A 115,343-nucleotide genomic window follows, 5' to 3' on the forward strand; every position below is an offset into this window, starting at 1 on the left:
TTCATCAGACACGCCCTAGTTAAAGCCAAAGTACATAATAGGTTTTTACCACATACAGGTGGGCGAAAAACCTGGGGCGGTAACATTGGCAGAGAGTAAAAATTGGAGGTATTACTATGTTGTCAGAGGATATTAAACAAAACTGCAAGAGAATATAGAGTCAAATTTAGAGACATTTTCTGAAAAAACGAAGAACATTTTAAATTTTCCCTATCATCCTGATACACAATTGCTTCTTTTTCAATTACAAATCTATGAAGAAGCATACTCTGTGATTCCAATTCCACTTGATGGACCTTTTGGTTCTTCATTGAATAAAGACAAAAATGGATCCGTGCCTTTTTCAGTTTTTGAAGAAATGAGTCTGGTTTGTAATCTTCTGGAAGGTATCGATGTTGAATGGGATGAAGAGGAAGATAATTATAATGAAGAGTTCCTTGAAGAACTAGAATCTTATACACAGGAATTATTTGCAAATTATGTTGGCAAATTATTTGATGAAAACAGAGGCCAACACTTTCCAATTCCATGTATTATTCAACGCACTGATGGACTTAGAGTTTACCATTTACAAAGTAAACAATGGATCGATGAAGAAGATATATCAACTTTAGTATAACCATTTATATAAAGTTAGGGGGATAAATCATCCTTAATCAGTATGGCTTTCTTTCTAATTTCTTAAAGCCATATAAACACAGAGAATCAGGTCATTCAGTAATCTCGTTTGATGATGGTGATGGTTCATCGATCCTGCATGACCTGATTTTTGTTTTCTAACTCTATCAAAAAGTCTAGCAGAATTATCATCTTCCTTAAAACATCGCTACCGCCATAAAGCATGTTCCAAAAAGAGAGAATAATACCAAAAATATATCTACTGAAAACTGTTTCAAAAAGATAAACTTCTGGCCAGTTCTTATCATGCCTTGGTCAATAGAAAAACAAGCAGTTAAACAAATTTTACCTTTTTTCTCTATTATCGACAAAAAAAGCAACAAAATAGGTGCCAAATAAGTCTATTTTTTATTAAATATATCCAAAATTTCATCCAATCTTCTTTTTACAAATTTATTTATTGCTTTTTGAATTGCAGTACTCTTACTTACTATTTGTTCCAATAAATTTTTATTCAAATTATCATCATTCTGTAGAATTCAAAAGAGAGTGGTGCACCTGAATTGCTATAAAATACTTTTCGATAGCGATCATGATACCCATATCCACCCGGTTCACCGATATAACACAATATTAACCACTCTACAAAATTAGGCTTGATATCTTCAGGAATAAACACTTAATGAACCCCAAAAGTCCAGACATTTAAGCCGCATTTGAAGATAAAAGTTGACGAAATTCTTTTGGAGACAGATATCCTAATGCAGAATGCGGTCGCTCTGCATTGTAGAATCGGATGTAGCGCTCGATATCTTTTTTGGCTTCCAAGAAAGAGGAGTATTCCTGAAGCCAAACCGTTTCCTCTTTCAGCGTCCGGAACCAACGCTCAATGTAAGCATCGGCATCAGGGTTGTTGTAACCTGTTCGCTCCTGCTTAATTCCGGCATCTTGAAGAGCTTTGACGTATCGTCGGCTGGTCATTTGGCAACCATTGTCACTACGAATCGTCAGGCCATGGCCTTTGACTCCTTGAGGGAAACGTTTTTCCAGTGCTTGATTAACAGCAGAAAGAAGCTCATCGGTTCGGCAGAACCGTGAGAAGGAATAACCCACGATTTCTTTGTCATAGGCATCAATCACAGCAAACAGATAACCCCAGCCATCACATCCACACCAAATCTTCGTCATATCCACTTGAAAATGCTGATTAGAGCCGGTGACCGGGATCCGGCCCGATTGCTTTTTTCTTTTCGCCGTTCCTCCTTTGGAACGGGTTAGTAAACCTAACTCTTTCATAATGCGGTAAACACGCTTGTGGTTGACACGAAGCTGATAGCGCTTGTACAGCCACACTCGGATTCGGCGGTACCCATTGGTCGGAAATTCTCCGCAAAGATCTTGGATCTTTTGACGAAGCTTTGCTTCGTCAAAGCGTTCGTGCTTCTTGGGCTCATATTCCTTGAGCAGAGCATATCCGTAGGTGCGATTGATGCGAAGGGCAACCGTGATTTGCGGGACCGAATACCCCTCGCTATGCAGGATCCGCACCAGATCCCGGGTCTTTACCTTCGGCCCCAGTTCGTCTTTTTTCGGAGAATCTCAATCTGGATTTCTTTTTCACCAATGAGTGCTTTGGCCTTTTCCAATTCCTTTTCTAACTCTTGTTCACGATGAGAGATTCCTGTTTTTAATGCACTCAGACCTCCTTGAATGAAGGCCTCCCGCCATTTGTAGTACTGAGTTTGTACAATTCCATATTCTCTGCAAACAGCGGAGATATTGGCACCTGGTGCCATCCCTGCCAAAACAATCTCCATTTTTTCCTCAGCAGTCCATTTTCTCCGTCCCATAAAAAAGACCCCTTTTTTGCTTCCTATTATACTCTCTCTTTTGTCTGGAAGCGTATGGGGTCATTATAAACACTAAACCTCCATATTCACACACGAGCTTTATTGTATCCATAAGAACATTTAATTTATCTTATTGGAACGAAAATAATCATTGCTAAGCAGAGCAAAGATATAATGCTGTGAAAGCACTTTTTTTGAGAGTAACATCAGAGCCAACAGAAGATCTGTATGTATCTCTCTAGACAAGCACCATTATCAATGGTTTTCTGCATCAATATCCGTACTCCTCATTTTTGAGTAAAATTACCAAGTTATTTTCCTTGTAACTTTCCAGTTGAAAACTCTATTTTATCCTTATTTCATGTGGATTGGCGTTTCAAAAACAACCCCCGGGATTTTCGAAGCCCCTGATTTCGGAGATATGTATGGATGCAAATCTTGGAAATCCTTAGGTAGGGAGGTCCATAAATTTATGAAATGGTATGAAAATGTAATGGATGATGCCAAAACAGCTTTTTTATTAACATTATCTGAAAAAATCATGGGTAAAATACAAAACTACGAATGGTTCCATGAGGTACGACAAACCATGGATATGTGCTGGAAATGGGTTGGAGAAAGGAAATATAGTAGTAATGAACTTTATGAAAAACTAGATCGTGAAGATGAAGATGGCTATGAAGATGGTTTATTTTTGTTGGAAGCAATGTACGATGAAGTAGTAAACGATCCTCAAGTTGAATTGACTTGGTTTAGTATTTTGGATGCCATATGTTATACCACTTGGCAAGCCTACAAGTATGAAAAAAGAAAAAGTCTTCCTCAAACCCTGGAATCAGAAAGTGATGAAACCATTGACAAGTTCATGGAAAAAATAAAACAAGTAGACGAATACCAAGAAGAATTGGTAGAACGTTTAAAAGAGTATCTCCTTGCAAATTATCCAGCAGGAAGTGACAAGAGGATCAAGAGAGAAAAATTGCTTAGTTTAATTTGCTAAACTAACAGGATATAGGTCGAATCCTAAAAATGAAAAAAGATTCATATTACCGTCTCTCCCTGACAAAAAAGACTTGGGAGAGAGCAAGATGATCAATCGTATCGATGTTAAAAAAGCTGTTTATGCTTATGAAGATAGTATAATCCAAAACATCAAAAAGGTACTTTCTTATCAATTTCCTCCAGAAACAGACACAGTTTTGTTTGAAGTGCACAGTGGTGAATACGGTATATACGGCATTAGTATTACTCCGATGTCTGATGGAGAAGAAATTAATTATAGCAGGATACAAACACTTTTAGATGAAGTGCAAATTAGAATCAAGCTTGATAAATTTATTGACCCAAATGATGATTATATAAACCGGATTGACAGACTGGATCATATCGTATTCGAGTTGATTATTCCATTCTTTTCCGAGTGCTTTGATATAGCGACTGATCGACCATCCCGAATTCAGTTTTATATAAGAACCCATGAAGCAGATGATGTACTCAATCTGCAAAATAAAACATGGGTGGAAATTGAGGATCTGTACGAATAGTCAATGTCTAGGCCTGAGGAAAAACCTCAGGCCTTTTTTCTCTGTTTATTTGACAATGTGGATATGCCACTAGTGCTGTTTCCCCCAATGCCTTGGAGACAAGGAAAGTACTACTTCGATCCTAGACTGCTTTGATATAAAAGTTAATAGAATAATGAATTTTTTATGAACATACTTCAAATGAAGTCTTTTGATCGAATAAAAAAGAGCACACCAACCAAACAGAAAGGAGCATTCTAAATGAAAAGTTTTGAGTTAAAATCGGGAACAAAAGTAACAATTGACGATAGTAAAATTGTCATCGAAAGAACCGGTGGAAAAAGTGCGGTCAGAGGATTATTGGCCGGAAGAACAATGGGGAAAATGACGATGAAAACATCTGCAATAACAGGATTAATCTATTTTGCCGATTATTTGGTAATTTGTGCGTCGGGGTTTCCAACGCCAAATGATTTCAAAATAACAAGTATTGCTGAAATCAAGCAATATCCTAATTGCATTACAGGAAAAGAAGAAGAACTTGAAGAAATATATCAATTTTTGGATGGACTTATTGGACAATCTTAAACAGGTGTCAGGAACCAGACTTGTGAGGAAGTTTCCTTTATTGACGATATTCAGGGAAAATCTGTTTCCTTAAAAAAAGAGAGCTATCCGGTGGTCAGGGAAGCTCTCTTTTTTCCTATCACTTCAAAGGTTGTTTAAATGTCTGGACAAATGGATTTATTAAGCTAATAATTATTTAACAGGAGAAAATAAATAACAGTATTTTTGACTTATAAGTTTGTCTTTAGGTTTGTGCTTATCAAATCCATCTTCCCTTCTAACTCCCTTTTTCTATATATGGAATATGTATTAAAAAAACAACAATAAGCTTGTTATATGAAACTGAAAACAATTAGGAAGGAAAGTGATTATGGCTGTTGTCCAAAAAATACTTGGTTTTACCATGAACGTTGCCGCCGATAAATACAGAAAAAAATTTGAAGAGGATACCCGGCGGGCGACTGAAGTGAATCAAGCCGTATTAATGGAAATACTGAAATTAAACAGCGAATCCGAATATGGGCGCAAATACCAGTTTTCTTCCATAACTTCAGCCGAAGATTATCAAAAGAAGGTTCCTTTAACCACTTATGAGGACTACCGCCCTTATATTGAAAGAATGGCGGATGGTGAAACCAATGTCCTGACCTCTTTACCCGTAATCTATTTTGGCCAGAGTTCCGGGACTACGGGAAAGAGCAAGCTAATACCGGTTACGGCAACAAGCCGGAAAGTGGTTAACAGTAATATGATGTTGCTAACCCAGGGCATGCTGCTAAAAGCTGTGCCAGGAGCCCGGAGCGGCGGCAGGGGGTTGTTTCTGATGAACAGCGTAAAGGCCGGGAGTACCAGGGGTGGGATTCCCATTGGTGCCGCCACCTCGGGGGGCATGAATTCCATGAAGTTTATTGTACCTTACATGTGGACATCGCCACCAGAAATATTGCAACTGAAAGACCAACGTACTGCCCTGTACCTGCACTTGCTTTTTGCCCTGCAAGAAATAGATCTGGCCTATATTAACGCACCTTTTCCATCAACCATATTGCAGTTATTCCGGTTGTTGGAGCAAGAGTGGCCGAATTTGGCAGAAGACCTGGGTGAGGGAAAAATAAACAAACACCTGGAACTGGAGCAGGATATCAGGCTTCGGTTGACCAGGCGGATGAGCCCTGATGCCAAGCGTGCCGAACAATTGGCAGCAGAAGCCCAGCAAGGCATGGAGAATATCGCACTCCGATTATGGCCCAAAATACAATATCTTTGTTGTGTTGCCGGAGGAAGTTTCCGTATCTATATGGATAAACTTCGCCGGTATACCGGCACGATCCCCTACTATTCGGCAGTGTACGGTTCTACTGAAGCCATGATTGGAATATGTACTCGCATGAATGATGTTACTTATGTGGTTACACCCCGCACGGCTTACCATGAATTTATCCCGGTTGCAGAGTCGGAAATGTCCAATCCTACTGTGTTAAACCTGGGTCAACTGGAGAAAGGTGAAAGTTATGAGGTGGTGGTAACCAATCAAGCCGGACTTTATCGCTATAAACTGGGTGATGTCGTCAAGGTGGTGGATTACTTTAACGGCAGTCCCGTCATTGAATTCCTGTACAGAAAAGGGCAGTTGCTTAACGTGGCGGCTGAAAAAACCTCAGAGGATGCCGTTTTGGCTGCATTAAGGCACGCTGCCCGGCAATGGGGGACGGATTTACTGGACTATACAACCTCGATTGACCTGGATGGGCCTGTGGGGAGGTATGTATTTTACGTTGAGGTGCAGGAACCTGAAAAAGCAACAGACATTACCGCTTGGCAAGAGATTCTGGAAAAAGCTCTGCAGCAAGCCAATCCCCGTTACGAGGCCGGCATTAAGGCCGGACGAATCGCAAACCTGTTGCTGAATATTGTAAAACCAGGCTGTTTTCAACATTTGAAACAGGAGTTAATTCTAAGAGGAGCTTCAGAAAATCAGGTCAAAATACCCAGATTATTAAATAACCAAGAATTGAAGAACATATTGGATCAACATATATGGAAAAGCGGGGATTAAAAATGGGTAAAATTTTTAAGCCAATTGTGGTTTTATTTGTTACTTTGTTATTGGTAATGGTGGGATTCGGGATTGTGATTCCTATTTTCCCGTTTTTAATTTTTGATTTGGGCGGCGGGGCAACGGCGCTAGGCTTTTTTATGGCAGCTTATTCAGTCATGCAGTTTATTTGTGCTCCTTTCTGGGGCAAGTTGTCTGACCGAATTGGCCGAAGACCGGTACTGTTAACCGGTTTGATTGGCTATGGAATTACCTTTACTTTATTCGGTTTTGCATCTGAGCTGTGGATGATGTTTGCGATCAGAGTATTGTCAGGCATTCTCTCTTCGGCTACCTTGCCTACTGCGATGGCCTATATTGCCGATACCACCAGCGGCGCAGAAAGATCCAAGGGGATGGGCATACTGGGTGCGGGCATGGGAATGGGAATGGTTATCGGGCCGGCTTTGGGGGGATGGTTGGGCAGCGAAAATTTTGCCTTGCCCTTTTTTGTAGCCGGTGGTCTGGCTGTGTTGACCGTGCCCTTTGCCATTTTCTTTTTGCCCGAATCCTTAAAGAAACATGATCAAACAGATAAAACAACAGTCAGAGAAAGACCCGGCATCACTTGGGATGTGGTAAAAAACCCACTGTTCATGTTGTTTGTAATATGCTTTGTTTTTAATTTTACTTCGTCCCTGTTTCAAGGAATCTTTGCTCCATTTGCGGCAGATAAAGCGGGCTTTGGTACCAAGGAGATCGGCATTTTATTTGCTGTTTTAGGTATTGTCAGCGCAGTTTTGCAGGGAGGTCTGATTGGCCGGCTGGTCAAGCGCTTTGGTGATGTAAAATTGGTAAAAGCAGGTTTGCTGATTGGTTCGGCAGGTATGCTGCTAATGCTGTTAGCGCCCAATGTATTATGGTTATACGTAACATCTGCGGTATTTAATATAGGTTGGACATTGCTGGGTCCCACTACTTCGAGCCTGGTAACCAATAATGCATCAGGTGGGCAGGGTGCTGCTTTAGGGATTATGCAATCGTTCAATAGCTTTGGGCGTATCTTTGGGCCGATGGTCGGCGGGGCATTATATGATGTGCAGATGAATATTCCATTTACCTTAAGTGCAGTGATTATGTTGCTGATGTTTTTTTTGTCAAGCAGTAAACTCTCTCGCTTGCGTGGGGGTAAAACCCTTGAAGGGGTATCTGATTATACTGAACCCCTGAGCCCCCAGACAAAAGCCAAGTCATAATCAGGAGGACGAAAAGGTTAATTATACCTAAAACCATCCGCCTCCCTGCAAGAAATAGCAGCCGCCGTAGTATTTCAGGAAAGAGAGATCAAACCCCGCCGCAACAGCCATCGGAGCCAGAGGTCCAATCCTGAGAGAAAAAGCAGGAATTCTTTGCTGGCTTGTTTTTGATTGGATTGAAGTAATGCCAGCGGCTTTACATGCGGGGTTCTAAAATGCTGTTGGAACTTTTTTTGTTCCCCTCTCCCCCAGGAAGATCGGGAATAAATCCATCTTCTGGACAAATGATATAAATGTTCTGATTCAAAAACATTTCCTTAGCCTGTCCACTCTTCACTCAACAAAAATAACCGGCTGCTCCTGATCTACAATCCGCTTCTTGCAGACGACATTGTTCCTGGATGCCTTCACCTTCCCCAACTTGAACCCTGACGGTACAATGATTTTTTGACCCTGGTTTGTGTCTATATCATCTTGACAATATGCGCCACTAACCGAAGATTATGTTCAATCAGCCGATTGCGTGCTTCCGGATCTCCCTTGGCCATCAATTTCAGTGTTTTTTCCTCTTCTTCCGGTGAAAGGGGTTGGGGGAAAGCGTTGTTCTTGATATAGGAAATGAATGTGATAACCTCTTTGACCAACAAAGCCATAGCGGTAAATATGCCTGGCAATCTTTACGCACCTCCATCCCGCTGGCATATGGGCCTGGTCATGATTACCCTATGTTCATCTGGGTTCATCGGTGAATGTTGTTTCGAACAAACCACTTTTTATTTATATGCGGATAAAACTTGGCTTATCGATGGAAGGATAAAAATGTTGGTCCGTTCAGGGGAGGCTAACCATCTTTCTCAACGTCTGATATCCAACAGCCTGATGGTTTCTTGCAGCGTATTGGCTTGAGAAGAATAACCTGTAATAATAAATTTATAGATAAATAAAATGGATATATTTTTTTATAAAATCTTTTCTACCTCGAGTGCACTAATTTTCTTTTCACTTTTTTCGCATTATAGTAGAATCGTGGTAAACCAGCAAAAACGTGGTTGTTTTCCCGCCCTCTGATTACTGACTCCGTCTCTGTGGGACTCAGATCCTGTAGGTGATCCCGCAATTTACCAGCGATAGATCTAGTAGTACGGTTGAGATCATCCCTGCCACTTACCAGACAAAGGGTTGGGACGACAAAAATTGAACCGTCCTGTTGGATGATCCCTGAGTTTCAGGCATGTGATGACAGGGGATGAGTCCGTTACATCGCCGGAAAACTTACGCCTTCCGACAGTCCCCGCTTTTGATGACATGCCATTGTCCCCTCTGGCTTTCGCCGTCAGGTAAGTTACTTGACCCGAAAGCAATATCTTTCGTTCGACCGTTCAGGAGAGATTTACCACCCGGGTATGTGTGGCGCACTTATTCCCAAATGCATCCAGTCACTCCTGAATGGTTCATGCAAACCAGAATTTTACAAGGGAGGAAAATACGTTGCCTGAAGATATTTTACTGGCATTTGGATTGACACTCATGGCAGGTCTTGCAACAGGAATCGGAAGTTGCCTGGCACTGATGACATCCACAACAAACACCAAATTTTTGTCATTAGCCCTTGGATTTTCCGCCGGTGTAATGATTTATGTATCCATGATTGAAATTTTTGTGAAGGCAAAAGATGCACTTATTACAGCAATGGGAGTTGAAATGGGGAACTGGGTAACCGTTGCCGGTTTTTTTGCCGGGATGATATTTATCGCATTAATTGACAAGTTCGTTCCAACAAACGGAAACCCGCATGAACTTAAGAAAGTGGAAGATATGAATCAAGCGGAAAAAGCGGTGGAAAAACCGGAATTATTAAAAATGGGAACATTTACAGCACTCGCGATTACCATTCATAACTTTCCGGAAGGGATTGCTACCTTTACATCCGCCCTGCAGGATCCAGCCCTTGGTATCGCGATTGCAATTGCGATTGCCATTCATAACATTCCGGAGGGAATTGCCGTATCCGTTCCTCTCTACTTTGCAACAGGAGACAAGAAAAAAGCGTTTATTCATTCCTTCTTATCCGGTTTGTCTGAACCGGTCGGCGCAATTCTTGCATACCTTATTTTAATGCCTTTTCTTAATGACATCATGTTCGGAATAATTTTTGCAGCGGTAGCAGGCATTATGGTTTTTATATCCCTTGATGAATTGTTGCCTGCCGCCAAAAAGTATGATGAAGCTCATTTGTCCATTTATGGATTGATCGGCGGCATGGCGGTGATGGCGCTCAGCCTGCTGTTAATCATATAGGGTTTACTGTCGCCTGTTTAAAAACGGCTTGACATAACCTGGAAAAACATAAGAACATAAGGTGAAGACCAACTTCTGTGAATAAGTCGCTCATAACAACAAAGTCTTTCGATTCCCCTGTCGTAAAAACGGTGTTTGCAGTCAGATCTCAATCCATCTTTTTAGACAGAACCGACAGGGATAAATATCCACTTGGCTCAAGTCCGGGAAAAAGAACAATGGAAAAAAGCGTTCCGATATGATCAATCCCGTATGTCTAGGGCTGCATAATTCGCAGGAAGCTACTGTTCAGGAGGGTTCGAAAAGTCGGGAAACAATATGATACAATCGCATACGCAGTTTCGGTCGGCTGGGGCTCGACTTGCTGCGCAGCCCCAACGTCCATCCGGCATTGCCCTGCCTGTTCCGGATTCCCGGAAGAAAAATCACTCTTTCAAGAGGTGAAAAGCAATGAAGATTGTCATTGCAGCTGATTCCTTTAAAGAAAGCATGAGCGCCGTGGAAGTTTGTCAGGGAATCGAAGATGGCTTTCGCAGAATCCTCTCCTCCGCCACCTTCATCAAGATTCCGATTGGCGATGGCGGAGAGGGAACGGCATTGTCACTTACCAATGCTACAGGCGGAAAGGTAATTCGCCTGCCGGTAACCGGTCCCCTTGGGGATACGGTTGACGGTTTTTATGGAATATCCGGCGATGGAAAAACGGCATTTATTGAAATGGCTGCCGCGTCAGGGATCCATCTGGTGCCGTCAGAGCGGAGAAATCCTCTGATTGCCACCACCAAAGGCACGGGAGAATTGATCATGGATGCGTTAAACCGTGGTGTTTCGCACATCATATTGGGACTTGGCGGTTCTGCCACCAATGACGGGGGAACCGGAATGGCGGCATCCCTGGGGGTCCGGTTTCTGGACGAGACTGGACATGAATTGCCCCCTCGGCCAGACATGCTTGGCAAACTTGCCTCCATCGATATCACCTCACTGGATCCACGGTTGAAAAATGTAAGGATTGAAGCTGCTTGCGATGTGGATAATCCGCTTACCGGAGAAAGAGGAGCTTCGTTTGTTTTTGGACCCCAAAAAGGAGCAACGGAAGAAATAGTAACAATCCTGGACAGAAATCTGGCCAATTATGCCAAAGTACTGGAAAAATGCCTGGGAAAACCGGTTAAAGATATTCCCGGCACAGGCGCTGCGGGCGGAATGGGAGCGGCTGTCATCGCATTTCTGGATGGAAAATTGAAAAAAGGGATTGACATTGTCCTTGATTTTGCCAATTTCGATCACCATCTACACGATGCCAGCCTGGTTATTACCGGCGAAGGAAAAATTGATTCCCAGACGGTTTACGGCAAGGCTCCGGCAGGCGTGGCAAAACGGGCCAAAAAATACGGCCTTCCTGTAATTGCTGTCGCCGGTTCCCTTGGAACAGATTATGAAGTCGTGTTTGACCATGGGATAGATGCTGTTTTCAGCATTGTTCAAGGAGTAACCACATTGCAGAATGCTTTGGAACAGGGACGGGAAAATCTGGTGAAAACTTGCGAAAACATTGCCAGACTGCTTCAGATCAAAACAGTCGTTTCCCAACGGCCGGACAAGCCCTGAAAGTCGTCTCCGAAAAATATACAATTCTTGTAACGGTTAAAAAAAGCCAGGAGCGAAAGTCGCCCTGGCTTCAAACCGGGATTTATTAAAACTGGGGGGAAATCACTCACACCGAATCAGCAAATGGCTCCCATTCGGTTGTCCGGACACGCCGCTTCAATTCCAGCAATTCCTTTTGTATCTGAAAACTGGCTGTTTCCAGCGGCATCATTTGACCGTCGAGCAGGTAAACCTGCGCCTCGTTTTCAATTGAAGCCGGAGTTGTCTCCTCCACATTGTTCATTACCTGATTTGTTCCTTTGACAGCAATCCGGTTCAATTCTTTCAACCGCTGATCGATCCCGGCTATCTGCCGTTTCAATTCATCCTGCTTTTCTGCCAATTGCTGAACAGCCGACAAAATCAGTTCCAGCTTTTCTGCACTTATATTTCCCTCTTGCATTGGTTATAACCCCCTAAAAATGTTCCAATGGAACTGTTCTCTTTTTAATACCGGAATAACCTGCTCCCATGTGCACTTTACACGTTTTCCTGCTTTAAACGTGCCTTGCGTAACAGCCTGTTTTGATGTATATGTTCAATTTCTCTTTCCTGTCAATTGCAACAAAAGACCCGAGGATATTTACAAATTCCCTCTCTATTTAATTGTTGGTATAATTTTTATTAGCGACGCTAGTTTAAATGTATCATATATTGGCAAAAAAACAGCGAATAACTGTTATGATTTATCGAAACTTTTACACTTGATCAACAAAAAGCCGTTGCCTCAAAGATGACAGCAACCCTGGATTTTTGCAGACAAAATCGGACGCTGCTGCAGGCAAAGTCGTGAACAAGGATGGCTTTGTACGGTCCGCCGAAAAGTGTGCTTTCCGGCTGCGAATGCCGAACTGAATCCCAAAAACCATGGAAATCGAAATATTCCTGTTTTTTTGGCACAGTTCATCCGGGCAGCCAAGGCACCTTGCCACTGGTGGCCCCCAAAAGATTGAGCATTCCAAATAATAATGCGATTTACTGTCCCGCTGAAACCAATGATGCCAGATTTCAGGCCTGTCATATTCCCCTTTCAGCCCGCCGGGATTATTTGATTACCGAATCCTGTCATCCCAGGCGATTGAGTCTGATGTTTTGTAACTATATAATAAATTTGTTCAAGCCAGATTTATTATAAAAGAATTTAAAAGGAGATGTCTTTGATAGTGAACTCCAGGCAAGAAACCAAACGAGAATATGATTTACGCTCTGCTATTGAATTGCTTAAATCAGTTCCCGGCCAACTTGTTGAAACCAATGAACCCGTGGACCCACACGCGGAAATATCAGGTGTGTATCGATATGCAGGTGCTGGCGGAACTGTCATGCGTCCAACACAAATCGGACCAGCCATGATTTTCAATAATGTAAAAGGTCACGAAGATGCCAGAGTTATCATTGGTCTTCTGGCAAGCCGTGAAAGAGTGGGTCTGCTGCTAAATGAAAAACCTGAACGTCTTGGCTTTTTATTGAATGAAGCGGTACAACATCCAATTCAGCCAGTTGTTGTACCTAATGATAAGGCGAAATGTCAGGAGGTAGTTCACTACGCCAATGAACCGGGTTTTGATATTCGAAAGTTAATTCCTGCACCAACAAATACGGAAGAAGATGCCGGCCCATATATTACAATGGGAATGTGCTATGCCTCTGATCCAGAAACGGGTGAATCAGATATAACGATCCACCGTCTGTGCTTGCAAAGTAAAGATGAGATTTCAATGTTCTTTACACCAGGTGCACGACATTTAGGTGTATTCCGTGAAAAAGCAGAAAAACTTGGAGAGCCACTGCCCATTTCAATCAGTGTCGGTGTAGATCCGGCTATCGAAATTGGTGCATGTTTTGAGCCTCCAACCACACCACTGGGGTATAACGAATTGGGTATTGCCGGAGCCCTTCGAAATGAGGCAGTAGAACTTGTTCAATGTTTAACGATTAATGAAAAAGCAATTGCCAATGCTGAATACGTGATCGAAGGTGAGTTGATTCCTGATTGTTATGTTCGCGAAGACCAAAATACAAATACCGGCAAGGCAATGCCGGAATTTCCAGGCTACACGGGTGAAGCCAATCCCGCTGTACCGTTAATTAAAGTAAAAGCTGTTACTCATCGTAAAAACCCGATCATGCAAACAGTCATTGGGCCAAGTGAAGAACATGTCAGTATGGTCGGTATTCCAACTGAAGCAAGTATTCTGCAAATGGTTGAAAGAGCCATGCCTGGGAAGCTGCTGAATGTATATGCCCATTCTTCAGGTGGCGGTAAACTTATGGCAGTATTACAATTTCAAAAGAGTCAACCAAGTGACGAAGGTCGTCAGAGGCAAGCCGCCCTGTTGGCATTATCAGCATTTCCTGAGCTTAAACATGTATTCCTGGTTGATGAAGATGTAGATCCATTTGATAGCAACGATGTATTATGGGCTCTAAATACACGTTATCAAGGAGATGTGGATACAATCATTATTCCGGGAGTACGTTGCCATCCATTGGACCCTTCGCAAATTCCAGCCTTTAGTCCTTCTATTCGGAATAAGGGAATTTCTTGTAAAGTCATTTTTGACTGTACTGTCCCTTTCCATCTCAAAGATAAATTTAAACGGGCAAAGTTTAAAGAAATGGACCCCAAACGCTTTGCTCCATCATTATTTGAATAACAAACAACATTCTACTGACATTGAACGCGATCATGATGAATAAACGGAAAAAATAATAAAACATCAAGGTTCAGAAAAAATTATGCCCGTCGTTTTCAGGATACGGATTTATTGTGATTGAGCGGTTTTTTCCGATATGAAAGTGAAGCATGGAATGCATTTGGACGACGCATTGCAGGAAGCGTTGTGTTAAGATGCAGGCGATGCGTTTTTTGCTGCCATGAATTTAATGGTGAAAATGTCGCCTTTGTCGATTTTTTGATCAGTTTATTGGAAAACCCCTTCTGTACCCAGTTTTCAGAAGGGGGTTATCTACGCTAAGTGCAACCCTGTGTTGGTCTGCTTCTCCAGTTTGTCTCCTTTCGTCGACGCTCCCTCCGCTCAAATCTTATGAGAGAGTAGTGGTTGTTCAAATGAATAATGAACAGCATGGAAAGACGGAAAACTTTTCGGTCTATCCTGCTTCGGGCAAAATACGAAAACAGTTGGATATCCAAATTACAGCCGATTTTTATGCCTCTTTAGCGGAATGGTCCAAATCGATTATTACGCAAAATATATACACCGGACATTCGCGGAATATTATAATTGGCTCTTGAAACTTTTTCCTATTGAACAAGTTTCAAAGGTACAGCAATCCTGCTGTTGACCTTTTCCCTCTTAAGCACTTTCAAAGCGGCATTAACCGCTTCCTTTCCGTTCAATTCAGGCTGTTTGTGCAATGGTTGCACTTAGTCTTCCTTCTTTTACTGCTTTGACGGCGTCATCATTTCCGCCAAAACGGACGGAACCGGAATACCGAGGAAATAACCACGGCCAAACAATTGAAAAGTATAATGATCCCCCAAACCGGTTATCGGATTTCCGTTTGTATAAACCAGGGTCAGTCCGCGATAAATGGTCATTGTGGCAAGTGTTGCAATAAAAGAGGCCACTTTTCCTTTTGTAATCAGGAGTCCATTTACTGCTCCCATCAAAGCCCCGAGGATCGCCGACATTAAAATGGCTATGATCGGATCCAGACCGGTCACAATCATACCCGCCATCAAAGCACTGGATAAGGCAAGGATAGAACCGACAGATAAATCAATTCCTCCTGTTAATATGACAAAAGTCATGCCAAAAGCTATTAATGCATTAATAGAAACCTGTCTCAGCAAATTCAATATATTTAATGGTGCTATAAAAGATGGATTTAATACCGCCACAACAATAAACAGCAGAACAAACGCCAAAAACAGGCCCCATATCCGGCTATATGTTCAACTCCTGATAAATAAAAGCAATCCCGTCATTTTCGGCTTCCTTGGGATTTTGATAGTGTTTCTCCTCGCCGTTTACAAGAATGCGCCGTGGTCCATTTTGTGCAGACCCGTTAAAATATTCATCAACGTCGATTTTCCTGCTCCATTTTCTCCGATCAATGCATGAACCTCACCTGGAAGAAGTGTAAACCCGACACCATCCAGTACTTTATTGGCGCCAAATGATTTATAAATATCGCGCATTTCAATTTGCATCATGCATCCTCCTTTGTCAGAAAAAGACACCTGCCTGCAAAATGCAATTCGAATAAGCTGTTGCTTCCCCTGTTCGGATCACCGCTTTTGCCTGACCAACCATCTTCTTGAATTCTTCATGCGAAACATAACTTACCATATCAGGAAATTCCTTTTTCAAAAAATTACGCTGTTTCGCATTTTCAACAATGATTTCTTTAGCAGCAAACACTTTCTCTACAACCATATCATCGTGAACTGCTTTCACTACTGTTTCAAATGATGGATTTCCCACCGTTATGGCCAGATCAATTTTGGTAACACCAGTCTGTACAGGTAATCCGATATCTGCAATGACAACCCTGTCTGTATGTCCCAGGTCTGGTAAAACTTTGGAAATGGCGCTATTTAACATTCCTGTCTTTTTCATCCCTGTTTACTCCTTTGTACTTCATCCATTGTAGGCATTCCACTTTGTGCACCAAATTTTGTTACTGATAGAGCTGCAGCAAGATTTGCGAATTCAAGTGTATTTTCTATGGATTTTCCTTCGGCAATCGCAACCGCAAAAGCTGCATTAAAGGTATCACCGGCTCCCGTTGTATCAACAACCGGCATGGTTACACCTGGAATAACCATTTCCTTTTCTCCATTGAAAAAACGCACACCCTTTTTTCCTTCAGTGATAATTAATTTGTTCGGATATTTTCGCAGAACTTCTGAACGATCTGCACTGTCAAACAAAATCTTGTATTCATGTTCATTTGGCGTAATAAAAGCAGACCTGGCAATCACATCCTTACTGATTGGACGTGCCGGTGCAGGATTCAGCAAAAGAGGAACGCCCAACCTTTCACAAAGATCAGCCGTATATTCCACCGTTTCATCCGGAACTTCACACTGGATCAATACGACATCTGCATCACGAATAGCCGTTTCTGCTTTTCTGACATATTCCGGAGTTGTAAAATCGTTTGCTCCTTTGACAACGACGATGCTGTTATCTCCTTCTGCCAATGTAATATGAGCCGTTCCCGATCTGGCATGTGTAACCGGTTCCACATATTGCGTTTTGACCTGATTTGCTTTCAAATTCTCCAGGATGACGTTGCCAAAACTGTCATTCCCAACGCGGCCGATCATAATGACCTCTGCTCCAAGCCATGCTGCTGCGACAGCCTGATTTGCCCCCTTGCCGCCGGGAACGGTTTCAAATGAATTTCCCAACACGGTTTCTCCAGCTTGCGGCCGCTTGTCCGCACTTACAACCAGGTCAATTGATAAACTCCCAATGACTGCTATTTTGGCCATTACGAATTCCCTGCCTTTTTTGTCGTCTCTCTCTCTTTGAAAGAAACAGGCAATATGATTTGCCTTTTCTCGATATGAGAATGATTTAACTGCTCCAATAACAGTTTCGCCGCATCCTTTCCCATTTCATAGGCTGGTTGATGAATGGTTGATAAAGCCGGATACAAAAACTGACTCATGGGAATATCATCAAACCCGATGATTTGAATTTCATCCGGAATCTTCCTGCCTTGAAGCAACGCTTCCCTCAAGACTGCAGATGCGGCAATATCATTCACAGCAATAACCCCGTCAGTTTCCGGATATAATTCAAACAGTTTTCTGGCAGTTTCCAAAGCCCCATTAAAAGAAAAGGAAGTATTCAAAACCTGAAACTGTACATTGGATTGCCCGAGTACCTCCAAGGCAGCAAAAAATCTTTCATAAGCTGTCCGCACATTTCTTGGGCCCCGCAATAACGTAATATTGCTGCTTCCCCGCTCCAGCAAGATTTGTGCAGCCATTTTCCCGCCGCTTTTTTGATCTGAACAAACGAAAGGAAAATCATGATGGATCCGGTTTTGGGAAACTTCTTCACTACTTGTGCTGATGATGCCAATCACATTATTTTGGGTGAAGGTTTCAATATAACTGACCTCTTTTTCAAAATCCTCATCACTGTTTCCAATAATCAGGCGGTATCCATTCTGTTGTAAGAAATCTTCTACTCCACGGGAAAAAAAGGGTTGGTAATATCAGGAATAATCAGGCCTATCAACTTTGACTTTTGGAAGTACAGAGAACGGGCTACTTCATTCGGCAAGTAATTCAGCTTCTTAATTGCAGCCTCTACCATTTTCCTCGTGTTCTCCTGAACATATCCATTCTGATTTAATACCCGGGATACTGTTGCAACCGACACCCCCGCTTCTTTAGCCACATCTTTTATCGTTGCCATTTGCCTCACCATCTTTATAATGTGTAACCGTTTACAGCATCTCACAAAAACATTCCAATCACAAGCTGATTCTTATATATTAAAAAAGTATTCTAAAATAGTTAACTTATCATTATCCCTCATTAGACAGCAAACCAAATCTTTGCCGGAACACTCACTCGTGGAACCTTACCCATATAACACAAAAAGTGATGTCAAATCAATTTCTTTTCATTAAGAATGGATAAATGAAAGAATAAATTGCAAAATAGCCAATAAAAAAGCCAGCTCTCTATCCCGGATCAGCTGGCTTGCTTTGTTTGCGATTCGATTTGCATTCTACGGAAAACATGAGTATAATGAAAATTATCCCTTTAACAGTAAAATATTACACACAACAACCCAATTATAATTGTACAATAATAAATTCTCACTTGTCAAGTATTTTTATTTATAGGAGTGACATGATGAATCATCCCAAAAACGAATGGCGGCTAGAACAACAACGGGTGGATCGCGTTATCCGTGAAATCGACAGGCGGCTCACCCTCCTCAACCGGGAAGCAAGTGGAGTCAAATCGGATATTGTGGATATACGCAGAAATTTTTGGGAAGATGTGCGGGTCAATTTTTCCAATGATGTTGAAATACACGAAACAGTTGCCAGCATCAACCAACAGGCGAGAGTTTTATCGGAAAGAGAACGCAGGCACCAGTCTGTACAAAAGCAGATCGATACCTTGAAAAAGCTCAAATACTCCCCTTACTTCGGGAGAATCGACTTTACGGAAAACGGGGAAGAAAAAGAGCAAATCTATCTGGGGATTGCCTCACTCATAGATGAGCAGAATGATGAGTTTCTCATCTATGACTGGCGCGCTCCGATTTCCAGCCTGTATTATGATTATCCCCCCGGTCCGGCCAGATACCGGACGCCGGCTGGAACAATTGAAGGAGTGATTCACCTCAAGCGCCAGTTTTTGATTCGCAACGGTTTGATTGAAAGCCTGTTTGATACCGGCATAACGATAGGCGATGAACTCCTGAAAGAGGTACTCGGAAAACAATCCGATTCCCAAATGAAAAGCATTGTCGCAACGATTCAAAAGGATCAGAACCGCATCATCCGCAATGAACACAGTCGTCTTGTTGTCGTACAGGGTGCAGCCGGAAGCGGAAAAACGTCAGCCGCTTTGCAACGAATCGCCTATTTGCTTTACCGTTACCGCAAAACCCTAAGAGCAGAAAATATTCTTCTGTTTTCGCCAAACCCGATGTTCAATCGTTATGTCTCCACAGTGCTTCCGGAACTGGGAGAAGAAAACATGCAGCAAACCACGTTTCAGGAATTGCTGGAACGCCGGTTGGGAAAAACGCTTGCCCTGGAAGATCCCTTTTCCCAAATCGAATATACGCTGACCGCCATCAATGAACCGGGTTATGAAGCGCGGATGGAAGGAATCCGGTATAAAGCTTCCCGCAAGTTCATGGAATTGCTGGACCGTTATTTTTCTTTCCTGGAACATGGGAAACTGAAATTCCGGGATATTCCCTTCCGTAATGGAACAATCATTCCGGCGGATGAGATTCAACAACATTTTGCTTCCCTTGATCCCTCCATCCCGCTCACAAACCGTATTTCATTGCTGACCCAACGGCTGGTCGCGGAATTGAAGCAATTGGCGAAGAAGGAGGAGAAAAAAACCTGGGTTGAAGATGAAATCCAGTGGCTGGACAAAAGCGATTATATTCGTGCCGACCAGCAACTGCTAAAAGAAAAACATTTTACCGATGAAACATTTGATGATACTGAACGGGAACAAAAACTGCTTGCCCGCATCGTCGTGCAAAAACAAATAAAGCGATCCATTCAATTCGTGAAACATCTTCGCTACCTTGACAGTTTGGCCCTGTACCGCCAGTTGTTTGCCGACCCGGACTTTGCAGGAAACGAACTTGGGATAGAGAATCTTCCCGAACAGTGGCCCGCCATCTGCCGGCAAACGGTGGCCAAACTGGATCAACGGAAGCTGTTTTATGAAGATGCCACCCCCTATTTGCTTTTGAAAACCCGACTGGAAGGAATCCGGACAAATACTTCCATCCGGCACGTATTTATCGATGAAGCACAGGACTACTCGCCCTTCCAGTTTTCCTTCATTAAACGGATCTATCCGCGTTGCAAAATGACAATTCTCGGCGATTTCAACCAGGCGGTCTTTGCCCATGTTCCTGTAAATAACAATTTGAATATGCTCTCTTCCCTGTATGGAAGCGAACAGACGGAAATGTTTGAACTTCGGCGCAGCTATCGCTCAACCTGTCCGATCATCCGGTTTACACGCCATCTTGTTGAAAATAAGGATGCAATTGAACCGTTTGAGCGGCCAGGCGAGAAACCAACAGTCACTGAAGTCAGCAAGCGGGCGGATCTTCATGAACAACTGATGGGACGCATTGATGTCTTAAAGAAAGCCGGATATAAAACGATTGCGGTCATTTGCAAGACAGCCCGGGAAAGCAGAATGGCCTGCGAAGCTTTAGAAAAGAAAGCACCTTTTCCAGTGCAACAGATTCGAAAAGAGACGGTTCAATACCAGCCGGGAGTGCTGGTGATTCCCGTCTACCTGGCCAAGGGAATCGAGTTTGATGCCGTCATTATTTACGATGCTTCGGAAAAACAATATTCCCGAAAAAACGAGCGCAAGCTTCTGTATACTGCATGTACCCGCGCCATGCATGCTTTGCACATTTACTGCCTGGGCAGGATGAGTCCTTTTATAGCAACCGCTCCGAAAGATACCTATATGAAAGATAACCGCTGAATTGAAACAGGGGAACAACAGGAGATAAAAAAGCCACTTTCTGATATTGATGTCAGAAAGTGGCTGCTTGAAAAGCTTGCCCTGGAGCCGGGTTCCAAAAATTGTCTTCCTGCTGCGGGGCTTTTAATCCAGCCCTTTTTTTTACTGCAGCATCTTCATCAACCGGTGAATGTGGTCGGGGCTTCCGCTGATCAGGAGACGGTCTCCAACTTCCAGCACCGTATCCCCATGGGGAAAGATGACTTCGTTATTGCGAAAAATACGTACAATCAAGGTATCCCCCCAAAAGGTCAAATCCCGCACGCGGGATAAATGATAACGATGGTTGATCAGCGGAATCTCCATCAGATTGCTTGTGTCGTGAGTGACCAGCTGGAACACGGCGGGGCATTCGATCAATGCCTTAACCAGCGTTTTGTTGGCGAAAAATGAAGACACTTGCTGGATTTCCAATTCTTTCAGGGATTTTTGCAAAGACTGGTCTTCCACCCGGGCAATGATTCGTTCAACTCCCTGTTTCCTCGCGGCCTTGGCCAATTCCACATTCTTTTTGTCGTGAGGAGTAAAAAGGACAACAATATCGCTGGCAAATCCGTTTTCCCTGGCCAGATATTCCTCATCCAACGCCGGCAATTGAATAATCGGATAAGGGCGATAATCCAATTCCAGATTGGACTTGTCTGCTCCATAAATCTGAACATCGTATCCGTCTTTCTCCAGATCATGAGCCAGTGTTAACGTAACTGCATTAATCCCTACCAGGGATACGGACGGCGGTCTGGTCTTCCCGGAAGCATCCGGCAGCATCTGTTGAAACAGAATTGGCGGAATGATTACCGTAAGTGCTGCCGCCAGGATCAAGGCCGTATTCATGGTGTTGCTGATAATCCCCAGATCCATTCCCACCGCAGCAGCTGCGATGACCAGGCTGATCGTCGAAGTCAGCAAAATCCCGGAACTGATCGATTCACGCCACGAGAACCACTTGCGGAACACAAACACGACCAGGCTCTTGGACAGGACAAAAGCCAGCAATAATAACGGAAACAGGATCAGGGCACGGGAATCTTCCATTAAGGAGACCAAATCCAGTTTGGCTCCCACCATGACAAAGAAAATGGGAATCAAAAAGCCAAACCCAAACGCATTCATTTGACTGACAAACTCTTTTTTCGGTCCCAACAGGGAAACAATCACACCTGCCAGAAAGGCTCCCAGGATGTTTTCAGCTCCGACCGTTTCAGACAATGCCACAAAAAACAGGATCAGGGCAAAGACGCCGCGTGTTCCAATCGAAATGGTTTCCCTGGAAATGGTTTCAGCCAGATTGGCTGGATTGAAAGCCTGAATCATGCGGTAAACGACAAAGAAAACAACAAAGAAAAGCAATAGCAGCAAAACGCTGAAAAACCCATTATCCGACCGGAGCGCCACATAAATCGCCAGTAAAATCATGGTCAGAAAATCGGCAAAGACGGCAGTTACCAGGATGGACTGCCCCAGCGGGTGTTTCGCAATCCCTTTATCCTTAACCACAGGCAAAGTAACACTCAGGGAGATGGTCGAAAGAATCAGGGTAAGGAAATAAGGCTCTTTCACCAGATTCAGCACATAAAGTCCCCAGCTGATCGCAAAAGACAGGAGAAGAATGCTGAAAAAGCTGAGCATGCCAATCAGAAGCGGATTCTGGTCAACCTTTTTCTTTTGCCCGGATTGGAAAATCATATTAAAATCAATTTCAAGGCCGCTCAGAAACATAAGGAAGATAATTCCCAACATGGACAACATGTCCAGCCATGTGTCCTGGCCGATTATGCCAAAACCGCTTTTTCCCAATATTAAACCAGCCACAATTTCCGCAACTGCAACCGGAACCGCCTTCCACCTCAGGCGGTGCAAAACAATTGGTACAATAAAAGCAACAATTACAACGATCATTACTGAGATCAATGAATGGTGTCCTTCCATACTCTATCCCCCAACATTACGCAACAATATACATATAGACTTCAAAGAAAATTGCTAAGTTGCATTTTCCAATTTATATGCCTTTCATGAATTGTTTTCATTGATTAAAGAAAATTCGGCAGCCAAAATAAATGGCCAAAAAGATAAAATAACACCTCCCACAATCCGGGCATGATGGCTATCTGATATTCTCCTGCGAGCAAGGGCGAAGTACCGGAAATCATTAACCTGTCCACCATGCTGAAAAAAATACTATCCCCATTGTAACCATTGAATCAGTGGCCGGCATCATTGCCGAATCAAAGGATTAATTTACCAATTCAGTGTTACCTCTCTCCTTTCCGAAAAAACAATTCGCCAGCATATTCTCCCTGACGTTTTCCCTGATCATCGATTTCTCATCCGGACTGTGCTCGTTTAACAGCCGGAGAAGGTTTTTTCAATAATCCCCGTCACTTCTTGTGAAGGAATTTGCAACTGATTGACTTATAATACATTTTCTCTTTGACTTGATTTGGAAAAAACACGAATATCCTCTAGTTATCTATAGAATCTCCAGAAAACAAAGTTAAAGATTGATAGATTTTCTTAACAATCATACTATAGTAAGAAAACCACCAAAGGAGTAGGACAGAACATGAAACCACACATATACATACCGGCACCGATCGATTCGAACCGGGGATCAATCATTGTTTCCTGCCCGGAAAGACTGGGAATTGTCGCAACGGTAACACAATTTCTTTATGAACATGGAGCCAATATTTTAAACTCTGACCAATTTTCATCCGATCCGCATGAAGGCTTCTTTTTTTTGCGCATTGAATTTTGCATGGAAAATTTTGCAAAGCGCATTGACCATCTGCGGCAGCAATTCATGCCGATTGCCATCAGATTCCAGATGACCTGGCGAATGACACACCTGATGGAAAGGAAAAAGTTGGCCATTTTCGTATCCAAAGAAGATCATGTTTTGCGGGAGCTTCTTTGGCGTTGGAACATAAAGGAACTCAAAGCAGACATTGTCATGGTAGTCTCCAATCATCCAGACATGGAACCGATCGTCACTCCGCTGGGAATTCCCTATTATCATGTACCGGTTACAAAAGAGACCCGTGAGAAAATGGCTGACATTCATCTTGAACTACTGGAAAAACATCGGGCCGACACCCTGATCCTTGCTCGATACATGCAAATTATCCCCGGCAAGATCATTGAACGCTTTCCCAATCAAATCATCAACATCCACCACTCCTTTTTGCCTGCTTTTATTGGAGGGAAACCCTATCATCAGGCGTTTGCACGGGGAGTAAAACTGATCGGTGCAACCGCCCATTATGTGACGGAAAACCTGGATGAAGGTCCTATTATCGAACAGGACGTCAGTCGTGTCAACCACCGATACCAGGTAGAAGATCTGAAGAGAGTGGGCCGTGATTTGGAACGGATTGTCCTCGCACGGGCTGTACAGTGGCATATCAATGACCAAATCATTGTTCATGATAATAAAACAATCGTGTTTCGCTGAGAATTAACCAAAATACAATTGGGCAGATTTCCGGCCTGCTCCAATTAAACTGTTCAGAGAGAAAAATGAACCCCGGGAATTGGCAGAGGAAAAGCAGGACCAGAGTTGACAGATGCGCTACGGAAAGTAAAATGGCCCGCTGTCAAATACAATTGCAGAGGAAACAGGAATTATGGAGAAATTGATTCCTTTCGGTAATGGTTGATAGCAATACATATGGAAATCATCATGAAATCAAGCCAGATCAGCAGACTCTATAAAAAGACCACTTCTGAGAGCAGCATTCAGAAGTGGTCTTTTCAGTTAACCCGTAAACAGATCAGTTGGTTTCCGGTTTTGGACATATGCCTTCCCGGTTTTGAGCACTTCCTTCCGAAAAGCTTCGACCAGGGAAAAAGCAATTCCGATCAATATGAAGGCAAAGGGGAACGCAACAATGATGGCAGCCATCTGCAATCCTTCCAATCCGCCGGAGTAAAGCAAAACGGCTGCAAACGAAGAGATAATGATGCCCCAAATCCATTTGACGGTATTGGGAGGATTTAAACTGTCATTTGTAGACTGCATTCCCAGAACAAATGTAGCAGAATCGGCAGATGTAATAAAGAAGCTGCTAATCAAAAATACTGCCAGGATAATCATAATGCTGCTCAAAGGCAAGTGGGACAGCATCGAAAACAGGGCAACTTCCGTTCCAAGATCACTCATCTGTTCAAATAGCGGGATATTCAAGGACATGTCCATTTGAATTCCTGTTCCGCCTAATACAGAACCAGAATGCACCAAAAACTGTCGGCACCAGCAATACACCTATCACGAATTCCCGCACAGTTCTCCCTTTGGAAACGCGGGCAATAAACGTTCCCACAAATGGCGCCCAGGCGATCCACCAGGCCCAGTAAAAAATTGTCCAGTCCTGAATCCAGTTGTTTGCCTGGCCTGTTAAAGGGCCCCAGATAAAAACTCATTTGCGGCAACTCCTGAATATATGAACCACGCGTGGTCGTAAACAAATTCATGATAAATTTGGTCGGGCCTGTAAACAGGACAAACAGCATCAGCAGAACAGCCAGCAAAATATTTAAATTGCTTAAAAATTTGATCCCTTTGTTCAAACCTGTCGTTGCAGACAGTATAAACAGGAAAGTGACTGCAATAATAATAATCAGTTGAGTCATAAAATTGTTTTCCACTGGTGTAACAAAGGAAAGCCCTCCGCTGATCTGGGGATCGCTCCCATTCCCAGGGAAGTGGCAACGCCGATGACTGTTGCATAGACGGCTATGATATGGCCCTTTCACCTTTTCCTTCAGCAGCGGATAGAATGTGTAACTGATTAAACCGGGAGTACCCTTGCGGAAATTGAAAAAAGCCAGAGCCAACGCCAGCAGGGAATAAATGGCCCACGGATGCAGCCCCCAATGGAAAAAGGAATAACGCATGGCAACATTGGCCACCTCAAGGGAACCAGCTTCTCCGAATATGGGGTTATGGATGGGACAAGGGTTCAGCCGTCCCCCAAAAAACCGGTCCGATTCCCATGCCTGCGCTAAATAACATCGCAAACCACGTAATGTTGCTAAATTCCGGACGGTCGGTATCTTTCCCCAGACGAATTTTCCCATACCAGCTGAAAATCAAATACAGGCACAAAGCAAAAAAACCGGTTGTGCTGAACAGATAAAACCAGCCGAACTTGTCCTGCAGGAAAATTTGAATGGATGTCATAACATTTTCTATGTGATTCGGTGCAACAACTCCCCAAAGGATAAAAAGAAAAGAAATAATAACAGAAATGACAAAAACAGTTGTAAATTTCTTCATGCTTCAATCCTTCCTGCTTATATTATGCGACTGTAAGTTCATATAGTTTCATATTTTTATTTTCTACCCGAATCCAAACTGCCTTAAACCTTTTTTCAAAAAAAGGATCGAGGCATATTGTCCTCAATCCTCTTTCCTTCAGTATTTTCCCAGATCAATCATTTCATTCAGTTCCTCATATTGGCCCCGAAGCAAATGTTTCAGGTCTAAATTCCAATGTTTCGACAAAAAACTCACAGCATCATTCAAATTTTTCAATACTTTTCGTTCACCCTGGTAAATGATCAGCCAACCTTCTTCCAAACCCACAAAAACCCTTTCGACCTCGATCTGTTCGTCCGTGTTTGTCGTCGAAAAATGAATTGGTTCCCCAACCTTCATGTTTCTCAAAATACTTTTAACTTCTCTTTCCTTCATTTTTGATCTCCCTTTAGTATAAACAGCACTTTTTTCAATCGCTGATGAACCGGCCAAGGAATTCCCAGCATTTTCATCCGATTTTTCAATTCATTACTATGATAACATGTGTAATAGCTATCAGATATAACAATACAATATAAAAGCGCCATCTGAATTTGGAAAATCAGTGGCGCTTTTTGCCATTAGCGAGAAAATGGATATTGATTGGGAGCAACGAAAGTATTTGGACCGTGATATTGGTTTGGAGAAGCATACTGGCTATGCGGAGTGGGTGTGGGAAAATGACTGCTGCCGGACGGCATGGGCAAAGCCTTTTCCATGGAATGCTGCTGCCCCCCCTGGACTTCTTCTTCAAGTCCTTCCATCCCGAACTCTTCCAATACACGACGTGCCAATTTCAGCTCATCATTGACCATTTCGTCCTGGTCTTTGGATTTGAGCAAAAGATTTTGATATTGCAAAAGAGCTTCTTCGATTAAATCCAGTTCAGCCTTTGACAAATTCACGGTGATTTTCATGATTTCTACTCCTTTAATTTAAACCTACAATACTACTAATATCATAATCGGACAGGAATAACAAAACAACCGGAAGAAGTTCTGAATGCGGCCATATTTAATCACATCATCAAATCGAACAATCATGCTTCTCCCATGGTTTTTCTGTATTGGTTTTTCTTCATTTTTCCTTTTTTGTCTTCTCCAGTACAGCCAATTCGTTCATCACTTTTTCAAAAATTTTAATCGCCCTCGGGTCGTCCGCATCGGAAACGCGATTGAGTACCACGGCAATGGAGTAACGCGGCTGGTTCACTGGACCAAACCCAATCATCCACTTATTATAACTGTCTCCTTTCTGCCCGATTTGGGCAGTTCCTGTTTTTCCCGCCAGTTTCCATTTGGCCTGCCTGGCTTGAGTTGCCGTACCGCTTTCCACCACCTTCTGCATGAATTTCTTCATCGACCTGATTGTATTTGATCGAAGCGGTTTTGCTCCTTCAATAACTTGTCTTGGAAAACGAAAGACCGTACGGCCCTGCACATCCTGTATCTCTTCTACCAACCGGGGTTCCGGTGTTTTCCCCTGATGGAAAAGCGATGTCACCATATTGGCAGCCTGGACCGGTGTCATACGGACATCCCGCTGTCCAATCCCTGTCTGCACGAGGACACCCCCGTCTTTTTTGTCCGTTTTTTTTGCAAAGATCAGACCGGTCTGTTCCTCTGGCAGTTGCACAAACGATGAGTCATGAAACACTTTTCCGTCCCAGATGACTTTCTGGTTCAACCCGAACCGCCTGGCATATGTTTCCAGTTTTTCCGGCCCCAGTGTTTTGGCCACTGTTCCCATGACAACATTACAGGACTTTGCATAGGCTTCTGCAAATGTAATCTTCCCATGGCCTCCCGGCTTGGCATCGCTCAGGTGGTAATGATCCAGTTTTCCATCACAGTGGAAAACCGTGTCTTCATTGACCAATCCCTGTTCCAGAGCCGCAACGGCAACCACCGTCTTGAAAATCGACCCGGGAGTTGCCTCCATGACTGCCCTGTTTTTCCAGGGATTCAGTTCCCTTTTGGCAGATGTTCCTTTTGGCATGCTTCCCATGGCCAAAATATCCCCTGACCTGATTTCCTGGACAACAACCGCCCCCTCTTCAACTTCTTCTTCCCGCAGAATCTTTTCCACCTTTTGCTGAATCTCTTTGTCCAATGTAGTAACAAGTATTCTGGGCGGATCTTCTTCCGCGCGAACCGTATTTTTTCTTGTCATTTGCACTCCATTCAGCGGCTTGCCGCCTCTGGTGGCGGTATAGATTAGCAACTGCTCTTCCTCACCATGCAAAAAAGGCTCAAATGCCTGTTCCAAACCGGAAATGCCGATTAACGATTCAGAATGCCACTCTTTGTTTTTGATTTTGTCGAAATACCATTTTTTAAGGAGCAACGGGCTGCGGGCCACCTGTCCTATCACCTGTTCAGCCAGCTGGTTCAACGTCATCCGCTGATCCGACTGAACCACCATCACCCCGGGAACGCGCAATGCTTCAATCGTCTTCCGTTCTAACGGGGAAAGCGTGATTTCTTCACCATTTAACCCTGACAAAATGACTGGAGATTTCAGATGAAGCAATTGCTGGCGAAATTCCCAATAAGGAACATTGATAATCTCGGAAATTTTCCTGAACTGGTCAGCACGGAGACGCCATTGCTTTTCGCTTTGCGGAAAAACAAGCAAATGCCAGTCACTTCCGCCAACAAAAGGCTTTCCATTCCGGTCCAGAATGGAACCGCGGCCGCTTTGAATAACGACCTCCTTTTTCTGACTCGTCTGCGCCATGGCGATCAAGTCAACTTGCTCATCCACAATCTGAAAGGAACGCGTGGAGGAAACCTGAATCATGTAAAGCCGTGCCAAAATACCGCCAAACAGCAAAACAATCACGATGTTGACTGCCACACTTCTCCATTTGTACTTCACTTCTCTACACCCCGTTCTTTCATCAGCATCGACAGGATGAAAGCGGGGTATACTTCGATTTTTGAAAGAGTTGTTCAATCTCGAAAAAGGAATACAGCAAGTTCGCTGAATCCCGGGCCAATTATCCATCCCTGGAACCTCTGGATAGAAATTACGGTCGTTCAAGGTCGACAACCGGCTGCATGGCTGTCCGGGATCAGACGGGTCCTTCTTATAAGACAATATGACCGGATTACAGCGTACGCAGATTGCAGAAAAGTTGAAAACTGACGCTCCGGCACATAACTTGTTTGTTTATCCTCGTGCAAGTATACAACTTCGGTAATCCAAAAGGGACTGCCTGTTTTAATGGCAGCCCCTTATTTATTCGGAACATTTTCCGGGAATGATATATTTTTCTGTTGTCCAAACCCTGCTGGAAATTAAAATTCTATATATTTTTCCTGCCTTGCCCCGCAGATTGGGCATCTATCCGGCACTTCCTCAAGAACGGTGTGTCCGCATACAGGACAAATATAGATTTTCCCCACTTCCAAATCTTTTCCCGCTTTGACAGCATCGAGCGCCTTCTGGAAAAGCTTGGCGTGGGTTTTTTCTGCTTCCAGGGCAAAATGGAAAGAACGCTTGGCACCTGTCTCGTTCTGGAGTTCCGCAGCGCTCAGATACACCGGATACATTTGATTGACTTCGTGGAGCTCACCGTTGATGGCACCTTGCAGATTTTCCGCAGTTTTACCGACGCCAAAGACACCGCCAGCCGTGACAGAAGCATCGGAGGTATCTCCGCCAATGACCCGGAAGTGGTTGTTTGCATGCACCTGTTCAGCATAGGCAATAGCACGGAACAATCTCGCTACGTTCGGGAAACCTTCTTTATCGGCGATGTCGCTCCAGATTAAATAACGCATGTGTGCCATACTTTCTCCACCAAATGCGGAATGAAGGAACTCTGAAGTCATTGCGTTTTCAACAGCCATTTCATCATATCCCCTTATTCAGAAATTATTTAAAAGACAAGATCCGATTAAAATCAGCTTTCCAGAGTCCGTAAAGCTTACAATAACGGTGCCGAAAGGAATCCCTGCAAAAATTCGCCTTTGGCTCTTCACCGGGACTCGAACTGAAATTCCACCTGTTTCTTGAAACCGGTGCGATCCATTCAATATAGTGCTCGGATTTAATGTTTGACCGACAAGCCGATTTGATTTCTCCACCTTCCCTGGTAACGACACTTTGGCTCCGTCTGTCGTATTGTCTCTCAGCCTGGCATCTTTCGTCCGTAACAGGTCAGCATTCCATTGCCAATATTCGATTGAGAAACGACATTAACACTTCTGGCAACAATAAAGATTAACAACAGACTTCTCAACATCACCTCTTTTATAATTATAAACAATATCTGTAAAAAAGACTTTTTCTTTAAATAAAGTACTTTTTTAGACAAAATTTTAAATAAAAAACATTACCAGCCAAAGACGTTTCAAAAACAATTAATCGCATACATTTTTGAATACACAGAAATATAAAGTCATTCAATACAGACATAACAGCCCCTTTCATCACTAAAACTCCCTTTCCTTTGACTTGATTAATCTAACTGTTGCGCACCTTTTTCCCGCTTTCAAACCTTGTAATGGAATTCTGCGTAAGCAATTAAATAAAAGGCTCTTACTTTGTGCTATGTCCACAAAATAAGAGCTTTTCATTTCAGTTATGGGATCAACTTAACAAATCTAGCTTTCTTTCTTTCGTCGTTGTTCATTGGCATTGCTCAATTTCACATTTTGATTGTGCTCCGAATAAGTTTCCGCAAAATAGTGAGTTCCGGTTCCGTCCCCTGTGGTTACATAATATTCATACTTGTGATGCTCCGGATTTAAAGCTGCCTTCAATGCCTGCTCCCCGGGATTTGCAATCGGCCCGGGCGGCAAGCCTTTGACAATATATGTATTATATGGATGCTCCTTGTACTTCAGCTGATGAAAGGGAACATTCTTCCATTCATCCTTTAGCTGGGTAATATATAAAAAAGTGGCGTCAATTCTTAATTTTTGATTATCTGTGCTTTTTAATCGGTTATATATCACTCCGGCAATGCGTGGATATTCTTCTTCCACTTTGCTTTCTCTTTCCACCAAAGACGCCACTGTAACAAGTTTATCCAGGGTCATGTCAAATTCCCCCAGTTTCCCGCTTTCAAGCTGTTCCCGGATCTGCATCTTTTCCACGTGTCTGGCAAACTGCCCCAGCATGATGTTAATGATCTCTTCTTCTGAAGCATCTTTGGGAAAATCATATGTACTTGGAAACAAATAACCCTCCAGCTTGTAAGGACGATTTGCGTTTTGGGAGATTTGCAACTCAAAGTTATATTTCGGTTGCTTACTGTTCAATAAAGACAGAAAAGTCTCTTTATCAAACTTTTCTTTAACCTGATCCAGACGATTGGCAATTTTGGTTGCATCCCATCCTTCCGGAATGGTCACCCTGACCACATTCTCTTTTCCTGTGGCAAACTTCTCCAGCATACTGTCAATATCTTCATTTGGTTCAATCAGATAGTTTCCAGCCTGCAGGTTGGTCCTGTCCTTCAGATAAACATAAAAACTGAAGAGATACGACCGGCGAATCAGCTTTTTTTCTTCCAGGATCTTCCCAACTTGTTCCAATGAAGTATTACTGGGAATCTCTATCGCTACCGGCTCGGTTCTTTTAGGCGAGTCCAGGGTAAAATTCATGAAAAGATAGCCTAAAATCCCCCATCCGATCAGCAGCGCGATGGTAAAGAAGATGCGCCAATACCAATTCATTAGACGTGGACTCCTTTTTCGCTTAAATCTCTTATCTATTTTAAGAAACCCTACTTTATGTTAGCACAGTTTGGCAAAAAGAAAACGGGGTTCCCCCCGTTTTTACTGAAAGTCATGAAAATATAACATTTCGTCAACCGCTTCCGCTATATTTTCCCATTCCAGCTCATCCTCGATCTCTTCGATCCGACCCTGATTGACATGAAACAAATGAACATCATCCGGATGATCGCCATCTTTTTGCAGAAGGGCATAGTGTCGTCCATTTACCTCCACCTCGTTGACAACACGATATGGCGTACCCGCATCTTCTCCGGCAACATTCATTACAGCCTGATCAGGAAACTGCTGACGCAGGATGTTCACTTCCCTTGCACCAGTAAAAAACTGATCATTGCTGTTCATCAGGTGTGTCCCCTTCTTCCATTTCACTGACCAAAGTGTTGAATACTTCTTCCACCATATCCCATTCTGCCTGGTTTTCTTCCTCGATCATTTCCAGAGTCAGGTTCCCGTCTTCTTCTTCCCTGTAGCGAAAAGCCAGCACTTCCTGATAATGTTCCTCATTGTCCCCCTCATCGGCCGGTGTTACAAAAATATAACTTTTTCCGGTTTCATCATGATCAAACAGATACAGGATTTCAAATTTCTCCTCTTTCCCGTCCTCAGTGGGAATCATCAAGTATTCCGGTTCATGCGTATGTGTCATTTTGATTGCCTCCTCATACCATCTAAGAATCCTTGCAATATCCATATCGCAGCCATTTGGTCGATAACTTTTTTTCGCTTGCGGCGGGAAAGATCTGCATCAATCAGGGTCCGTTCTGCTGCGACGGTTGACAAGCGTTCATCCCAAAGATGCACTGGGCAGTCATAACGCTTTTTTAACTGATCGGCCAGTTCCCTGCACAATTTGCCACGCGGTCCGATGGTTCCATTCATATTGCGCGGCAAGCCGACAACCATCTCCTTTATCTGATAGTGTTCCACAATCTCGTCCAATTCTTGTAACCAATTCCTGTTCTCGCGATCAATTACTGTTACTCCCTGAGCCGTCCATCCAAAGGAATCACTGACAGCCACACCTATCCTCCGGTCCCCGATGTCCAAACCGAGGATCCGGGATCGGCCATCAATATGCATTGAGGCAAAATCATCCGAATCCATTTCGTTGAACCCTTTCTATTTTTTCGATTCCAGATAATATTTGACCAGTTCTTCGATCAATTCATCACGTTCCAGTTTGCGAATCAGGGTTCGCGCGTTCTTGTGGCGAGGAATATAAGCTGGATCTCCTGAAATAAGATAACCCACAATCTGGTTAATCGGATTATAGCCTTTTTCTTTCAAGGCTTCATAAACATGGAACAAAATTTCCTTCGGGTCGTTATCATTTCCACCATGAAAATTGAATTTCATCGTTTCATCCATGGATGATACACCTCTCTTTTTGGAAGATCCGCTTTCTTAATTCTTCGTCCTTCACCTGATATTATCCTTTGTTTTTCAAGCTGATTTGCTGTCTGATCCACTCGCTGACTCCGGCCAAAGCGGCTGGCAATCGCTCCGGCTTTTTCCCGCCTGCCTGAGCCATTTCCGGACGGCCGCCACCACCACCACCGCATTTCCCAGCAACTTCTTTCACCAGTTTTCCGGCGTGAAGTCCTTCTTTTACATATTTGGGCGAGACGGATGCTACAATGGAAACTTTCCCATGGGAAGAGGCCCCCAGCACAATCACGCCTTCACCAATCAGCTGACGCAAATCGTCCATCATGGAACGCAGTTGATCCATTCCACCCGCTTCCACTTGGGCGGCCAGAACCGGGATGCCTGCTGTTTCCTGAACCTGATCTGCCAATTTCGAAGCCATTGACCGGTTTATCCTGGCCGTGAGGGATTCGTTTTCCCTTTCCAGCTCTTTCAACCGGTTTTGCAATTGCCGGGTTCGCTCAGGAACATCCTGCAATTTTGCTTTCAAATGTCTGGAAGTCTCGGCCAGCCACCCGAGCTGTTCTTCGATAAACCGATAGCAATGCCGGCCGGTTACCGCTTCAATGCGCCGGATTCCAGACCCGATCCCGCTTTCGCTCACAATTTTGAACAGACCAATTTCTCCGGTATTTTGGACATGGGTCCCACCGCAAAGTTCAAGGCTGTAGTTTCCAATTTGCACTACCCGAACCATATCGCCATATTTTTCGCCAAACAGGGCCATGGCGCCCATCGCTTTGGCTTCATCCAAGGGCTTGATCATGGTTTCCACCTTAGTATTCTCCCAAATCTGCTCATTTACACATCGTTCCACTTCTTTGATTTCTTCGGGAGTCATGGCTGAGATATGGGTGAAGTCAAACCGCAACCGGTTCGGAGCAACAAGGGAGCCTGCCTGGTTTACATGCTCTCCCAGCACGTTTTTCAAGGCTTGATGTACCAGATGGGTGGCGGTATGGTTTCTGATTGTGTCCTGACGCCAGGATCGGTCAATGGACGCTTTCACTTTTTCTCCCACGCGGACGGCTCCGCTTTCCACCTCTACAGAATGGATATGCTCGCCGCGCGGCCCTTTCTGGACATCAACCACTCTCAATTGGCATTTTACAGACCGTATGCTTCCCTGGTCGGCTACCTGACCGCCACTTTCGGCATAAAAAGGCGTTTCAGCCAGAATTACCAGGCCCGTCTGTCCATTCACCAATTCCTCCACTTGCCGGTCTTCATGAATCAGTGCGGCAACCGTTGTCTCACATTCCATTTGCCCGTAACCCACAAATTCGGATTTTACCTGTAATTCGGAAAGGGCTCCACCTTGTACCTGCATGCTGTCCACGTCCTGCCGTGCCATGCGCGCCCGCTCCCGCTGCCTTTCCATTTCCTCGTCAAAGCCTTTGTGATCAACAGAAAATCCCTGTTCACGGGCAATCTCTTCGGTCAAATCAACCGGGAATCCATACGTATCGTACAGTTTAAATGCTTCCTGCCCACTGATTTCCTGTTTTCCCCTGGCTTTCAATTCTGCGATGACCCTTTCAAGAATATGCAATCCTTCCGTCAATGTTTCCAGGAATTTTTCTTCTTCGTTTTTGATGACACGCTCAATAAACGCCTGTTTTTTCACCGGTTCGGGATAATAATCTTTCATAATCTCCGTCACAATCGAAGTCAGTTTGTACAGGAACGGGCGCTCGATTCCCAACTTGCGTCCATAGCGAACCGCACGGCGCAACAAACGGCGAATGACATAACCGCGCCCTTCATTCGACGGAAGCGCTCCGTCGCTTACGGCAAAAACGATGGTCCGCGCATGGTCAGCGATCACTTTCAAGGCAATGTCCGTTTGTTTATCTTTTCCATAAACGACACCTGCCTTGTCACAGGTTGCCTGAATAATGGGCTGGAACAGATCCGTATCATAGTTGGTCGAGACATCCTGCATCACCGATGCCATCCGCTCCAGACCCATCCCCGTATCAATGTTTTTCTTGGGCAACGGGGTATAGGTACCGTCCGGATTGTGGTTAAACTGCGAAAATACCAGATTCCAGATTTCCAGATACCGTTCATTCTCACCGCCTGGATAACATTCGGGATCATCCGGGTCACATAAGGATTCTCCGCGATCATAAAAAATTTCCGTATTGGGTCCGCTCGGCCCTTCCCCAATATCCCAAAAGTTTTCTTTCAGGCGAATGATCCGTTCATCCGGCAATCCGATTTTTTCTTTCCAGATCCGGTAAGCTTCATCATCTTCCGAGTGGATGGTGACAGAAAGTCTATCCGGATTTAACCCCATCCATTTGGAATCAGTCAAAAATTCCCATGCCCAGGTAATGGCTTCTTCCTTGAAGTAATCTCCTACCGAAAAATTGCCCAGCATCTCGAAAAACGTATGATGGCGCGCCGTATAGCCAACGTTTTCAATGTCATTGGTCCGAATCGATTTTTGCGAATTGACAATCCGGGGATTGTCCGGTTTTACCCTGCCGTCAAAGTATTTTTTCAATGTGGCAACTCCGCTGTTAATCCACAACAGGGTCGGATCATCAACAGGAATGAGCGACGCACTCGGTTCCATCTTGTGTCCTTTTCCAGCGAAGAAATCAAGAAATTTGCGGCGAATTTCACTTGCTTTCATTATATTTACCTCCTTGTCTGCACGAAAAAACCTTCCCGTCCGCAAAAGGGACGAGAAGGTTTTTCTCGCGGTACCACCCTAGTTACCGCGTTATATCATCCCGACAGCCCTTGGTCAGCTTAGGGCAATGAACACGGTCACTTCATTGAAGATAACGGCGATTCAGCCGCCGGCAGGAATTAGCTGCATTCCGGAACTGGCCGTGGATCCATCATTTCCGGGAAAGCCTTTCAGCCTGCAGAGCTTTCCTCTCTGGCGGCGATTAAACCCACTCGGTTCCATCATCATGTTCACTTATCACATTTTATGGCTGGTTTTTATTATACAATCTGATCCGTTTCGTTTCAAACCTTTCGTTCAATAAAATGTTGCAGAACATGTTCGGCAATCACTTTTCCCATCGCAAAGATGGGAACGGCCAGCAGCAAGCCCAAAACCCCCCCGATTTCACCGCCGACCAGCAAGGCAAAAATAATTAATAACGGGTGCATATGCAAACTCCGTCCCACAATTTGCGGAGAAATGACATTTCCCTCCAGAAACTGGACGGTGAGATTGACAATCAACACGCCAATCACCGTTTTCCCGGATACGGTAAAAGCTACAAAGAGGGCCGGGACCACTCCAAAAATGGGGCCCAGATAGGGGATCACATTAAAGACGGCCACCACAGCGGCCAGCAGCATCGCATATGGCAAGCCGACAATCAGATAGCCGATATAAGCAAACACCCCCACTACCACGCAAACAAGAAACTGGCCCCGGATATAGTTGCCAAGCGCTTCATCCACATCCCGCAATACCCGGATCACCGATTTGCGCTGGTTTTTGGGTAGCAGGGTCAACATCGTACGTTCAATCGATTGCATATCCTTTAACATGTAAAAAGAAAGAAAAGGGATGATCAGTGCCAAAAAAAACTGGTTAATGGTACTGCCAATTCCGCTCATCATGTTTTCAACATAATCGGTCATTTTTTGCTCCAGGCGCATCATGGACTGTTCAATGCCCGCTTTCACACTGAGCGGAAGGATTTCCCTGCTGTGGTCATTATATTCCCTGATCATGTCCTGGATCCGGTCATTCCACTGGGGCAGGTGTTCGGCCAACTCCTTGAATTGTTGTTCCAGCAGGGGAATGGTATTAATAGTCACAATAACCAGCGAGGTGATAAACAAACTGTAAATAGACAAAACCGCCAGGGTCCGCGGGAGAAAACGCTGGCTCAACATATTGACCACCGGGTTTAACAGGTAAGAAATAATCATGGCAATGAAAAAAGGTCCCAGTACTGCTTTCAAAAACAGAAATATACCGGCAATCCACGGACTGAGTTGCATGATGATATAAACGATGCCGAGCAGAACGAGGACAAATATGGATCTGTACAAATATCGCGGTGCTTTCCAGTGTTCCACTTGCGGCACCTCCCCCATACAGCTTTTATTTATAAGATACGGAAACATGTCTCATTTTATGAAAAACAGATCCCTGGCCTTTTACCGGTGGATCAAACTTGCCGGTAAAGGTGAACAAGCGTGAGAAGTAATATCAAAACCGTTGCAAAGAGAGGCGTTTGATGGAAGGGAAGAAGTGGGGGAACGGTTTGAGCGTTGTCAAGTTTTTGGGCCCGCCTGAGGTTCGGATGCCGGAGTGCCACCGCCGCTTCGCAAGGTCCTTTATTTTTTTATTCAAACTGAAAATCCCCCGGCTTGTTTACCGGGGGGATTTTCTGCGCGGGGTTTATTTGATTACCTGGAGGCGGCGCATAAACCTTTTTGTCATTCCTTCCATCATGATCCGGCTCAGCCACCTGTTTTTTCGGGCCATACGAACCATCGACTGAATAAATCTCTGAAACCTGTTTCTTTGACGCATTTGCATGATCTGTCTCAAGCCAAACAGCAGCACTCCACCTGCTATCAGGGTATAAGCTGCTTGTCGTATCATGGAGCTCCCTCCTTTGGTGGGTTAATCCAGATAAGAAAGGCGAGAGCTTTCCTCCAAAAACAGGTCATTCAACGAAGTCAGGCTTCCGTCTTCCTCCACTTGATAGACTGAGGCAATCCGGTCCTCTTCGGTGGTTATCTCAATAAAACAGTGCCAGCAATAATGATGGTTGGCCCCAATTTTTCCCAGGTCGTGCGAATTGCAGTTGGGACAACGAAACATGTCTATTCCCTTCCTTTTAAATCTTTGCGTCTTTCACTTCGATCTGGTCAGGCGAGGCGATTAACACATCTTCTCCCCATACCAGCGGCTTGGTGGCTTTCAGCCACTTTCGTCCTTCCCGGATGTCATTGATGATTCCGCCGGAAAGTTCATACCCTATCAGGGTTCCCACTTCTTCGAGGAAATAGACATTTTCCACAAAACCCATTTCATATCCGCTGTTTGTTAAAATGGTACGTCCCTTCAGTTTTTTCTGTCCGGTATACAGTCCCATCCAGTTCTCATTTTGCGGATTTGGGGAAGGCTGCTCATTGTCCACAACTACTGCATCTCTCCCAATCGAAACGACATCACTGATTGGGATGAATCTCTGTCTTTTAAACAGACTGCCTTCTTCCAGGACGATGCCTCTTAACTTCTGCCGTTCGTCAAACAGGAGATCACTGACGGTGCCCAACTTCCTGCCTGTTTGCAAATGAATGATGGAAAGCCCGATCACTTCCTGGGATTTGCGCAAGGAAATCAGCCTCCTCCCCGCTATCCCTTAGTATGGGTCAAACACGGACTGAAATTGTTGGGTACTTGTTACCAATCCTCTTCAATCAAAGCCTGGAGGCGGCTGTTCCGTTCTTCCCCGCGCTGTTTTTTCAACCCTTCGACCAGGGCTTCCCGTTCTCCGCACAGGATCAGATAGGATTTGCTGCGCGTGATGCCCGTGTAGAGCAAATTCCGTTCAAGCATGCGGCGAAAGGCATACAAAATGGGAAATATGACGATCGCAAATTCTGAACCCTGGGCTTTATGAACCGAACAGGCGTAAGCCAGTGAAATTTGCCCCAGTTGTGTCTTTTTGTAAGGTACTTCCAGCCTGTCATACTGTACCCACAGGACAGGCTGGTCCCCGGTAGCTGTCTCGTCAATGGAAATGATGATTCCCATGTCTCCATTGTAAACCGGATGTTCGGGGTGATTGACCAGTTGCAAAACCTTGTCCCCGTGCCGGAATACAGTTTCCCCCCAGGAAACCTCTTTTTTCTGTTCATGCGGAGGATTCAGAACGGCCTGAATCTCTTCGTTGATTTTATTGACTCCGACCGGTCCTTTGTAAATGGGAGCCAGCACCTGGACATCAAACAGGGTGTAACCTTTTTTAATGGCGTTCACCACCGTCTGCACGATCACTGATAATGCCTGTTCTTTCCTGCACTGGAAAAAGCGCCGGTCCGGTTTCGGTTTCAGCAGGTCATCAGGGACAACGCCACGTTTCATCGCATGAGCCAGCTCAATGATCGAGGAACCTTCTGCCTGGCGAAAGATTTCGGTCAGTTCCACGCGGGGAATATCCTTTACCTGAAGCAGATGGTATAACACCTGTCCCGGCCCCACGGAAGGAAGCTGATCCTGGTCTCCTACCAAAATAACCTGCATTCCCTCGGGAATCGCGCGAAAAAGCGAATTGGCCAGCCAGATATCCAGCATTGAAACCTCATCGACGATCAACAAACTTCCCTCAATGGGATAATCGGCATTATGTTCGAAAAATTCCCCTTTCCAGCCCAGCAGGCGGTGAATGGTCATTGCCGGAAGCCCGGTGGTTTCCGACATCCGCTTGGCCGCCCGGCCGGTAGGGGCAACGAGGCGGATGGGAAACGGCTGCTCTTTTCCTTTGTAATCATCCGGATCAATTGAAACTTCGTGAAGTCGCGAAAACAACTGGCAAATTCCTTTAATCACCGTTGTTTTCCCTGTCCCCGGGCCGCCTGTCAAAATCATAAACGGAGTCGACATGGCTGTCAGCAGGGCGTCCCTTTGCTTGTCTGCATAATTGACAGACAATTCTTCTTCTATTTCCCCGATTTTTCCATAGATATCCGCCGCTGAATAATCCGGCTCAAAGGATTGTTCGAGAAACTGCTTGACACGCATGGCCAACCCATACTCGGCATAATAAAGGGATGGAAGGTAATAACGGTCTTCCTCGCAGATGATCCGGTCATCATCCAGCAGCCCCTGAATATAAACCCGGCGTTTTGATTCAGGAAACCATTCTTCCGCTTCTTCTCCCAAAAGGCTGTTCACTACGGTATTCAACTGGTCCCATGTCACATAAACATGCCCCTTCGTCATGGATGCTTCTTTCAAAGCATACAGGACAGCAGCCTGAAAACGCTCAGGTGCATTCTCCGCCAATCCCTGAACTTTTGCAATCTCGTCCGCCCGCCGAAAACCAATCCCTTCAATCTCCTCGATCATCCGATAGGGATTTTCCTTGACCAGCGGAATCGTCTCATGCTTGTATGTCTGCACAATTTTTAACGCCAGGGATGGTCCGATTCCAAACCGGTACAAATAAACCATTGCCTGTTCCAAAGCCTGATGCTCCCGAAGCTGATCGGCGATCGCCAGCGCCTTTGCCGGGGAGATTCCCTTGATTTCCGTCAACAATTCATGCTGGCCGGCGATTTTGTCCAGAGCATTTTCTCCCAGAAAATCGACAATCTTTTCGGCTGTCTTTTTGCCCACACCGGTAAATAACCCGCTCGACAAGTAGCGGATCACCGCTTCCCTGGAACGCGGTATTTCTTTCTCAACGCGCCAGGCATGCCATTGGCGGCCAAACTTGGGATGATTTCTCCATTCTCCATAGCAGACATACACTTCATCCTGATAGGGCCTTAACATGTTGCCCACTACGGTCACTTCCTCCTCATTGATCTCTTCAGAGGATTCGATCACTTCCAGCAAAAAAACCCCATATCCGTTTTCTTCGTTATAATAGATTTCCTGGCGAAAAGTTCCTTTTATGTAACTTTCCTCAAATAATTGTAACTGTGTATTCATCACACTCACCTTATAATTGAAAAAACGTCAAAGAAAATGACCCCAAAAACCAGTCTGAGGTCATTTTCCCTGTTATCCACCAAAATGTTCTTTCATTTCTCCCAGCACATATTCCATGGCACAATCGGCAGAGCAAAATTCCGCCTGTTCCTGATCAACATCCCACGACATCCGGGATGGGTCAAGTGGATTGTATTCATACTGGCAACAACGGCATCTTCTCGTTTGCACCACCTGATCAAGTCCCAGTTCCAGGCGTTTCCAATCTTTCCGTTCCAGATTCAAAACTCCGGCGATATATTTGATAATGTCTTTTTTATTCTCAAAAAACAACGGATCTTCTTTGGCATAGGTGGTTGGATTCCACCAAGCCCATCGCCCGTCTGATAGATGAACCACGTAAAAGTCTTTAAAGACCCGTTCAGATGCCTGCTCCAAACGGTCATATGAAGGAAATCCCAGTTCGGCAGCCAAATTGTCAATTAATGCTTTATTGATGTCATCCAGCATCGTTTTCCAGTCTATATTGTCCAGTTCCTTTTCCCATTCCTCCATCTGATTGATCTTATGCATACTCACAGACCTCCTTCCCAGTTCTTTCATTTGTTCGATGATTTTCTCCCTTAGGTATTCCTGCCTTGCCTAAAACTAACTTTCACGGAGTCCCCATGTCAAGCCAATTTTCAACCTTTGGTTTCCGTCAGTCTTCTGACGATGACAGATGTAATTTCAGCCGCTCTCTTTACTTCCTCCACGGTGTTTTCCCAGCCAAAGCTGAAGCGGATCGCGGAACGGGTCACTTCCGGAGGCAAATGCATGGCTTCCAGTACATGGGATACCTCCAGGGTTCCTGACGTACAGGCTGAACCGCTGGAACAGGCGATTCCTTCCAGATCGAAGTTCATCAGCAATGTTTCGGAATCGGTTCCCGGAAAACTGATATTGACGATATGGGGAAGAGTTTGCTCAGGATGGCCGTTTACGACATGGCGGATGCCCGATCTGACCAGCTCATCCAGAAAGATTTGCCGTAATTTGATAATTTTTTCACGATGTTCCTCGCGATGATTGCCTGCCAGTTCGGCAGCCTGTCCAAATCCGATGATTCCCAAAACATTTTCGGTGCCCGCTCGTCTCCGCCTTTCCTGGACGCCGCCAAACATGCGGGGAATCAGCTTGACTCCGGGAGAAAAATAAAGGGCTCCCGCTCCTTTGGGGCCATTGATTTTATGGCTAGAGATCGTCATCAAATCAACAGGCAACTGTTTTACATCAATTTTCTCCACTCCCGGTGCCTGGACGGCATCCGTATGAAAGAAAATGCGATGTTCCCTGGCCCACTCGCCCATTTCCCGAATGGGCTGAATGGTTCCCACTTCGTTATTCCCAAACATGATCGAAATCAAGGCCGTTTGCGGTTTAACAGCCTCGCGGAGCGCCTCGGGCTGTACCATGCCTGTGGAGTCAACCGGGAGATAGGTAACTTCATAACCTCTTTTCTCCAGATAATGACACGTGTCCAGAATGGCATGGTGTTCAATCCGGGAAGTAACAATATGGTTTTTCCCCTTTTTCCGTTCGGCTTCCAAAACGCCAAACAAAGCAAGATTATCTGCTTCCGTCCCCCCGCTGGTAAATACAATCTGGCCTGGATCGGCATTGATGAATCCGGCAATCTGATCACGCGCGTGATCCAGGGCGCTCCTTACCCGCCGGCCATACTGGTGAATGCTTGAGGGATTTCCAAAAGCCTCATCCAAATAAGGCAACATGGCTTCTTTCACTTTTGGATGAATGGGGGTCGTTGCTGCATGGTCTAAATAAATTGACATTGATTTTCACCTGTCCTGCAATTTCATTAACGACAAAAGATATTCTCTATAAAAAGATACGCTTTTTAGTCTTATTTTAAAAGATAATTTATATATAAAACATATAATTATCATCGTTTCCATCATGGGAGAAATTGATCAACAAAGCGAGGGTTGTGTTATCCAATTCCCTGGCAATGGCATCCCGGATCCTTCTCCACAAGTCCCGTCTCGCCGGATTTGTTTCCTCCGTGAATTCGACGGGACTGATCGGGCCTTCCAACACCCGGATTATTTCGCCGGCCGTTATTTCTTCCGGAGCCTTTGCCAGTTTGTACCCGCCATAAGCCCCCCGCACACTTCGCACCAACCCTGCGTTGCGAAGCGGAGCAATCAGCTGTTCCAGGTAGTGCTCTGACAAGCCATGACGTTCTGCTACACTTTTTAAAGGGATTGGACCTTTTCCATACTGTGTAGCCAAATCCATCATTATGGTTAATCCATATCGTCCTTTTGTTGATATCTTCAACATTTCCACTCCCTTTATCCAGCAATTTAGGACAAAAAATTATTAGTATTTTATGTATAAACTATTTCATTTTAACGTTTCAGGCCCACCCTTGCCGGAGAGGCAATATTTAAACTTCATTTAACCAAGTGAAATACTCTGTTCACCGGTTTATTGTCAGTGTATCATAGCTTCATTCTCTTTTAGCAAACTTTTTTCCTGTACTTTTTTGTTACATTCCGCTTGCTAAAAGATGATTTTCTCTTTACATTTCCTGAATTTATCATAAAAATAGGACGTAGAACAAATCTGGCAACCTGGTTGATTACTAACGACGAAACAGAAAGGCGGAACAACATGGATTTGTTTGAGTACGGGCATCAACAGAACAAGGCAAACAGCGAACCACTGGCCGCCCGCATGCGCCCCCGTCATTTGGATGAAGTGATCGGTCAGTCCCATATCATTGGTCCCGGCAAATTGCTGAGAAGGATGATTGAAGCAGATCGCCTGTCCTCGATTATTTTTTACGGACCGCCAGGTACTGGCAAAACGACGCTGGCTCATGTAATTGCCAATCACACGCAGGCTTTTTTTGAACAATTGAATGCTGTCACTGCCGGGGTGGCGGACATCCGGAGGGTGGTGACAGAATCGAAAGAACGGCTGACGATGTATGACAAGCGCTCGGTTCTTTTTATCGATGAAATTCACCGCTTTAACCGTTCCCAGCAGGATGCCCTGCTGCCTTATGTAGAAAATGGAACGATTATATTAATTGGCGCAACAACAGAAAATCCGTCATTTGAAGTAAATGCCGCCCTTTTGTCCCGTTCGCGGGTGTTTATGTTAAAGCCGCTTACGGATGATGAAATCAGAAAGATTCTCATCCATACATTACAGGACAAAGAACGCGGTTTTGGTAATGAAAAAATAAAAATCGATAACGATGCCCTGGAGCATCTGGTCAGGACAGCTGGCGGGGACAGCCGCAATGCACTCAACGCGCTGGAACTGGCGGTTATTACGACGCCTCCCGGCGAGGAGGGAATACGCCACATTACTTTGGAAACAGCAGAAGAATCGATCCAGAAAAAGGTAATCCGCTATGACAAAAGCGGAGACAACCACTATGATACCATCTCGGCTTTTATTAAAAGCATGCGTGGCTCCGATCCGGACGCCGCTCTCTACTATCTGGCCAAAATGCTGAAAGCCGGCGAGGACCCCCGTTTCATTGCCAGGCGAATTTTCATTCATGCGGCAGAAGATGTAGGAATGGCTGATCCGCGCGCGCTGATGATTGCTTCAGCCGCTGCCCATGCCGTAGACTATATCGGATTGCCGGAAGCGCAAATCCCGATGGCGGAGGCCGTCATTTATATTGCGACAGCACCGAAAAGCAATGCCGTCGTTCGCGGTATTCAGGAAGCTTCCCATGCGGTGGAAAAAGAAAAAAGCGGGCGGGTTCCTCCTCATTTGCGTGATGCCCACTCCAGCGGCGCCAAAATCCAAGGCAGAGGAACGGGTTATCTTTATCCACACGATTATCCGAGGGGTTATGTCAAACAGCAGTATTTGCCGGAAGAACACCGCGGCAAAACGTTTTATCATCCCACAGCCATCGGCTATGAACAGAAACTGCAACTTTTTCTGCGCTGGATGAAAGAGGAACATCCTTCCAAGCCATCGCATTAATTATTCAGGACACGTTCGCTGAAGAAGGGCGAAACGGTTTGGGCAGGCGGGGATCACCCGCTTGAAAGCAAATGATGAAGTTCTTGCGCCTGGAAGCAAAACAGGAATGAAAATTGCCTTTCAGGCTTTGATGGAAATCTTCGATCCGGGGTGACAACAATGCCAATTACAAGATTAACCTCAGAAAAAAGACTGACCCGCAGAGCCTTCCTGAAAAAAGGGATGGCTGCCGCCATCGTCCCCGCCCTTCTCGGACTGTCCGGCTACTCTTTTTTTGTGGAAAAAAACCATATCGAAATCAGCCGCATCCGGGTATTTTCCCCTCGCCTGCCCGCATCTTTCAGGCATATGAAAATCCTGCATATCAGTGATCTCACTATGGCTTTTTCTACGACCTCGAACAGCTTGGCCAGCTGGTCAAAAAATTGATTCCCTGTCTCCGGACATGATTTGCTTTACAGGGGATTTTATTTACGGAAAGCGAGGCAGCCAACATCTCCAAAATCTGGAAGCAACTTGCCGTTCCCCATGGAAAATTTGCCATTTTGGACAATCATGACTATTGGAGAAATGTTGAACTGGTCAAGCAATGCCAAGCAATGCCTAGCCAATTCCGGTTTTCGCCTGTTAATGAATGAAGGAACTTCGATCAAAAGGGGACAGGACTTGATCTATCTTTCCGGTATCGACGACTTGTTGTCCGGAACCCCTGATCCAGCCAAGGTTTTCAAGAATCCCCGCTTGGACCCTGATGTTTTTCATATCCTGCTGGTTCATGAGCCCGATTACACAAAGGAAACAGAAAAGCGACCGGTTGACCTGCAGCTGTCGGGACACAGCCATGGCGGCCAGATCAGGCTTCCCGGAACGGGCCCGCTGATTACACCAGCTTTAGCAAGAAAATACCCTTCCGGTTTATACCGAATCAGCGAGCGGCTCACCTTATATACCAATCGAGGCCTTGGAACCACAATTCTGCCGTTTCCCCTCTATTGCCGGCCCGAAGTGACGATGATTGAACTGATTTGAAAAGCAGGGAAGTTTTGCCGTACAAGAAAACCAGGTACTTGGATGCGTACCTGGCAGACTGTATTGGTGGGATTTCGGCCTCTGTTCCGTCTCTGCCTTGCAAGAAAGAAGCGAAGGCACTCCGGAATTCACTTCTTTGGCAAGTTCTCCACTTGCTTACGCTTGTTGCCGAAGCATTTGCTATCGCTTTGCCACGGGTATGACATGATATAAAAACCGCTCCCGAAACTGGCAACCATCAGGCTTTGTTCTTTTTGAAAATTTTTTCATCCCTGTCTTTCCTTACCAGGGCATGAATCCCGCCAACCAGCAAGGCGAGTGGAACAAAGAAGTTAAAACTTTCCCCTGCTTCCACCAACAGCTCCACCGACGTATAAATAACCGCCATCACAATAAAAAAGATTCCCATATGCTTGATTTTCACGAGATCCCTCTCCCAACTTTCGTGAATATCCTGATTCAATCCCTTTTCCACAAAGCAAAAGCTTGTTTTTTAACACTTTGTTTCTGCCTCAAGGTTTCGGAATATGTAAAGTTTCCTCTTAATATATACGCAAAACAGTTGCTTTTCAAGCCGGTTCATCATAATCGCCCGAGAAACAAAGAAAATTTCACAAATTGGAACAAGTTTTTGCCACTGCCAAACCTGACCCGTTTAGTGTTGATTAGAAATCGTTTCCACATCAGGAACGGTACACCCGGAACCCTATGGTGTCCGGCACTACAGGAATTTTTCCGATCTGAACAACAAGATTCTTCGAGTCCCTTTTACAACTGGTACGCGAGAGAGCGATCTCTGCCCCCGCCTGCACGTTTTGCCTGATAAGCAATGTTGGCGCACAGGCTGGCGCCCCGGTCATGGTCTGGATAATATCAGATGGCATCTCCTGTTTTCCGGAAATCCCCACTGGGACAGCATTTTTCGTATACGCTCGTTTGACAGGCATGAATTATTATTTTTGCTACCAATTTTTTACTGTAAAAAGTGAGTGTATCGTTTTTAAATTTGGTCATATTACTTAATGAAAGGAGGAAAAGATGTGAATCAATTCAATCAGCAACAGGAAAACAGGACTGTCAATCCTTCCGTTCCCCCCCAATTAAACCATGGCGCCCATGAAGTGCTGGATGTGCATGAACTGCTGTCAGCCGCACAAAACGCAATGAACCAGTACCGGGTGCTGGAACAGCAATGTACCTGCCAGGAACTCCGCGACATCATCCATCGCCAATACCGGTTCATGGCACAGGAATACAACACGTTGCTGGAATGTTTAACAACCGGAAAAGATCCGTCCATGCCGACGGCCCAATACAAAATGCAGCAAGGAAACAATGTGGAATACGGGCTGAAACCGGGCCAGCCAAAGAAACCGATTCAGTCCCCGGCTGAATTTAATAATGAACACATTTCCGCACAAATGATGACACTGATGAAAACCTCCGCTGCGGACAAAGCCAGAGCAGCCTGTGAAGTAACAAACCCGGTGGTGCGCCGCGTGATTGCCGACAGCGTCCCCAATTGCTGTGAAATGGCCTATGAGATTTTCCTTTACCAGAACAAGAAGGGGTATTATCAGGTTCCACAATTCCCGGCAAACGTCATGCAAACAATGATTGCTTCTTACGCACCGGCAACCCCGTCAGGAAACACGGCCCCGCCCAATCCCCAAGGACCCGTACAATGAGAAATCGCTCCAGTCAAGGAGCGATTTCCTCCATAAAACAGCATCGTTAAAGAGCAATGATGTAAAATTCGATGTTTTCATCAGTTCTTGATACATATTTTCAGCCGAGTTTGAACCAAGAAAAGAAGAATCTAATGAAAAAATTAATTTCGACATTCGTATTGAGTTCTTATTAACTATTTCGCCTTTATCCAGTACTTTTGCTGCTTCGGACATTTTTGACAACTATGAGGAACTGTCAGCGCATTATCAGAAGAGAAAAGACTTTGTAATTGAAACCCGGTCAAGACCAAATGACGTAATTATCCTGGCGGTCCACAGTGGAAAGATCGAAAAGGGAACTGATGAACTTGCGAAAGCAATTGCAAAAAATGACCACAGTTACTATATTTTTGAAGCTTTGATCTATGAAGATTCAAACAAAGACAAGCGGAATGATCTGCATTTAACATCGAAAAATTTTGATGAACCAACTGCATTGAAAATGACAGCACAAAAAAACAGGGTCGTTTCCATTCATGGTGCAAAAGGGACAGAAAAAATAGTTTACACGGGTGGAACCAATCCAAACCCAATGAACAACATTTCGAAAAAATTGTCCGCTGCCGGTTTCCGCATTGAAACGACCCCTGAAGATCTTAATGGGAACCATCCAAAAAATATCGCAAATAAAAGCAGAAACCTGCAAGGAGCACAAATGGAACTGACTACTGCTTTGAGGGAAGAGTTGTTAGATAATCCATCCCAGATGAATAAGTTTGCTGATGCTGTTCGGTCAGCAATTACAATTTCTAATTCCTATCCTGATGGCCGAACCTATGATTTTGGAAACGACAGTTTCTCAAACTCGGTTTGGCCCAATAGTGGAAACCCTTTTTATCTAACCAGCGATGACTTTATTCGCGGGGTTCAGAGTCCTGTAGATCCAAAGCTTAACGGATACATCCGCTTTAACTTCTACGACCAAAATGGAAAATTGCTTTTGTCCAGATCCACTCAGGAAGTAGGTCATCGGTGGTTCATTCATCCGACTGGCCTCAAAACGGGATACTACAAAATCGAGATAGAAAACGTTTCAGGTCATCCGGCATGGGTATATGGTGGATTAGTTTATTAAGCGAGGAAGTTAAAAATGGATGGACAGCTTCCTGATTAGATAACAGAGAGCCGCTATGGATGTGGCGGCTCTTCCTTGTTTTTTAAAATGGTCCCAAAGGGATTTGTTTTACCATTTAATCAAAACAGGAAATTTCAGACTTCCTATAAATTTTTATTTATTAAAGATAAAAATTTAATCTCAATATAAATAAAAAGCGTAAATCAAAACAGGTCATTACACTTTACGGCTTCTTTGCTTTTTTTGGTTTTCCATTTCCTGTACCAGGTCATGCACTTGTTCCCAATCTGTAATTCTTTTCAGCGGGACGGGGAAAAGGCGATTATAGACTGCATCCACAATAACGACAGGCACCTTGTTTTTCACCAGGTTTTCCAAATGATTCGGAGCATCTTCAAAAAACAGCTCAACCCCCAGTATTTTGGCGACTTTGGCTTTATCCTGCGCATTCATGACCAGATTATCCCCGGTATAGGGAAATCCGTATTTTTTCAGCCATTTTCGGGTGATTGCCTCGATGTTTTTGGTCCCGGGCCGTGCCGTTATGAAATAGATCCGATGCCCTTCATCAGCCAGTTCATTCAAAACCCTGGCCGCATTTTGCAGAGGGACGCCAATCCGATAAATTTCTTCTTCCAGGCTGCGCCAAAGCTTTCTTCCCTCCTGGGGCGTCAGTCCGTAAGCCTGGTCCAGATAGAATTCCCTGACATCTTCCACCTTTACCGTCCTGTTCAGTTTCCGGTTGTAAACTTTTACCGCCGCGCGCTGGGTATCTTTGATCGTGTTATCTATATCCACACCAATAACCATTGGTTTTCCCCGCCTCTTCTGGTTGCATTCCCATTTTTTCCAGATAAATAAAGGATATACATAAAAAAAGAGCCCCGTTATGCCGTGCTCCGTTTGTTTTGAACCTGCTCTCAGCAGGTGGGTATCCTGCACCCATGTCTGAAGGTCCCCCCAAAGGGGCATCCTCGCGCAATGGGTGACACAGATTCCCTATGTTCGGGTGTTGGCTCAAAACATCCCGGCGGACACGTACATCGCAGGACTCATTTTGTTATTATTTTAACAGACTTTTAGAGATTTATCAAGCAAAGACCATGTTTTAAACCCTTGCCCTGGACTTGATTTCAATATGAAGTTCGTCCAGTTGTTCCTTTTCCACCGGAGATGGCGCATCGGTCAACAGGCAGGTGGCATTTGCCGTTTTCGGAAATGCGATACATTCACGCAGATTGTTCCTTTTTGCCAGCAGCATGACAATCCGGTCAAATCCGAACGCGATTCCGCCGTGTGGCGGTGCCCCGTATTCAAAGGCCTCCAGCAAAAAGCCGAATTTCTCTTTTGCTTCATCCGGAGAGATTCCAAGCGTCCTGAACATTTTCTCCTGGATTTCCCGGCGGTAAATCCGCTGGCTTCCGCCCCCGATCTCATATCCGTTCAACACCATATCATAGGCTTTGGCCCGTACTTTGCCAGGCTCCCGGTCCAGCAAGGGAATATCCTCTTCCACAGGCATGGTAAAGGGATGATGCATCGCATAATAACGGCCATCTTCCTCAGAGTATTCGAGCAGCGGGAAGTCCGTGATCCAGGCAAAACGGTAGGCATTTTCATCGATGAGGCCAAGCTTCTCCCCCAGTTGCAGCCTTAATTGCCCCAGCACCTGTGCAGCCAGATCCGGTTGGTCAGCGACAAAGAAGAGCAAATCTCCCGTTTTGGCGCCGGTTATTTCCCGGATCGCCTCGACTTCCTTTTCGGACAGGAATTTGGCGACCGATCCTTTGACACCCTCTTCCTTGAAAGCAATCCATGCAAGCCCTTTGGCGCCAAGTTTCTGCGCCGCCTTGTTCCAGTTGTCGATCTCCTTGCGGCTCCAGTCTGCACAGCCTTCCGCCATAACTGCTTTTACCTTTCCGCCATGTTGAATGGTATTTGCGAACACCTTAAATGAAGTATTCTCAAGAGCGGAAGACAAATCTTTAATTTCCATGCCGAAGCGCAGATCCGGCTTATCCGATCCATAACGCTCCATCGCCTCCTGGTAAGTCAGACGCGGGAAAGGAGTCGGCACTTCTATTCCGATTGTCTCTTTAAATACCTCAACCATCATTTGCTCCATGAGTTCCTGGAATGTTTCTGCCGGCAAAAACGACGCTTCAATATCGATCTGTGTAAATTCCGGCTGGCGGTCGGCACGCAGGTCTTCATCCCGAAAACAGCGTGCAAACTGGAAATAGCGTTCCATGCCCGCCACCATGAATAACTGCTTAAACAATTGCGGGGATTGAGGCAGCGCGTAAAATTCCCCTTCATGAACCCGGCTCGGCACCAGGTAATCGCGTGCCCCTTCCGGTGTGCTTTTCGTCAACATCGGGGTTTCCAATTCCATGAAACCATGTTTATCCAGGAAACGGCGAACCACTTGCATCGCTTTGTGCCGTACGCGCAGGGTCTCCAGCATTTTCGGACGACGCAGGTCCAGATAGCGGTATTTCAACCGGATCGATTCATCGATCTCTTCACGGTCGCTGATCATAAAGGGAGGGGTCTTGGCCGGGTTGAACACATGGATTGCTTTTCCGTAAACTTCAATTTCTCCCGTTTTCAATTTTGGATTCACATTTTCGGGAGCACGCTCAACAACCGTCCCCTCCACCGCCAGGACATACTCGCTCCGCACTTGCTCAGCAACAGCCACCGCTTCCGGGGAAATATCCGGATTAAACACCACTTGCACCAGCCCGGACCGGTCGCGCAAGTCGACAAAGATCAGCCCTCCCAGATCGCGGCGTTTTTGCACCCATCCGTTCAGAATGATCGTTTTTCCAGCCAACTCTTTCGTGCATTGGGAAACATAATGTGTACGATAAACCCTTTCCACTCCTAACCCCTCCTGCAGTTTTCCTTGATGTATGAAATAAACTGATCCAGGTCAATCGTTTCCTGTTTTCCGGATTCCTGGTGTTTGACATTGATTTTGCCCTGCTTCAGTTCATCGTCACCCAATATGGCCACAAATCTGGCTCCATTCCGATCGGCCTGTTTGAATTGGGCCTTCATTTTCCGGTTCATGTAATCCCGGTCAGCTTTCACCCCTGCCCGTCTCAAGGCTTCCAGCCATTTCATGCCGGCCGCTTTCGCCGCCTCGCCCAGCGTGATCAGGTAACAGTCAAGCCTTTTTTGCACAGGGATCTCCACGTTTTGCTCCTCCAGGGCCAAAAGTACCCGTTCCATACCGATCCCGAAGCCAAAGCCGGGCAGATCGGGTCCGCCAAATTCACCGATCAGCCTGTCATACCGGCCGCCTCCGCCGATAGAACCGGCCTGCGCTCCCGGAATGTCCACCACATATTCAAACGCGGTATGTGTATAATAATCCAGCCCCCGCACCAGGCGGTCATTTACGACATAAGGAACCTCCAGCACATCGAGGTACTTTCTGACCTGCCCGAAGTGCTGCTCCGCCGCAACACTCAGAGAATCCAGGATGGAAGGCGCATTCCGCGCGATTTCCTTTGTTTTAGGATCTTTGCTGTCCAGAATGCGGAGCGGATTTTTATACAGGCGGTCCCGGGCTTCCCTGGCCAGCTGTTCCTTGTACGGTTCAAAGTAGTCAATCAGTTTTTTCCGGTATCTGGCGCGGGTTTCGGGATCCCCGACACTGTTGATCTCCACGCGGACTCTTGTCAGGCCAAGCGCTTCAAAATAATGGATGCCAAGCGCGATCACTTCCGCGTCCAGGGCAGGGTCGGCGCTGCCAAACACCTCCACGCCAAACTGGTGAAACTGGCGTCTTCTTCCTGCCTGCGGGTTTTCATAACGAAACATCGGCCCGATGTAATACCACTTGGTCGGCTGCGGTTCGGCAAAAACCTTTTTCTCCACAAAGGAGCGGACAACGCCGGCCGTTCCTTCCGGTCGGAGGGACAACAGGCGTTCCCCGCGATCCTGAAACGTATACATCTCTTTTTCCACAATATCTGTCGCTTCGCCGACACCCCGCTGGAAAAGTTCCGTATGTTCAAACAAAGGCGTGCGAATTTCCTGGTATCCGTAAAGATGGCAGGTTTTGCGTGCCATCTCTTCGATCCATTGCCATTTTTCGGCCTCGGCCGGAAGAATGTCATCCGTCCCGCGAGGAATGGAATATTTTAGTGCTGCTTGATATTTCATGGAATGCTAACCTCCTGTAATCAGCCATACTCTGATCTTGCCGAAATTAAAAAATCTCCCGCCACTGACCTTTTGTCAGGGACGAGAGATTGGTTTAACGATTCCCGTGGTGCCACCCCAATTGAAAACAATACGTTTTCCACTCGTACCCGTTATCGCCGGGATGACGTCCAAGTCTACTAACCAGCAGCTGGCGTTCGGTTAGATCCTCCAGGTGTCTTTCATTGCCTCGTCACACAGGGTCCTTCCAGCCTGCGGGAACCCCTCTCTGTCTGCTCGTCAGACAACTACTTTTCCCTTCATTGTGCAAATATTCATTTCCGAAGGATTTGATTAATAATTTTAATGACCAAAGCCCCGTTTGTCAAGAAAAAAATTGATTTTTTTATGGTGAACTATGTTATAGTTAACACAATCACATAATTATTTCATGTTTAGACAGGAGTGATTCATATGAGACTGTTTGTGATCCTGGGGAGCATCAATATGGCTATCGCCATCTCCATGGGCGCATTTGGTGCGCACGGACTGGCTGGCCAGGTCACTGAAAAAATGCTGACGACCTGGAACACCGGTGCCGAATATCACCTGATTCACGCCTTGGCGCTGGTCGTGGTCGGGCTTTTGCTTGGCAAGGCATCTGGCGCTTCCCCGCTTCTGGCCACTGGAGGATGGCTCCTGTTTGCGGGCATCGTCCTGTTCTCAGGAAGCTTGTATACTCTTGTCCTGACCAATATCAGCAATTTGGGAATGATCACCCCGTTTGGCGGTGTCAGCTTTGTCATTGGCTGGCTCATCATCGCCCTTGCGGCGGGTAAAAAGGCAATTGGTTAAGCTGGCTTTTGCAAAGTTTCTTTTCTGTTTTTTTATTATTTGAAATTATTGACCAAGGCCAATTTTTCTGGTCAATAGCACATTTGGTCTTACCCCTGCCAGGAAGACATAACCATAGTTCTGTTCGATACAGAACTATGGTCTGATTGTAAATAACTATTACAGGGAACGGTTTTAAAAACCCGTTTCCGTTTTGATCCATTCAAAAAATCAGGTGCATTTTTTATAAATATATACAAAATGGGCCAATATTCCTGCCACAAGCCAAACTGCAGCAGCAATATATGCCTCCAACAATTTCCTGATACCCGCAATTTCGTGTATATAACCCTGCCATACCAAAGAGCAGAAACAGGTTATTACCATTTTGAGTTCCATGATCATGTCCGGGCAGTCGAGATAAATATGTCCTGGTTGAACTGCAAATGGATTGCTTGATCCCGGAATGAGGGAGCGGTTGAAGAAACCATACTGGTGGTGCTGTTTGTACAGGAGCGGGCACAAGCTTCCACAGGCAAAACTGCAGGCTTAAGAACTCCAGTCAGACAATTTCCATCTGTTCCTTTGGCATGGATCAAATATGTTACCGGTACACCCGAATGTAAGAAATCTGGTCATTCCAGCCATCACCCACATTTACGATATCCAGCCCGGGCCCGAAGGTTTTGCATGGCTCGCCTCCATCCCGGTGGTAACAAACCTGTGTTCCGGAACTTTTTCTGGCTGTTTTCAAAGAGGAAACCCCGTCATTGTAATGGCTGTTATTGAAGTTTGTGTAATACCCCACCGGAGTAGTATATTTCCACCCTCCAAAATAAGCGTGCTCAAATGATTCTGTAGCATAGTCTGATGCTTGTGCACGAATCCCGTCAGTCTCCCTGGACCATTTTTCCCTGAATTTCTTTTCGGCAGCCAGGTAATCTGCTTTGGTTTTGTAGCTGTGAATGTCTCCATTCGTGTCTACAATCTGATAGGGAACCTTACCCAAATCTGCATGGTTCACCTGAACAACGGTTTTAGCGCCCGTAACAGGAACGGTACCAAAAACAAGCGAAAACGCAAAAGCAAAGGCAAGAAAAAGCGAAGCCTTACCCTTTCCCATCATGTCCAATTCTCCCTCCCGAAAATGTTTGGATTTTTACCGATTTACACAATGCGTCTCCTTTTCCTCGATTTGGTTACGCCATTATTTTAACATTTTTCTTAATTTTATTGCAACATTAATTTTGAATATTCAGTTTGTGCAGAACTGACGGTGAACCATTGAAGCAGGAATCCCGCTACTAACAACTGCTAAAGTTCAAAACCGGCTCACAGGAACAGTACAAGTTTCTGTTTCAGAAAGGGCCTTGACAAGAGGAGCAGGTTCGCTCGATCCATCAAGCCGGGGAACTTGGGCATGCTTACGATGTTATTTTACACCGGGATGGTGGTTGCCCTGCGAGTCCATTAAAATCGACAAGCTTCAATTCCTTGTAGGTACGATCCAAACAATCCCTGGCGACCCTTCGAAGCCGGGGCGTGATCCGTTTCAATTCCTTATAGGTACGATCCAAACGGCTTTAAAAGGTATCGGCTCCGTGGCTGGGCGGAAGTTTCAATTCCTTATAGGTACGATCCAAACCGACCAAGTTGTCGCGGAGTCGCTCGTTTTTGGAATGTTTCAATTCCTTATAGGTACGATCCAAACCCGAATATCGCAAAATTGCTTGAGCAAGAAGAGAGGGGTTTCAATTCCTTATAGGTACGATCCAAACCTAAGCTAAACGAATTAATCGCCGCGTTGCAGGGACAAGTTTCAATTCCTTATAGGTACGATCCAAACTTAGCTTTAACGACTTCATATGCTCTCCGATCATCAGTTTCAATTCCTTATAGGTACGATCCAAACTGATTTGAAGAAAAATGTCCTGGACAGGTTTGTTCTGTTTCAATTCCTTATAGGTACGATCCAAACACTTCTTTGACGGTGAACCACTCCCTCACTGGATAGTTTCAATTCCTTATAGGTACGATCCAAACGCCATAGCTCCCGAATACTTTAGGAAGTCCTCAGACGGTTTCAATTCCTTATAGGTACGATCCAAACTTTGACTAGCTTCGGGAGTGCGTCTACATACGTACTGGTTTCAATTCCTTATAGGTACGATCCAAACCGCGCTGCAACCAGCCATTATCCCTTTTCTGGTGTGTGTTTCAATTCCTTATAGGTACGATCCAAACCCAGGGAGATCCATTTCCCTGGTCGAAATTTTGCTAGTTTCAATTCCTTATAGGTACGATCCAAACGGTAGTAATTTAGCACTCTTATTGCACTTTTGGGGGGTTTCAATTCCTTATAGGTACGATCCAAACGAACTACTGGAGGAGATTTTGAACTATGGCTCGAGGGTTTCAATTCCTTATAGGTACGATCCAAACAAAGAAAAAGATGTGGTCCTAGATCTTTCCAAACGGAGTTTCAATTCCTTATAGGTACGATCCAAACCCCAAAAAGTGGTGCTATTAAGCCATTCTATAAATTATCCGAATTTCCTCTTTACTTGCCTGTTTTTTACCTCAAAAACAAAGAATCCAGTAACTATGCTAACTTCCAAAATATTTATCAGAATATTCAGTGTCGTCGATCCCCCGGGTTTACTCCTCTACTGGGGGTCGACGACATATTTGACAAACATAAATAATCTATTTCATTCTGTCTCTTTATACTTTTATTCCCTGCTTTCCAGAATCAGGGTTACGGGACCGTCGTTGGTAAAGGATACCTGCATCATGGCGCCGAAAATGCCTGTTTCCACAGGGACATCATAGCTTTTCAGGATCTCGTTGAAACGATGGTATAACGGTTCGGCCAGTTCGGGTTTGGCGGAACGCATGAAGTTGGGGCGCCTTCCTTTGCGGCAATCCCCGTACAGGGTGAACTGGGAGACGGACAGGATGCCGCCACCGACATCGAGCAGGGAATGATTCATTTTCCCGTTCTCATCTTCAAAAATACGCAGATTGACCGATTTTCCGGCCAAATAGTGCAAGTCTTCTTCCGTATCCCCTTCGCTAAAGGCAACCAGAAGCAGGAGCCCGTGATCAATGGCTCCCGTTACCTTTCCCGCGACGGTGACACGGGCATCTTTCACACGTTGCAAAACCACTCTCATGTATGATCATCCTTACTGCATGATTCGTTGTACGCTATAGATATCATGGACACGCTTGAGTCGTTCGACGACGGATTTCAAGTGCTTGATGTTGTGAATTCCCACGCGGACATGGATCGAAGCGATCCCGCGCTTGTCACCCTTGGCACTGACCGCGGACAAACTGGTTTTGGAATCATTGATCGCCTGCAGTACCTCATTCAGCAGGCCCGGACGGTCAAATCCGGTCACTTCGAGGTCAACCATGTACGTCTGGGCGGTCTGGCTGTCCCATTCCACATCAATCCGCCGTTCATCCGGCACGCTTTCGAGATTGGGGCAATCGGTCCGGTGTACCGTAATTCCCCGCCCCTGGGTAACGTATCCGGCAATATCATCTCCCGGGACCGGATTGCAGCAACGCGACAGGCGAATCAGGAGATTGTCCACCCCTTTCACCCGGACACCCTGATTCGCTTTGTAATGGCTGCGCCTTACTGTTTTGACATCGGGCAATACGACGAGTTTCTCCTCTTTCAACCCGTCAGTCAGCCGATGAACCACCTGAGCGGAGGAAATTCCCCCGTATCCTACGGCGGCAAACATATCATCGGCATCCTGGAAATTGAATTTGCCGGTCACTTCCTGGATGCGTTCATTGGTCATGACTTCATTTACCTCAAAATCATTCTTTTTCAAAAGGTTTTCAACCATCTCACGCCCTTTGATGATGCTTTCTTCGCGCTGCTGTTTCTTGAACCAGTTGCGGATTTTATTGCGGGCATGGGAAGACTTCACGATCTTCAGCCAGTCCTGGCTGGGTCCGTAACTGTGCTTCGAGGTAAGGATTTCGACAATGTCGCCTGTATTCAGCTTGTAATCGAGGGGGACGATTTTTCCGTTTACCTTCGCCCCGATACACATATTGCCAATATCGGTATGAATCCGGTAGGCAAAATCGAGCGGTACCGAACCCATAGGCAGTTCGATCACATCTCCCTTGGGGGTAAACACGAAAACGGAATCGGAAAACCAGTCCACTTTCAGGCTTTCCACAAATTCCTGGGCATCCCGTGTTTCCTGCTGCAGTTCCATCATTTCCCGGAACCACTTCAATTTCTCTTCAAATTTGCTGTTTTCAACCGTTCCGCCCTCTTTGTACGCCCAATGCGCAGCAATCCCGTACTCAGCCGTCCGGTGCATTTCCATGGTGCGAATCTGTACCTCGATCGGTTCGCCTTTGGGGCCGATCACAGTGGTATGCAGGGATTGGTACATGTTGACTTTCGGCATGGCGATATAATCTTTAAAGCGGCCAGGCATGGGTTTCCAGATAGTATGGATGATGCCCAGCACCGCATAACAGTCACGCACCGTTTCCACAATAACGCGAACAGCCATCAGGTCATAAATCTCGTTAAATTCCTTGTTCTGCGTAACCATTTTTCGGTAAATACTGTAAATATGCTTGGGGCGCCCTGAGATGTCCAGCACCTGGACACCCATGTTTTCCAGTCGTTCGGAAAGGGTTGAGATCACTTCATCCAGATATTTCTCACGTTCTGCTCTCTTTTTCTTCATCAGATGGACAATGCGGTAGTATTGATGTGGATTCAGGTAGCGAAGCGAAATGTCCTCCAGCTCCCATTTAATCCTGGAGATCCCGAGACGGTGGGCGAGGGGGGAGAAAATCTCCAATGTCTCCTTTGCTTTTTGCCGTTGTTTGTGTTCCGACATGTATTTTAATGTCCTCATGTTATGAAGCCGGTCCGCCAGTTTGACCAGAATAACGCGGATATCCTGGGCCATCGCGACAAACATTTTCCGGTGGTTTTCTGCCTGATGCTCCTCGCTGGACTTGAATTTCATCCGTTTGCGCAATTTGGTCAAACCGTCGACCAGCTTACCGACTGTTGTTCCAAATTTTTCCTCAATCTGTTCCAGAGTGACACTTGTATCTTCAACGACATCATGCAGCAGGGCTGCAATCAGTGTCGTCACGTCCATTTTCAAGTCAGCCAGAATCCCTGCCACTGCGACAGGATGATTGATATAGGGCTCGCCTGACTTTCGCTTCTGCCCCTCGTGGGCCTGCCTGGCAAACTCATAGGCATCCTTCAGCTGCTCGACATCTTCTTCAGATAAATACTCACCCGCTTTGGCCAGTAATTCTTCAATCGGCATACCTCTCACATCCGTACCTGAAAATAAATTTTCCTATTATTATCACTCAATAAGTAAGTAAAGTAAAGGGATGAAAAAGATAAGCCGGTCATATTGCACAAAAAATAAACCAACTGGTTAAAAAACCAATCGGTTTATTTTTCTTTCCGAAACCGGAAAGACTTTCCGCCAAAACCGCCAGTCTGGCTGCGGATATACAGACTGATCGCGCTCAGGATCACAGCAGCAATGGTAATCATGCCATAAGTCATGTAGTTTTTGGTCATAAACATCAGGATGGGACCTACAATCACAAAACCATAAAACGTCCACTCCAGGCTGGACAGGAGCATCCGGAAAACCTTGTGAATATAGGTACGGAGTTCAAAGCGGACCGGAGAAAACAACTCACGGAACAACAAGACAACGAGTCCGACCATCCAAACAACAACTGCTACCAGAAAAACGATGGAAAAACCGGTAATAAATGATGAAAATCCTTCTTGAAATGATTCCACGTTCCACTCTCTCCTTAATAAAACTTAAAAAATGATACTGAACCTTATAACATCATAATCCAAACTGAATTGACCTGCAATTCCAAAAAACCTCTTCCAGTACGTTTTCCTCCAGTCCCTTTCTATAAACTTATTTCGACAGGCGCATAAAATCCCCTTGAAGTGACATTTTAAAATTATCCATCATACTGGAGGTGAGCAGATGAAAAAAGAGAAGTTTGAGCTCACCAGAAATACCTCTCTCCCCAATTTAACAAATATGGCTCCACTGCTCCAAGTTAATATAAAGCTAATAGGAATGATTGACTTCCATTTGTTTGTTCTATGGGTGACCTGTTGAGATAAAATTTCCTTCCTCATATCTACACCTCTCAAATATGAGATGGGCTTTGCCTAAAGATGCGTTAGGCTATGATGGCCATACGATCTGTGAGACAAAGCCCAATTTAATTTATGCAGTTAGTTCTTCCCAGTCATTAATAGAAAAACGTTCTCCCAAATCTCTTTTTTCAATCATGTACTTACGTAATTTTTGAGCCTTATCCAAGATCTCTTGCTTTCCAGAACGACGTGCAATCTCCTCCTTGTCGGTTTTTAACCAGTGACGAGGGTTGAATCGACTTAGCCATCTCTATTTTTTCGGCAATTGCACTAATAATTATCAAAAGAAAATCGAGTTGATTAATCAAAAAGGCTCCCCTTTGATTTCCATTAGGGAGAGCCTTTTTATCTTTAAAATTATTATTGCAATACAATCCATTATTATATAACTGTTTTAAAATCCATTTGGGATGAAGATATTAATTTTCCGCGCTTGTATTGAATGAGCCCTAGGCTCGTCTAGATGCCAATTGACATCCCGCAAAAGTTCTGGGACTTCTTTGGAGGCAATGGTTACCGAATGAAATTCTCCACCTACTTCCTGTGTCATTCGACAAGCATATTTTCGTTCATCATCTTCTGTTAATATGGGATAACCCACTGAAAAAACTGAAATAGATCGATCCATTTGTTCAACCATTGCTTTTAAGACTAAGTTTGAATCTAATCCTCCACTAGTCTAGCGATACAGGCTACTTTTACATCACTTTTCATAGTGGTTTTAACTGTTTCAAAAAAGAATTTCCTAAAAGGTAAAGGAGAAAATGATATATTTTGATGATAATGTTTTTTTGTCAATATCTTCTTATCTGCTTGATAAATTAATATTTCGCCTGGTTTAAGTTTACGGATCTCCTTATAAGGAGTGTAAGGAGCAGGAATAGATTTAAACAAAAGATAGCTTCCAATAGAAGATCCATCCAGTTGAAAGGGACTTCTATAAAGAGTTTGGATTGCTTTTATCTCAGACGCAAAAGAAAATACTTTATTTGAGCAATCTGTTTAGTATAATGGTTTAATCCCTACTAAATCTACACCTAATAACAAGATTTTCTTTTTAATATCCCAAATAGCGATCGCAAACATTCCATCTAGGTCTTCGAACAAATCCGCTCCTCTCTCTTCGTAAAGATTGGGAAGAATAGATCCATCAGAATCTGAATCAATACAATGCCCCCGTAATTCCAGCCAAGAACGAAGCTGAGTATCGTTATATATTTCACCATTAAATACAACAACTATATCTTTTCTTTCATTAAAATAGGGCTGTTGACCATTTTTTAAATCACGAATACCAAGTCTACGAGCACCAATAGCCATATAGTCATCCAAATGCATTCCATACGAATCAGATCCTCGGTGCGCTAAGGAGTGTATAAATGTTTGTAGCTGTGAATATGCTTGATAGCGATCACACTGAACATGAAATCCAGCAATACCGCAGATTTAAGAAACCCCCTTTAACTAAAATCTGCGGGAGGCAATTACCTCCCGCTCAACACTTTAACTGGTAGGTTTAACAATGTGACCTTTGTTATGTTGCGAACTTGAACTTTTCTCATCGTTTTCACCTCCTCCTTTTAAGGATTTTTTGAACCAATAATTTCAGATTCATAAATATCCTTAATAAGCTCCTTCCACTCTTCTTGTTTTTCATGTGAACTCGCCTGCTGTAGAATTTCTTTTGCTGTATAATTTTTTTGAAGAAGATCAAAAAAGCTAGGATCGTCTATCTCAAAAACATGTGAACTAATCGGATTAAGATAATCTTTCTGGAAGAAATACGTTGTCCGTTTCTTTGGTAATCTTTGCAGTTGCTCTAATGTTTTAATTTCTGGATTATCAATAATTTGTGTTAAATCGTAAGAAAAAGTTTTTATCTTGAAGGGACGTTTTAAAAACAGAGGCATGTCCCAATTAAATGTCTTATCATTAAACGGATCTTGCAAAGCACTTTGTGAAACTATAAATATTTGATAAGAGTAAGTTGCAAGATCTGATAGAACTTTCGGTAAACCTTTTTCCTTTATATATTGATGAGCATAATTATGAAATCTTTGAGCATCTACTTTTGGAGATAGAGATCCAACTGTGTTAGCTTGCGCAAATGATCGACAAAACTCATCATAAATACCAACCTGTTGCAAAACAGATACAAACTCAATCAAATCTGCTCTTCTTTTTTCTTTACGTTCATTCATTATCTTGATACTTATTCGATCTAATTGAGAAAGATCAAGCATATTTGCGAGGTTAAGCTCTTCTTTAGAGAATTCGAAATTTTTAAATTGCATATCAGGTGGCTGCATTTTCACCCTTTCTCGAAATGTTTCATCCCTAATATATCGGGTTACAAAGATCTGTAATTGCAACATCGTCAATTAGTCACCTCTTTGTTCTTAAAGAACAATGATTTCACCCACTCCATTCGTTTACGTAACTCCCAAAAGACAATGGCAGTAATCGGTGAAAGAACAAGAGACAAAATCATGATTCCCGCAAAGGCATGTGGACTTTCTTGATAAGGCAAAGGTACATTCATTCCATATATGATCGCAATCATAATAGGAACGGTTAGAACGATTGTAATGGAAGTCAATATTTTCATTACATGATTCAAATTGTTTGAAATCACAGAAGCAAAGGCATCCATCAATCCACTTAAAATCGAACTGTAAATCTCAGCCATTTCAATCGTCTGTTTATTTTCGATAATGACATCTTCAAGTAAATGTTGATCATCTTCATACATTTTCAGATACTGGCTTTTCAACAGCTTCTCTGTCACCACTTATTTGTTTTTAATGAAGTAGCAAAATAAACAAGACTTTTTTCCAGATTTAATAAGGAAAAGAGCTCTTGATTTCTCAAGGACTGCCGCAACTCTTTCTCAATTTGATTTGTTTTGCGGTTGATTTTCTTGAGATAGGCTAAATAGTAGGCTGAAATTGAATATAAGAGCTGGAGAACAAAACGAGTTTTCATATAGGTAAAAAAGTTTCTTACTTTGTTGCAAATGAAATCTTCCAAAATAGGATTTTCCGTTAAGGGCCTGAATCAAAGACACACAAAAAATTACCCCCACCAATACCGACACAGAGTTTTCTTCCGGGTTTTTTGAGGAAGATTCCGCCAATCAGGTAACAAAAGCCATTCAGGAAGCGTACAAACAGATCGGGCCGGAAGATCCCATGTGGACAAATGATACAAACAAGTCCCGTTTCTGATGCGGAACTCCGGGAATGCGAAAAAAACCGGCAGAAGGAAGAAAATTTTAAAACCGCTTCATCCTTTCCGTTCTTCAGAACCCGATTCCATCCCGGCAGACAGACCACATTTTTACACAGAAGACTCTCCTGAATTAAAAAAATTAACTCATTTTTGATTGCACTTCCAAAGGAAATAGAATACACTTTTCTATGAAACCAATCGGCAAGTTAAATCCATCTAATTCTGTTTCGTACAGGTTGGGCTGAATCCATCTTTATTCCATTTTTGTATATTGGCTCAAATTTTTTGTTAATTTTCACTTTTCTTGCTATGAACGGAGGTTGCTTATGCTAAGAAGTACAAAAAGCACTCTGTACGAACGGCTTGGTGGAGAACAGGCAATCGCTGCAGTAATCACAGAATTTTACAACAGAATGATGCAAGATGACCGGGTAAACCATCATTTTGTCGGTGTGAATATTGAAGCCTTGCGGCGCAGTCAGATCACCTATTTCATGAGTTACGCTCTGGGTGGTTCCCCGCAATATGAAGGAAGCACTTTGCGGCAAGCTCACGCTGGTTTAAATATTACATCAGAAGAGTATGAAATTGCGATCAAGCATTTAAATAGTGCCCTTCGGAAATTTCATGTCGGCTTAAGTGAAATTGCAAAAATCGAAGCCTTTTTGCGCAGCGTAAAACCTCATATTATAAACAGATAAGAGGGGAGTTTCCGGACTCCCCTCCTGTTCTTTGATATATATCGTTTATCCTTTGCCGTCAGTAAAGGTTTCCAGTCTATTGATCCATATGGAAGCCATTTCTGTTTCCTGTGAACTTTTTTCAGTCAATCTTCACAATCTTGAATTGGATGGTTCCGGACGGAGTGGATACATTGACGACTTCTCCGACTCTTTTGCCGATCAGTTCATTGCCGATCGGGGATTCATTGGAAATTTTAAAAGAAGACGGATCAGACTCCGCACTTCCGACAATCGTATAGGTTTCCTGATCACCATCAGGCTGTTCCTGAATGGTTACTTTCGATCCAACATTAACCACGTTTTTATCCTGGTTCATGCCATCGATAATTTTCGCATTGTGAATCATATTTTCCAAAGTAATAATGCGGGATTCTACAAAAGCCTGCTCTTCCTTGGCCGCATCATATTCGGAGTTTTCACTCAGGTCCCCCTGTGCAATAGCCTCTTTCAACCGTTGAGCCACTTCCTGCCGCTTTTGCGTTCTCAGAAACTCCAATTCCTGCTTTAACTTTTCCAGTCCTTCCTGTGTCAAAAATACTTCTTTATTATTTTGCGACATGAATCATTCTCCTCCTTTAAAAAAAGCACAAGTTATAAAATATGGTCAATGTCTTGTGCATTCAGCAACCATCTGATCAAACGTCAAGTTAAGCAGATTCTATTGTTAAAAAACATCTCACCTGGCCTTTTGCCCGGTAAAAGGCAAATATCCAATCCGATGTAAGCGATTTCACTATCTTATTCAATGGATACAACCTTTATATCGACTTTTTGCAAGGCAAAAATTCAAGCTGAGGAATATATTAACACATTTAGCCTATTCCTCCAAGTAAAGATGGCTACTTTTTTCTTGTGTTACAACATTGTCGAAATTACCAATTTTTCAGGGATGGAAGGCATCCGGATTGACTATATGGGGAGGACGCTTTCCCTCAAAAAAATGCACCAGATTCTGAACAGCCAGGCTTGCCATCGCCTCTCTTGTTTCCAAAGTCGCACTCCCAAGGTGCGGAGCCAGAACCACATTTTCCATCTGTTTCAAAGGATCGGGAACCCGGGATTCTTCTTCATACACATCCAGCGCCGCTCCGGCGATCCATTTCTCTTTCAGTGCCTGAACGAGCGCCTCTTCATCGACGAGCGGCCCTCTTGCCGTATTGATCAGAACGGCACTTTCCTAAATTTGCTTCAGCTCCTCCCGCCCGATCAAATGATGGGTCTCTCGGGTATACGGGGCATGCAAGGAAACAAAATCCGCCTCTTTGAGCAGGGAAAACAACGAACGCCACTGGGCCTCCAGTTCCTGTTCCTTCTTCACTGGCAAGCGGGTATGTGAGAAATACAGCACTTTCATACGAAAGGCGCGGGCACGGTATGCCACCGCCTGCCCGATATTCCCCATTCCAATGATCCCGATGGTTTTTCCGGCCACTCCAGAACCCAGCATAAACCCGGGGTTCCATCCTTTCCACTCTCCCCGGCGAACCAGCCGGTCCCCTTCGGATACGCGGCGGGCCACATCAAACAGGAGCGCCCATGTCAGGTCGGCGGTCGCGTCAGTCAGAACTCCCGGCGTATTGTTCACAATCTTCCCCGCTTCAGTTGCTGCCTCAAGATCAATATGGATGTATCCCACCCCGAAATTGCTGATAATCCGCAATCCGGGGCAAGCCTGAATCACTTCGCGGTCAATCTGGTCCGTCATTGTGCATAAAAGTGCATCCTTGTCCCTGGAAAACCGGATCAATTCATCCTTGGCCATTGTCCGACCATATGAATTGATCTCAACATCAGCATGTTTCTGCAATAGAGACAAACTGGTTTCACTGATATTGCTCGTGACAAAAACCCGGCGGCACAATCTCCTTCCTCCTATCATTTATTCATAGTGACCATAAGTACTTTTTATAATTGCTATAATATTCGACTAAAATGCTACTTTCCCTGCAAATTTTTCTAAGTATCCTTGATTATTTTCCCATTTGTTTCATAAATTAAAACATGTTTTTATCTCTGAAAAAGCTGATTCATCCGGCAATCCGGCTTAAAATCCCATTTTAATATATGAAAAAAGTAATGGTATAATATTAATAAAAAACTTGCCTTTTATCCAGAGGAGGAGTCGCATGAGGCATGTTCTGGAGATGGACGCAACCACTCTGGCGCGTGAATTGAAGCAGGGAACGCTGTATATTGACAAAGTTTTGTCAATATACCGGAAACAGATTGAAAAAGTAAATCCCCATCTCAATGTGGTCACAGAAACAACTTTTCAAAAAGCACGTCTGGAAGCACGGCAAATAAAATCCGGGGGCTTTCACGGGCGTCTGGCAGGGATTTTGTTCAGCATCAAGGAATCATTTCATGCCGCCGGCACGATCACCTCAGGCGGACTGAATCATCTCAAAACCAACCGGGTAAAAGAGGACGCCGAAGTTGTCCGTCGCCTGAAAAAAGAAGGAGCCATATTGCTGGCCAAAACCAATACGCCAGCCCTCAGCTTCTGTCAGGAAACCGACAATTCCCTTTATGGGAGATCGAACAATCCATGGGATTTGTCACGCACACCTGGCGGGTCCAGCGGCGGAGAAGGGGCCCTGATTGCCGCAGGAGGCGCCGCAGTGGGAATCGGGTCAGACATTGGCGGGTCGATCCGCATTCCGGCTCATTTTAATGGCGTGATTGGATTTAAATCGGGTGCCCACCAGATTCCGGATACCGGCCTGTTCCCCAAACCGGCCCATCCCATGCAGCAAAGCATGTTGGGGATCGGCGCTCTTTGCAAATCGGTTGCCGATGCCAAACTGATCCATGAAATCCTGTCTGATTGCCCCCTTCAAATTCAAAATATAAACAATTTTGTGCTAACCATTCCTGATCCTTCACTTCTTCCCCGGCTCGATTTTCCCACTTTGCAACTGTATGAGGAAATTTATTCCTGTCTGAAACAGGACTTTCCCGTTGAGCGGAGCAGACCGCCGCTTTTCCATGAAGCCGCGCAAATGTGGCTGTGGATCATGATCCATGATGGCGGCCAATACATGATCGACCAGACGGAATTTTCCCACATCGGAGGTGTTTTGTGGGACTATCTCAAGGCAAAGGCCGGGGCGGATTCCAAATACCATCCGTACCTGACATGGTCCCTTCTTGGCGCCCGCCTTTACAAACCTTCCGACAAACAATGGGGACACTTGCTTCTTAACTGGAAAAAAGCCAAAATGAAAGTACATGATTTTCTATACCGGCGCATTCTGATTTTGCCTGTATACCACACATCCGCATTGCCGCACGGACAGCTGTACCGTGAGCTTTTCTCGGGCAGGCGGAAACTTTGCAAGCATCTGTCTTTCATTACTTATGCCAATACCTTTGGCCTTCCTGTTCTGACGATTCCGATTGGAAACAGTTCGAACTGCCTTCCGATCGGCTTTCAGCTTATTACTGCTCCGGGGCTGGAAGACGCCTTGTTCCAGCTGGGTTCCGATCTGGAAACCCGTTTTCGCGGCTATGTACGTTGCAATTACTACGATGAATAGAAAAGGAGTGTACCTTTCATGAAACCGACGCATACAGGACTTATTGGTTTTGGATTTTCCGGATCAACTTTTCATGCTCCCATCATTAAAACGGTCGACACACTGCAAATCTCAAAAGTACTTTCTTCCCGGCCGGACAAAGTGAAACAGCACCTTCCCGCAGCCAATGTCTGCGAAAACATCGATGAAATCATGCGAGATCCAAAGATCGAACTTGTCATTATTACGTCTCCCAATCAGACCCATTATCCTTATGCGCGAAAGGCGCTTGAGGCAAGGAAACATGTGGTTGTGGAAAAACCGTTTGTCCTCACCACCAGGCAAGCTGATGATCTGATCCGGCTGGCCAGAGAAACGAACAGATTTGTCAGCGTCTATCAGAACCGTCGCTTTGACAGCGACTTCCTTACTCTGCAGGAATGCATGCGCCAGGGAATCCTCGGAAAAATTCACACATATGAAGCCCATTTTGACCGCTATCGTCCACAAGTAAGGGACCGGTGGCGCGAATGGGATTTGCCCGGCTCCGGTCTGCTTTATGATCTGGGTTCCCATTTGATTGACCAGGCACTGTTTTTGTTTGGCAAGCCCAAAACAGTTTATGCCGATCTGCTGAAACAGCGACCCCACGCCAAAGCGATTGATTATTTTCACCTGGTGCTCGGCTATGAATCGGGCCTGAGAGTGATCCTTGAAGCCGGTTGTCTTGTCAAATCTCCCGGTCCCCGCCTGATGGTGCACGGAAGCAGGGGAACGTTTATGAAATATGGCCTCGATCCCCAGGAGGAACAACTGAAACAGGGCCTTACCCCTTTAAGCCACGGCTGGGGAAAAGAAACTCCGGACCAGTATGCAAAGGTCTGGTTTGAAAAGGAAAGTTTGGAATTTGAATCTACCATTCCATCACTTGCCGGCTGCTATGAAAAGTATTACCAGCAGATTGCTGAAGCGATCAGGACAGGCGGCAAACCGCCGGTGACCGCAGAAGAAGCCCGGGAAACGATCCGGGTGATTGAGGCGGCGATCCAAAGTGATCAGGAAAGGCGCCTGATTGATCTGTAAAGGCATTGATCCGATTTAGTCAAACGAAAAAGAAAGAGGTTTGAAAATTGGATACCCTGACTCATGGTTTATTCGGCCTGACCATATATTGTGCGCAAAACAGGGAAAAAATGACCTCCCGCGAGAAAAAGGCGCTTCTCTTCACAGCAATTGTTGCCAGTGAAATCCCGGACATCGATGTGGTTGCCAGTTTCACGGAAACGGGCAGGATTATGGAGCAGATGTGGCATCGAGGTTTGACCCATTCCATTTTTCTCGCGCCCATATGGGCCCTGTTGATCTGTGCAATATCACGCTGGCTTTTCCGGATAAAGGCCTGGCGGTTTTTCTGGACCGCGCTGCTGGCCGTATTGATCCACATCACCAGCGACGTCTTCAATTCATGGGGAACCGGACTGCTGGAACCGTTCAGTTCAGCCCGGTTTACTGTCGGGACCATTCCCATTGTTGATCCCGTCATTTGGGTCCTGTTTATGGCCGGTTTCATCCTGTCAAGGCTTCTCAGGCATCAGCCCGCACACCGCATCTTTCAAATTGCCGCCCTGTGCATGTTTCTCCATTTTTCCGTCCAATCGGCGCAGGGGTTGTGGCTGGAACACCAGATGAAACCCGATTACGATCAGGTTGAGCTTTCTGCTTCGTTCATTCCATGGCATTTTGACCTGATCGGCAAAAAAGGCAACCACGTTGAAATTAAAAGTGTTACTCTCTGGTCTGAACCGAAACTGAAACAGACTCTTGTCTCCAGTGAGCAAAGTGACCTGACCCCGCTGTTCAAAAAAAATCCAAAGGCCAAAGTGCTTTATGAATGGTCGCCGTTTGTCGTGATCGTCGATAATTCCCGGCAGCTGGGGATTTATGATCCGCGTTTTTACAGGAACGGAGAATCCTTTTTGGCTGAATACATCCACAAATGAAGGAGAAGCGGAGGGGTTGCCCGTGAAATATACTGTGTCTATGGAATGGTTAAAAGAACATCTGTCTGACCCGGATGTTCTCATTTTTGATTGTCGTTTCACGCTGGGACAGCCTGATCTGGGCCATACCCGATATATTGATCCGGAAAAAGAGCTGTCCGACCCCGGCAAAAAAACCGGAGGCCGCCAATCGTTGCCGAACCCGCAAAAATTGGCAACCCTGCTTGGCAAACGGGGAGTGGATGAAAAGCGGACCGCGGTGGTCGCCCGGCAGTGGGCCCTCCCTGGCTGGCCGGGTAACGATCGAGTATAATGAAAGGACATAACGTCCCACAATCATACCGACTGTGAGTATGCAAGAGGCCATTTGCTTCATTCAGGTGGCCTCTTGCTATTGCTACCGGTCCTCTCCTCTAATAGAGGACACCTCATTCAACGGCCATCTCCCGCGGCCAACCGTCTGCCGGCCAAAGCAGCAATGCGCCCCGGCCGTTAGGCATCAACGGCAGAAGGCCAGGCCCACGATCCGTTCTGCAGATCGATCCCCACCACCAGGTCAGTATCACGTATCAGCTTCTGTTCGTCACACATCCTCATCTGTGACCAGCCAATTCCCATTCCCAACTGTAGGGGTAAATTCATCCGGAGCGACTGCCAAAGCAGCTCAATACTTACCCTTTTGTGTTTAGTTTACAGGTAACATAGAAAGAGCAGCATAAAACCGCGCCCTGGGCATTTATACAAATGGCAACAAATAAATCTTGGGGTTATTGTTCTTCCAGGATTTATTCCTTCCCCCAATCGGATATTGTTGGTAGACTATTTTGATAGTTTATCAGCTCTGCCCTGTTTTCATAGACCTTCCTGAACGCTGATGAATACTGCTCAATTATTTTTTTGTCTTCCGGTGATGTGAAAGTTGGCAAACTTAATGCCTTACTGTAGTATGCTTCAGAAACCGGTAAATCTCCGTTTTTGTAGACAATTTCTCTTTCTGCATAAGGGCTTCTTCTCGGCCATCCGCCTTGGTATATCCCATCGTTAAGAGTTTGAAAGAGGGGGAGCATATGGAGTGGTGAAGACCCCGGTTTTTTTATCTCTAATCCTTCTGCCTTTAACGCCCGAACATATATATCAACACCCAAACCGTCCATTTCTTCATTCTGATACAAAGGCTTGTACCCATAAAATGCTCCTCTGGTAACGTAACTTCTGGTAATTGGTGGTTCGATGCGGGATTTTACTTAACAGTTTGCTAAAGTAGTTTAGATTTTCTGTCCGTGTTTTGATTCGTTCATCCAGCTTCCACAAACTGACTCGAGCCAATGCCGCAGCAAGTACATGCATTCGATACTTTAATCCGTATCCCGTCTTGGCGAACTGTTTATAAAAATTACTGCATACACATTGTTGGGAACGATCGCGAAAGTGACCAAGCAAGGTAGATCGTTCATAAATTTCTTGCGAATTGGTCAATAAAATGCCGCCTTCTCCCGCAGAAACAATTTTATTTCCCTGTAAGCTGAAACAAGAAACATCACCAAATGTACCAACCAACTGTCCTTTGTAAGTGGCTCCATGAGCATGGGAACAATCCTCGATCACTTTTAAACCGTGATTTTTAGCGACTTCCATTATTTCGTCCATCTCGCAAGGATACCCCCATATATGGGTAACTACAATCGCTTTGGTTCGCTTCGTTATTTTCTTCTTCAAATCCTCTACATCGATATTTCCCGTTTCTGGCTCGGCATCGACTGGAGGCAAGCGCAGGAGCGTGCAACTCGGTGCCCGGCGTCTCCAACCAACTAACATTTTACTCTCTATGTTACCTATATTCTAAACATAGGAAGGTACCGATCAAATCCGCACGCCAGGCTTAACGGCAAATAAAAAGACACCTTATCGGTGCTAACCAGTCTTCGTCTTTACGGCTTCCTTCACCAGAGTCCTGAAAATCGTCTTCTTTTATTTATCTTTCTTCAGCATGAGAGCAGGAACAAAACCTGCTCCATGTTTTTTCTTATGCTATTTTGTCAACTTCCGAATCCATTTCAACCCGTTTTTCGCGTGTGGATAGCGAAACGGCAGATCAAACCAGGTCGTTTGCTTCACGACACTTTTTTTGTGGGAAAAGCAGTCAAAACTGTATTTGCCGTGATAATTCCCGATCCCGCTTGTTCCTGTCCCCCCAAATGGCAAATAGGGGGAACCGGTGTGTATGAGGGTATCGTTGACACATCCTCCTCCATATGGCAATGAAGTGATTATCTTTTCCTCGACCCCGCTGTTTTCCGTAAAGATATATAACGCCAGCGGCTTTGGTTTTTCGCGAAGCGTGGAAATGACATCATCCAGGCGGGTGTAGGTGAGCACAGGCAATAGCGGGCCGAAAATTTCTTCCTGCATAATGGGATCTTCCCAGCTCACCCGATCAATCACCGTCGGTTCAATTTTCAAGGTGTAGTGGTCACTCTCACCGCCAAAAACAATATGGGACGTTTTCAAAAATGATTTCAAACGGGTGAAATGCCTCCACGAAACAATACGGGTATAATTGGGATTTGCAAGCGGCTTTTCACCATAAAAGCGTTCTACCTCCTGTTTCATACGCCGCAGGAGTTCGTCCCTGATCTGTTCGGGAACATATACAAAATCAGGAGCTACACAGGTCTGGCCGGCATTGATGAACTTTCCCCACACAATCCGCCTTGCCGCCAGCTTCAGATTGGCATCTTCGGCAACAATTACCGGACTTTTTCCTCCCAGTTCCAACGTGACAGGCGTTAGTGTCTGAGACGCCTTTTCCATGACTGCCTTGCCCACCGCAACACTTCCTGTAAAGAAAATATGGTCAAACGGCTGCTCCAGCAGAGCTTTTCCCGTTTCTATATCGCCTTCTGCCACAGCAACATACTCCGGGTCAAATATGTCTCTGATCATCTGTTTCAAAACCCTGGCCGTATAAAAAGTGTGTTCCGATGGCTTGATGACCGCACAATTCCCGGCGGCAATGGCTCCGATTAACGGATTGAGCACCAGCAGCACGGGATAATTCCAGGGACCGATAATCAAATTGACACCAACCGGCTCCGGATAGATATAACTGCGGGCTCCGAACAGCACCAGCGGCGTTTTGACCCTGCGGGGTTTTGCCCATTTTTCAATATTTTTTTTCATTACTTTGATTTCTTCTTTTAACACCATGATTTCCACGACATATGCCTCATACTCCGATTTGTTCAGATCCTTTTTCAACGCTGCAAGCAGATCCGGTTCAAACTGGTCAATGGCGTTTGCCAACTTTTCCAGACTCTTCAGTCGAAAGGAAATGTCCTTTGTTTTCCCCGTATAAAAATATTTTTTCTGTCTTTCCACAAGTTGCTTAAGGTTCAATTCCTCTCCTCCTCTTGCCGTCCATCCAATCATATGTTTTCCGTCTTATTTATTATTTTACCAGATAACAATTATTGTGTTTATTCATAAAATTCCCGAAGAATATAACTGAGGTGTGTCAAACACCTCAGCATATCATGGCAACCTAACCCCTTTTTTCAGTATCCAGCTTCAGGAGCCGGGCCACAGGGATGTGGCGAATCGCAAACCAGGCCACAATCTGGATAAAGCCGATCATCAGAACAAACCATCGGATATGCCAAATATCTGTTGAATACTGAATCCACCACATGAAAAACAAAATTCCCGCGATCCTGCCCGTACTCAAGGCAAGCTCCCTGGCCACCACATATTCAATCCGCAATTGCGCTGTTTCATGAGACTCGCCGATTACATCAAAAACAGTGGAGGTCAGCGGAGACATATATAAAGGATAAAACAGGGCGGACCCCACTCCCAGAATCCAGATGGTCCAGTCATTGATCCGAAAGGCAAAGGGAATGGCAGTCAGTCCCATCATCATTACTCCGACAAACATGAAACGGTATCGCAGTTTGGGACGCATGAACCGGCTTACGATATAAAATGAAAAGCATGAAACCGCCGACGAGAAAGTGAAAAAACTTCCCAGAGCCAGTTCGCTCTTCACGATAATAAAAAACAGCAGCCCCAGCAAAAAAGCAAAAATTCCCTCACGCAATCCCTGGCCGATCATGGCCAGGTTAACCCAGTACCAGTAAGCCCCTTTCTGCCCGGCCAGGGATAAAATAGATCCAAGACGGTAATGGCCCCGCGCTCTTCGGGCCTTGAACAAAAAACTTACCAAAACGGCACATAAAAAAATGGACAGGGAAATTCCAAAAATCACCCGGTATCCCTGGAATTCACCCACTCGGCTGATGATGATGCCGGATACAAACGGCGCCGCAATCCCGGCCACCGATGTGCACAATCCGTTAACCCCGTTAAAAATGTCCCGGTTATCTTTTTCCGTTATCTCAAAATACATCACATTATATGCCAGCCAGTAAAAACCTGCTCCCAGACCAATCACCATGCCCAGCAAAACGACATAGGATACGGAACGGACACCCAGCCACCACACACTCAGGTAAAACACGGCCAATATGGCCACACCCAGACGGATCGCCACAATCCGGTCAAATTTTTTGGCCAGCCATCCGCCCATGATAAAGGTAAGGCCGGCTGTCAGATAGTGAATGACATTGAAGAGACTGATCAACATCCAATCATTTTCAATTTTAAACAGATATACATTGACAAAGGTGCTGGACAACGAAGTAGCAATAGAAAAAAGACTGCTTGTCAAAAGGAGTAGCCAGGCTTCCCGATCCAGTCGATCCACATTTCCTAAGATTTGCATGGTCGATCACCAGTCTTAGCTTAACCAACCCATATATTTTTACAACAGAAACACAGGATTTGATTCGCAAAAAAGGACAGGCCTTTCCTTTCCTGTCCTTTCGTACTGTAATAAAGTCAAGTTCGAAGGTGTGAAACAGAAAAAACACATCCAGGAACATTTGTTATCCGTCGGCCTCATCGCCTTCTTATCATCATTTGCCTGATTTGAATGATGACCATCGCCAGCACAAAACCCGTAATTACAGCTACGATGTGGGCAAACAGAAACGGATAGCCCAGCAGTAAAGTAATGATTACAAAAGCCCAGATAGATTTGCCCAATAATGGATGAACAATCCCACGCAAATATAAATACAGGTAAACACCCATGTTTCCATAAACGGCTTCAGCCGCACCAGTATAGACACCCTGGAAATCCATCAAATAAACGCCCCAGTTGCCGGCAATGCCGGTCACCAGGAAAATAAACAAAAAAATACTTTTGCCAAATAAACGCTCCAACTGTGGAGATAATAAATAAACAGAAAAGGCCACCATAATGAATTGAAAAAAATTCACGTGCAGGAACAGGGAAAAGAGCAGGCGCCAAAACTCGCCTTCTGCAATCCGCCAATAGATCACTGCCCCAAAATTTACCCAAGCTTCCGGATTGTCTGTGTTTCCCGTAAATAAAAAAAAGAGAAAAACAGCTGTTTGTAATAACAGGATTCCAGTCACAACAGGAAACATATGCATAAACGGGCCAAAGGGGATCAACCTGTGTTTTTGTCTCTGGTACAATTGACTCCCCTCCTTTTAATCAATTTGTACGCCACAGCTTGGCCCATCTGAAGTTTGGTACCTGGCACACAGGTATTCAACCACTCAATCTGGCCAGGTTCAAATAACAGAATGACGGTGGACCCAAATTCAAACCAGCCCAGTTCATCCCCCTTTTGAAGATCATGAGCCGGTTCATAAATCTGGTGCATCACTTTCTTTACCTTCTGGTTGGTTGTGATGTTCTGATCATAACAAACCTTGATGCTGCCAACATTGGTCGCACCTACTTTGACCAACGCAATTTTTCCGCAATGACGTGAATCGATGTAAGAAATAAGGCGCTCATTGGCGACAAAAAGCCCTGTAATAGAGTTTACACCAAACTTGTTGACAGGATACAGATTGCCCGGGATATGCGTACAAGCCACAACTTTCCCGTCAAGCGGCATATGGATGCGATGATAATCGCTGGGGCTCAAGTATATGGTCATAAAACTGCCGCCATAAAAGGGAGACACGTGTTCCTGCCTTTGTCCCAGTAATTCTTCCAATGAATAGGTAATACCTTTGGCCTGAAACAACATTCCTTCTTCAATCATTCCAATCTGGGAAATCGTCCCGTCGACAGGACTGACAACCACATCGTCCCCCTCTGCGATCGGTCTCGTTTCCGGTCTCAATTCCCGTATAAAAAAAGCGAGCAAATGCTCAAATTCATCTACCGGTCTTTTCACAGGATTCAGATCTATATCAAAACGGCGCACATAATAAGGGATCAGTCTCCGGCTCCAGTGCTGGCGGCAAAGCTTGCCGATCCATCTTGACAATACCCTTTTCGGGAGCCATCTCCAAACGATTCTAAGCCATATTTGTTTCATGGATGCCTCCTTGCGTCAAACCAGATTTTGATCTAAAAAAGGAAAAAAACGGAAAACATATTTACTCCACAAGGGGGACAATCTATAAACGGGAGGTGAAACAAATGAACACCAAAAATATTGGGCCACAAGAGTCCAAAACCAATTCACAGCAAGTTCGCCAACAAAACCAGCAATCAGCTCAATCCGGGGCCGGTCGTTTTGGCACTGAGTTTGCATCCCAAGCTGGTTCTCAAGCAGCCCGCCAAGCTCAACGCCAGGCTCAACAAGCTCAATCAGCTTCAAATGCTGGCCGTTTTGGCACTGAGTTTGCTTCAGAAACCAATGCACAAAGAGTTCGTCAGCAAAACCAACAATCTCAATCCAAAAAAGGCCAACAACAACAATAATTCGCTTGAGAAAAATAAATCCCATCTACGGAACAGTTTTGTAGATGGGATTTACCATTATTTAAATGTATTTCATCAACAGATAAATCCATCTAGCTTCAACCTGTTCGCTTACGTCACTTTTTCATGAACTGCTCGTAATAGGAAGTAATCAAATATTCGGCAATAGGTCCGGCTGCAACCGCGCCATATCCTCCTTCGGGAACAATGACGGCCACGGCAATCTCCGGATCATTGGCAGGTGCAAAGGCAATGAAGACCGAATTTTCCACGCGGCCCCTGCCGTTGATATCCTGCTCGGATGTGCCGGTTTTGGCGGCGACATCAAATGGCAGATGATTGAAGAGTTGGGCAGCTGTTCCTCCGGGTTTGGTCACTTTTACCATTCCGTCCACAACTGTTTTCCAATGCTCCGGATTCATATTGACCTGATTGAGTACCTCCGGTTTGACTTCCCTGGTTTCCCGGGAATTGGGATCCACAATTTTCTCCACCAATTGCGGTTTCATCCTTTTCCCCTGATTGGCCAAGGTTGCCGTATACTGTGCCAGCTGCATGGCCGTGTAACGCTGGGCTTGGCCAAACGAAGCGAGCGCCATCGCACCCAGGCCGGAGTGTTTTCGGGCTGTGGTCAGGTAATCCTCGGAACCATCCTGTTCTCCTTTTAATGGAACGCCTGTTTTAACCCCCAGACCAAACTGATGAGTCATGTTTTGAAAAACTTTGATCGCGTCCCATTTTTCCTTCCAGTACCATCTGGTTCCCATCCATGCCATAAAGGTATTGGAGGATTTCTGCAAAGCTTTTTCAGGAGTTAATATACCATAATTATGCCCTCCTGAATTTCGAACAGGCGGTGTCGCTTTGGCATAATAATATTTTCCCGGATCCGACCAGTAAGTATTTGGACTGATCAGCCCTTTTTCCAGCCCCATCCATACCATCAGCGGCTTAAAAGCGGAACCGGGAGGCAAAACAGACAATGGATGCCTTTGATACTCTTTTTCCGGATTGGCATAACCTGTTGCATCAAACGGGGCTTCGCTGATCGTTCCATTTCGGATCGAATAACTCAGGTTCCTGTATTCCTTTTGCGAAACATTTCCATTCCATATATTGGGGTCATAGTCCGGATAACTGACCATCGTCCGAATTTTTCCGGTTTTGACTTCCATGGCCACGGCATACGCATTTTTGGCATAAGGAGCGTGATTTTTGCCGGCAGAAGTACGTAAATTTCGCAGATGCTGTTCTATGAAGTGCTCCGCATCCAGCTGCATTTTTTCATTCAGTGTCAGATACAGGTTGTTCCCCGATTGCGGCTCTACCTCTTTCAGCACCTCAACCAGTTTCCCGGTTGAGTTCACCCGGACTAACCGATATCCGTTTTTTCCACGCAATTCATCCTGATATGAATACTCCAAACCGTCCATCCCTACTTGCTCCCAGTCAAGATAACCGCCTTCATTCGGTTTCTCCGCTTCTTCCCTGTACTTGGAAAGGGAGGATTTCGCTCCGGCAAATGAACGGACATAGCCGATTGTCTGTACAGCGAAAGTATCATCCCGATATTTGCGAAGCGGTTGGGCAAATGTATTTACACCCGGGAACAGGTTGGGGTTTTCGGAGATTTTTACAATTTCCTCCTCCGTCAACGGACTTTTGATTTTTTTGGGATAATAAGGCGGCTGTTTGCGTGGAGCCGATTTTCCATGTTCATCCAGACCGACGTCCATGGCTGCAAGGACTTCCTTCAGCGGCATTTTCAGAGTCTTTGCCAGATTTTTGGCTGTTTTCAGCTTTTCTTTCTTGCTGACATCCGGTTCCAAATACATGGCTGCAAACAAAGATTCGTTGCCAACGAGCAGTTTGCCGCTGTTGTCGAAAATTTTGCCTCGTGAAGCAACACTCTGGATTTTTTTGAAGTTATTTTCTTCAGCCAGAAGTTGATATTTCTCTCCTGAGCCCAGTTGAATCCAGCCCAAGCGCAAAATCAAAGCGACAAAGAGCAGGACAACAATAAACCACAGGGTATGCAGGCGATGGGAAACCGGCCCATACGCATTTGATCTTTGCTTCAAGTTCTTCATCGCTTAGATCAACCCTTTTTCAATTGGTGCTGTCCAAACATACGAATATAAGTTTAACATAAATCAGCTCAAAACGAAGTTACTTTTCCAACCTTTCTTTGAATGATTAATATCTCCATACTTTTTGATAAAACCTCAATCCCTGATACGCATCCAAAATGCCAACTTCCTTGAGAGGTTCAGATTTTACCGCCGATTGTGTCAGGATATAACGAACCTGCTCCGGATTGAGATAGGGATTGAGATAAAGCAGCAGGGAAATGGTTCCGGTCACATGCGGGACGGCCATTGAAGTTCCGCTCATCATCCGTTTGGAGTGGTTCAGCCACGCCGAGGGAATCCGGTCTCCAGGCGCTGCAATATCCACGCCTTTCCCGAAATTGCTGAAAACGGACAGTTTTCCGTTTTCGGAGATCGACGTCACCGCAATCGTTTCCGGATAACGGGCTGGAAAATCAATATGGGATTTCCGTCCCTGGTTGCCAGTTGCCGCCACCATCAAAATCCCTCTCCGGTGTGCAACCTGAATCGCCTGCCGCAATGATTCGCTCAATTTGTCCATTCCAAAACTCATGTTTACCACATGCATTTTGTTTTCAATACACCAGTTGATCGCACTTAACAAGTCGGACAGATTAGCACTTCCTCTCCGGTTGAAAGCTTTAACCGCATAAATGTGTGTTTGCGGCGCCACCCCGACAATTCCGGACTCAAATGTTCGCCCTGCAATGATTCCCGCAACATGAGTGCCATGCCCGTTGTAATCCGTTGGTGCAAAATAGGGCGACAGGATATTGATGCCGCCGCGGTAATTATCCCGAATGGCAGGATGATCTGCCGCAATTCCCGTATCGATCACCGCAACCCGGATTCCCCTGCCCTGGCTCCACTTCCAGGCTTGTGGTGCCTTCACTTTTTCTACTCCCCAGGGGATATTTTCCTGCTTGACGGGATCTGCCAATGTCCCGATATACGGCTCTGTGATGGTAATACGGATATCGCTCTCCCAGTATTCGATATCATCTGATTTATATGTTGTGGAAGGGTTTTGGTATTCCCCGATGATCATTCCCAGATGAGACAGGTAACGGATCGGTTTTACACCCGAACGTTTCATCTCCCGCAGGCACCGTCCCAGCGAACAACCTCTCCGCAGGTAAAAAATCCTTCGCAGTCCGGGCTGCGGGTGATTCCACTTCGTTGAAGAAGGGAGTATCCGGTTGGAATATTCCATTGTTTTCACTCCCCGCAATCACTGATCAACATGATTCAGAATATATTTCAAACAAACCCTTTATCTGAAGAAAGGCGGTGCAATCCATGAAAAACAATCAGGAGGACTCTCTCCGATACTGGAAAGAGCTTCAGAACTGGTCCAGCCTTCTGTCCAGGCGGACAAAACAAATTGAAGAAGTGGTCAAGGCTCTCCAATCCATAAATATGGCCGTGCTGGATAAAGGGCGACTGAAGGAACTGATTTCGGCACTAGCCAGTATGGATCAATTAAAAGCAAACCAGCAAAAAGAAAAGACTTCCTCCAGCCAAAAAAACACCAAATCATCGGTGACAAAAACAGAGTCAAATGATGAACTGGTTCAACTGATGAATACCCCGGTCATGAGCGAAATAATTAAAGAAGTGTTTAAGAATAAAAGAAAATGGTAATGATGATCACCCGCTTTACAAGACCGGTTTGCAAGTACTTTACTTCATCTTTAAACAAGTCTTCTCATCGGTTTATTTAGTTGTATGAAAGGGTCAGCCAAAAGTCACATGCCAAATACCCAGAAAACAAAAAAAAGGCAGAGGCCCTGAGGCTTCTGCCAAGTTGATCTGATTCTATTCAAATCGGTTTGAATATCTGTTCAGGTCATGGGCTGTGCAGCCAAACATTTCAAAATCGATATCCCGCCCCAATTCATAAACTTGCTGCCAAAATTCGGCGACACACGCAAGCGGCTGGGATCCCCCCCGTTCATCGGCAACAAAATAGGTCGTTTCGTCACCGGAGTTCTCGTTCATGAACGTGACATAAAGAACCCGGTATGGAATGGTTCCCCGTTTTTCATCCACAATATCGAAACAGGCCTCATGGCTTAAATACAGCTCCTCCAGCTTTTGCCGCTCTTCCTTGTTTTCCGGGCAGTTTTGCAATTGATAAGTAAATACAAAATCATTTTTCCCTTCTGAAAAAACAATCTCTTTCAATCGGCCATATACGATGATTTCCTGTTTTTCGAGATCAATTTTTCCAAACAGCAACTGGTCGGATTCAGCAAGAGCTTTTTCAAAAAGACGCTTCAGATCAGGAACAAACATTTCCCTGACCGACTCCTGAAAATTGATATTGCAGCCATGCGCAAATACTTTCATTGACAGGCTCCTTTTATGTTTTGCTTCCAATATTATATCGAAACAGCCCGGTTTGTTTCAAGACAATGCTTTTTTACGCTGGAATTCGAGATCCCTCAGCTCAACACGCCGGATCTTGCCGCTGGCTGTTTTGGGAAGGTTATCGACAAATTCGATTTCACGCGGGTACTTATAAGGAGCAGTCGTCTTTTTGACATGTTCCTGCAGTTCCAGAACCAACTCATCGGAAGCCCAGGCAGGATCCCTTAGAATCACAAATGCCTTGACAATGGACCCCCTGATCTCATCCGGACTGGCCACAACCGCACACTCTTTGACAGCCGGATGTTTTACGAGCGCGTCTTCCACCTCAAAGGGACCGATCGTATATCCGGAGCTGATAATAATGTCATCCGAACGCCCTTCAAACCAGAAATAGCCGTCCTCATCTTTTTTGGCCCGGTCCCCTGTCAGATACCAGTCCCCGTTAAAAGCCTGTTTCGTCCGCTCAGGGTCCTGGTAATACCCTTTAAACAATGCCGGTGAAGAACGGTGGACAGCAATATGGCCCACTTCTCCTTCTGGAACTTCTTTTCCGTCATCATCCACAATGGTCACGATATTGCCAGGTGTCGGTTTTCCCATGGAGCCCGGCTTTTCTTTCATATCCTTCATCGTCGCGATCAACAGGGTATTCTCTGTTTGCCCATAACCGTCGCGGACACAGAGATTGAAATACTTCCGGAAGACATTGATCACTTCCCGGTTTAATGGTTCTCCGGCGCTTACTGCGCTTCTCAAATGAAGTATGTATTTTGCAAGCCGATCCTGTTTGGCCATAATCCGGTATTCGGTAGGGGTACAGCAGAGAACCGTAATTTTTTCCTTTTCCAATAATTGCAAATATTTTTCTCCATCAAAGGTGCCATGATACACAAATGCAGTTGCTCCGGCACCCAGTGTGGAAATGAACGGGCTCCAGATCCATTTTGCCCAGCCCGGACTTGCCGTCGCCCACACCACATCGTCCGCCCTGATATCCAGCCAATGTTCCGTTGCCGTCTGCTGATGGGCAATCGCCCAACTGTGATGATGGATGACTCCTTTCGGATTGCCGGTGGTCCCTGAGGTATAGGACAAAAATGCCATATCATCCTCTGTTGTTTGCGGGAGAGGTGTAGAAGCGAGTCCATTCAAATCGGAAAGCGGAATCCAGTTGGCCCGATTTGCACCAGATATGATTTTCACCCGTAATGGGGTAACCTGTTTTTCGGCTTCTTCCACACGGTCTGCCAGATGATGATGGGCAATGACGGCACTGGCCTGCGCATGGCCCAGGCGATAGGCAATATCCCCTGCTCTCAACATTTCCGAACCGGGCATAACCACCAGCCCCGCTTTCAGACAAGCCATATAGGAAAAATATGCCTCAGGAAGCCGCGGCAGCAAGACCATCACCCGGTCGCCTTTTTTAAGTCCCATCTCCACCAAGGCTTTGGCCAGGCCGTCGGATTTAACCTTTAGTTCTGAATATGTAAGGACTTTCCTTTTCCCCTCGGCACTCAGCCAACGGATCGCTTCCTTGCCTGTACCTGCATGACGATCAATATCATGTGTCATGTTGTAAATTTTCGCCATAATATCTACTCCTCCCTTGGATTGTATTATTCAAATAATTCGCTATGTTTTTAAAATATCCTTTATGATTTATAGACATAGTTACCTAAAATCAGCTGTTTGTACTCTTGACACCATACAGGTTATCATGCCGGCAAGACCCTCTACCCGACCCAGTGATTTCCTGCCCCCTATTATGTAAACGGCGGCTGGAAAGCCGCCATTTGTATACCATCATGTTCACTTGTTATTAGAAGCTTCCGCCTCCAAGTTGTTGTTGCGCCATTGAAACCAAACGTTTCGTAATTTCTCCACCAACAGAACCGTTAGCGCGGGAAGTTGTGTCAGCTCCCAATTGTACTCCAAATTCTTGCGCAATCTCAAACTTCATTTGATCGATTGCCTGAGCTGCACCTGCAACCAGCAATTGGTTTGAACTGCGTGAACCACTTTGTTGTGCCATGCATTTTTCACCTCCTTGGCTTGGTTGTTACTATCTTGCGTTTTTTTGAGTGATCCATGCATAGGAAAATTTGGTATATAAACCGGTTTGTTTCCACGGTCTCCATAAAAACAAATCCGCCGGTTTCCATTCTTTTTTCACAGTCTGCCGTCATATTTTACCCAGTCTTTCCCGGAGTTATTTTTCAAATCAAAATTTGCTTTTCACATTCTAAGATTTTTTTTCCAACATATAGTTATTATGACCCAATCTTATTTTGGCGAAGGAAAGGGTGATTTTTTTTGGAAAGCTGCCATGACACACCCAACCCGTATCGTGATCAAGTGAGGTATTGGTATCCGTATATCAGTCCTTTGGATCCCTGCCCACCGCAACGAGTAAAATACTATGTGGTTCCCCCAAATCTGTTTCTTGGTTTTCAACCGGCCAATTTGCCACAATACCCGCCCCGCAAGGCATTGAAACGCGGCACCTTGTGGCCCATCCTTTACAGCCCCTATCCTCCAAAAAAAAGAAAAAGGTATAAGGAGGACTGATGATGGAACCGAAAATGGATCATGCCAAACGTTTCCAACTCCTGACGCAACTTCAGGAAGTCGATTTTGTCATAGTGGAGTTGCAACTTTATCTCGATACACATCCCGATGACCAGCGGGCCATAGACCAGTACAACTGGTACGCCAAGGAACGCAACAAACTGCGTCGTACATACGAATCGCAGTTTGGTCCGCTCTACAATTTCGGGCTCAGCTTCAACCAATATCCCTGCGGGTGGAATGAAGGCCCCTGGCCCTGGGAAATATAAGGGGGGAAATAGTCTGTGTGGATTTATGAAAAAAAGCTGCAATACCCGGTAAGAGTCAGCCAGTGCAATCCCAGGCTGGCAAAATTTCTCATCGAACAATACGGCGGAGCCGATGGCGAACTGGCTGCCGCCCTGCGCTACCTGAACCAGCGTTACACGCTACCCGACAAAGTAAAAGGACTGCTTACCGATATCGGAACAGAAGAACTTGCCCATCTGGAAATAATTGCCACCATGGTGTATAAATTGACATGTGCATTATGGATACCTTTGCAAGGATTGTTAACAATACGTAAGAACGCGAACGGAACAGAAAATACGAAAACCAAAAATAATAAATCCCGATTTTCAACCAGGCAGTTGGTGATCGGGATTTCAACTTGATAAACAAAGCCTGCAAACCTTGTGATTTGCTGCATTCTACATTTTTTAACGTTTACCTCCAAAATTTCTGTAACTACCTAATCAACGAAATCGGCCTTGCGAGAAGAAAAAAACCGCATACTAAAAAGTATACGGATTGATGAATGAAAAACGGGCTCAAATAAAATTGCCAATAAAGTTAATGAGCTTGGATTGTCAATGAGCCAGCATATTATTATTATAAATGATATTTTCTGATTAAATAGGTTGGAGTGCAGCTCCATGCATGACAGTAGCTGTTGATCAAGTGGCTTCCATAAGGAGAGAAGTTCTTATTGCAAGGATCATACAATTCCCAGAATGTATCTGCTCCATCCTTTATCATTCCGCCCCAGTATGTTTTCATTTCCAATATTGCCCGGTCTCTTTTTCCGGCAATTATAAGTGCTTCAATGAGATGATGATACATATAAGGTGTAGTAATCCCAACAGCAGGATTCAATTCAAAAAGGCGTTTCATAAGCTGTTGATTTTCCTTGTTGGACAAAACACCGGCAAGTACCATCCAAATTTGGCTTGCCCAGGATACTTGGCGATGAGAACCACTGATAAAAACCTGTTGTTTTTCATCCCACAAATATGTCCTTGCAGCTTTCATAATTTCTGTTAACCTGACTTTCAATTGATCCTTTTCAGCTGTATCCAATTCTTCAGCAAGACGAACAGCCTGTTTCATGGTATAGATTAAAACTGCCTGTGATGGAGTCTGTTTGTTTAAATTCTCTTGCCAGTCAATAAATGACCACCAATCTGATGAATCCTTCACGACATCATTTTTATCCAGGCGTTCTAGTGCAAGTACAACCTGGCGATAAGCTGTTGGCCATAATTCCTGTAAAGTTGCCAGATCTTTTGTTTCCAAATAGTAATCATGTAAAGTTGAAACAAAGAACAACGAATAATCGAACAGATAAGTATCATCTGCCATAAGTTTTGGGGCGACAAAAACACTCGCCGGAACCATTCCCTTATCATCAGGAACTCCTGCAAATAGGTAAAGACAGCGTTTAACGAGTTTATTAGTCTTGAAAGTTTCATAATTTGCCAGTGCTTGCAATCGCAAGTCACCCAGCCAGAGTCTACGGTCCCGTTTTGGTCCGTCTTCGAACACGTCCTGCATGCAATCAGCAAGTGTTTTAATACTGATCTCATCAATTTTTTGAAGTTCCGGATCTTGATGGGAAATGGGTTGAACATCACTTATATTCGCTGATGTAACCGCTCTACACTGGACATTTTCAAAAATAACCCGGTATTTTGGTGATGTATCAATAACTTCCAATTTCACAAATCTGAAGCTGTATCTTCTCGGCAATTCAATCACAGCCGGCAATACATCAACAAAAATTGTTTCCTCCTGAAGCCATGAACTGCTTAGCCAGCCATCATAGCTTTCAAATGGTTCAGCGATTTCAACAGGCATTTCGCCAAATGTCAGCTTCAGTTTGAGCGGTGCATCCGGAGGACTGCCAGCTGGGCGAATTTTAATGGTAAGAAAGCCGACTTGATGGTTGCCAAAGTCAAGAATAACTGAATCAGTCTTGCAATATTCATGGTTTGGCAAAGTTGAGGCTGGTGCAAAATATTCTTTTTTCCAGCCATAAATTGCTTTTTTATCTCTTTTCATCTCGACAATTGCAGTTGGTTTTACAACTGTTTCATAAAGTTGCGGTTTTAACTGTTCCGCTTGTTTAATAAATTGTTCATTTGGTACAACTACCTGGTTTTCCCGTTTCTGAATACACATTATCCTAACCCCTATTTCTCACTTTAAAATTATATGCGTCTGTCAATTTCCGCGCGGATATCCGGATAAATTTTATCTAAATTATAGAAACTCATAGTAATGATTGAAAGAACAACAAGTACTGCCGGAATGATCAGGTAACCCAACTTAATTGCAAACAAAACATTTTCAGTCTGATCCACATTTGGTATATAATGGCTCCAGTCAAGCAAAAGACCGAACAAGGCACTGGTAACAGCCATGGTTACTTTTCCAAGAAATCCGTTTATTGCAGATAATATTCCTGCAGCATTGATCCCTGTTTTCCACTCACCATAGTCAACAGGGTCTGCCTGCATTGAAAAATAAATACTTTGGCGGGTACCATAACCAATTGCTGCAATTACTGCCCCAACAATGATCCAGGATATGCTCAAGCCAGCAAACAGTATAATTAAAATGCCTGTAAGGTTAACAACACTTGCGATCATGAATACAGTACGCTTTAACATTTTTTTCGCAATAAATGGCGTTAAAAAAGTTCCTGCCAATGGAACAAAAGAAGCAATACCAGCAATAACGCTAACAAGATCAGGACGACCAAGATTGTATGTGAAATAATAAATAAGCGCAGCTTGTTGAATAAAATACGATCCCCACATAAATAAAATATTCAATGCAAAAATATAATAGGGCTTGTTTCCTTTTAAAGCAGAAAAAGCTTGTCTTACAGTTACTTTTTCAACCTGTATCTTTACCTTCTCTTCAACATTTTTAAAAGTAAAAAAGAATAGCAGACAGGCAATAACACTGAAAATAACCATCGTCCAGAAAAATCCGTCTGCTTGCGAACCGCCTCCAAGCAGTCGTACCAACGGCATGGTGAAAACACCGACTACTGTTGCTCCAACAAATGAAAAAATAATACGGACCGTTGCCAGGATCGTTCGTTCTTGAGGATCCCTAGTCAAGCTTGGCAAAATCGAGGCAAGTGGAATATTAACCATTGTATAAGCCATTGAGAGACCCATATAAGTCATATATGCATATATTAACTTTGCTGCCGGACCAACATCAGGCACATAAAATGCAAGTATCCCCAAAAGTGCAAATGGGATGGCTCCCCATAAAAAATACGGACGGGATTTTCCCCATTTTGTGTTGGTTTTATCAATTATAATCCCCATAATAATATCTGTTACGCCATCCAGAATCCTGGTCAATAAAAATAACAAACTGACTTGAACGGCTGCCAGGCCAACGACGTCCGTATAATAAAACATTAAGTAAAGCGTAATCATTTGCCAAACCAGATTACATGAAAGATCTGCAACACCGTAACCAATCCGCTGACGCCAGACATTGGCCATTGAACTCATGCTGTTTCCCCCAGTTGATGCTAGTATTTATATTTATTAAAGCGCTTGCTTAGTCCTTATACAATAACCGGATTACAGTTAAAAAGTGTTCTTTTTACAGGGGAAAGCAAATATATCTTATGACAATTGATACAAATCTTTTCCATTTTTACGAAATTGGTTTGGTGTACAGCCAAAATGCTGTTTAAATTTTCGATAAAAAAAACTGCTGCTTTCATACCCAATTTCATAAGCAATATCATTAATGCTTTTATTTGTATTTTTTAATAGTGCAGAAGCATGGACCATCCTTTGCATTTGCACAAGTTTCGAAAATGTTTTGCCCGTACATTCTTTTAACATATTGCCAAGATAGTTGGGGTTGAAATTGAACTCTCTGGCAAGAGCTGTAAGACTGCAATCTTTGTAATGCTGCTCAATATATTGTAGCAGCTCTATAATATTGGTCTTTTCAGACGTATGTGCAAGCTCGAAATTCTTGTCAAACTTGTAAACACGCATCAACTCTGTAAACATGACAGGCATATAAAATTGAATCATCTTTATGGAATAATCCTGTTCGTCAAAAAACTCACACATCATATTTTTGATAATGTACTGTAAATTTTTATTGTCCTGTGAATGAAACAAAATATAATGATCATGTCTCTGATTTCGGGATATAGCATTTGCCAAAAAATTGGACACAATGCCTTCATTGCCAAGTTGCCCTAAAAAAGCAGCAGAAAGCGTCTTTTTTTTCATGATAATATTAACCAGAATATCATTTTTGCCTAACGCCGGTATGCTGTGTGGTACGTCTAGATCCAATATGCATACCTCCCCCTGATTCAATATAAGTTCCTTTCCATTAATAAACTGTTTGCAAGTCCCCGAGTATACATAGTTCATTTCAATAAAAGAGTGCATATGCAGGGGCATATCTGCAAACCGGTGATGCTTGTTGATAAAAATGGGCCCCTTGTCAAAAAAATAATCTTCTTGCATTCTTGGAATTTGGCTTTCGTCTTCGATGAGCAGTTCATTTCCATCAAAGTCACTAATATTCTGACCTGTTTTAATTTGGATTTTCTCGATGGGGTCAAGTTGTCTCAAGTATTCATCAAGTTGTTGATGATTCAATTTGGTACACCTCCCTGTTTATTTGGAAGACTTTATCCTTATCTTTATTTTAGGCCCTAATGTCTGTAAACGTTACCGGAGTAGTTTAATGAGAAAACTAAAAAAGCTTTTTCTTTATGGGAGGATACGGACCAGCCCGTAAAACCCTATAAAAGGTTTCTCCTGATCCCGGCTACCGCTCTGCCTCTGGCATGGACCTTGGGTGACCTTGCAGCTTTCCCGGCGCATGGTTCCATGCAGTCCCGGCACTTCCCGCTCAATGACATCTTTTGTTGCCTCAGGGGTGATATCACATGGTGAAAATCTAATGCCGCCTGTAGTTAAATGCAGCAACACTCCATGTTGACCAACCATTTTCCGCATCGTCTGCGCCAGTATTTCCCTGTCATCGGACAACACCCGGTAATCAGGATTGGAGCAAAAGAAGAAATTGGTGTTTGAACCCAGGCAAGCAAAAAGGTTACAGGTAGATTATTTTTTATTTTAAAAAATGGTATTGATGAATAAAGGGGAACAAAATTAAATGGAATGGTATATGAATATCAATGAAGAGGCTCGAGTAGCATATTTATTGGTTTTAACAGAAAAAATTATTGATAAAGTAACTGAAGGTTACAATGAAGCAACAAAAACGATAGACATGTGTTGGAAATGGGTTGAAGAGAAGAAATATGATGGCGGTGATCTTTACATTGTATTTGACAATGAAGATGATGGTGGAGTATCCATGTTTTATATAGTTGATGATGAAATGATAGACGCTTTTACGCAAGAAATGTCAAAAGTAAACGGGTATCAGCAAGAATGGGTAGAATATTTAAAACAGTATCTCCTTGAAAATTATCCAGCAGATAAAAATAAAAAGATCAAGAGAGAGGAAATCATTGATTTAATTTAAATTAATGAAAAGGCCTGAGGAAAATTAAAAATTTAGGCTTTTTTTATTAATGGAGCTTTCCAGTATGACAAACGAGGAATTGAAACACATATAATGAAGAGGCTTATTCACAACATCAAGGAATATAAGTTATTTGGAAAGACGGAAAAATCCCTCTCCCATGTAGGTTATCTTACAAATCTTTTTCTAATTCATCCAAGTCCCCCAATAGTATTGATTGGTTAATCCTTGCTCCATCAGTTCCTATTTTTTAGGTTTTCGCCCTAACTCTTTCAGTGCTTTTCCCAATTTATACGGCATTAGTATTACTCCAATGTCTGAAAGTGAAGAGTGTAATTATGATGTAAAAAGATTGCTGAGAGAAATTCAATTAGAACTCAAACTTGAACAATTGTTTGATCTTATTAATGGTAGCGGGTATATGGATAAAATGGACAAACTGGATCGTATAGTGTTTGATCTAATTATTCCCTTCTTTTCCGAGTGTTTTGATAAAGCAAGTCGTCGACCATCCCATATTCAATATTATATAAGAACTGAAGCAAATGATGTATTCAATTTGCAAAATAAAACATGGGTGAAAATTGAGGATCAGTACGAATAGTCAAAGCTTTGGTTTTACGCGTGAAATCAAAATCGCTACTGAGGAAAATATGCCACAACTGGATGGTTGTTGATAATTTGTCGTCGACCTCCAGTAGAGGAGTAATCCCTGGGGATCGACAACACGGAATATTCTGATAAATATTCTTAAAATCCGCATCATAACTGGATTTTTTGTTTTTCAGCTTAAAAATGAATTAGTTAAGAGGAAAATGGGTCATTTCTAGAATGGCTTAAAAGCGGCAATTTTCCTCTTTCCAACGTTCCTGCAACCACTGTTTTAAAAGAGGTTTTGCTGCAGCCAAGTAGTCATCCAATTCTCCACTTTTCACCAGTTCATCAACACCAATTGCTTCTGAAAAATCACATGATCTTCCATTCTTTACAAACCGGTCGAGCCTAGTACGGGCATCGGTGCGAAGTCACCCAGACTCGAATAGCCGTACAGCGCCTCCAGCCTCAGTCCGTCATCCAGCGGGCGGCCAATTTAGCAAATTTTTACCGTATCGAATAATAAAAAGCACTGACTTATTGCCAAGTGTTAATCTTTTTCCAGACTATAACTGGCGATGAGCCTGCCTTGTTTATGTTCAATTGCAGAAAATGGATTACCATCCGCCTGTACAGCGGTTATTGGAAAGTCTTTTTATTCAAATTTTCTCTGATTATTGGAATGAGCTTTTGTTTTCCATTCTCCGAAAACATCTTGCACCAACTTTTTACATACTTTCTTGCAATTTGTAATCAAAGCATTTATCTCTTCCTGACTTGCGTTGTCTATATGGATTCCAACAGAAACACTGACATTGCATTTCAATTCTGTTGCCAAATACCTGGCCGCCCATCTTGCCACTTCATCATCCCTGTGTCCAGGTGCGCAGATTACACTGACAGTTGCTTTATTCCCGGGAAGTTTATCCTTGCCCGTATTGGCATGTCCAAGCGCTGTTGATCCAATATGATAGTGAGTTCCCCCACATATAATAACACTGTAATCCATACCACAGGCAAAAGCTTTCAGCTCAATCCGGTCTCTGCTTTTTTGTCCAATAATAATATGATATTCTTTCATAAAAATCTGTCCCTCAAATTTTGTTTTCACATTCCCTGGATGAATCCCACTTTTTTCAACACCGGAAACATCCGCTACTCAATAGTTCTCCTCTTACTGATGATCCCACTGTCATCTTTTCAATTGTTATTGACAAGCCAGCCTGGTACCATAATATCCACAATTTTGCCTCCGCGACAAGATGTAACATGTACATTTTGCAACCTGTCGGGCATGGGACATTCATCATTTATCTCAATGATACACGTCTCTGCGGGAATTCCCGCCTACCAGGCCAAATGCAAGATTGCATACGATGAGTTAGCGCTTTTACCCTAATAAGGAATACCCTCTTTTGCAACTCCGGTGTAGTCAGAAAGGGGAAACCATGCTTAAATAAAAAACCCTTGTTGCATCTCGCCAAACAACAAGGATTAAATATCGTTAAAAATTCGCCAGGAAATTGTGTTTGATGAGAGCCTGATCAACCCTCCCGAACTCGCAGGACTTCTCAGAAAAAAAGAAACGGCTGGTATTTTATAATCATCACTCAAGGCAACTCTTATATCGACTGTCCTTTTCCATTTAATGAATCCATGGCTCCCACATCGGCGCCCGCTCCCTCTGCTCCCGGTTGATAACCGGCAAACATTGGCTGTGTCTCTTCGAAAAAACGGGACTGGTTTTCGGGGGAAACATAACCCAGCTGAATCCCGGTCGCCTTGGCAATAAAAGGATCCATGGTGCATAAATCGGATTTGGATAAATCGGTCAAGGCGGTTTTACCCAAGGAGAAGGCAACCAATTCCATTTCACGCACACAAGCGTTCAAATAGCGAACCAAATTTTTGGCTGCCTGGTCCACATCCAATTGATCAGTCATTTTTCCGGTGTACACAACCAGGTCAGTGGGAGGTTCAAAAGGGACGGCTTTTACCATTTGTTCGCTCACCAACGCCATCAGGGCCGCGGTGCCGATATAAACACAGTCGGCGCCCAGAGCGATCGCTTTCAGCATTTGCCCGGGAGTAACCAATCCCCCGGTGGCGATCAGGCTGATATCCCGGATGACCCTTTTTCGCGCCAAGAACTCCGATGCCCGTGTGATGGCGAACAGGGTGGGCAAGCCGACATCATCCTGCAAAGTGGGTGCTCCCCCATGCGTACCCCCTTCGGCTCCGTCCAGCGTGACAAAGTCGACTTCCGCTTCGACGGCAATTTGTAATTCCTTTTCCAAATGATGTGTGGCGGCGATTTTCAGGCCGACGGGAACCCCGGTTTCATCTCGCAACCGCCTGACCAAACGGATGAAATCTTCTCTGGAATTGACTCCGGGCAACCGGGAATGGATCAACGCGTCTTCCCCCTCGCGCAAGCCAAAAACCTCCCTGAAGTCCTCTCCGATGTTATGGGCCGCAGTCCGCTGCGGAGCCGATCCCTGGGCTCCCTGGCCCAGTTGGATCTCAATCGCATCCAGTTGTTTGTATTTCTCCGGATCATTCATCCACCCACCGCGGTTATACTGACCAATAAACAGGCTGGCTGCTTGCCGCTCCTCTTTCAAAAGTCCCGCCTCACCGGAGTTGGTTGCCGTGCCGACCGCGCTGGCTGCTTTGGCCAGGGCGATTTTCGCGCTTTTGCTTAACGCGCCCCCAAATGACATGGCTGCGATTATAATGGGAATCGAAACGGTCATCGGCTTTTTCGCGCGGTGCCCGATCGTAATGGAAGTGGAGATTCCGACGTTTTCAGGAGTGGGAAAACGGAAGAGATGGACGGGATTAAACAGGAGTTTTTCCCAAGGCGACAAATGAACGGGACTTCCCAAGGGACGGGAAACCGGGGTTCCCAGATGGGCCCTCATGGCGATTTCCATCAGGTTGGTAACGCCTACTTTTTTAGTGGCAGGGACCATTTCAAACAGGTTTTCGATATACTGGTCCTTAATGAACCGCGTAATCGTCTGATCCAATGTTTCGTTGATTACGGAACGAATCCATTTCTCAATGAATTTCAGCACGGTTGGCACTCTCCCCAAGCTCGCCACGATCGATGGCATTTTTGATGCCTTCCACCTTTTGTGCCATCGCCGAACACATTTGTTTGATGGAACCAAGCTGGCGGGCTGCATTTTGCTCTTCAACCGCAATGTCGACCAACTCCCGATGGCCAAAGTTGGTGAGTTTGTTGTAATGTTCACGTTCAATGGAGGACAAGGTTCCAGCCATTGTTTCGATCCGGTTCAGCTCAGAATGGATGTAGGACAATGTATGTTTCAAATCTTTCACGTTTTCCATATGTTAGCACCTTCCTTGGGTGTGGTTGGTTCCTCCGACGGAAACGGACTGGTCGGATGTGTTCTATTATGCTATTTATCGCATGTTTTTATGCGTAATCTGTGTGCATTGCAGATGCTTGCCTATTAAATTTTTTGTTGCCGGGGATAAAAACCGGAAAAGACATGGTCGTTTCATTTAGCTTGTGATGTCCGATAAAGTGAGAAAAACCAAGGAAATTCATATCCGCCAGGTTTAACCGTCATATTCCGGATAATGTTGTGCATTTACATATCATATGTTTCCTGTTATTTTTCCAGATATTCCATGAAAGTGCCTCAGAACAGGCCGCGCCTGGAATGATCATAATGAACACAAACCGACAGCCCTGGAAGTCAAAGTGTTTCTTGTTTGCGATCATCATTTACTCCTGACCAGATCAACTCAATTACACGAACAACCTCTGCCAATCGCTCCTGCCTTTCTTCATCCGTCTGCTCTGCTGCCACGATATGAATCGTGGTATTGCCAATCCGGTAAGTTTTGTCAAAGCCGGTTTCCCTCACCCTGATCACCTCTGTAAATCGTATGCAGAAATTACTGAGGGACGGGCATATAAATATTTACTGTGAGGGGGAGATGGCATGGACAGAGTTTGCATGTATCTTCGCAAGAGCCGTGCGGATCTGGAAGCTGAAGCCCGTGGTGAAGGGGAAACACTGGCCAAACATAAAAAAGCCTTGTTACAGGTCGCTAAACATCAAGGACTGAACATTGTAAAAATCCGCCAGGAAATTGTATCCGGTGAGAGCCTGATCAACCGTCCTGAAATGATGGAACTTCTCAGAGAAGTGGAAAACGGCTGCTATGATGCCGTTCTCGTCATGGATATGGATCGGCTGGGGCGCGGTAATATGCGCGAGCAAGGAATTATTCTGGAAACCTTCCAAAAATCAAGGACAAAAATCATTACCCCCCGCAAAGTTTATGATCTTCAGGATGAATTTGATGAAGAGTACAGTGAATTTGAAGCGTTTATGGCCCGAAAAGAGTTGAAAATCATTACACGCCGGCTACAGAGCGGCCGGATCCGCTCTGTCCAGGACGGGAACTATGTAGGCACCAGACCGCCGTATGGATATCAGATAAAAGAGGATGCCACCGGACGCTATCTTGTCCAGGACCCGGACCAGGCCCCCATTGTGAAACAGATTTTTCACTGGTATACCGAAGAGAGAATAGGAACCCGTCTTATTGCCAACCGGCTTAATGAAATGGGTATCCCTTCTTACAACAAGACAAAATGGAATGCAAACGGTGTTCTCAGCATAATTAAAAATTCGGTTTACGTCGGGAGAATACAGTGGAGGAAAACAGAAAGAAGAAAAGCACCGGATCACAAGGGACAAAAATACAAAACACGGCCTGTAACCGAATGGATCGACGTGGAAGGAAAACATGAACCGATTGTCTCCGTTGATACTTTTAATAAAGCCCAGGAAATCAGGACCAATAGAAGAAATTCCCCTTATCGTTATGTATTCAGGAATCCTTTGGCCGGCCTGATTATTTGCGATCAATGCGGCGGTACCATGCTTTTGAAGTATTCGCGGTATAAAGTGGCCCATCTCATTTGTGATAATAAAAAAAGAGGCGGCGGATGCAAAAACAAGAGCAGCCGGCTCGATTATGTTGAATCACGTCTGTTGGATGCTTTGCATGATTGGCTGAAGGACTACAAGATTAAATTGAATTTGAATGATGAAACAACAAACGACCAAACAAAGGTTTATGAACTGGCAATCCAGAACCTGGAACAGCAAGAAAAAAACCTTCTGACCCAAAAAAGCAACTTGCATGACTTGCTTGAACAAGGCGTATATGATGTGCAGACATACATGGAACGATCCAACAACATCGGCAAACGGTTAGAAGAAGTCCGCGAAAAAATCGAAGAAAACAAAAAGAAACTGGGCCTGGAAACAGCAAGGGAAAATGCCAGGCGGAATGTCATTCCAAAAATAAATCATATTCTGGATACATATCATCATATTGATGACCCGAAACAAAAAAACATCCTGCTAAAAAGTGTCGTCGATCATTGCCTGTATCACAAGGAAAAGTACCAAAAAAACGATGAGTTCACATTAATTGTTTATCCCAAACTTTAGGTATTTATAATACAGTGGATTTGATTCAAAAAGAAACCTGTATTAATACTTAGACCCACGAAACTTATCCCTTTACATATACGGATTGCCGACAATAATCGCATGTAATTCCGTGAATATAAGGTTCAACCACATATTTTTTGCCGCAAACTTTGCAAGTTATCTCTATAACGGGATAACTTGCTCTTTTTCGGAATGTACGCCTCGCCAGGATAAAAAAAAGAAAAGCGATGGGAATCCCGATAATTGTAACCATACAAACAAATCCAAGAAATATATGTAGCCAGGCTTTATACTTTAATTTTTCTCTTATGGGTTGTCGGTCAAAAGGCGTGGAACCTCCTCCTCCACCGCCACCATCACACATATCTCATCCCTCCCACACCATTTTAATAAAAAAAGTGAACAAATCATACTGTTTTTCTTATCAAAACTTCTGCCCTCCTAAATCATAAGCATTTTTTAAAGGTATCCATAGTGCACACGTAAATAAATTGACAAAAGATGCTACTCCTGAGGAAATGAAAGAGGCGGGACTCGGCTGCCACTATGCCGATCATGACAAGGCCCTGTTCTACCATAACGCGGCCGGAGTACCATTTACCGCAACATACTTTCAGGCAAAGGGCGACCCCATCGCCGATCTGTACGAAGACATTGCCGCTGAAGAAAAAGCGCGTGCCACCTACCAGTGGCTGATCAACATGTCTGACGATCCCGATATCAATGACGCATTGAAATTCCTGCGTGAACGCGAAGTGGTTCATTCCCAGCGCTTCCGCGAAGCTGTAGAAATGCTGAAAGAGTATCAGGATCAGAAAAAATATTTTTGAAGATATCACGGTCTCTTTTGTAGTGAGGCTGTTGGCTGTTGGTCAGCAGCCTTGCTTGCCTGTGTTTCTCCCTCCTTTTTCCCCTTTCCCTTTATTCAAGACAAAAAACAAAAATAACAGGCTTGATCCGTCACATGGGTCAAAATATATATTAGTTAAGTTATTTGAATCTGCCAGATCAATTGAAACCCTGCCCAGGAAGCAAAACTCATTTATTTAACTCAAAATTGATTCATTAGATATACAGGAATATAGTAATGTCGAAGCGGAAAATATAAATGCGCCTTAAGCAGATTTTCCGAAAAAAGAACATGCAAACAAAAACCACAAGGGTGAATTGGTGAGCAACTGGGGGTAAAACCGCAAAGTTTTTCTAACCGGGTCAAGGCTGCAGATCTGCCGGATGTGAGGGTAGATGATCTGTAGCAAAGAATGAGAACACTGGAATTCCGATTCTGCCAGCAAGAGATTCCAACCGTTCTTCAAGATTCAAGTTGCTGGCTTGACCTGATTTCTTTGCACAAAAAAGGAGGAACAATTGTGAAGAAACTGCTGTACATAGAAGATGACGCCGAGATTGGCAAAATGGTAAAGGAGGATCTGGAACAGCGCGGTTATCTGGTTCACTGGCTGCCGTCCGGAGAAGGGGCGTTAGCAGCGGTTCATGATTCGGATTTGGTTATTTTGGATGTGATGCTGCCAGGGCTGGACGGGTTTACAGTAGGACAGAGATTGAAAAAGGAAATGCCGGATGTCCCGATTCTGCTGTTGTCGGCGCGGACAGCTGTGGATGACAAGGTAATGGGACTGCAATTTGCCGATGATTATGTGACCAAGCCTTTCCATCCGGATGAACTGGCAGCCCGAATCCAGGTACTGTTGCGAAGAAAAAATACGGAATCCGGTGAGCTGCAAATTGGTCACCTGACCGTCAGGATGAATGAAAAAAGGGTACTGAACCGGTCCGGGAAAGAGATCATTCTAACAGGTAAGCAACACCAGATCTTCATGTATTTGCTAAAACATCCCAACCAGATTTTAACCAAGGAGCAGATTTACGAAGCTGTATGGGGTGAACCTTACATTGAAGGGGACAAGACGTTAATGGTGCACATCCGCCATTTGAGGGAAAAGATTGAAGAAGATCCCGGCAATCCAAAAATCATTGAAACGATCCGCGGGATCGGTTACCGGGTGAAACAATGAAAAAATTCCGCAATTCTTTGTTAAAACAGTATCTGTTGATTATTTTTATCGCTACCATGATTCTCCCTTTGAGCATTCCTTTGCTATCAGCTTCTTTTTACAGACTTGAAGAACCGGAAATCCGATCGGAGCTCCCATCAAGCAGTTCCAGCATCGAGAAAACATGGAAGGAAGCGGCAAAAAACCTGACTGGTGCTTCCGACGGGCAAATTCGGGACAAGTTATTGGAATTTAAGAATCTGTATCCTGAAGCGACGATGTTCCGCGTTGATGAGACGGGAACAACAAGAGACAAAATTCCTTCTTCAATCCCGGTGCCCACTGTCTGGACCGCTTCTTCGGTCATCCAATTTATCCAGGAAAATCGCGGATATCAGGCTGATCCTTTTACGGTGGTTTCATTAATTGGTGAAAATCCCGGCGAGGGATTTATGGTTTTGCAAATACCACGCTCCGAATTGAAGTCAAATGACTGGTTTAACAAATACGGCTATTGGTTGTTAACCGGGACCTTTCTGGTACTGATTCTGTTCATTGTGGCTTCCAGTCTTTTCTTTTATAATATCCGAAAACGGCTTGTCCATCTTCAACAGGCAATGGAGATGTCCGGCGATGACGGAATCCCTTCGAGCCTTGCAGTAAAAAAAGACGATGAAATTGGCCGGTTGGTAAAATCGTTCAATCGGATGGTCAAGGAATTGAAATTAGGGAAAGAACGGGAAAGGAAAGAAGAAAAACTGCGCAAAGAACTTGTGGCCAACATCTCTCATGATTTGCGAACTCCCCTTACGGCAATCCGCGGCCATGCCTATAGCCTGAAAAAAGAGGCGCTGAGTAAAAGCGGCCAGGAATCGTTAAATATCATCGATGAAAAAACAGATTACATCGGGCAACTGATTGACAATTTGCTTTCCTATTCTCTATTGACAGGCGGAAAGTATCCCTGCCAGCCGGAAAAAACGGATATGCTTCGCCTGCTGCGCACTTCTGTTGCGACATGGTATCCAGTCTTTGAGGAGCACCAGTTTGAGATTGTGCTTGATTTTCCTGAGAAATCTTTCACCTGGGAAGTCGATCCGCAATGGATGAACCGGATTTTGGATAACCTGTTTCAAAACATTGTCCGCCATGCCAGAGATGGAAAATTTGTTGCCCTCCGCGTTGTAAATGAGTCGATCATCATCGAGGATCATGGTCCGGGAATGACCGGAGTTTCCATGCAGAAAGGAGCGGGCGTCGGACTTTCTATTGTATCGCTGATGGTGAAGGAAATGGGCTTGAACTGGGAAGTGGAAACCGGCGGGCATGGGACGAAAAACATCATCAGAAAGGAATAGCAGAAAAACAGCCCTGAACCGGGGTTGTTTTTTTTTACGCATTTAAACCAGATTTAAACTTTTTCTTCCCTCTCTTTAACCTTTCCGGCAACTTTATTTTAACCTGCGGAAGGTAAGATAGTTGGCGAGGTGAGAAAAATGAGCCAAACTATTATCGAAACAAATCATTTGACAAAGCAATTTGGTTCCAGGATCGCAGTGAATAATCTGGATATACAAGTAACCCAGGGAGAAGTGTATGGGTTTCTCGGTCCCAATGGCGCCGGAAAAACCACGACAATCCGGATGCTGCTTGGACTTTCCCGACCCACCAGAGGATCCATCCATATCTTTGGCAAGGATATTAAGAAAGAAAAGCTTTCCGTTTTGAAAAAAGTTGGATCACTGGTGGAAAATCCGTCGTATTACGGGCATTTGACAGCAGTTGAAAATCTGGAGGCCATCCGGATTCTGCTGAACGCCCCCAAATCGAGAATCGAAGAAGTTCTGTCCATGGTTCGCCTTGACAAAGATGCCAACCGTCCGGTTAAAAAATTTTCGCTCGGGATGAAACAGCGGCTCGGAATCGCTGCCGCTTTATTGGGCAAACCGAAATTATTGATTCTGGACGAACCGACCAATGGTCTGGATCCATCCGGAATCATCGAAATTCGTGAACTAATCAAAAGCATGCCAAAAGAACATGGTGTCACTATCGTCGTTTCCAGCCATTTATTGTCGGAGATCGACCAGATGGCCACACAAGTTGGCATTATCTCCAACGGGACCATGATCTTTCAGGATTCGATTACAGCATTGAGGAAACGGGCGAAAAGCAGGATCCGGCTCACTGTAAGCGAAGCAGAGTCAGCTCGGAAAAAATTGTTGTCCCTTGGATATCCAGCCAGTTTCTCGGATAACCGGATCTATATTGAGAACAGATCTGACCAGAAAGTGGCAGAAATAGTTCGGCAACTGGTACATGAACATTATTCCGTCTACCGGGTGGAAGAAGAGAGAAAATCACTGGAAGAGATTTTCCTCCGACTGATAAATGGAAAGGGGAATCAGTAATGCTCCAGGTGATGGCTTCGGAATTCCTGAAAATCAGGCGAAAAATGATTCTCTTCCTCATCTTTCTCGGTCCACTTGGGGTGATTGTCCTGGAGGCAATCAATTTTGGAGTGAGATACGATTACCTCACCGATCTCTACCGTAACGATTTATGGAAAGGGCTGATGGGGGAAGTTTCCATGCTATTCACCCCTTCGTTGATGCTTGGGCTTACGATAATCACCTCGATGATTGCCAATATTGAACATGAAACAGATGCCTGGAAACAATTGTTTGCCCTGCCCGTAACAAGAACTGAAGTCTTTCTCGGCAAATGGTTTCTGGCAACGATTTTGCTCTTTGTCTTCTGTGCACTATTGGCAGGCGGAACCATTGTACTCGGAACTTTTTTGAACTATGGACCCGACATCCCGTATCTCTATCTGTTGAAAAAATCATTCTTCCCGTATTTTGCGGCTATGCCATTCCTTGCTCTACAAATCTGGCTTTCTATTGCATGGAAAAACCAGGCGATTCCTCTCACAGTCGGAATTATGGGGACGATTTTATCGATGTATTCCTTCGAGTTTCCTGATTGGCTGCCGTGGAAATGGCCTTATTTAGAAAACAGCTGGGGAGAGCCACTTTATTTCGTCTGGGCTGGCCTGCTGACAGGAACAATCCTGTTAGTCACAGCTCTCATCGACTTTAACCGAAAGGATGTGAAATAGATGGGGAGAATATTTCGTGCTGAATTCCTGAAATTGCGGAAGTCATCGATCTGGCTGCTCATTTTTGTCAGCCCTGCTCTGGCTGCATTGATCGGGTTGTTAAAAGCGCCTGAGCAGGAACAATGGATTCTTATGCTGATTACCATGACTTCTACTCATGCCGTTTTATTTTTGCCGCTTTTGACCGGGGTTTTTTCTGCATTTGTTTGCCGATTTGAGCATACAGGTGGCGGATGGAAACAGCTGCTGTCGCTACCGATTCCAAGAGCGAGTGTTTATGGAGTCAAATACCTGATCGTCCTCCTGTTGATTGCCGCCACCCAAATCCTGTTCTTATGTTCTCTTTTGCTGGTCGGCTGGATGGAAGGATACCCTTCTGACATCCCCTGGAAGGCCATTTTTACAAGCATAACGGGCGGATGGATTGCCTGTATGCCGCTGGCTGCATTGCAAATGCTTGTGTCCGTGGCCTGGTCCAGCTTTGCTGCTCCTCTGGCACTGAATGTCATCTTGACCTTGCCCAATATACTGGTTGTCAACTCGAAAGATTTCGGGCCTTACTATCCATGGGCACAGCCATTTTTGGCAATGATGCCCAGTTCCAACAATGATTTCGGTGCACTCAATGTTTCGCTGGAAACCCTTTTTGTTGTTATTCTCGGCAGTCTGCTTCTGTTTTTGCTTTCCGGGTTAATCTACTTTACCAGAAAAGAATTCTGAGCAATCCATCCTGACCTTCATACAAAAAAAGCCAGGCATCCATTGGCCCCAGCCCTTTTCCAGCCGTCGTACCGGCTGTTGAAATAATCAATTGAGTTATGTCATTTCTTTTTATTATTTATAAGGATGAACATAAATTATCCATGTTAACTCTTCGAATCAGCCATGCATGGATTCTCCTCTTCCCGGCCTTTTTTGGGGCCGCTTTTTCTTTTTCGGATCTGTTCATCTTCTTTGCAACTGTGTCTGTGCTTCATGTATGGAAGAAATAATATGTATTTGGCCTTCCCGTTACAAAAATAACACGAGCTTCTTGTTGTATCCGGCAATATTTCGACATGGGGCGTATCCATGATTTTCAAACCGTCGACCATATGTTTGGGACAAATCTTAACCATGTCAAACCCCTCCTTCAGTGAGCAAATATGGATATTAAAAAATTGAAAGCAATACAAAAATCGATAGCGATTCTCAATAGGAATCAAACGAAAAACATATGTGTAGGACAAAAGCCCTCCGGTCACTTCCTGCAAAACCGATCCTGTCAACACTGCCGGTTCCAAATCCCAAACAAGCCGACTAATCCTCTTCTTGTCGCTTTCAAATAAAACTATATCATTAATTAAGGCAATGATTAAGCATGGAAAGCGCTTTAAAAATGAACAACTGGCCAACAGACTTCAATGAAGCATTCACCAAGCACCAGAAAAGGGGGAAAATGGTGAAAAAAGGAGGGATTGAAATTCCCTGGGGAACTTTTATGGTAATGATGAGACCGGTTTGGCGAGTTAAATAAACAGAAGAAGCAAGCCTGTGGCTTGCAGATCAATCGAATCCACATTGAATTGGAAACAGCCTTTTCTTGCCCGATCATCCCGCAACGGAACATGTCTGGAAACTGCTCTTTCTTTTCTGCATTCTGTGATCCTCTTCATATCTGCCTTATGTCTGATATATGGAAGAAACAACAGGTATTTGGCCTTCCCATCGCAAAAACAGCACATGTTCTTGTTGTATCCGGCAATATTTCGACATGGGGGAGATCTAGCATTTTCAAACCATCAATCATATGCTCCCGACAAACCTTGACCATTTCAAAACACCCCTCTTTTCAGGCTAACTTTATAGATTGCCTGCTATCGGTTTAAAAAACTGACAACAAGATCCGTGAACGCGCCTGTTTTTTCTATTTGCGTCCAGTGGCCGCACCGGGGGAAAACATGCAATTCGGCATTGGGCAACAGTTGGGCCATTTTCCAGCTGGTTTCGTTTAAAGGAATCACGCGGTCTTCCCTGCCATGCACCAGCAAAACCGGAGCCGAAATGGTTCTTAACGATGCATCGCTCAAGGCCATGGCATCCACGTGTCTTTGACGGGGAACCGGGAACATTTGCGAAAAGGCTTCCTGATACCCTTCCTGGATGCTTGCCTGGTAGCGCATTTTGACCAGATCTTCATTTTCGGCAGTCGACCCGTCATAAACAAAGATTTTAATCAGGTTTTTCATATTTTCATAGCTGGGAGTATAACCCCATACCTTGTCCAATTCCCTGGTGATGGGAAATCGGCATCCCACACTTCCCATCAGGATCAATTTATGAACCAGATCAGGACGCTGGTACGCGAGATGAAGCGCCAGGGCTCCTCCCATGGAATTGCCGATGATGGACACTTTCTCCAGTTTCAGTGCCTCGATAAATGAAATCATATGCTGAACCCATGCATCGACTGAATAGTGAATCCCTTTGGGCCTTTGTGTATCACCAAATCCCACTACATCGGGAGCATATAAATGAAAGTGTTGGGACAGGATCGGAAAAACCGGTTTCCAGTTGGCCCAGGCGGTAACTCCGGGTCCGGAACCATGAATGAGAAGAAGCGTCTCACCCTCTCCGGCTTCATGATAATGAGTAAGTATTCCGTCTGCTTCAATAAATTTCCCCTGTTCTACCATGCAACATCCTCCATCAGTTTATTTGTCTATGTGACTTGCAGCCTGTTTTTACAAAGGACAGCCCGGAAAAGGAAACATGCCATTTACCGGGTGTCCGTCATTCCTTGCCTAAGTCTATTCGGTCAGGATAAAACTGACTTCACCGATCTGATCCAGTTTGGCGGTGACACAGTCCTCAGCATTCAGCAAAATGGCTTCTGTGATGCCGCCGGTTAAAATGATCTGGCCGGCTTTTGCTTTTTCTCCCTTCCGGCCAAGCATATTGGCCAGCATGGCAACAGAACGGGCAGGGTGCCCCAGAACGGCTGCCCCTGCGCCCAGGGCTTTCAGCTCACCGTTGATAAAAAGGGTGGCACCAACCAGGTCCAGATCGATCTGATCCGGCTTGACGAGGCGGTTTCCAAATACCACCCGGGAGGAAGAGGCATTGTCGGCAACGACGTCGGGCAAGGTGAATTGAAAGTTTTCATATCGGCTGTCAATGATTTCAAGCGACGGAACAACGTATTCCGTCGCCGCCAGAACGTCCTTTTCAGTGATTCCCGGGCCTTTCAGATCGCGGTTCAGAACAAAAGCAATCTCCACTTCCACTTTGGGATGAATCAATTCCCTGAGTGAAAGTTTGTCTCCATTCTCCACGACCATATAATCAAAAATGTATCCATAAACCGGTTCATCCACATTCATCTGTTTCATTTTTGCCTGGCTTGTCAGTCCCATTTTGGGACCAATGATCCGGTAACCTTTATCCAGCTTGGACTTGACCAGTTCTTCCTGGATTTTATATCCTTCTTCGATTGACAGGTCGGGATGTTCCAAAGTAATCCGCTTGACTTCAACCTTTTCCTGTTCCGCCCGTTCCAGATAATTGGCGATAGACAGATAGTTCCGTTCCTTTACTTCCATCGTTTTCCTCCTTATCGAGCCGCTTTTGTTCCGGCTTTGGCAATTTCTGCGGCAACATCCACAATCATGTCTTCCTGTCCGCCGACCAGTTTGCGTTTTCCCAGTTCAAGCAGAATATCGCGGGAATCAATCTGGAATTTTTCGGCTGCCTGTTTGGCATGCAACAGGAAGCTGGAGTAAACACCGGTATAACCGAGGATCATGGCGTCCCGCGTAATTTCCTGCGGGTGGCCCAGGATCGGAGCGACTGTCTCTTCGGCCAAATCCATCATATTATACATGTCAATGCCGGTATTGATCCCCAGGCGGTCAAGAACGGCCACAAGCACTTCCGTTTGGGTATTGCCGGCTCCCGCGCCAAAGCAACGCACACTTCCGTCAACGCGGGTGGCCCCTTCTTCGATGGCAGCCAGTGTATTGGCCATGGCAAGTGACAGGTTGTTATGTCCATGGAAACCTATTTCCACATCCAGATTCTCTTTCAGCGCGCGAATTTTTCCCCTTACCTGATGCGGCAGCATAGCTCCGGCCGAATCAGTCACATAGATGATATCCGCTCCGTAACTTTCCATCAGTTTGGCCTGCTCGACCAGTTTCTCCACGGGTGCCATATGCGCCATCATTAAGAAGCCAACCGTCTCCATACCCAATTCCTTGGCCATGTAAATATGCTGGGCCGAAACATCCGCCTCTGTGACATGAGTCGCGACACGGACCATTTTTGCCCCCCGTTTGGCCGCTTCTTTCAATTCATTGACCGTTCCGATGCCGGGCAAAAGAAGCACAGACACTTTGGCCTGCCGGCAAACCGATCCCGCCGCCTCGATCAGTTCCATTTCGTCCGTCAGGGAAAACCCGTATTGCAGGGAAGAGCCAGCCAACCCGTCTCCGTGGCTCACTTCGATATAGGGAACATTTGCTTCATCCAGGGCCCTGGCAACCTGGACCACATGGTCGACGGTAAATTGGTGCCTGATGGCGTGGCTGCCGTCCCGCAGCGCTACTTCCGTAATATAAACGTCCCGTTTGGCGCTCATTCTGCTCTCTCCTTTGGATTCCTAAATCACTTTTTTCTTGATCTGATGTCTGGCAAACTCTTCTGCAACTTTGACGCCGGCAGCCGTCATGATGTCCAGATTGCCGGAATATTTTGGCAGGTAATCCCCTGCACCTTCCACTTCAAGAAATATCGTAACCTTGTTGCCGTCAAAAATGGGCTCCGTTTTCAGACGATAACCCGGGACATACGATTGTACGGTTTTTTCCATTTTCAGAATGGATTCAGTCATTTTTCTTTCATCCACTGATTCAACCAGGCAGTAGACCGCATTTCGCATCAGGATCGGCGGTTCCGCAGGATTCAGGATAATGATCGCCTTTCCTTTTTTGGCTCCCCCGATCTGTTCAATTCCACGCGCGGTTGTTTGTGTAAATTCATCAATGTTGGCCCGTGTTCCCGGTCCGGCGCTCACGCTGGAAATGGTGGCCACAATTTCCGCATACTTCACGGGACTTATCCTGCTTACGGCATGCACCATCGGAATTGTTGCCTGCCCTCCGCAGGTGATCAGATTGATGTTGGGAACATCCAGATGCTTTTCCATATTGACCGGTGGAACCACCAGATCTCCGATTGCCGCTGGAGTCATATCGATCACTTTTTTTCCCGCTTCTTTCAGAAGTTGGGCATGGCCGAAGTGGGCTCTTGCGGAAGTGGCATCAAAGACGATATCCGCCATTTCGGGGCGTTTAAGGAAACCGTCAATTCCGCTGTCAATGGCTTCGTATCCAAATTCCCTGGCCACTTGCAACCCTTCCGATTCCGGATCGATCCCGATCACGGCTGTCAACTCCAAAACAGAGGAGCGCCGCAGTTTCATCATCAAATCCGTTCCGATATTTCCTGAACCCAGGATTGCTACTTTCACTTTTGACATCCGAATCCCCTCCTTTATGTGACGATGGTTTATTCGTGTACAAACCTGACACTGACATTGCCCAAATGAGCGAGTCTGGCTTCAAAACGGTCTCCTGGTTCAGCGTCAACCGCTGCAGACAGAGCACCGGAAAGAATTACTTCCCCGGCTTTGAGAGAAATCCCGAATTCATACAGTTTGTTGGCCAGCCAGGCAACGCATACGGCAGGATTTCCCAGGGCCGCTGCCCCGACGCCGGTGTCCATCATTTCCCCGTTCTTGTAAAGGACCATGCCGATTTGCGCAAGATCCACCGAATCAATTTTTACCGGTTTTTCTCCCAGGACATACAGACCGGAAGAAGCATTGTCCGCAATGGTATCCGGCAATTTGATCTGCCAGTTTGACACGCGACTGTCGACAATTTCAAGTGCCGGCAAAATATAATCCGTCGCCAAAAGCACATCCATCGCATTGACACGCGGACCGGTCAATTCCTTTTTGAGCACAAAGGCAATTTCCGCTTCCACTTTCGGCTGGAGGACACGCTTAAAAGAAACCTGTCCTCCGTTTTTCACCACCATGTCATCCAAAAGATGTCCATAATCGGGCTGGTCAACTCCCAGCAATTGCTGCATGGCCAGTGAAGTGAGGCCGATTTTCTTTCCGGTAACGCGGGCGCCCGCCTTTATCTTGCGCCCGATAGTCACAAGCTGAACTTGATAGGCCTGTTCAATGGTGAGTTCCGGTTCCAGTTCAGTTAACGGCTGAACGCCTTTTCCTGTTTTTTCGGCTTTCGCCAGATGATCAGCCAGTTTTGTTGCCAGATTGGACGTTGCCGGTTTCAAGACGTTATCCCCTTTCTTAAAGTTTGATACAGATGTTTTTCAGTTCCGTATAAAATTCAAAACTGTGCATGCCGCCTTCACGACCGATTCCGCTTTGTTTCATGCCTCCAAACGGCGTGCGCAGATCACGCAGGAACCAGGTGTTTACCCAGATGATTCCGGCTTCGATTTGCCCGGCAACGCGATGGGCCCGGCGCAAATCGTTGGTCCAGATGGTGGCGCTCAAGCCATAATGGGTGTCGTTGGCACGCTCAATCACTTCGTCTTCCGTATCAAACGGAAGCACCGTCACCACCGGTCCGAAAATCTCTTCCCTGACAACCCGACAATTTTGATTGAGGCCGACAATAATAGTGGGCTCCAGATAATAACCTTTCTCCAGTCCTTCCGGTCTCTTGCCGCCGGTCAGGATTTGGCCGCCTTCTTCCCTGGCCAGTTGAATGTAGCTGTTCACCCGTTCATAATGTTCCTCCGTGACCAAAGCTCCCACATTGGTCAAAGGATCAAACGGATTTCCCACTTTCAATGTTTTTGTTTTTTCAACGAATTTTTGCAAAAATTCGTCATAAACAAGACGCTCTACATAGATGCGGGAACCGCACAGACATACTTCCCCCTGATTGATAAAACTGGATTTCAGGGTTGTTTCAATCACTTCGTCCAAATCGGAATCGGCAAAAATGATGTTCGGATTTTTTCCTCCCAATTCATAAGAAAGCTTTTTCAGGGTTTGGGAAGCCGCTCTCATGATTACTTTTCCGGTAGTAGTTTCTCCCGTAAACGAAATCGCATCTACATCCGGATGTTCCGACAGGGCCGAACCGGCAGAATCGGGTCCAAAACCGTGCACAATATTGACAACCCCATCGGGAACACCGGCTTCTTTGCAAATTTCCCCAAGCAGGGTTGCCGTCAGCGGAGTGGACTCAGCCGGCTTGATGACTGCCGTATTTCCTCCGGCAAGGCAGGGAGCCAGTTTCCAGGTTAACAACAGTAGAGGAAGATTCCATGGATTGATCAATCCGATCACCCCGACGGGGCGACGAACGGAATAATTGATGGCCACATCATCCATTTCAAAAGCTTCTGTTCCCAATGAACGGATATAGTCTGCAAAGAAATGGAAGTTATAGGCAGCGCGGGGGATGTCAATTTTTTTGGACAGCCATAGGGGCTTGCCGGTATCAACCGATTCCAGATAAGCCAATTCTTCTTGCTTTTCCAAAATGATATCGCCAATTCTGCGAATAACTGCCGCCCGGTCATGGGCCGTCATTTTTTTCCACGAGCCGTTTAATGCCTTTCTGGCTGCCGTAACCGCCAGATCAATCTCTTCTTTTTTTCCCTCGGCGACCAAACCGATCACTTCTTCGGTGGCCGGATTAATATTCCGGAAAGTTGTTCCGCTTTGTGACGGCTGGTACTTTCCGTCAATATAGTGCAGGCAATCATACCGGTTGCCAGTTTTTTGCCGGATTGCATCAAATGTCAGTTGCATTCTGATCTCTCCTTTTTCTATCAATCTTGCTGACGATTAACAATTGATCGGTTACAGATTCTGTTTTACAACATTTAAGGCGCTCTCTGCACAAAGGGCATCCTGTTCGGCGGTTCCGCCGGAGACGCCAATTCCTCCCGCCAATTGCCCATCAATGACAATGGGAATCCCTCCGCCAAATATGGTCAGCCTGTCCGTATGGACAATGCCATAGAGCAGTTCCGGTTCATCCTTGATCATCGGATACCACTCAGATGTGGCAATGCCGAATGCTGCTGCAGTATACGCCTTGTTTTGGGAAATTTCCACGCTGAGCAGGGGGGCATCATCCATTCGCATAAACCCTTTCAGATTTCCCCCGTCATCGGTGATGGCCACATTAATTTTAATCCCCAGTTCCTCGGCCTTCCGGCATGCCGCTTCCATCATTTTGGTAACAATTTTTTCAGAAATCGAGAGTTTTTTGTAAAATGCCTTCATTGCTGTCCCGCCTTTCCTTCGCGAATATCCAATTCTCCCAAAACGATCAGGGATTGAAGTGCCAAATAAATCTGATGCATCATGGACGGCTGGGTAAGATCCACCTGCAGGATTTCCGTGATGCGATTCAGGCGGTATCTCAAACCGCTGACCGAAAAATTCATGGCACGGGCCGTTTTGTGAATATTGGAGGCATTGTTTAAATAGTGATACAGGGTTTTGGTCAATTGCATATTTTTGGGCTTGTCTTCTTTAATCAGACTGCCCAGGATCTTATGCGCATAGCGGCGCAGTCCGTCCAGGTTCCTAGTCTGGAAGAGAATCCCGACGATCCCGAGGGAATCAAAAAAAATGACATCTTCATTATTGTCCGCTATTTTCAGGCACGCCAGCGCTTCCTCATACAGGTTGGAAACATCCTTGATATCACAGGAGCTTGAACTGATACCCAATTTAAAGCAGCAACCCTTATACCTTTTTGAAAAATAGCGGATCAATGTCCGGCATAATTCCTCTTTTTTCCCTGGATTCTCCAGTTCCTTGTTTTCCACCAGAAGGATTACCACATGGCCGGCCTTTTGGCCGATCAGGACATCCAGGTTCCGATGCTTGAAAAAGTTTAACAGATTGACAATAAACCGGTCGTTAAATTCCAGTTCATCCTCAATGGTCTGATGGTTGATGAATTGGTTAAAAGCAATCATGAACAGGCCTGAGTTTTTCCAGTTGAAACCGATCAGACGCGTTCTCTTGATCATTTCTGCCTGGGTAATGCGATGATTTAATATATCTTCCAGCAGATTTCCCCGCATCCGGTTCTCAACCTGAACACGGATTCGTTCGTTCAGCATATGAAGGGAACAGGTCAGGGCAGCTTGTTCCAGGATTAACTTGTCCACTTCACGAGGATAGGAGTCCTGATATAGAAAAGAACAGTATCCGATCACTTTTCGCCGCAAATAAATCGGTGTAATCAGCCTGCGGTGATTTTTGGAAACGACAAGGAAAGAAGTTTGCACCAAATCGTCAGTATTAAATGATTTTTTGAATTGTTTGGAATAATTTTCCGCTTCTTTCATTGCCACTCCGCCTGCTGCCAGGAGATCCAAATGGCTGTCCTCTATCAATACCTTGATCCCCATGCTTTGATATAAAACATTGGCGATGGAAATCAGATGGTTTTGCTGAAGAATTTCTTTCATTAACTTACGGTGAACCTGATAGGCTTTGCTTAAATTATCACGCTCATGTTTTAATTTTTTATAGGTCTGATCCAACTCATCAATGATATTGTTTACTTCATAAAACTTGAGTTCCTCTGCAATTTCCTCTCCCCAGTCTTCCACGCTTTTGCAAACCCAGTGGCACTCGGAATCCCCCATCCCCTCGCACTGAAGTTCATAGGCAATCACTTTTTTGCCCATCACGGTGGACAGATATCCGCTCGCGTACCCGGACAGGAAATGGCATACCGGTTTCTTGCTGACTCCAAACAGTCTGATCTGTTCCCTGGCTTCATACGAATTTTTCCAATAGCCCTCCAGGTAAATCCTCCCTTGCCCGATGTCCACCTCAATCCTGTCCGGAACCACGTGTACATGCCCATGCAACGTGTGCAGGCGGGGGCCGGCCAGAACCAGTTCTTCATCGTTCTTCCAGGTTAACTTCTTTGCCTTGTTACCGTCACACATGCCGCAATGCCATCCGTACCGGAGAAGAAAACCTTTGGCGCGCTCACGACCAAGTGTTTCAATCAGTTCGGTGCGCAACGTTCCCATGGCGGAAATTGGAATGGTAATCACACGCTCGTAGCTGACATTGTCATTTTTTCCATCTGAATATAATTGGTTTAACTCCAGTCTGAAAGATTCCATACTTCCACCACCAATGAAATTTCAATTTCAATCGATGCCAATACGAACTTGGATCCCGCTTTTGGGATAAGTTTTGCAAGCCAGTGTATAATTCAGCTCCCGTTCTTCATCTGGCAACACTTCTTTGGAACTTGGCCCTCTTTCGAACTCCCCTGTCTCTATTTTAACTTTACACAATCCACATCCCCCGCCCCGACAGGCAAAAGGGATTTTCACATCATGCCTTTGCAACGCATCCAACAGACTTTCTCCATTCTGACAATAAAAAGTACGATGATGATCATCTATCACTTTTATTTTAAACATAGTAACCTCTTATTTATCAATATTTTTAATCAATTTTTAAAATTCATCATAATGGATATCAGCTCCTCTTACCCCTCCCTGGTTAAGCACATCGATCGTTGTTTCAATCATGATGGGCGGTCCGCACAAGAAAGCTTCCATGTTTTTCATATCAGTCAGAGTTCGTTTGACAACATCGGCAATATATCCCTTCTCGCCTTCCCAGGTTTCCCCGGACTCCAGATCGGAAAGGGCGGGAATAAACCGGAAATTGGGATACTTTCTCTCCATTTCTTTCCATTCATCCAGCAAATACAGATCTTTTTCCGTGCGGGCTCCATAAAAGAACCAGGCCTTTCCTTCATAAGGATCGGAAAACAGTTCCTCGATCAGGGATTTGATTGGCGCCATTCCGGAACCGCCGGCCACAAAGACCAGATCTTTGGAACGGTCCCGCAGCCGCATTTTTCCGTAAGGTCCTGAACCGATCACCTTATCACCTGTTTTCAGATCACACATGTAGTTGGAGCCGATTCCGTCCTTGATCCGTTTCACATGAAATTCCATAATGCCATCTTTCGCATAAGGTTTGGCCAGCGAATAAGCCCTGGTTTCATCGCAACCGGGAATGGCAAATTCACAAAATTGGCCGGCGGCGTATGGAAACTCTTCGGGTGTCTCCAGTTTTAATGTGATTTTATGAATGTCCGGAGTACACTCAACATTTTCCACTACCGTCGCTTCGAAATCGTAAACCGGAAAGAATGGCTCGTCCGACTTTTCTTCTTCAACCTCGATGACCAGATCGCTTTCGGCAACCGTGCTGCACAGGAGAATAAAACCTTCCTCCCGTTCGAAACTCATCAGCGAATATTCCGAAACGCGGCCCATCAGCTGGTATTCCCCTTCGAGCACTTGTGCCTTGCAGGCAGAACAGCTTCCGTGCCGACATCCGTAGGGAATCTGGATACCGTTTCTGATCGCCGCATTCAGCAAGGTCTGCCCTTCCTTGACGAACATGGTTTTTCCGCTCGGCTCCAATGTTACTTCATACGTCTTTTGACCTGTTTCGACGATGCTCATCTTATGACATCTCCCTTCCGATCATTTTTGTACCTCCTACCCTCTTTAAGTGCTGCCCCTTAAAGAGGGTAGGAACTGACTAACAAGAAATGATCTCCAGAGGATCCCCGTTTCTGATTCCAATTTCCTTAATGACTGTATCGGGTGGAATGTCCACCTGTTGATCTGGCCGGATCAAACGAAGACGGTATTTTTTGTCTTTATCCAATTGCCAGGCATCGACGCATGCCTGAAGCAATTCTTCACCCGTCATGTCATACCGGGCCCTTACACCAATATTGCAAATGAACAGATCGTTTTCGGTCACTTCCTTAAATACAGGCCATATCAACAAGTGATTGGAGTCCTTCAGATAATTGGGCATACATTTCACCACCTTCCGGATTATCTTCCTGTAAAAATCTGATCCAATCCAAGTTGTTTACGGTATTGAAGCCAGCGTTCATAATCTCTGGAAGAGTAATATTCATTTGCCTCTTCCGGAGCGAAGCCAAAGTATTTAAACAGATCGTCAGGGAGGTTTTCACCAAACTCCCCGCTGACATATGCCTCGGCCGGCCACCATATTTGCGCATATTTGTGCGGCTCCTGTTCAAAAATATGTTTGCATCCCGGAGAACAGGTCATATAGGTTTTGTTGTTGTATTCGCTGTACTGCGTCCAGAATCTGGTCGGATTATCCGGATCAGGGAACTCCAGCGGAATCTGGCATACCGTGCAGATGGCAGGAATTCCCGGAGTTGCCACCGCCAGGACATGATCGTCCATCCTCCTGAAGAACGGGGCATAGTAACGTTCAAACGTATCCGGATATTCACTGGACAGCCATTCATAATCATCCGGATGTAACCGGAAACCCCTGAAGGCGTTGACATGTTTGGCATGATTTAAAATGCGCATGACGGCATGGGAATAATGTTCTTTTTCCTTAATGCTGTCTTCGGCATGAAGCGGCAAACGGATGCCATATTTTCTGAAGTCCTTGAACAGCCCTTCAAATACCTGATCTTCTACATATGTTTTGAACGCTCTCTTCCAGGAAATGGGGCGGATCCGCGGATAATAATCAATCAGAGTGGCTACCACCGAGAAGATGCGATATGCTCTCCAATACCATTTATCCAGCCATCTCTGAATAATTGGCACATTGCGATCGTCCTCTTCCAACAGCATTTTCAATGCCGACATTCCGAGCGCCATATGGCGGGATTCATCCGACTGTACGCTTTTTCCCACAGCAACGAAGTTATCATCCCCCACTGCTGCTGCGGATGTAGCAAAAGGCAGAAACAGAATATTTGTAAATACATACTCAAACGAGAAGGCAATCGCCACCAGGGCTTCAAAGGGTCCTGCTGACAGCGCATCTTCAAAGAAAGACTTGGTAACCGTGTTAAACCACAGATTTTCGTTGGTTTGGGCATAAGCGTGCAAACCGTCAATTTTCTTGCTCATATGGGCATAATGCTTGATTTCAATTTGCGCGTGGCGCAGCTCGTCCAGACACTGGTTGATGGTAGCAAAACGAATTGCTTCAATCGGGATGTTGCGCCCGATATAGGCCATCAGGCGGTGGGCCTGATATTCAGCCGGCTGGACAGCGATGGCAAAAGCCTTTACCCCTTCATACCAGCGGGCATCGACGACTTTGGCATGTCCCTCGTTAGCTTCAAAGGCGTTTCGCACCGCGTGATACAGAAGGTCTTTTTCCGCCTGCACTTTCACATACTGGTTGTAGGCCATGCGAAACGGATCTTCCCACCGGCTGGGGTCCTTGAGTATGATCCCCTCTTTTTCAATCAAAGGATAGACGCGTTTCATGTCAAACTCCTGGGAATCCCACATCAGATCCCTGGTCATGGCGTGATATTTCTGCTTTAACCCCATCCTGGCCGCCATCCATCCTGCCTCCTTTGCTATACATTTTCCCAATGGATAATCAATTGATCTTCATCCCAATCACTGATAAATCCAAAATACGATGACATAAAGAGCTGGAGTGAATCCATTTCCCACTCCCTGCCGAGACATTCTTCCACCGTCTCGCGGCGCACCAACAGTTTTCCGGGAGCCTTTACCTTCTTATAAACGGTAAAATCCTCTACTACGACGCCTTCATTGTCTCTTTCCACTGCTTCAATGATGGCCTCTACCACATCACCACCGCTGGTATCCAAGTCCATCCCCACATAAGCCGCTTTGGTTTCCATACCTCTCGACTCCTTCTTGATCAATGATTCACGGGCTTAAATGGCAATCCATATTTTTTGTAAGTTCTGGCAACAATATCGCTTTCAATTTTCTTCAGGGCCGATTCCAGATCAATCCCGATGTTGTGTTTTTCAAACAACGGGGACAAAGAAAGAACTGCCCCGTATGCTTTGGGATACCATTTGTTTACCCATTCGCCGATGATTTCCACATTGGACAATTCTTCTTCCGGCGTTTCCCGCGGATCGCTGATGATAAGTCCCCAGCGATAATCTCCCTGCCAGTCACCATAGCCCAGTGATTTCAAATAATCCCAACGGCTTTTGGCCTGGTCTTTCGCCAGATAGCTGAACAGGGCAAAGGCCCAGTCCCGATGCCAGTCCATCTGTTTATTGATGACCAGATTCAGAATGGACAGATGGGTATCCCCAACCTTGACCGCTTCATTGTTTAATTCCTGATACATCAGATTGCCGAGCAAGACATCCAGGGTCAGGTTTTCAGCCAGGATCACTTCGGCCCAATCATCGGTAACCAGAATCTCTTCTACGTATTTTTTCAGCGGCTGGAAGGCCGGTTCATTCATCAGGATCTGTTTTCCGTGCTTCAGAAAATCCCCGTGATGCTCCTCCATGTTCATCGCCCAGAGTGAAATCCACTGGGCCCGTCCGGTCTTGTCAAAAGCCTGGAAAGTGGCACACTGTTCGATTGGAGTTCCCAGGGCATAACGTACCACATGCTGCATCTGGAGGTTTTCACCATATTCCAGATGACGCAAAGGCGTATACAGGTCTCTTAACGCATTCACCCAATGTTCCGGGAGATTTTTGACAATCCCGAGCTGGGTGGCGTAGGAAAATCCGTTTTCGACTTCTTCCGCCATTTTTCTCCGATTGCTGACATAA

Annotated in this window: 111 protein-coding genes, 1 other RNA gene, 11 pseudogenes and 1 CRISPR repeat array (1 of these 124 running past the window's edge); of the genes and pseudogenes, 38 read left to right on the plus strand and 85 right to left on the minus strand. The window is 44.9% G+C overall.

Annotation, left to right across the window (positions count from 1 at the left end):
- The first annotated feature begins 271 nt into the window (after nucleotides 1-271).
- Nucleotides 272-619, plus strand: coding sequence for a hypothetical protein (locus H2C83_RS02980; protein WP_181737626.1), 348 nt, complete (start codon nucleotides 272-274; stop codon nucleotides 617-619).
- 704 nt (nucleotides 620-1,323) lie between these two features.
- On the opposite strand, the gene H2C83_RS02985 is transcribed toward H2C83_RS02980, so the two are convergent.
- Both H2C83_RS02985 and H2C83_RS02990 read right to left on the minus strand, forming a co-directional pair.
- Nucleotides 1,324-2,166: an IS3 family transposase gene (locus H2C83_RS02985; RefSeq protein WP_181737628.1), complete on the minus strand. Its 843-nt coding sequence runs from the start codon at nucleotides 2,164-2,166 to the stop codon at nucleotides 1,324-1,326.
- A gap of 14 nt (nucleotides 2,167-2,180) precedes the next feature.
- The gene (locus H2C83_RS02990) at nucleotides 2,181-2,468 is read right to left on the minus strand and encodes a transposase (protein WP_181737630.1); all 288 of its coding nucleotides are present in this window, start codon (nucleotides 2,466-2,468) and stop codon (nucleotides 2,181-2,183) included.
- Nucleotides 2,469-2,940: 472 nt separating this feature from the next.
- On the opposite strand from H2C83_RS02990, the gene H2C83_RS02995 reads away from it, so the two are divergent.
- The 5 genes from H2C83_RS02995 to H2C83_RS03015 all read left to right on the plus strand — a co-directional run bounded on the left by H2C83_RS02995 (nucleotide 2,941) and on the right by H2C83_RS03015 (nucleotide 7,849).
- Nucleotides 2,941-3,468 carry an Imm6 family immunity protein gene (locus H2C83_RS02995; RefSeq protein ID WP_181737632.1) on the plus strand — a complete coding sequence of 176 codons (528 nt, stop codon included), beginning with the start codon at nucleotides 2,941-2,943 and terminating at the stop codon, nucleotides 3,466-3,468.
- Nucleotides 3,469-3,556: 88 nt separating this feature from the next.
- A complete protein-coding gene (locus H2C83_RS03000) occupies nucleotides 3,557-4,012 on the plus strand; it encodes a hypothetical protein (protein WP_181737634.1) in 456 nt (151 codons plus the stop codon).
- Between the two features lie 240 nt (nucleotides 4,013-4,252).
- Nucleotides 4,253-4,579, plus strand: a complete 327-nt coding sequence (locus H2C83_RS03005) for a hypothetical protein (RefSeq protein ID WP_181737636.1) — start codon at nucleotides 4,253-4,255, stop codon at nucleotides 4,577-4,579.
- 349 nt (nucleotides 4,580-4,928) lie between these two features.
- Nucleotides 4,929-6,614 carry a GH3 auxin-responsive promoter family protein gene (locus tag H2C83_RS03010; protein ID WP_181737638.1) on the plus strand — a complete coding sequence of 562 codons (1,686 nt, stop codon included), beginning with the start codon at nucleotides 4,929-4,931 and terminating at the stop codon, nucleotides 6,612-6,614.
- On the plus strand, nucleotides 6,596-7,849 hold the full coding sequence (locus tag H2C83_RS03015; protein WP_220183975.1) for an MFS transporter: 1,254 nt from the start codon (nucleotides 6,596-6,598) through the stop codon (nucleotides 7,847-7,849). The genes H2C83_RS03010 and H2C83_RS03015 overlap by 19 nt, the downstream gene beginning before the upstream one ends.
- A gap of 473 nt (nucleotides 7,850-8,322) precedes the next feature.
- On the opposite strand, the pseudogene H2C83_RS03020 reads toward H2C83_RS03015, so the two are convergent.
- Nucleotides 8,323-8,523 (minus strand): annotated as a pseudogene (locus H2C83_RS03020) (RNA polymerase subunit sigma-70); the annotation flags it as partial.
- 814 nt (nucleotides 8,524-9,337) lie between these two features.
- On the opposite strand from H2C83_RS03020, the gene zupT reads away from it, so the two are divergent.
- Both zupT and H2C83_RS03030 read left to right on the plus strand, forming a co-directional pair.
- On the plus strand, nucleotides 9,338-10,147 hold the full coding sequence (gene zupT / locus H2C83_RS03025; protein WP_181737640.1) for a zinc transporter ZupT: 810 nt from the start codon (nucleotides 9,338-9,340) through the stop codon (nucleotides 10,145-10,147).
- A gap of 450 nt (nucleotides 10,148-10,597) precedes the next feature.
- Nucleotides 10,598-11,758, plus strand: coding sequence for a glycerate kinase (locus H2C83_RS03030; RefSeq protein WP_181737642.1), 1,161 nt, complete (start codon nucleotides 10,598-10,600; stop codon nucleotides 11,756-11,758).
- Nucleotides 11,759-11,864: 106 nt separating this feature from the next.
- Here H2C83_RS03030 and H2C83_RS03035 read toward each other — a convergent pair whose 3' ends face one another.
- Entirely contained in the window at nucleotides 11,865-12,200 is a 336-nt protein-coding gene (locus H2C83_RS03035) for a hypothetical protein (RefSeq protein WP_181737644.1), read from the minus strand.
- A gap of 748 nt (nucleotides 12,201-12,948) precedes the next feature.
- Here H2C83_RS03035 and H2C83_RS03040 point away from each other — a divergent pair.
- Nucleotides 12,949-14,454 (plus strand): UbiD family decarboxylase, encoded by a 1,506-nt coding sequence (locus tag H2C83_RS03040; protein ID WP_181737646.1) that lies wholly within the window; start codon nucleotides 12,949-12,951, stop codon nucleotides 14,452-14,454.
- Between the two features lie 608 nt (nucleotides 14,455-15,062).
- Here H2C83_RS03040 and H2C83_RS18040 read toward each other — a convergent pair.
- From H2C83_RS18040 to H2C83_RS03070, 6 genes and pseudogenes are all read right to left on the minus strand, one after another.
- A complete protein-coding gene (locus tag H2C83_RS18040; RefSeq protein WP_281364081.1) occupies nucleotides 15,063-15,185 on the minus strand; it encodes a hypothetical protein in 123 nt (40 codons plus the stop codon).
- A 48-nt stretch (nucleotides 15,186-15,233) separates the two neighbouring features.
- Nucleotides 15,234-15,704: pseudogene (locus tag H2C83_RS03050) on the minus strand (ABC transporter permease subunit); the annotation flags it as partial.
- Between the two features lie 7 nt (nucleotides 15,705-15,711).
- Nucleotides 15,712-15,974 (minus strand): annotated as a pseudogene (locus tag H2C83_RS03055) (ATP-binding cassette domain-containing protein); the annotation flags it as partial.
- Between the two features lie 16 nt (nucleotides 15,975-15,990).
- Entirely contained in the window at nucleotides 15,991-16,383 is a 393-nt protein-coding gene (rbsD, locus tag H2C83_RS03060) for a D-ribose pyranase (RefSeq protein WP_181737648.1), read from the minus strand.
- The gene (rbsK, locus tag H2C83_RS03065) at nucleotides 16,380-17,264 is read right to left on the minus strand and encodes a ribokinase (protein ID WP_181737650.1); all 885 of its coding nucleotides are present in this window, start codon (nucleotides 17,262-17,264) and stop codon (nucleotides 16,380-16,382) included. Before rbsK ends, rbsD begins: the two co-directional genes overlap by 4 nt.
- Nucleotides 17,264-18,201 (minus strand): annotated as a pseudogene (locus H2C83_RS03070) (LacI family DNA-binding transcriptional regulator). The gene rbsK and the pseudogene H2C83_RS03070 overlap by 1 nt, the downstream one beginning before the upstream one ends.
- Before the next feature lie 446 nt (nucleotides 18,202-18,647).
- Here H2C83_RS03070 and helD point away from each other — a divergent pair.
- Complete coding sequence (gene helD / locus H2C83_RS03075; protein ID WP_181738065.1) at nucleotides 18,648-21,005, plus strand: RNA polymerase recycling motor HelD; 2,358 nt, start codon at nucleotides 18,648-18,650, stop codon at nucleotides 21,003-21,005.
- 141 nt (nucleotides 21,006-21,146) lie between these two features.
- Here the strand turns inward: helD and H2C83_RS03080 are convergent, their stop codons facing one another.
- Nucleotides 21,147-22,973 (minus strand): monovalent cation:proton antiporter family protein, encoded by a 1,827-nt coding sequence (locus H2C83_RS03080; RefSeq protein WP_181737652.1) that lies wholly within the window; start codon nucleotides 22,971-22,973, stop codon nucleotides 21,147-21,149.
- Nucleotides 22,974-23,610: 637 nt separating this feature from the next.
- On the opposite strand from H2C83_RS03080, the gene purU reads away from it, so the two are divergent.
- Nucleotides 23,611-24,501, plus strand: coding sequence for a formyltetrahydrofolate deformylase (gene purU / locus H2C83_RS03085; protein WP_181737654.1), 891 nt, complete (start codon nucleotides 23,611-23,613; stop codon nucleotides 24,499-24,501).
- Nucleotides 24,502-24,804: 303 nt separating this feature from the next.
- Here the strand turns inward: purU and H2C83_RS17590 are convergent.
- The 21 genes and pseudogenes from H2C83_RS17590 to cymR all read right to left on the minus strand — a co-directional run bounded on the left by H2C83_RS17590 (nucleotide 24,805) and on the right by cymR (nucleotide 43,524).
- Nucleotides 24,805-25,459: pseudogene (locus tag H2C83_RS17590) on the minus strand (BCCT family transporter).
- Between the two features lie 40 nt (nucleotides 25,460-25,499).
- Nucleotides 25,500-25,943 (minus strand): annotated as a pseudogene (locus H2C83_RS18045) (BCCT family transporter); the annotation flags it as partial.
- A gap of 46 nt (nucleotides 25,944-25,989) precedes the next feature.
- Nucleotides 25,990-26,325, minus strand: coding sequence for a BCCT family transporter (locus H2C83_RS18050; RefSeq protein WP_281364082.1), 336 nt, complete (start codon nucleotides 26,323-26,325; stop codon nucleotides 25,990-25,992).
- Nucleotides 26,326-26,463: 138 nt separating this feature from the next.
- On the minus strand, nucleotides 26,464-26,742 hold the full coding sequence (locus H2C83_RS03095; protein ID WP_181737656.1) for a hypothetical protein: 279 nt from the start codon (nucleotides 26,740-26,742) through the stop codon (nucleotides 26,464-26,466).
- A gap of 185 nt (nucleotides 26,743-26,927) precedes the next feature.
- Nucleotides 26,928-27,263 (minus strand): hypothetical protein, encoded by a 336-nt coding sequence (locus tag H2C83_RS03100; protein WP_181737659.1) that lies wholly within the window; start codon nucleotides 27,261-27,263, stop codon nucleotides 26,928-26,930.
- A gap of 160 nt (nucleotides 27,264-27,423) precedes the next feature.
- Complete coding sequence (locus H2C83_RS03105) at nucleotides 27,424-29,226, minus strand: peptidoglycan D,D-transpeptidase FtsI family protein (RefSeq protein ID WP_181737661.1); 1,803 nt, start codon at nucleotides 29,224-29,226, stop codon at nucleotides 27,424-27,426.
- A gap of 422 nt (nucleotides 29,227-29,648) precedes the next feature.
- Entirely contained in the window at nucleotides 29,649-30,203 is a 555-nt protein-coding gene (locus H2C83_RS03110) for a rubrerythrin family protein (RefSeq protein WP_181737663.1), read from the minus strand.
- Between the two features lie 756 nt (nucleotides 30,204-30,959).
- Entirely contained in the window at nucleotides 30,960-32,036 is a 1,077-nt protein-coding gene (gene mltG, locus H2C83_RS03115) for an endolytic transglycosylase MltG (protein ID WP_181737664.1), read from the minus strand.
- A 102-nt stretch (nucleotides 32,037-32,138) separates the two neighbouring features.
- Nucleotides 32,139-32,441 carry a DUF1292 domain-containing protein gene (locus tag H2C83_RS03120; RefSeq protein ID WP_181737666.1) on the minus strand — a complete coding sequence of 101 codons (303 nt, stop codon included), beginning with the start codon at nucleotides 32,439-32,441 and terminating at the stop codon, nucleotides 32,139-32,141.
- Complete coding sequence (locus tag H2C83_RS03125; RefSeq protein ID WP_181737668.1) at nucleotides 32,428-32,745, minus strand: DUF1292 domain-containing protein; 318 nt, start codon at nucleotides 32,743-32,745, stop codon at nucleotides 32,428-32,430. Before H2C83_RS03125 ends, H2C83_RS03120 begins: the two co-directional genes overlap by 14 nt.
- On the minus strand, nucleotides 32,742-33,203 hold the full coding sequence (ruvX, locus tag H2C83_RS03130) for a Holliday junction resolvase RuvX (protein ID WP_246333705.1): 462 nt from the start codon (nucleotides 33,201-33,203) through the stop codon (nucleotides 32,742-32,744). Before ruvX ends, H2C83_RS03125 begins: the two co-directional genes overlap by 4 nt.
- Nucleotides 33,204-33,218: 15 nt before the next feature.
- Nucleotides 33,219-33,467: an IreB family regulatory phosphoprotein gene (locus tag H2C83_RS03135; RefSeq protein ID WP_181737671.1), complete on the minus strand. Its 249-nt coding sequence runs from the start codon at nucleotides 33,465-33,467 to the stop codon at nucleotides 33,219-33,221.
- Nucleotides 33,468-33,528: 61 nt separating this feature from the next.
- Nucleotides 33,529-36,171, minus strand: a complete 2,643-nt coding sequence (gene alaS, locus H2C83_RS03140) for an alanine--tRNA ligase (protein ID WP_181737673.1) — start codon at nucleotides 36,169-36,171, stop codon at nucleotides 33,529-33,531.
- Nucleotides 36,172-36,515: 344 nt separating this feature from the next.
- Entirely contained in the window at nucleotides 36,516-37,589 is a 1,074-nt protein-coding gene (locus H2C83_RS03145) for an AI-2E family transporter (RefSeq protein WP_312853835.1), read from the minus strand.
- Between the two features lie 325 nt (nucleotides 37,590-37,914).
- Nucleotides 37,915-38,121 carry a hypothetical protein gene (locus H2C83_RS03150; RefSeq protein WP_181737677.1) on the minus strand — a complete coding sequence of 69 codons (207 nt, stop codon included), beginning with the start codon at nucleotides 38,119-38,121 and terminating at the stop codon, nucleotides 37,915-37,917.
- Between the two features lie 21 nt (nucleotides 38,122-38,142).
- A complete protein-coding gene (locus H2C83_RS03155) occupies nucleotides 38,143-38,343 on the minus strand; it encodes a YrzR-like zinc ribbon domain (RefSeq protein ID WP_181737679.1) in 201 nt (66 codons plus the stop codon).
- A 16-nt stretch (nucleotides 38,344-38,359) separates the two neighbouring features.
- Complete coding sequence (locus tag H2C83_RS03160; protein ID WP_181737681.1) at nucleotides 38,360-38,860, minus strand: PRC-barrel domain-containing protein; 501 nt, start codon at nucleotides 38,858-38,860, stop codon at nucleotides 38,360-38,362.
- Between the two features lie 68 nt (nucleotides 38,861-38,928).
- Nucleotides 38,929-41,184, minus strand: coding sequence for an SF1B family DNA helicase RecD2 (gene recD2 / locus H2C83_RS03165; RefSeq protein WP_181737683.1), 2,256 nt, complete (start codon nucleotides 41,182-41,184; stop codon nucleotides 38,929-38,931).
- 72 nt (nucleotides 41,185-41,256) lie between these two features.
- Nucleotides 41,257-41,757 (minus strand): hypothetical protein, encoded by a 501-nt coding sequence (locus tag H2C83_RS03170; RefSeq protein WP_181737685.1) that lies wholly within the window; start codon nucleotides 41,755-41,757, stop codon nucleotides 41,257-41,259.
- 110 nt (nucleotides 41,758-41,867) lie between these two features.
- Nucleotides 41,868-43,016: a cysteine desulfurase family protein gene (locus H2C83_RS03175; protein WP_181737687.1), complete on the minus strand. Its 1,149-nt coding sequence runs from the start codon at nucleotides 43,014-43,016 to the stop codon at nucleotides 41,868-41,870.
- Between the two features lie 88 nt (nucleotides 43,017-43,104).
- Complete coding sequence (cymR, locus tag H2C83_RS03180) at nucleotides 43,105-43,524, minus strand: cysteine metabolism transcriptional regulator CymR (RefSeq protein ID WP_181738070.1); 420 nt, start codon at nucleotides 43,522-43,524, stop codon at nucleotides 43,105-43,107.
- Nucleotides 43,525-43,860: 336 nt separating this feature from the next.
- Between cymR and H2C83_RS03185 the strand changes: the two genes are divergently transcribed.
- The 4 genes from H2C83_RS03185 to H2C83_RS03200 all read left to right on the plus strand — a co-directional run bounded on the left by H2C83_RS03185 (nucleotide 43,861) and on the right by H2C83_RS03200 (nucleotide 46,433).
- On the plus strand, nucleotides 43,861-45,201 hold the full coding sequence (locus H2C83_RS03185) for an AAA family ATPase (protein ID WP_181737689.1): 1,341 nt from the start codon (nucleotides 43,861-43,863) through the stop codon (nucleotides 45,199-45,201).
- A gap of 159 nt (nucleotides 45,202-45,360) precedes the next feature.
- Entirely contained in the window at nucleotides 45,361-45,630 is a 270-nt protein-coding gene (locus H2C83_RS03190) for a hypothetical protein (protein ID WP_181737691.1), read from the plus strand.
- A gap of 126 nt (nucleotides 45,631-45,756) precedes the next feature.
- Nucleotides 45,757-46,230, plus strand: coding sequence for a metallophosphoesterase (locus H2C83_RS03195; protein ID WP_181737693.1), 474 nt, complete (start codon nucleotides 45,757-45,759; stop codon nucleotides 46,228-46,230).
- Nucleotides 46,231-46,244: 14 nt separating this feature from the next.
- On the plus strand, nucleotides 46,245-46,433 hold the full coding sequence (locus tag H2C83_RS03200; protein ID WP_181737694.1) for a hypothetical protein: 189 nt from the start codon (nucleotides 46,245-46,247) through the stop codon (nucleotides 46,431-46,433).
- A 35-nt stretch (nucleotides 46,434-46,468) separates the two neighbouring features.
- Here the strand turns inward: H2C83_RS03200 and H2C83_RS03205 are convergent, their stop codons facing one another.
- Nucleotides 46,469-46,654, minus strand: coding sequence for a hypothetical protein (locus tag H2C83_RS03205; protein ID WP_181737696.1), 186 nt, complete (start codon nucleotides 46,652-46,654; stop codon nucleotides 46,469-46,471).
- A 259-nt stretch (nucleotides 46,655-46,913) separates the two neighbouring features.
- Nucleotides 46,914-47,177: a hypothetical protein gene (locus H2C83_RS03210; protein ID WP_181737698.1), complete on the minus strand. Its 264-nt coding sequence runs from the start codon at nucleotides 47,175-47,177 to the stop codon at nucleotides 46,914-46,916.
- A gap of 93 nt (nucleotides 47,178-47,270) precedes the next feature.
- On the opposite strand from H2C83_RS03210, the gene H2C83_RS03215 reads away from it, so the two are divergent.
- Together H2C83_RS03215 and H2C83_RS03220 are read left to right on the plus strand one after the other, a co-directional pair.
- The gene (locus tag H2C83_RS03215) at nucleotides 47,271-47,918 is read left to right on the plus strand and encodes a spore coat protein (protein ID WP_312853836.1); all 648 of its coding nucleotides are present in this window, start codon (nucleotides 47,271-47,273) and stop codon (nucleotides 47,916-47,918) included.
- Between the two features lie 214 nt (nucleotides 47,919-48,132).
- A complete protein-coding gene (locus H2C83_RS03220) occupies nucleotides 48,133-49,035 on the plus strand; it encodes a poly-gamma-glutamate hydrolase family protein (RefSeq protein ID WP_312853841.1) in 903 nt (300 codons plus the stop codon).
- A gap of 216 nt (nucleotides 49,036-49,251) precedes the next feature.
- Here the strand turns inward: H2C83_RS03220 and H2C83_RS03225 are convergent, their stop codons facing one another.
- The 4 genes from H2C83_RS03225 to hisS form a co-directional block, all read right to left on the minus strand.
- Complete coding sequence (locus H2C83_RS03225; RefSeq protein WP_181737702.1) at nucleotides 49,252-49,845, minus strand: 5' nucleotidase, NT5C type; 594 nt, start codon at nucleotides 49,843-49,845, stop codon at nucleotides 49,252-49,254.
- A 67-nt stretch (nucleotides 49,846-49,912) separates the two neighbouring features.
- Nucleotides 49,913-50,090, minus strand: a non-coding RNA gene (gene ssrS, locus H2C83_RS03230) — 6S RNA.
- Between the two features lie 53 nt (nucleotides 50,091-50,143).
- Nucleotides 50,144-51,922, minus strand: a complete 1,779-nt coding sequence (gene aspS, locus H2C83_RS03235; RefSeq protein WP_181737704.1) for an aspartate--tRNA ligase — start codon at nucleotides 51,920-51,922, stop codon at nucleotides 50,144-50,146.
- Between the two features lie 2 nt (nucleotides 51,923-51,924).
- On the minus strand, nucleotides 51,925-53,214 hold the full coding sequence (gene hisS, locus H2C83_RS03240; protein WP_181737706.1) for a histidine--tRNA ligase: 1,290 nt from the start codon (nucleotides 53,212-53,214) through the stop codon (nucleotides 51,925-51,927).
- Between the two features lie 453 nt (nucleotides 53,215-53,667).
- Between hisS and H2C83_RS03245 the strand changes: the two genes are divergently transcribed.
- Nucleotides 53,668-54,048 carry a DUF423 domain-containing protein gene (locus H2C83_RS03245; protein ID WP_181737708.1) on the plus strand — a complete coding sequence of 127 codons (381 nt, stop codon included), beginning with the start codon at nucleotides 53,668-53,670 and terminating at the stop codon, nucleotides 54,046-54,048.
- Nucleotides 54,049-54,631: 583 nt separating this feature from the next.
- On the opposite strand, the gene H2C83_RS03250 is transcribed toward H2C83_RS03245, so the two are convergent.
- From H2C83_RS03250 to H2C83_RS03295, 9 genes and pseudogenes are all read right to left on the minus strand, one after another.
- Nucleotides 54,632-55,153: a hypothetical protein gene (locus H2C83_RS03250; protein WP_181737710.1), complete on the minus strand. Its 522-nt coding sequence runs from the start codon at nucleotides 55,151-55,153 to the stop codon at nucleotides 54,632-54,634.
- A 357-nt stretch (nucleotides 55,154-55,510) separates the two neighbouring features.
- Nucleotides 55,511-56,536: a CRISPR direct-repeat array (repeat unit 30 nt; unit sequence GTTTCAATTCCTTATAGGTACGATCCAAAC).
- A 223-nt stretch (nucleotides 56,537-56,759) separates the two neighbouring features.
- The gene (gene dtd / locus H2C83_RS03255) at nucleotides 56,760-57,203 is read right to left on the minus strand and encodes a D-aminoacyl-tRNA deacylase (protein ID WP_181737712.1); all 444 of its coding nucleotides are present in this window, start codon (nucleotides 57,201-57,203) and stop codon (nucleotides 56,760-56,762) included.
- A gap of 12 nt (nucleotides 57,204-57,215) precedes the next feature.
- Entirely contained in the window at nucleotides 57,216-59,366 is a 2,151-nt protein-coding gene (locus H2C83_RS03260; protein ID WP_181737714.1) for a RelA/SpoT family protein, read from the minus strand.
- 134 nt (nucleotides 59,367-59,500) lie between these two features.
- Nucleotides 59,501-59,863 (minus strand): hypothetical protein, encoded by a 363-nt coding sequence (locus H2C83_RS03265; RefSeq protein ID WP_181737716.1) that lies wholly within the window; start codon nucleotides 59,861-59,863, stop codon nucleotides 59,501-59,503.
- A gap of 451 nt (nucleotides 59,864-60,314) precedes the next feature.
- Nucleotides 60,315-60,440, minus strand: coding sequence for a hypothetical protein (locus H2C83_RS18425; RefSeq protein ID WP_376766327.1), 126 nt, complete (start codon nucleotides 60,438-60,440; stop codon nucleotides 60,315-60,317).
- A 198-nt stretch (nucleotides 60,441-60,638) separates the two neighbouring features.
- Complete coding sequence (locus H2C83_RS03275) at nucleotides 60,639-60,872, minus strand: asparagine synthase-related protein (RefSeq protein ID WP_246333706.1); 234 nt, start codon at nucleotides 60,870-60,872, stop codon at nucleotides 60,639-60,641.
- A 35-nt stretch (nucleotides 60,873-60,907) separates the two neighbouring features.
- Nucleotides 60,908-61,690: pseudogene (locus H2C83_RS18710) on the minus strand (asparagine synthetase B family protein).
- A gap of 134 nt (nucleotides 61,691-61,824) precedes the next feature.
- Nucleotides 61,825-62,625 carry a hypothetical protein gene (locus tag H2C83_RS03290; protein ID WP_181737726.1) on the minus strand — a complete coding sequence of 267 codons (801 nt, stop codon included), beginning with the start codon at nucleotides 62,623-62,625 and terminating at the stop codon, nucleotides 61,825-61,827.
- A pseudogene (locus tag H2C83_RS03295) lies at nucleotides 62,622-63,292 on the minus strand (magnesium transporter CorA family protein); the annotation flags it as partial. The gene H2C83_RS03290 and the pseudogene H2C83_RS03295, both read right to left, overlap by 4 nt.
- A gap of 509 nt (nucleotides 63,293-63,801) precedes the next feature.
- On the opposite strand from H2C83_RS03295, the gene H2C83_RS03300 reads away from it, so the two are divergent.
- Nucleotides 63,802-64,176 (plus strand): group I truncated hemoglobin, encoded by a 375-nt coding sequence (locus H2C83_RS03300; protein ID WP_181737728.1) that lies wholly within the window; start codon nucleotides 63,802-63,804, stop codon nucleotides 64,174-64,176.
- Nucleotides 64,177-64,297: 121 nt separating this feature from the next.
- Here H2C83_RS03300 and greA read toward each other — a convergent pair whose 3' ends face one another.
- Both greA and H2C83_RS03310 read right to left on the minus strand, forming a co-directional pair.
- Nucleotides 64,298-64,777, minus strand: coding sequence for a transcription elongation factor GreA (gene greA, locus H2C83_RS03305; protein ID WP_181737730.1), 480 nt, complete (start codon nucleotides 64,775-64,777; stop codon nucleotides 64,298-64,300).
- 324 nt (nucleotides 64,778-65,101) lie between these two features.
- A pseudogene (locus H2C83_RS03310) lies at nucleotides 65,102-66,097 on the minus strand (2-hydroxyacid dehydrogenase).
- Nucleotides 66,098-66,344: 247 nt separating this feature from the next.
- On the opposite strand from H2C83_RS03310, the gene H2C83_RS03315 reads away from it, so the two are divergent.
- Genes H2C83_RS03315 through H2C83_RS03330 form a run of 4 tightly spaced genes read left to right on the plus strand, consistent with a single transcriptional unit; the run spans nucleotide 66,345 to nucleotide 70,049 of the window.
- Nucleotides 66,345-67,757 (plus strand): amidase, encoded by a 1,413-nt coding sequence (locus tag H2C83_RS03315; RefSeq protein ID WP_181737732.1) that lies wholly within the window; start codon nucleotides 66,345-66,347, stop codon nucleotides 67,755-67,757.
- Nucleotides 67,758-67,775: 18 nt separating this feature from the next.
- Complete coding sequence (locus H2C83_RS03320) at nucleotides 67,776-68,819, plus strand: oxidoreductase (protein ID WP_181737734.1); 1,044 nt, start codon at nucleotides 67,776-67,778, stop codon at nucleotides 68,817-68,819.
- 47 nt (nucleotides 68,820-68,866) lie between these two features.
- A complete protein-coding gene (locus H2C83_RS03325) occupies nucleotides 68,867-69,736 on the plus strand; it encodes a metal-dependent hydrolase (RefSeq protein WP_181737736.1) in 870 nt (289 codons plus the stop codon).
- A 22-nt stretch (nucleotides 69,737-69,758) separates the two neighbouring features.
- Nucleotides 69,759-70,049: a hypothetical protein gene (locus tag H2C83_RS03330; RefSeq protein WP_181737738.1), complete on the plus strand. Its 291-nt coding sequence runs from the start codon at nucleotides 69,759-69,761 to the stop codon at nucleotides 70,047-70,049.
- A 179-nt stretch (nucleotides 70,050-70,228) separates the two neighbouring features.
- Here H2C83_RS03330 and H2C83_RS03335 read toward each other — a convergent pair whose 3' ends face one another.
- The 7 genes from H2C83_RS03335 to asd form a co-directional block, all read right to left on the minus strand.
- Entirely contained in the window at nucleotides 70,229-70,378 is a 150-nt protein-coding gene (locus H2C83_RS03335; protein ID WP_181737740.1) for a hypothetical protein, read from the minus strand.
- A 143-nt stretch (nucleotides 70,379-70,521) separates the two neighbouring features.
- Nucleotides 70,522-70,908, minus strand: a complete 387-nt coding sequence (locus tag H2C83_RS03340) for a hypothetical protein (RefSeq protein ID WP_181737742.1) — start codon at nucleotides 70,906-70,908, stop codon at nucleotides 70,522-70,524.
- The gene (locus H2C83_RS03345; protein ID WP_181737744.1) at nucleotides 70,895-71,551 is read right to left on the minus strand and encodes a DegT/DnrJ/EryC1/StrS family aminotransferase; all 657 of its coding nucleotides are present in this window, start codon (nucleotides 71,549-71,551) and stop codon (nucleotides 70,895-70,897) included. Before H2C83_RS03345 ends, H2C83_RS03340 begins: the two co-directional genes overlap by 14 nt.
- Nucleotides 71,552-71,764: 213 nt before the next feature.
- Complete coding sequence (locus H2C83_RS03350) at nucleotides 71,765-73,165, minus strand: aldehyde dehydrogenase (protein ID WP_181737746.1); 1,401 nt, start codon at nucleotides 73,163-73,165, stop codon at nucleotides 71,765-71,767.
- A 112-nt stretch (nucleotides 73,166-73,277) separates the two neighbouring features.
- Nucleotides 73,278-74,516, minus strand: coding sequence for an MFS transporter (locus H2C83_RS03355; protein WP_181737749.1), 1,239 nt, complete (start codon nucleotides 74,514-74,516; stop codon nucleotides 73,278-73,280).
- Between the two features lie 176 nt (nucleotides 74,517-74,692).
- Nucleotides 74,693-75,298 (minus strand): rhomboid family intramembrane serine protease, encoded by a 606-nt coding sequence (locus H2C83_RS03360; RefSeq protein ID WP_181737751.1) that lies wholly within the window; start codon nucleotides 75,296-75,298, stop codon nucleotides 74,693-74,695.
- Nucleotides 75,271-76,158 (minus strand): archaetidylserine decarboxylase, encoded by an 888-nt coding sequence (asd, locus tag H2C83_RS03365; protein ID WP_181737753.1) that lies wholly within the window; start codon nucleotides 76,156-76,158, stop codon nucleotides 75,271-75,273. Before asd ends, H2C83_RS03360 begins: the two co-directional genes overlap by 28 nt.
- 104 nt (nucleotides 76,159-76,262) lie before the next feature.
- Here asd and H2C83_RS03370 point away from each other — a divergent pair, with 104 nt between their 5' ends.
- The gene (locus H2C83_RS03370) at nucleotides 76,263-76,547 is read left to right on the plus strand and encodes a gamma-type small acid-soluble spore protein (RefSeq protein ID WP_181737755.1); all 285 of its coding nucleotides are present in this window, start codon (nucleotides 76,263-76,265) and stop codon (nucleotides 76,545-76,547) included.
- A 116-nt stretch (nucleotides 76,548-76,663) separates the two neighbouring features.
- Here H2C83_RS03370 and H2C83_RS03375 read toward each other — a convergent pair whose 3' ends face one another.
- Both H2C83_RS03375 and H2C83_RS03380 read right to left on the minus strand, forming a co-directional pair.
- A complete protein-coding gene (locus H2C83_RS03375) occupies nucleotides 76,664-78,637 on the minus strand; it encodes a peptidoglycan D,D-transpeptidase FtsI family protein (RefSeq protein WP_181737756.1) in 1,974 nt (657 codons plus the stop codon).
- A 106-nt stretch (nucleotides 78,638-78,743) separates the two neighbouring features.
- On the minus strand, nucleotides 78,744-79,871 hold the full coding sequence (locus H2C83_RS03380) for a S8 family peptidase (RefSeq protein ID WP_181737759.1): 1,128 nt from the start codon (nucleotides 79,869-79,871) through the stop codon (nucleotides 78,744-78,746).
- An 86-nt stretch (nucleotides 79,872-79,957) separates the two neighbouring features.
- Between H2C83_RS03380 and H2C83_RS03385 the strand changes: the two genes are divergently transcribed.
- The gene (locus H2C83_RS03385; RefSeq protein ID WP_181737761.1) at nucleotides 79,958-80,302 is read left to right on the plus strand and encodes a hypothetical protein; all 345 of its coding nucleotides are present in this window, start codon (nucleotides 79,958-79,960) and stop codon (nucleotides 80,300-80,302) included.
- A 174-nt stretch (nucleotides 80,303-80,476) separates the two neighbouring features.
- Here the strand turns inward: H2C83_RS03385 and H2C83_RS03390 are convergent, their stop codons facing one another.
- The 3 genes from H2C83_RS03390 to H2C83_RS03400 form a co-directional block, all read right to left on the minus strand.
- Nucleotides 80,477-81,010 (minus strand): hypothetical protein, encoded by a 534-nt coding sequence (locus H2C83_RS03390; protein WP_181737764.1) that lies wholly within the window; start codon nucleotides 81,008-81,010, stop codon nucleotides 80,477-80,479.
- A 57-nt stretch (nucleotides 81,011-81,067) separates the two neighbouring features.
- The gene (locus H2C83_RS03395) at nucleotides 81,068-82,627 is read right to left on the minus strand and encodes an acetate--CoA ligase (protein WP_181737766.1); all 1,560 of its coding nucleotides are present in this window, start codon (nucleotides 82,625-82,627) and stop codon (nucleotides 81,068-81,070) included.
- Between the two features lie 229 nt (nucleotides 82,628-82,856).
- A complete protein-coding gene (locus tag H2C83_RS03400; protein ID WP_181737768.1) occupies nucleotides 82,857-83,069 on the minus strand; it encodes an alpha/beta-type small acid-soluble spore protein in 213 nt (70 codons plus the stop codon).
- 281 nt (nucleotides 83,070-83,350) lie between these two features.
- Here H2C83_RS03400 and H2C83_RS03405 point away from each other — a divergent pair, with 281 nt between their 5' ends.
- From H2C83_RS03405 to H2C83_RS03415, 3 genes and pseudogenes are all read left to right on the plus strand, one after another.
- The gene (locus tag H2C83_RS03405) at nucleotides 83,351-83,605 is read left to right on the plus strand and encodes a spore coat associated protein CotJA (protein ID WP_181737770.1); all 255 of its coding nucleotides are present in this window, start codon (nucleotides 83,351-83,353) and stop codon (nucleotides 83,603-83,605) included.
- Nucleotides 83,605-83,874 carry a spore coat protein CotJB gene (locus H2C83_RS03410; protein ID WP_312853837.1) on the plus strand — a complete coding sequence of 90 codons (270 nt, stop codon included), beginning with the start codon at nucleotides 83,605-83,607 and terminating at the stop codon, nucleotides 83,872-83,874. The genes H2C83_RS03405 and H2C83_RS03410 overlap by 1 nt, the downstream gene beginning before the upstream one ends.
- Before the next feature lie 15 nt (nucleotides 83,875-83,889).
- A pseudogene (locus H2C83_RS03415) lies at nucleotides 83,890-84,126 on the plus strand (manganese catalase family protein); the annotation flags it as partial.
- A gap of 349 nt (nucleotides 84,127-84,475) precedes the next feature.
- On the opposite strand, the gene H2C83_RS03420 reads toward H2C83_RS03415, so the two are convergent.
- The 4 genes from H2C83_RS03420 to H2C83_RS03435 all read right to left on the minus strand — a co-directional run bounded on the left by H2C83_RS03420 (nucleotide 84,476) and on the right by H2C83_RS03435 (nucleotide 88,923).
- Nucleotides 84,476-86,044 carry an alpha-L-rhamnosidase-related protein gene (locus tag H2C83_RS03420; RefSeq protein ID WP_181737772.1) on the minus strand — a complete coding sequence of 523 codons (1,569 nt, stop codon included), beginning with the start codon at nucleotides 86,042-86,044 and terminating at the stop codon, nucleotides 84,476-84,478.
- A 29-nt stretch (nucleotides 86,045-86,073) separates the two neighbouring features.
- The gene (locus H2C83_RS03425; protein ID WP_181737774.1) at nucleotides 86,074-87,402 is read right to left on the minus strand and encodes a glycoside-pentoside-hexuronide (GPH):cation symporter; all 1,329 of its coding nucleotides are present in this window, start codon (nucleotides 87,400-87,402) and stop codon (nucleotides 86,074-86,076) included.
- A gap of 117 nt (nucleotides 87,403-87,519) precedes the next feature.
- Nucleotides 87,520-88,524, minus strand: a complete 1,005-nt coding sequence (locus H2C83_RS03430) for an AraC family transcriptional regulator (RefSeq protein ID WP_181737776.1) — start codon at nucleotides 88,522-88,524, stop codon at nucleotides 87,520-87,522.
- Between the two features lie 114 nt (nucleotides 88,525-88,638).
- Nucleotides 88,639-88,923 (minus strand): molybdopterin-binding protein, encoded by a 285-nt coding sequence (locus H2C83_RS03435; protein WP_220183977.1) that lies wholly within the window; start codon nucleotides 88,921-88,923, stop codon nucleotides 88,639-88,641.
- Between the two features lie 124 nt (nucleotides 88,924-89,047).
- Between H2C83_RS03435 and H2C83_RS03440 the strand changes: the two genes are divergently transcribed.
- Complete coding sequence (locus H2C83_RS03440; RefSeq protein ID WP_181737778.1) at nucleotides 89,048-89,422, plus strand: Imm6 family immunity protein; 375 nt, start codon at nucleotides 89,048-89,050, stop codon at nucleotides 89,420-89,422.
- A 313-nt stretch (nucleotides 89,423-89,735) separates the two neighbouring features.
- Nucleotides 89,736-90,026 carry a hypothetical protein gene (locus H2C83_RS03445; protein ID WP_181737780.1) on the plus strand — a complete coding sequence of 97 codons (291 nt, stop codon included), beginning with the start codon at nucleotides 89,736-89,738 and terminating at the stop codon, nucleotides 90,024-90,026.
- Between the two features lie 645 nt (nucleotides 90,027-90,671).
- Here the strand turns inward: H2C83_RS03445 and lpdD are convergent.
- The 4 genes from lpdD to H2C83_RS03465 form a co-directional block, all read right to left on the minus strand.
- Entirely contained in the window at nucleotides 90,672-91,097 is a 426-nt protein-coding gene (gene lpdD / locus H2C83_RS03450; protein ID WP_181737782.1) for a prenylated flavin chaperone LpdD, read from the minus strand.
- 541 nt (nucleotides 91,098-91,638) lie between these two features.
- Nucleotides 91,639-93,096, minus strand: coding sequence for an FMN-binding glutamate synthase family protein (locus tag H2C83_RS03455; RefSeq protein WP_181737784.1), 1,458 nt, complete (start codon nucleotides 93,094-93,096; stop codon nucleotides 91,639-91,641).
- Nucleotides 93,080-93,373: a hypothetical protein gene (locus tag H2C83_RS03460; RefSeq protein WP_181737786.1), complete on the minus strand. Its 294-nt coding sequence runs from the start codon at nucleotides 93,371-93,373 to the stop codon at nucleotides 93,080-93,082. The genes H2C83_RS03455 and H2C83_RS03460 overlap by 17 nt, the downstream gene beginning before the upstream one ends.
- A gap of 374 nt (nucleotides 93,374-93,747) precedes the next feature.
- Complete coding sequence (locus H2C83_RS03465) at nucleotides 93,748-93,927, minus strand: hypothetical protein (RefSeq protein ID WP_181737788.1); 180 nt, start codon at nucleotides 93,925-93,927, stop codon at nucleotides 93,748-93,750.
- A 69-nt stretch (nucleotides 93,928-93,996) separates the two neighbouring features.
- On the opposite strand from H2C83_RS03465, the gene H2C83_RS03470 reads away from it, so the two are divergent.
- The 7 genes and pseudogenes from H2C83_RS03470 (at nucleotide 93,997) to H2C83_RS03500 (ending at nucleotide 101,382) form a co-directional block, all read left to right on the plus strand.
- Nucleotides 93,997-95,523, plus strand: a complete 1,527-nt coding sequence (locus H2C83_RS03470; protein ID WP_181737790.1) for a recombinase family protein — start codon at nucleotides 93,997-93,999, stop codon at nucleotides 95,521-95,523.
- A gap of 485 nt (nucleotides 95,524-96,008) precedes the next feature.
- A pseudogene (locus H2C83_RS03475) lies at nucleotides 96,009-96,356 on the plus strand (manganese catalase family protein); the annotation flags it as partial.
- 585 nt (nucleotides 96,357-96,941) lie between these two features.
- A complete protein-coding gene (locus H2C83_RS03480; protein ID WP_246333729.1) occupies nucleotides 96,942-97,562 on the plus strand; it encodes a response regulator transcription factor in 621 nt (206 codons plus the stop codon).
- A 17-nt stretch (nucleotides 97,563-97,579) separates the two neighbouring features.
- Nucleotides 97,580-98,899 (plus strand): HAMP domain-containing sensor histidine kinase, encoded by a 1,320-nt coding sequence (locus tag H2C83_RS03485; RefSeq protein WP_246333710.1) that lies wholly within the window; start codon nucleotides 97,580-97,582, stop codon nucleotides 98,897-98,899.
- 138 nt (nucleotides 98,900-99,037) lie between these two features.
- Complete coding sequence (locus H2C83_RS03490) at nucleotides 99,038-99,952, plus strand: ABC transporter ATP-binding protein (protein WP_181737794.1); 915 nt, start codon at nucleotides 99,038-99,040, stop codon at nucleotides 99,950-99,952.
- Nucleotides 99,952-100,662 carry an ABC transporter permease gene (locus tag H2C83_RS03495; protein ID WP_181737797.1) on the plus strand — a complete coding sequence of 237 codons (711 nt, stop codon included), beginning with the start codon at nucleotides 99,952-99,954 and terminating at the stop codon, nucleotides 100,660-100,662. The genes H2C83_RS03490 and H2C83_RS03495 overlap by 1 nt, the downstream gene beginning before the upstream one ends.
- Entirely contained in the window at nucleotides 100,663-101,382 is a 720-nt protein-coding gene (locus H2C83_RS03500; protein WP_181737799.1) for an ABC transporter permease, read from the plus strand.
- 146 nt (nucleotides 101,383-101,528) lie between these two features.
- Here H2C83_RS03500 and H2C83_RS03505 read toward each other — a convergent pair whose 3' ends face one another.
- On the minus strand, nucleotides 101,529-101,780 hold the full coding sequence (locus tag H2C83_RS03505) for a hypothetical protein (protein WP_181737801.1): 252 nt from the start codon (nucleotides 101,778-101,780) through the stop codon (nucleotides 101,529-101,531).
- A gap of 260 nt (nucleotides 101,781-102,040) precedes the next feature.
- Here H2C83_RS03505 and H2C83_RS03510 point away from each other — a divergent pair, with 260 nt between their 5' ends.
- Nucleotides 102,041-102,178 carry a hypothetical protein gene (locus H2C83_RS03510; RefSeq protein WP_181737803.1) on the plus strand — a complete coding sequence of 46 codons (138 nt, stop codon included), beginning with the start codon at nucleotides 102,041-102,043 and terminating at the stop codon, nucleotides 102,176-102,178.
- Here the strand turns inward: H2C83_RS03510 and H2C83_RS17290 are convergent.
- The 15 genes from H2C83_RS17290 to H2C83_RS03580 form a co-directional block, all read right to left on the minus strand.
- The gene (locus H2C83_RS17290) at nucleotides 102,171-102,317 is read right to left on the minus strand and encodes a hypothetical protein (protein ID WP_220183980.1); all 147 of its coding nucleotides are present in this window, start codon (nucleotides 102,315-102,317) and stop codon (nucleotides 102,171-102,173) included. The two genes, H2C83_RS03510 and H2C83_RS17290, sit on opposite strands and share 8 nt — an antisense overlap.
- Nucleotides 102,318-102,518: 201 nt before the next feature.
- Nucleotides 102,519-103,337, minus strand: a complete 819-nt coding sequence (locus H2C83_RS03515) for an alpha/beta fold hydrolase (RefSeq protein WP_181737805.1) — start codon at nucleotides 103,335-103,337, stop codon at nucleotides 102,519-102,521.
- 114 nt (nucleotides 103,338-103,451) lie between these two features.
- Nucleotides 103,452-104,243 (minus strand): 2-keto-4-pentenoate hydratase, encoded by a 792-nt coding sequence (locus H2C83_RS03520; protein ID WP_181737807.1) that lies wholly within the window; start codon nucleotides 104,241-104,243, stop codon nucleotides 103,452-103,454.
- A gap of 11 nt (nucleotides 104,244-104,254) precedes the next feature.
- Nucleotides 104,255-105,280, minus strand: a complete 1,026-nt coding sequence (dmpG, locus tag H2C83_RS03525) for a 4-hydroxy-2-oxovalerate aldolase (RefSeq protein ID WP_181737809.1) — start codon at nucleotides 105,278-105,280, stop codon at nucleotides 104,255-104,257.
- A 21-nt stretch (nucleotides 105,281-105,301) separates the two neighbouring features.
- Nucleotides 105,302-106,180, minus strand: coding sequence for an acetaldehyde dehydrogenase (acetylating) (locus H2C83_RS03530; protein WP_181737811.1), 879 nt, complete (start codon nucleotides 106,178-106,180; stop codon nucleotides 105,302-105,304).
- A gap of 29 nt (nucleotides 106,181-106,209) precedes the next feature.
- A complete protein-coding gene (locus tag H2C83_RS03535) occupies nucleotides 106,210-107,007 on the minus strand; it encodes a 2-keto-4-pentenoate hydratase (RefSeq protein WP_246333711.1) in 798 nt (265 codons plus the stop codon).
- A gap of 16 nt (nucleotides 107,008-107,023) precedes the next feature.
- On the minus strand, nucleotides 107,024-108,505 hold the full coding sequence (locus H2C83_RS03540) for an aldehyde dehydrogenase (RefSeq protein ID WP_181737813.1): 1,482 nt from the start codon (nucleotides 108,503-108,505) through the stop codon (nucleotides 107,024-107,026).
- Between the two features lie 51 nt (nucleotides 108,506-108,556).
- Nucleotides 108,557-108,985, minus strand: coding sequence for a GlcG/HbpS family heme-binding protein (locus H2C83_RS03545; protein WP_181737815.1), 429 nt, complete (start codon nucleotides 108,983-108,985; stop codon nucleotides 108,557-108,559).
- Nucleotides 108,982-110,859, minus strand: a complete 1,878-nt coding sequence (locus H2C83_RS03550; RefSeq protein WP_181737817.1) for a XylR N-terminal domain-containing protein — start codon at nucleotides 110,857-110,859, stop codon at nucleotides 108,982-108,984. The genes H2C83_RS03545 and H2C83_RS03550 overlap by 4 nt, the downstream gene beginning before the upstream one ends.
- A gap of 27 nt (nucleotides 110,860-110,886) precedes the next feature.
- Entirely contained in the window at nucleotides 110,887-111,165 is a 279-nt protein-coding gene (locus H2C83_RS03555; protein WP_181737819.1) for a 2Fe-2S iron-sulfur cluster-binding protein, read from the minus strand.
- 36 nt (nucleotides 111,166-111,201) lie between these two features.
- A complete protein-coding gene (locus tag H2C83_RS03560; RefSeq protein ID WP_181737821.1) occupies nucleotides 111,202-112,227 on the minus strand; it encodes an NADH:ubiquinone reductase (Na(+)-transporting) subunit F in 1,026 nt (341 codons plus the stop codon).
- Nucleotides 112,228-112,306: 79 nt separating this feature from the next.
- Entirely contained in the window at nucleotides 112,307-112,591 is a 285-nt protein-coding gene (locus tag H2C83_RS03565; protein WP_181737824.1) for a hypothetical protein, read from the minus strand.
- 20 nt (nucleotides 112,592-112,611) lie between these two features.
- Nucleotides 112,612-114,126 (minus strand): YHS domain-containing protein, encoded by a 1,515-nt coding sequence (locus tag H2C83_RS03570; protein WP_181737826.1) that lies wholly within the window; start codon nucleotides 114,124-114,126, stop codon nucleotides 112,612-112,614.
- A gap of 17 nt (nucleotides 114,127-114,143) precedes the next feature.
- Nucleotides 114,144-114,437 carry an MmoB/DmpM family protein gene (locus H2C83_RS03575; protein ID WP_181737827.1) on the minus strand — a complete coding sequence of 98 codons (294 nt, stop codon included), beginning with the start codon at nucleotides 114,435-114,437 and terminating at the stop codon, nucleotides 114,144-114,146.
- A gap of 20 nt (nucleotides 114,438-114,457) precedes the next feature.
- A protein-coding gene (locus H2C83_RS03580; RefSeq protein ID WP_181737829.1) for a ferritin family protein crosses the window boundary here: on the minus strand, nucleotides 114,458-115,343 show its 3' portion. It continues 227 nt past the right edge of the window; 886 of the gene's 1,113 nt are visible here — the last part of the coding sequence; its start codon lies beyond the right edge, outside the window — the gene reads right to left on this strand; it ends in the stop codon at nucleotides 114,458-114,460.

Origin of the sequence: Thermoactinomyces mirandus (assembly GCF_013868055.1) — a bacterium.
GTDB classification, from domain to species: domain Bacteria; phylum Bacillota; class Bacilli; order Thermoactinomycetales; family Thermoactinomycetaceae; genus Thermoactinomyces; species Thermoactinomyces mirandus.

What these genes read in the sequence shown, in the direction of transcription:
- H2C83_RS02990 (WP_181737630.1), bottom strand. Translation starts at nt 2,468, where the DNA reads ATGGGACGGAGAAAATGGACTGCTGAGGAAAAAATGGAGATTGTTTTG.
- H2C83_RS02995 (WP_181737632.1), top strand. Translation starts at nt 2,941, where the DNA reads ATGAAATGGTATGAAAATGTAATGGATGATGCCAAAACAGCTTTTTTA.
- H2C83_RS03000 (WP_181737634.1), top strand. Translation starts at nt 3,557, where the DNA reads ATGATCAATCGTATCGATGTTAAAAAAGCTGTTTATGCTTATGAAGAT.
- H2C83_RS03005 (WP_181737636.1), top strand. Translation starts at nt 4,253, where the DNA reads ATGAAAAGTTTTGAGTTAAAATCGGGAACAAAAGTAACAATTGACGAT.
- H2C83_RS03010 (WP_181737638.1), top strand. Translation starts at nt 4,929, where the DNA reads ATGGCTGTTGTCCAAAAAATACTTGGTTTTACCATGAACGTTGCCGCC.
- H2C83_RS03015 (WP_220183975.1), top strand. Translation starts at nt 6,596, where the DNA reads ATGGAAAAGCGGGGATTAAAAATGGGTAAAATTTTTAAGCCAATTGTG.
- H2C83_RS03030 (WP_181737642.1), top strand. Translation starts at nt 10,598, where the DNA reads ATGAAGATTGTCATTGCAGCTGATTCCTTTAAAGAAAGCATGAGCGCC.
- H2C83_RS03035 (WP_181737644.1), bottom strand. Translation starts at nt 12,200, where the DNA reads ATGCAAGAGGGAAATATAAGTGCAGAAAAGCTGGAACTGATTTTGTCG.
- H2C83_RS03040 (WP_181737646.1), top strand. Translation starts at nt 12,949, where the DNA reads ATGTCTTTGATAGTGAACTCCAGGCAAGAAACCAAACGAGAATATGAT.
- rbsD (WP_181737648.1), bottom strand. Translation starts at nt 16,383, where the DNA reads ATGAAAAAGACAGGAATGTTAAATAGCGCCATTTCCAAAGTTTTACCA.
- rbsK (WP_181737650.1), bottom strand. Translation starts at nt 17,264, where the DNA reads ATGGCCAAAATAGCAGTCATTGGGAGTTTATCAATTGACCTGGTTGTA.
- helD (WP_181738065.1), top strand. Translation starts at nt 18,648, where the DNA reads ATGAATCATCCCAAAAACGAATGGCGGCTAGAACAACAACGGGTGGAT.
- H2C83_RS03080 (WP_181737652.1), bottom strand. Translation starts at nt 22,973, where the DNA reads ATGGAAGGACACCATTCATTGATCTCAGTAATGATCGTTGTAATTGTT.
- purU (WP_181737654.1), top strand. Translation starts at nt 23,611, where the DNA reads ATGAAACCACACATATACATACCGGCACCGATCGATTCGAACCGGGGA.
- H2C83_RS18050 (WP_281364082.1), bottom strand. Translation starts at nt 26,325, where the DNA reads ATGAAGAAATTTACAACTGTTTTTGTCATTTCTGTTATTATTTCTTTT.
- H2C83_RS03095 (WP_181737656.1), bottom strand. Translation starts at nt 26,742, where the DNA reads ATGAAGGAAAGAGAAGTTAAAAGTATTTTGAGAAACATGAAGGTTGGG.
- H2C83_RS03100 (WP_181737659.1), bottom strand. Translation starts at nt 27,263, where the DNA reads ATGAAAATCACCGTGAATTTGTCAAAGGCTGAACTGGATTTAATCGAA.
- H2C83_RS03110 (WP_181737663.1), bottom strand. Translation starts at nt 30,203, where the DNA reads ATGGCTGTTGAAAACGCAATGACTTCAGAGTTCCTTCATTCCGCATTT.
- mltG (WP_181737664.1), bottom strand. Translation starts at nt 32,036, where the DNA reads ATGAATTGGTATTGGCGCATCTTCTTTACCATCGCGCTGCTGATCGGA.
- H2C83_RS03120 (WP_181737666.1), bottom strand. Translation starts at nt 32,441, where the DNA reads ATGAACAGCAATGATCAGTTTTTTACTGGTGCAAGGGAAGTGAACATC.
- H2C83_RS03125 (WP_181737668.1), bottom strand. Translation starts at nt 32,745, where the DNA reads ATGACACATACGCATGAACCGGAATACTTGATGATTCCCACTGAGGAC.
- ruvX (WP_246333705.1), bottom strand. Translation starts at nt 33,203, where the DNA reads ATGGATTCGGATGATTTTGCCTCAATGCATATTGATGGCCGATCCCGG.
- H2C83_RS03135 (WP_181737671.1), bottom strand. Translation starts at nt 33,467, where the DNA reads ATGGATGAAACGATGAAATTCAATTTTCATGGTGGAAATGATAACGAC.
- alaS (WP_181737673.1), bottom strand. Translation starts at nt 36,171, where the DNA reads ATGAAAGCAAGTGAAATTCGCCGCAAATTTCTTGATTTCTTCGCTGGA.
- H2C83_RS03150 (WP_181737677.1), bottom strand. Translation starts at nt 38,121, where the DNA reads ATGATACGACAAGCAGCTTATACCCTGATAGCAGGTGGAGTGCTGCTG.
- H2C83_RS03155 (WP_181737679.1), bottom strand. Translation starts at nt 38,343, where the DNA reads ATGTTTCGTTGTCCCAACTGCAATTCGCACGACCTGGGAAAAATTGGG.
- recD2 (WP_181737683.1), bottom strand. Translation starts at nt 41,184, where the DNA reads ATGAATACACAGTTACAATTATTTGAGGAAAGTTACATAAAAGGAACT.
- H2C83_RS03170 (WP_181737685.1), bottom strand. Translation starts at nt 41,757, where the DNA reads ATGCATAAGATCAATCAGATGGAGGAATGGGAAAAGGAACTGGACAAT.
- H2C83_RS03175 (WP_181737687.1), bottom strand. Translation starts at nt 43,016, where the DNA reads ATGTCAATTTATTTAGACCATGCAGCAACGACCCCCATTCATCCAAAA.
- H2C83_RS03185 (WP_181737689.1), top strand. Translation starts at nt 43,861, where the DNA reads ATGGATTTGTTTGAGTACGGGCATCAACAGAACAAGGCAAACAGCGAA.
- H2C83_RS03190 (WP_181737691.1), top strand. Translation starts at nt 45,361, where the DNA reads ATGCCAATTACAAGATTAACCTCAGAAAAAAGACTGACCCGCAGAGCC.
- H2C83_RS03195 (WP_181737693.1), top strand. Translation starts at nt 45,757, where the DNA reads ATGACTATTGGAGAAATGTTGAACTGGTCAAGCAATGCCAAGCAATGC.
- H2C83_RS03210 (WP_181737698.1), bottom strand. Translation starts at nt 47,177, where the DNA reads ATGCCTGTCAAACGAGCGTATACGAAAAATGCTGTCCCAGTGGGGATT.
- H2C83_RS03225 (WP_181737702.1), bottom strand. Translation starts at nt 49,845, where the DNA reads ATGGTTATTGGTGTGGATATAGATAACACGATCAAAGATACCCAGCGC.
- hisS (WP_181737706.1), bottom strand. Translation starts at nt 53,214, where the DNA reads ATGAAATATCAAGCAGCACTAAAATATTCCATTCCTCGCGGGACGGAT.
- H2C83_RS03245 (WP_181737708.1), top strand. Translation starts at nt 53,668, where the DNA reads ATGAGACTGTTTGTGATCCTGGGGAGCATCAATATGGCTATCGCCATC.
- H2C83_RS03250 (WP_181737710.1), bottom strand. Translation starts at nt 55,153, where the DNA reads ATGATGGGAAAGGGTAAGGCTTCGCTTTTTCTTGCCTTTGCTTTTGCG.
- dtd (WP_181737712.1), bottom strand. Translation starts at nt 57,203, where the DNA reads ATGAGAGTGGTTTTGCAACGTGTGAAAGATGCCCGTGTCACCGTCGCG.
- H2C83_RS03260 (WP_181737714.1), bottom strand. Translation starts at nt 59,366, where the DNA reads ATGCCGATTGAAGAATTACTGGCCAAAGCGGGTGAGTATTTATCTGAA.
- H2C83_RS03275 (WP_246333706.1), bottom strand. Translation starts at nt 60,872, where the DNA reads ATGGATCGATCTATTTCAGTTTTTTCAGTGGGTTATCCCATATTAACA.
- H2C83_RS03300 (WP_181737728.1), top strand. Translation starts at nt 63,802, where the DNA reads ATGCTAAGAAGTACAAAAAGCACTCTGTACGAACGGCTTGGTGGAGAA.
- greA (WP_181737730.1), bottom strand. Translation starts at nt 64,777, where the DNA reads ATGTCGCAAAATAATAAAGAAGTATTTTTGACACAGGAAGGACTGGAA.
- H2C83_RS03315 (WP_181737732.1), top strand. Translation starts at nt 66,345, where the DNA reads ATGAGGCATGTTCTGGAGATGGACGCAACCACTCTGGCGCGTGAATTG.
- H2C83_RS03320 (WP_181737734.1), top strand. Translation starts at nt 67,776, where the DNA reads ATGAAACCGACGCATACAGGACTTATTGGTTTTGGATTTTCCGGATCA.
- H2C83_RS03335 (WP_181737740.1), bottom strand. Translation starts at nt 70,378, where the DNA reads ATGAATTTACCCCTACAGTTGGGAATGGGAATTGGCTGGTCACAGATG.
- H2C83_RS03345 (WP_181737744.1), bottom strand. Translation starts at nt 71,551, where the DNA reads ATGTTAGTTGGTTGGAGACGCCGGGCACCGAGTTGCACGCTCCTGCGC.
- H2C83_RS03350 (WP_181737746.1), bottom strand. Translation starts at nt 73,165, where the DNA reads ATGATTGGATGGACGGCAAGAGGAGGAGAGGAATTGAACCTTAAGCAA.
- H2C83_RS03355 (WP_181737749.1), bottom strand. Translation starts at nt 74,516, where the DNA reads ATGCAAATCTTAGGAAATGTGGATCGACTGGATCGGGAAGCCTGGCTA.
- asd (WP_181737753.1), bottom strand. Translation starts at nt 76,158, where the DNA reads ATGAAACAAATATGGCTTAGAATCGTTTGGAGATGGCTCCCGAAAAGG.
- H2C83_RS03370 (WP_181737755.1), top strand. Translation starts at nt 76,263, where the DNA reads ATGAACACCAAAAATATTGGGCCACAAGAGTCCAAAACCAATTCACAG.
- H2C83_RS03375 (WP_181737756.1), bottom strand. Translation starts at nt 78,637, where the DNA reads ATGAAGAACTTGAAGCAAAGATCAAATGCGTATGGGCCGGTTTCCCAT.
- H2C83_RS03380 (WP_181737759.1), bottom strand. Translation starts at nt 79,871, where the DNA reads ATGGAATATTCCAACCGGATACTCCCTTCTTCAACGAAGTGGAATCAC.
- H2C83_RS03385 (WP_181737761.1), top strand. Translation starts at nt 79,958, where the DNA reads ATGAAAAACAATCAGGAGGACTCTCTCCGATACTGGAAAGAGCTTCAG.
- H2C83_RS03390 (WP_181737764.1), bottom strand. Translation starts at nt 81,010, where the DNA reads ATGAAAGTATTTGCGCATGGCTGCAATATCAATTTTCAGGAGTCGGTC.
- H2C83_RS03395 (WP_181737766.1), bottom strand. Translation starts at nt 82,627, where the DNA reads ATGGCGAAAATTTACAACATGACACATGATATTGATCGTCATGCAGGT.
- H2C83_RS03400 (WP_181737768.1), bottom strand. Translation starts at nt 83,069, where the DNA reads ATGGCACAACAAAGTGGTTCACGCAGTTCAAACCAATTGCTGGTTGCA.
- H2C83_RS03410 (WP_312853837.1), top strand. Translation starts at nt 83,605, where the DNA reads ATGATGGAACCGAAAATGGATCATGCCAAACGTTTCCAACTCCTGACG.
- H2C83_RS03420 (WP_181737772.1), bottom strand. Translation starts at nt 86,044, where the DNA reads ATGTGTATTCAGAAACGGGAAAACCAGGTAGTTGTACCAAATGAACAA.
- H2C83_RS03425 (WP_181737774.1), bottom strand. Translation starts at nt 87,402, where the DNA reads ATGAGTTCAATGGCCAATGTCTGGCGTCAGCGGATTGGTTACGGTGTT.
- H2C83_RS03440 (WP_181737778.1), top strand. Translation starts at nt 89,048, where the DNA reads ATGGAATGGTATATGAATATCAATGAAGAGGCTCGAGTAGCATATTTA.
- H2C83_RS03445 (WP_181737780.1), top strand. Translation starts at nt 89,736, where the DNA reads ATGTCTGAAAGTGAAGAGTGTAATTATGATGTAAAAAGATTGCTGAGA.
- lpdD (WP_181737782.1), bottom strand. Translation starts at nt 91,097, where the DNA reads ATGAAAGAATATCATATTATTATTGGACAAAAAAGCAGAGACCGGATT.
- H2C83_RS03460 (WP_181737786.1), bottom strand. Translation starts at nt 93,373, where the DNA reads ATGGAAAACGTGAAAGATTTGAAACATACATTGTCCTACATCCATTCT.
- H2C83_RS03470 (WP_181737790.1), top strand. Translation starts at nt 93,997, where the DNA reads ATGGACAGAGTTTGCATGTATCTTCGCAAGAGCCGTGCGGATCTGGAA.
- H2C83_RS03480 (WP_246333729.1), top strand. Translation starts at nt 96,942, where the DNA reads ATGGTAAAGGAGGATCTGGAACAGCGCGGTTATCTGGTTCACTGGCTG.
- H2C83_RS03490 (WP_181737794.1), top strand. Translation starts at nt 99,038, where the DNA reads ATGAGCCAAACTATTATCGAAACAAATCATTTGACAAAGCAATTTGGT.
- H2C83_RS03495 (WP_181737797.1), top strand. Translation starts at nt 99,952, where the DNA reads ATGCTCCAGGTGATGGCTTCGGAATTCCTGAAAATCAGGCGAAAAATG.
- H2C83_RS03500 (WP_181737799.1), top strand. Translation starts at nt 100,663, where the DNA reads ATGGGGAGAATATTTCGTGCTGAATTCCTGAAATTGCGGAAGTCATCG.
- H2C83_RS03505 (WP_181737801.1), bottom strand. Translation starts at nt 101,780, where the DNA reads ATGGTTAAGATTTGTCCCAAACATATGGTCGACGGTTTGAAAATCATG.
- H2C83_RS03510 (WP_181737803.1), top strand. Translation starts at nt 102,041, where the DNA reads ATGAACAACTGGCCAACAGACTTCAATGAAGCATTCACCAAGCACCAG.
- H2C83_RS17290 (WP_220183980.1), bottom strand. Translation starts at nt 102,317, where the DNA reads ATGAAGAGGATCACAGAATGCAGAAAAGAAAGAGCAGTTTCCAGACAT.
- H2C83_RS03515 (WP_181737805.1), bottom strand. Translation starts at nt 103,337, where the DNA reads ATGGTAGAACAGGGGAAATTTATTGAAGCAGACGGAATACTTACTCAT.
- H2C83_RS03520 (WP_181737807.1), bottom strand. Translation starts at nt 104,243, where the DNA reads ATGGAAGTAAAGGAACGGAACTATCTGTCTATCGCCAATTATCTGGAA.
- dmpG (WP_181737809.1), bottom strand. Translation starts at nt 105,280, where the DNA reads ATGAGCGCCAAACGGGACGTTTATATTACGGAAGTAGCGCTGCGGGAC.
- H2C83_RS03530 (WP_181737811.1), bottom strand. Translation starts at nt 106,180, where the DNA reads ATGTCAAAAGTGAAAGTAGCAATCCTGGGTTCAGGAAATATCGGAACG.
- H2C83_RS03540 (WP_181737813.1), bottom strand. Translation starts at nt 108,505, where the DNA reads ATGCAACTGACATTTGATGCAATCCGGCAAAAAACTGGCAACCGGTAT.
- H2C83_RS03545 (WP_181737815.1), bottom strand. Translation starts at nt 108,985, where the DNA reads ATGAAGGCATTTTACAAAAAACTCTCGATTTCTGAAAAAATTGTTACC.
- H2C83_RS03550 (WP_181737817.1), bottom strand. Translation starts at nt 110,859, where the DNA reads ATGGAATCTTTCAGACTGGAGTTAAACCAATTATATTCAGATGGAAAA.
- H2C83_RS03555 (WP_181737819.1), bottom strand. Translation starts at nt 111,165, where the DNA reads ATGTTTAAAATAAAAGTGATAGATGATCATCATCGTACTTTTTATTGT.
- H2C83_RS03560 (WP_181737821.1), bottom strand. Translation starts at nt 112,227, where the DNA reads ATGAGCATCGTCGAAACAGGTCAAAAGACGTATGAAGTAACATTGGAG.
- H2C83_RS03565 (WP_181737824.1), bottom strand. Translation starts at nt 112,591, where the DNA reads ATGCCCAATTATCTGAAGGACTCCAATCACTTGTTGATATGGCCTGTA.
- H2C83_RS03570 (WP_181737826.1), bottom strand. Translation starts at nt 114,126, where the DNA reads ATGGCGGCCAGGATGGGGTTAAAGCAGAAATATCACGCCATGACCAGG.
- H2C83_RS03575 (WP_181737827.1), bottom strand. Translation starts at nt 114,437, where the DNA reads ATGGAAACCAAAGCGGCTTATGTGGGGATGGACTTGGATACCAGCGGT.